The sequence below is a fragment of the Blautia sp. AF32-4BH genome (assembly GCF_003460565.1).
Taxonomy (GTDB): Bacteria; Bacillota; Clostridia; order Lachnospirales; family Lachnospiraceae; genus Fusicatenibacter; species Fusicatenibacter saccharivorans.
Genome location: NZ_QTVL01000008.1, coordinates 1 through 115,343, shown reverse-complemented (window position 1 = coordinate 115,343; position 115,343 = coordinate 1). Strand labels below are relative to the sequence as shown.

Below are 115,343 nucleotides of genomic sequence, written 5' to 3'. Positions count from 1 at the left end.
ATGGGATTCGGCAAAGTGCATCTGCTCGCACATGAACTCGTTTCCCGGCTGGAAAACGGCGAACAGGCTGTGATCATCTGCGGAAATAATAAAAAACGGATGCGTTCGCTCCGGCTGCAGTTCCATAAGAACCCAAATGTACATATCATCGGTTTTACACGCCACGTTGCGGAATATATGGCCGCTGCCGATGTGCTGTTTACAAAGCCCGGGGGCTTAAGCAGTACCGAGGCCGCTGTGCGGCGCGTTCCGCTCGTACACACTGATCCGATTCCGGGTTGCGAAACAAAAAACCGTGCTTTTTTTGTCTCACGCGGAATGTCCGTGACCGGCGCACATCAGAAAGAGCTGGCAGAGGCCGGTATTTCGCTTGCCCACGATGATGCACGTCAGATTGCGATGCGCGATACCCAGCATCAAAACAGCCATCCGCAGGCGGGAACGTCAATTACACACCTTTTGGAAAAATTAGTTTCGGAGTAACTGCTTATGATGCTTACTGCTTATCTGTTTTATAGTTTCTTCGGGTACCTCTCGGGCAGCGTACTGTATTCGTACCTGATTCCAAAATACTTCTGCCACGTGGATGTCCGAACTGTGAATGAAGATCAGAATCCAGGCGCCTTCAACGCCTTTTCAGTGGCTGGACTGCGGATTGGACTGCTCTGCGTCCTGTGCGATATCGGGAAGGGATTTCTGCCGGTGTTTCTGGCGGCGCACAGTTCCGCTGTTTCGATGGGTTCCTGGATTTTCGCCCTGATTCTGCTCGCCCCGGTGGCCGGACACGCATGGCCATTTCTGCAGCCTGCGAAAGGCGGAAAGGCGATCTCTGTCTCGTTTGGCGTGCTGCTCGGCCTCCTGCCGGATCTGCGGCCGGCGCTTCTTCTGGCGGCGTTTTATCTGACGTTTTCGCTGATTCTCATTATCCAGCCACACAGTCTGCGCTCGATCGTTTCGTTCTCCGGGTTTGCCGTTGCCGCACAAATTTCCCGCTTTCTTCCGTCCGTGCGGCTCGGCAGTCTGCTGGTATCACTCGTGGTCTGCTTCCGCCATCTTTTCAGCCTGCGGGAGCATGAGACCGAAAATGCTGCATTTACAATTCAGTCTTTGTCTGCTAAAATAAGGAAAAAGCAGAAAAAAGAATAATATTTACAGTTCATTTAAAACAGCGGCAAATAATTTACTTCAGGAGGATTGACACATGATTTCAGAAAAAATGGTAACTCTCGGCACAAAAAAATCGGTAATCCGCGAGATTTTCGAATACAGTAAAAAACGCGCTGCCGAGATCGGCTCAGAAAACGTCTTTGATTTCAGTATCGGAAACCCAAACGTGCCGGCTCCGGCCTCCGTTCATGAGACCATCAAGGAGCTGCTCGATTCCAAAGACGATTACTATCTCTTCGGCTACACCTCCGCGCAGGGCGATGCCGATACCCGCGCCGCCGTTGCAGCCGACCTGAACAAACGCTTTGGTACCACGTTCCACGCTGACAACTTCTATATGACCTGCGGTGCAGCCGCTTCGCTCCGCATCGTCCTTGGCGCTTTAACCGTTCCGGGCGACGAGTATATCGTATTTACCCCGTACTTTCCGGAATACCGTGTTTTCATCGAATCTGCAGGCGCAGCCATAATCGAAACGCCGGCTGATTCTTCCACGTTCCAGATCGACTTTGACCGCCTCTCGGCCGCTGTCACAGCGCACACCAAAGGTGTTTTCGTCAATTCCCCGAACAATCCGTCCGGCGTTGTCTACACCGAAGAAAACATTCAGAAGCTCGCTGCTTTTCTGGAAACAAAATCTGCCGAATACGGTCATCCGATTTATCTAATCGTTGATGAACCGTACCGCGAACTTGTCTACGGAGACGTGGAAGTTCCGTATCTGACAAAATATTACAAAAACACGCTGGTCTGCTACTCCTACAGCAAATCCCTCTCCCTGCCGGGCGAGCGTATCGGCTACGTTCTCGTTCCGGATGAGGTCGATGATGCAAGAACCATCTACGCAGCCGTCTGCGGCGCCGGACGCGCCCTCGGCTTCGTCTGCGCACCAAGCCTGATCCAACACGTCATCGCCAAATGCGCAGGACAGGTTTCTGATCTTTCGGTCTACAAGAAAAACCGCGATCTGCTGTATGATTCATTAACCGCCTACGGCTTCACCTGCGTTCACCCGGACGGCGCTTTCTATCTCTTCATGAAAACTCCGGAACCGGACGCGTATGCATTCTGTGAGAAAGCGAAAAAACACGAACTTCTTCTTGTACCCGGCGATGACTTCGGTGCACCGGGATTCGTACGGATCGCGTACTGCGTTACTACCGCACAGATCGAGCGGGCACTGCCGGCGTTTAAGGAACTGGCAGGAGAGTATTTTGCATAATTTTTCAACTGTCAACTTTTCTTAAATAGATGTTGGGGGCAAAGGGCTTTTTGACCTTTTGACCCCGGTATCTTACATATAGTAAAAAACGGACACTGCTTCATCTTTGAAACGCAGCGTCCGTTTTTCTTTTATTCTCCTACATCCTGTTTTCCAATCACTACTTTACATCTTTTCTTCCACATCCCCTGTTCTGACACACGCGTACCGCTCGCTTTCGATGATCTGTTCCATCGCTGCCGCTCCTTTCTTTTGAGCTATCTCAATCGCATAAGGCGGGCAGGACTTGAACCTGCATTCTGTGCCTTATCCTCTACGAAAAATTTGCTGTACGTTCCACAAACATGAAACATTTTTCTGCACAGGTTTTGCCCGGTCAAAGCGGATATTCGCAATCCGCTTCGCTACTTGCTCATAACCGAATAGCTGCTTCGCAGCTTATCAGGAGTGGCTTATACCACTCCTGATACAAGCAAGTCCCCACCCACTGCTTATTGCTTTTCGCAATTGAAGCAGGGGACTTACTTGATTCGGTTAAACTACCGCCTTATTTTCAGCCACATTTTTTTGTGGATACTGATGTGTATCAAATATTGTTCCACCCTGACTTGCTTTATATCATCGGTGGAGATGCTATTTTCCTGCCTCTGCCTTCTCTCTAAAGCTCAGGATTTCCTTCAGCGACCTTAGTTCATAATTCATCCATGGCTTCATACATCCCACATTGTATGCCTGCGGTCTGCACTCATAAATGTGTCTGCTGCATTCCTGCTTTCTGCACGTCTCTGTTCTTTTTGTGAATGTCTGTGCTTTGTTCTGTATATACTATATTACATATTTTCGATTTTTGCATTTAACTTCTGGTTTAATTTTTCATGTGATATGTTTTCTGGTTTTTCCCAGCTCCACACAGTACTGTCCAGACCTGATTTCCCTTTGGACAGTGCCTTTAGCTCTTCCACGCAGAATTCCGTCGCGCGTACGATGTACTCGTCGGCCATTTGTCTGGTAAGGATGGACAATTTCTCTTCTTTTCTCTGGACGAATTCCCCGCGGACTTCTTTTATAAGACCTTTCACATCGAATTCAGCAAGCTGTGCCAATGGCTCTTCTGTAAGATCCAGCTCCTGGATCATTTCCTGGGAAAGGCCATATTTTTTCGAAACGTATTCATTTAATATCTCGTAGTCCCGATGCAGTTTTTCTACATTTCCAGGAACGCTCGAATTCCAGCCATGTTCCCCATACATAAATCTCCGATATAGCATATCCTGGATCAGATGAAGATAATAGCCGAGATATAAATCATCCTTCTTCATGTATTTCCCGTATCTGTCGCGGAAACATTCGAGATCGTATGTGTATCTGGTATTTTCGCAGATTTTCTTCTTTAAATGGCTATTTCCCGCCACCGCCCCATCCGGCAGAATCACCCCAAGAAACAGGCGGTTGATATCTCGAAACGAGACTTCCTTTCTCATCTCCTGTACAATTGCCAAGTGAATCATGCTTGATGCCATAGTGTCCTCTTTTCCTTTATTCTTCTACATTCTATTTTCCAATATCAGCTTTACATCTTTTGAAAGCTTTCTATCCATACTGCTAACTTTAACATTTTTATGCCGCATTTCCAGTTCTGACGCATGCGTACCGCTCGCTCTCAATCACTTTTTCCATCGATTTGACCGGTGTGCTGTCAATATTGTTCAGGAGATTCTGGAATGTCGTAACCGACTGGCCGCTGTATAGCTGGACACCTTTTCTCCGACTGTCGGCATGGAAAATATCGTTTCGGCTGTCTACATTCCAGAAAATAATATTCGGCAATTGGTAGCCGCAATACTCGTACTTTTCTTTCATATGATCATAAAACATCCAATTGCGGTCTCCGCATCTGTCGATCTCCATGTCAGATACAACGATCAGCGCTTTCGGCATTTCTTCCGGCGGTACATCGTGATCCATCGCTGTTTCCAGAACCCGCTCAAATGCAGCCTGAAGATTAGTATTCATCCCCCATTCCGTACGCTCGACGTATTTGATTTTCTGCAACAGGGTTTCCCCTCTCAGAGAAACAAATTCCGGCTTCTGGCTGAACGTCATGAAAAGATTGTGGTAAGCGCCCCGGTTCCGCTCTGCAAAGTAAATAGCAAGACCAATGGATGTCGCCAAGGGTCTTCCACTCATGGAACCGGAAACATCTGCAATGACAATTGCATTCGTTTCCTGCGCCACATAATCCGGCAGCTGCCTCCACTGCGCCTCCAATACCTGATTCCATTGACGTCCATACAGAACTTTTTCCACGAGATCGTACGGGTACAGCGTCTCCGCATGAATCTTTTCTTTTCCATCCAGTGCCTTCGCCAGATACTGGTTAAAACGCTTTTCATCATGTTTTCGAAATGCGTTCCTGTAAATCATCATGGCTCTTCCGGAGACCTCCGGGTAAACGATCTCCTCCCACTTTCCTTCTGACATTTTCACTTCCAGCACACCGATATATTTCCGCAGGGAACGGACGATTCTTTTGAAGTTGTAAACCGGATAGCCGAGTTTCTGCGCCGTCAGAATGCCGAGTTTTCTCGTCTCCGTATTTTTAGAGTCTGCCGTTTTGATCCATTTAGCAAGCAGGGAAACGCTTTTTCCCTCCTGGAAGTTTTTCAGATCTGCTTCCAGCTGCTGCTTCATGGCACTCCACATCTCGTCCTCAACGCCAGTTCCGATCAGGCAGTACCAGTCGTCAAAACGGCCGAAAACACCAATCAGGTCAAGGTTGGCAATGACTGCCTGCGGATGGTACTCGGCAAGATACTGTAGTAGAATCCGAAAGACACGTCTCTCGCCGAGACCTTCCCGGATATCACGCGCATAAAACAGGATTTTCAACGCGAACAGCGGGTCTGCCTGATATGCTTCCGCAAACAGAAGCTCAATTCTTTCCGGATCCGCTCTGCGCAGGGATCCAATTGTCGCAAACAGATCCAGCCGCGCATCGCCGGTTGTGTTCCGTGCTGCTGCTCCATTTTCTGTATAAGTTTTTGTCGCCTGCTCCCGTATCCATTCTGCAAAATCCATCGCTGCCGCTCCTTTCCTTCCACTGTTTTCTCCATACATCCTTTTCTGGATCTGTGGACTCCATTCTTTCTCGTTTGCTCTTCTGTTTTTTTCTGAGTGAGGGCCGGATTTGAACCGGCATCTTCGCCATTACCACTGGAAAAAAGTTTGCCGTTACGGTCACGCACATGACCGTTTTTTCGCGCTCTTTCTTTTAAGCTACCTCACTCGCGTAAGGCGGGCAGGACTTGAACCTGCATTCTGTGCCTCCCTATTCTCCTCAAAAAGTTGCTGTGTGTTCCACAAACATGAAACCTTTTTTTCTGCACAGGTTTTGCCCGTTAAACTACCGCCTTATTCTGTTATTTTAGTGTTTCTGTCTTCTGTCCCCAGCTCAGGATTTCCTTTCGGGATCTTGATTCATAATTCATCCATGGTTTCATGCATCTTTTCCAGATCATTTTCTGTAATAGCATTTTTCCCAGTGATTTTTTTCTTCCCGATTCGGATTTCAGGGTCTCTCACCGTAAAATTTCCAGTCGCAGATATCCCATGTCTCAGAAATTTTTCGAAATGCTTTTGATTTTCCCCACAGTGTTTTCGCCCGTCGAACCCTCTTATTTGCCGCGCGCTTTGCCCAACGGGAATTTTTGCATCGGCCTTTGCTGACGGGCGTTTTTTTACAGCTTCGGCTCATCAGCCTACTCCCCATCCAGAATTTTCTGATAGAGAAGTCTGCCTTCCTCACCGGCAAGCCGTCCGCAGATTTCTGCCCGCTCGGCGATAACAGGGATCTGGATATGTGCTTTGGCATCTGCCGTCTGTAGCAGCATCAGGTTTTGAAACATCGCAAAGCTGGCCATTTTTGTGTGGCGTCTGACGTGCTTTAATTTCACACTGACATGATCATCGTGGTATTTCACGTAATAAAGAAGTTCCTGTACATCGAAACACGGAATCACATACCCCTGCCGGTCCAGCTCCGGGATCACGATATCGCGCACGATTTCCATGCTTTTTTCGGGATGACCGTAGTAATGCATGTCCGGATCACCCTCGCGTTTTCCCCTGCACTGCGCTTCTGGCTTTCCGATATCGTGCAGCAGCGCCGCCAGATAGACCATGTCATTTTCCATCCTCCGCGGAAGATTGCAGACCACATGGAGGGAATGCATCCATAAGTCATACTGATGTGCACTGTTCTTCTGATCATAGCCGAACATGGTTCGTACGGCCGGAATCAGCGCTGCGATTTCTTCTCGTCTCACATCCATCTCTTCCGCAGTTTCTGCTGTTTTCAACACATTCAACAGCTCGCTTAACTTCATGTGTTCACTCCCCCTTTCTGGTCTTTTTGCGAATATCTGTGTTTTGTTATGTATAGATGTTGGGGTCAAAAGGTTTTTTGACCCCTTTGATACCAGATTGCTACGTGCTTTGCACTCCCGCAATCTTCATGTATATACTGTATCACATGCTTTCGTTTTCTGCACTTAACCGCTGGTTTAATTTTTATGCTGTTCGCCCGGCGCAGAACCCGATCTGCCGGCTCTGTGGTTTCTTTTTCAGTCCGATCATCTCGAAATCGTCCGCCGTCAGAAAACATGCCTCCTCTTTTCCCAGCGTACCATTCTGATGTTCCCGAATCAGGCGTTCTGCCTGGCGCATAATAGCGTGATCCAGCAGGTTTCTGACAAACCGTCCATTACCGTAATTTTCTTCCCGGCATGCATCGGCGCAGATGGAAAAGCATTTTTCCCTTGTTCTTTCGTCCATCCGGTATTCCGATTTTTCCAGCATCAGATCCAGAATCTGCGTCAGTTCTACCGGTGAGTAATCCGGGAAATTCAGGTGAAAGGCAATGCGGCTTGCAAGACCTTCATTCTGCTCCAGAAATTCCTTCATCTTCTCCGGATATCCTGCAAAAATGACAATGACCTCATCCCGGTAATTCTCCATCTCCTGCACAATGGTATTGATTGCCTCGGCGCCATACGTGCGGTTGTCTTCTACAAGAGAATACGCCTCATCGATAAACAGAATGCCGCCACGCGCCGCTTGAAATTTACTCTCAACAATCTGTGCTGTCCAGCCGACGTACTTTCCGACCAGATCCTGCCTGCCGCACTCGACAATGTGGCCATATTTCAGCACTTCCTCTTCCTTCAAGACCTGGGATAGCAGACGCGCCACGGTTGTCTTTGCTGTCCCTGGATTTCCGGAAAACAGCATATGCATGGATGACTGAACCCACGGAAGACCCATCTGTTTCCGCATCTTCTGCATCTTGGCCGCCGCCAGGATCTCATCTGTCACTTTCTTTACCTCCGACAGGCCTACCATTTTCTGCAGCTCCAAGTAAGGCTTATCTGTCTTCTTTTTCAGCTCAATTTTGACCAGGTCTTTTTCCTTATAGGCCTTGTAGATATGGGTTTTCAATCCGCGGCCATACCAGCGGTTGTAAGCGTTATAAATATCCGAAACCGAATACAGCTTCTTTTCTTTCGGGAGATACTGCGTCAGCTCGTCTATCGTGTAATCGTGATACTCCGTTTTCTCCGCCAGACGTTTCAGATAAGCAGACGCCCGCTTCAGATCTCCCTGGCCTTCCTGAATCTGAATCAGATCCGCATTGGAAAGGATTTCCGCTATCGTATCACCCGATACACTGCGGTTTCCGGAAATATCTACAAAGATAAATAAGGTAGAATTTCCATACTCATTCAGCTTATTCCCAAGTGCTTTCGCCAGATCATAGTTGCCGGTGGCATACATTCCGGTACTCTTTTCGCCTTCCAGACTTAAGATCACCGTACCACCTTGGGCACCGGAGAAAATATTGTCAAAATTTCCTTCCCGTTCTGCTTTATGTGTCATCTTCTGTACATCATAAGCCCTGCCGCTCAGCAGTCTCTGATTCTCCAGAAGGGCTGGAATCAGAATATCAATCATATCATCCGCAGCCGCTTTGTCACCGGCTGTGATCAGATAATGCACGGGATGCCCAACAAAACGTTTTTCATTTTCCGGAGCATAAATCCGCTCCATCTCTTCATAGAAGCTCTCCGATGCCATAATTTCCTGCATCTGTTCTGACTGCTTTTGTCTGGTCATATTTTGGGACGTGTAAATCCGTTCACTTACCTGATACGCAACAGGTTCATAATAGCTGTGCTCCGGTTCCGTATCAAGCTTTAAGTCCTCTTTCATTGACCGGAGGTAGCACTCCGTCCAGTTATTCCGTTCTGTCCGGACCATTTCTTTGTAAAACTCATCACTTGTGATTTCCTCACATGCAAGCAGCTCCATTTCCGGCAGTATCTTCCGAATATAATCCACACATTCCCGAGGATCCACTTCCATTTCAAGTTCAGCTACAATCGTCATCTTATCCTTCCGAATATCACTGATCATAATGAAAAACTTCTTTTCTGTACGGTAGGCTGTGTAAAATTTACTGTTCCATTCCGCAATGTCACTTCGCCGGGGATAGAGGCCCTCATATCCTTTCTTCGTTGTACCTTCCTGTTCCAGATTCAGTTTTGAACAGTCTGCCGTGTATTTGTAAAGAATCATTCGATGATACCTCCCTTGTGAGCTCTACCGGTAATCCTGCTGTTGTCTCTTTCTATCTGCTATCTTACCACCTGCCGTATCCCGTATGTGGACAGGTTCTTGTCTTAAAAAACTCCTTCTGTCTCTTTCCTTTGCTCCCGGATATACTTCTCGCTGAACTGCCTTTCCCGTTCAATCCAGTCCTGTGTTCTCTTCTCGAGTACAAATGGAAGTTCTCTCCAGATCATTCTGAGCTGTTCTTCTGTGATTTCCGGTACTTTCTTTAAAATAGCCTCTCGGAGATACACACCGCCTCCGCTGCAGGAATCCGGGAAACAGTTTTCTTCGCTGATGGCATCCAGAATTTTTTTATAATATTTTCGATACATCTGATATGCTTCGTAATGTGCAATGCGGTTCACATGATCTTCGATTCTGGATTCCTCCTCCTGTTTCAGAATTGTTTTCTTGTTGATTCCGCCGCTGTTCACATTCGCATAATACATCGCATATGCTTTAGCTTCTTCCAGACTTTGGAATGTGCGGAGAAATCTGCCGAAGTTATGAATATCACCATCTGAAAACGTAATCCAGTCATAATATGCCAATTCCGGCGGAAAATGATTTTCTTTTCCGTAAAGCTCTGCACATTCCTGTCTGCTGACAGAATGATAATCCCACGGACCGATGATATCATCGTAATCCGCGTAGAAAAGAATATAGGCTTCCACCTTTGCATCACTGTATATCAGCATCGGGCTGTGCTCCTCGTACTGATACAGAATCGAGTATTTTACACCCTTGATTTTTCCGTCATTCCTTCTCATCAACAGTGCGTAAACGCCCATCTCAGAATTATCCGGAATATTGTTCACATGCATCGGCTTCCAGTTAAATTCGTTCTCCGTCAGTTTCTCCTTCTCGCGTTTTTTCCGGCGTTCCGCCATTTCCCGATCCATTCTTTCCCTGTACAGAACGCTTCCGATGTAATCATATCGTTCCAGATGCTCCACGCCAATTGCCCGGCCGGCCAGATCGATGGCATAAAAATGCCAGAAATTTTCCTTTTCCCGTTTCGCCTCCGCAGCCGCTTTGCTGTACTCATCCAGAATGTCTTCCCGGATCAGTGCATTTTCTTTCTCCAGATATTTCCAGCCGTGATCTTCTGCTTTATATTTATGACGATAACCAATTCTTTCATCGGTCGTCTCAAAGATCGGGAAAAGCTCGGTACTTTTGTAAAATGGTGTCTCTTCAAATCCGAAAATATACTCTTTTCCCTCTTTGCTGAGCAGACATACACATCCCGGGCCGCCCATTCCAGAAGGGGGATCCTCCTGTGCAAACACAACGGTTTTCCAGAAGTCTTCTGTTAAATCTGGTAAATCAAACGTGTGATCTCTATCCATATCTCTGGCTCTCTTCCTTTCCTTTTTCCGTTGCATAAAAAGTTCTCTTTTATTCTGTTCTCAGATCTTCTCTCGGCTGATTGGAAAGCACAATCACCATCTGCTTTCTGTGAACCGTTTCATACTGAACATCCATCCACATTTTCTCAACATGTGGACACTCTTCCATTCCGATGCCGTACACATACATATCATCGTATTTCTCCGGTATCTCACTCCGATATTCATAGTATTCAGATGACCAGTCATTTCGATTTACGATAGAAAAATGTCTGCCGATCTGCAGATACGGTTTTAGATCCCGGAACAAAAGCTTCTGTTCCACACTCCGTTTGATATCCCGCGGTTCTTCCGAAATCATAAGTTCCATCGCAGGTTTCATTGTATCATCTTTCCTGCACCAGCATTCTCCTTCCGGTTCCGGCAGGGCCGCATAAACATCTCTGGAAAATTCCACATCCACCATTCCGACTCCATAGATGTAAAAGCCGGCATATTTCTGTTCCGGAATGTCTGACATCATCAGATAATCGTGGTAATAACCATCCTCAAAACAGATGGATAAGCGGACATTGCGTGCAACATATTTTCTCAGTTCTTCAAATTTAATTGCCATCAGAAAACTCCTCCTTTGTCAGTACCAGTTTTACTACTTCGTGTGCGAAAAAATTATCTTCTTTTTCGAAAATGTTACCCAGCACAACCATGACCGGGCCGTCCTCTACTTCTCTGAACCCCAGCTTCCGCAGCAGGCTGATCGTTGGTTCATTTTCTGTCTGGGTTGTCACATACAGCTTATCGATGAAAAGATTCTTTCCGTTTGCAGAAACCCCATCACCAAAGAGCTGATTAATCAGCTCTCGGCTGGCTTCTTCACAGTAGCCGTTTCTTCGGTATTCTCTGGCGATATAAAATTCAATTTCGTATTCGTCTTCCATTTCTCTATGTACGCCTACGTAACCAATAAACTTGTCTTTCTGCTGTTTGGGAAAAATGGAATAGGTGCAAAGCTCATGATCGGTTCTCTCAAAGTAGTTGGCAAACCCCATCACATGTTTTTCGGATGGGCTGACTCCGCAGAATATGTAGAAGTCGCCATCATCCCGCAGCATTTGTAAAAATGCCTCGGAGTCTCTGTCCGTCCGGCTTGGGAGAAGGAATAATCTTTCAGTTTCGATTGCAGATCCTGTGTTCATTTGTGATCTCGTCTCCATTCTTTTGTACGTTGACTGTGAGTTTTCATGTTTCAGGAGTGAGGGCTGGAATCGAACCAGCGACAATAGATCTTTTGCTGTACCGACCACACCCATGATCGGCTTGGTTTCTCTGCTCTACCATGGCTGAGCTACCTCACTCATATTTCTCTTTTAACTTTTGTATTCCTTATGTGATTCCACTCTGTCAGGAACCAGCCTGCTCCGCCGGAATATCTCCGCCGGTTCTTCTGCGATCTCACTCCAGCCGGCTTTCAACAGGAATTCTTTTGTTACGTCTGCTTCCTGAATTGCGAAAAGTTCGTTCAACGTCATATCGAGTTGTTCCTCCTGATCTGTTCGGTATTCTGATGCATCCGCCGGTGTTCTGATGTACTCCTATTATTCCACTTCTCTCCGGCATTTGCATTGAACTTGTGGTTTACTTTCCGGGTATGCCTTATCTTATCATGGAACCGTTCCTGCATGTGGACACTCTTTTGGCCACTTTTCTGTTTCACAGGATTTTACTTTCACTGTTCCCGAATCTTCAGATACTGCTCTGCCATGCAGCTAAGACTCTCTTCATCGATATTTTCAAGGAACGCATTTTGATTCCCGTACAGCGCTTTTCCAATCCGTTTAATCGCCTGAATTCCGACCACAAGCTTCTCATCTGGATATTCACAATAATTGAGTAATCTGCGAAGCGTCTTAAGACTTGGAATCTCTTCTTCCTCCACATACTCTGATAATTCGATGTCTCTCATCATGCTTGAAACTGTAAAGTTGTATTCTTCCGCTGTCCGCAGAAATCTCTCCGCATTGAACCAGTAATTTTTCCCATCCTCGCGGAGAATATTGGTGAATTTCTGAAGCAGATGCTTTTCCTGCAGGGTCACAGCACTTTCTCTCTTCACATCAGCTGGGATACGATAGACGGTTTCTTTTGTAATTTGATTTTTCATTTTGCTCCTCCTTCAGTATCTGGCGCAGAAAAACTTTTTTGTCACTTTACAATATATTTCCTATCATTCTGCTGATTCTCTTTCTCATTTGAGTACTCCTGTTTCAAAACAGCTTCAGATAATCCCTAAACACGATTGCCTCCACCGCCGGGGTTTCCGATGCAAATTGTGCGTTTTCGATTCCATTGGTGAGCAGCAGATGTTCCCAGAGTTTTCGGTCCTTTTGAAAGTCAAATCTGCAGTCATCCAGAACTACATACTCTTCAATCTCCGGATGTGCTTTCAGGTATTTCAAAATCCCTTCTCCCCTTTTGTACATCTGATCCTGTGTCTGCCCATCGATCGACAGCCCGCACAAAGCAAGTTTAGAAATGAGATACACATAATCATCATCTGTCGGTTTCATTTCTTTCCAGTCGGAAGACAAAACAAGATCTGCTCCACCAATTTTTTCAATTGTCTTTGCCAGGACTTCCACTCGTGCATCATCAATCCCCGTATATCCATCCTGGGTTTTCTGGACTGTGGTTGTGGTATTCAGCACTCCGTCAACATCCAGAAATATCACAAAACGTTTATGTCTTTTACACATGTATCTTTCCTCCCTGACCTTGGATCTGAAACAGCTTTTTGTTATGTGCCTATTCTATCCGCAATAGGCGTTGTTTGTGTAACGCTTCTTGCGGAACAAAAAAATAATTCATACTACAATTCCATTTTTCATTTCTGCAGATTTTCTTTTGACTGGAGATGGTATCGCCATCTTCCCGTCGTTTCCTCAAAGCTGTGAATCTGGATTTCTTCACGCATGGCAAGCTGCATAGCCCGTTCGCCAAAGGTTTCCAGATCTCTCGCCTTTTCTCTTTCCAGCGCAGCATGTTCTCTCTCATATGCAGCAATTGCATTTTCCCAAGTGGAATAAATTCCAAGCCACTCATCCTCATCATGAAATTCCTCATAGCCACGCACCAGTAGATAATGAACCTTACCTTGTTCTGTCATCGTAACAAACGCCTCCTTACGCACCCTGCAAAAATTTTTATATTTCCCTATTTTTACACACTTTCCAGAATTTTTCATTGAACTTCTGGTTTATTCATTGGTCTGATAAAGCCCTTCCAGTTCTTTCATTTTATTTCGGATCAGTTCCTGTACAGACGGCGTCTCCACGATGACATCCCTTGAATTCATCATCGCCCAGTTTGCCATAAAATACGCGGTTCGATATACCAGCACCCGATCATATTCCTCTGTTCCACCCTTTAGGAAATAAAACTCATCATCAAACGTATGATACATGATCGTATAAGCATTTGGCGTTTTCCGCACCCGTAAAATGATGGGTTCCACACTGCCATAGCTGCCACCCTGGTGTTCTGCTACATAACGATACTTATCCAGCTTCTTGTTCTCGTCTTCCAATTCAGACATCGGACGGTATCTTCCCTCTCCCGGCTCAAGCACCTGAATTTCGTCCATGCGTTCAATCGGATAATTGGACAAACCCTGATACGGCTCATGGTTTCCAACCAGCCACAGTTTCCCATTTGAACTGCTGATGAAATAAGGTGAAATGACATAGACCTTTCCACCATCGACATAAGCACGCTCCCCTGATTTCGTATACTGTATGAGTTTAAATGAGATTTTCCGAAAAAACTGTCCTGTCTGATTGCTCAGTGCTTCAAAGATTCTGCTCATATTCTCATGCAGATTTGTATAGTGGCACGGTTCTGCCCGGCGGACGACCTCTTCGCCTTCCATCTGCGGTATTTTCGGATATTTCCGTTCTTTTGAAACCTTCGCTTTTCCCACATCATCTAATAAATATTCCGGGGAAAACCTTTCCAGATAGCAATGATATTTCTTAATATTTCCTACTCCGGCACAGGTGATCAGATCTCGAATAATTTCCTGTTTTTCCTCCATCGTTGCTGTCATGGTAAAAATATGTTCAATCAGAAATGGCAGTTTTTTCTGACTCAATGGATGATTGTAATAGATAATATTCTTTTTATTATCTATCTTTCCATCCTCATCCATCTCGGTGATCGTAACAATGCCTTCCGCTTCCAGTTCAAAGACATCCTTTTTTACAGTTCTGATCTGGTTATCGCGTTTGTTCTTTTTCTTCTCTTTGTCTCCCTCTACGGAAATTTCCCCATAAACAGCATCGCGCAGTTTCCAAATGGATATTGGTCTTTCTATATTTGTCTCTTGCATTAGCTCCTGTAAAATTTTAAATTTTATATCGTTCTTTAAGCCCATTGTTTGTATTCCTCCACTTAATCTGAGTATCCAGTTGCTGGATTTTTCCTTGATCCTATTTCATTTTCGGTCTTTTTTTCTTTGTTGAGGCCATTCTAGCATTCGCAAGCGTTGTTTGTGTAACGCCTTATGAATTTTAAAAAATCATGCTGCCCATTCTCCGGGCAGCATGCATAACATCATCAAATTGCTTTTCTTTTTTCTATTGTCCTTCTTTCGGGAGTTTCTGTCCATTACCAGATTCTTGTTTTTTCAATCGCAGCAAGAAATGCGAGCATAGAAATTCTGCTATTGGTCAGCGTGCCTGATTCCGACAGAAAATCGTAAATCACGGTGCATTCCTTTCTTTTCATGACAGCTTCTGCCAAAGTATACAAAGATTTCACAAATTCCTGTTCGGCGCGGTCATATTCTCCTAATGCTTCTTTATCCTCACGTCCGTTAACCGGATCAAAACATGCCCTCACATACGCTGCCCTGGCTGCTTTTCGCTGCATCTCAAGATATTCTGCCTGTACCTGATCCGCAATTCCATCCAGTTCCTTTTGCAACGTGTTATAAATTTCATTCAGCTCTGTGCGTTCGTACTTCTCTTTCGTGTCGTAAGACGGTACCTTGGATTTCCATTGGGATGCCAGTTTGAAACTTTTGTTTTTCAAATCGACAACATACGCATAGCGCAGACGCATGGTTCCGCTCCATAAACCTGTCCGCAAAAACGGATGATTGGAATAGAAAAACTCGTAGGAGCAGGATGAAAAATCAACTCCGGGTTGATCATATTTTTCCTGGTTGTATTTATGCTTGAACATGATAAGGACTTTATCTTCTACCGTGGTCTCATACAGAAATCCGCCATATGGATCATCTAATCTTTCCTCACGCAGCCACCGAACGTCAAACGGGGCGCGTGTCAGAAAATTCATTCCTACATCGCCCCACCACATTATGTCATTTGTGTTGTGGAAGAAATGACCGTAGGTATGAATGTCACGGTAGAAATTGTCGGTTTGTGGGGTGAGGATGGAAGAGACTTGCTTTGCTAAATCGTTTACATTCACTATAGCACGCTTTCTTTTCTGTGCATTACATAATGGATTAGTCTCAATATATTGATAGTTTCATTGCATTTCGAATCGTTTTTCACAAAATGCTTATTGAATTTAAATATTTAATCTCTGTACAATACACTTTACCCCACACATTTTAAGTCTATAAATTATTTTTGGGGTTAAAATATTGAATTTTCAAAGTGTAGTTTCTACTTTTTTAATCACATTATTTAAGATTTCTTCCCACAATTGATTACTTTTAATGATGTTTTTTGCTTCTTGCAAATCACCAGCGCTTATTTCTTGTGCGATTTTTTCTACACTTTTTGCCCCAGCTGTTTCTGCCATCCATAATTTTAACGGATAATAACGTATAGCTGATTTATTAAAAGTTTTTCTTAAAAACTCTCCGGGCTTTTTATTGTTTGTGATATACTCTGCAATACATTGGCCAAAATAAGACGTAATTAAATGCCATTTCTGTGATGGCACATTATAATTCTTAATTTTTTCACAAGGAATACTCTTATCTATATTTATATATTTTTTTAGCTCGTCCACGCTTGATTTAAATTCAGATTTTTCTCCTATCCATTCTTTTAATTTTTCATAATTTAGTATATGTTTCTCTCCATATTTAGGGCATATAATCTTTTTTTGTGTACAATAGAAGTAAAATGCCTCATACGCTTGAAAGTTCTCTTTTTTATAATATTCTTGCAAAAATTTTTCTGTCACTATCGGAAACTCTTCTTTTTCTTTATAATACTCAAAAATTTTTTCATTAGTCACCATTTTCATTTTCACCTTTCGTCAGAATCATTTACTTTTTTGCTCTCAGCATTATTCCAAAAGATATCCCCAAAATTCCCATCACCATGCCAACAAATCCCCCAATCATCACCCCTCTCCCTGAACTCAAGTAATCTAATATCTGCAACGCCGCCGCGATAATGGAAAAGAATCCAAATACCGTGATAATCATACTCACTCGTGATTCCCGCTTGCTGTCGATGTGATCCTGTTCTTCGTTTAACAGTTCGATTTTTTCTTTGATCTCATCCAGTGCTTCATTCACGCCATTTTCTTTCTGCAGCACTCGATATGTCTCACAGACATTATTCCATTTTGACACCTGGGATGGTGTCAGTGTTCCGTATGCGATGAATTCCAATGCTTCTTTTTTCAGTCCTCGAATACTCTGAGCTGAAATCCCCTGAAATCTCTCATGGATTTTTTCATTCAACAGCATACAAGTATATTTTTGATACATTACAATCATCGTTAGTGCCAGATCGTCTTCTGCTCGTTCTGGCAATGCTTCTGCTGTAATTGGAACTGTTTTCCCAGGTTTTGGACCATACGCATAGGCAATCTCCTGTGATGTAATTGCACATGCCCATCCATAATGGCTGTCATTTACATCCCTTGCCCCAGATGCATACTCAACGTCTTTCTCCGATAAATCGGAAAACTCCTTCGCTACATCAATCAGCCGATGTTCATTATAGGCAATTTTCTCCGCAATCTTCCGTTCTTCAAAACGTTTCGGAAGTGCCGCCACATTCAGTCGGTAAGCTTCTTTCATCATGTAGATTTTTGTTTTTTCGCTTTGGCCGAATCATTTTAACTGAACGTCATATTCCTTATGCCATGATTCAAATACTTCCTGTTCTAAAATTGCTAACAGACTGTCCTGAATTTCCTGTTTTTTATCATCTATGTATTCCGGATTGATTAACTGATAAATTTCCTGGACGTCTTTATTTTTATATGCCAGATACACAGTTAAAAAGGCAATTCCATTGTTGAAAGAAAATACTTGCAATTGCGTCAGATCATAAGGAAAGGGGATCTTTACTGCTTCTTTCCATTTTCTCTTTACCGTTGCAACCGTCTCCTCCAGCATACACCTTTTGACAAATTCACCAGAACGGCATTTTATAGATAGAATTTCCAGAAAATCATCGGAATCAAATCCGGAGCGATCCTTTTCTTCATCTGATTTATTATTCTGGTCTGTATTTGTTTTTTTCGCACTAAACGGTATTTTCTGAAAATCTCCCTGGTAGCGCAGAGGAAGTATAATATAGAGCCCTCTGTCTATTTCTTCTGTATTTTTAACACCTTTCCAATATTTTTCCATTTCTCACCTATCCACTCAAAGAAATTCTCCTAATTTTTCGCACATTTTAATAATTATGTCGTTCTCTATATTCATCAGGGTCTATTCCATCTGACCTCAATTTTTCATCTTCTGCCATAGAATTTCGCCTTGTTCCCTTGTATCCTTTCCAATCATCTTTATGATTTTCTTCATATATTCTGATTTTCTCATAATCTTCATCATCTAAGCCATTATTATCTTTAAACAACGTCCCAATTCCCCATAGTACAACCACAATGCCGATAATGATGAAAAAAGCTTTTAAGGAATCCTCCTCACCTTTTACAATTCCATAATACCCAAGGAGTAAAACAAATAATATAATCGCAAATACCATCTTTTTTTCCATCCCCTCAAAGGATTACCGTAGTTCCTACTTCTATATTTTCCAGCAGCCACTCTACATTTTTCTGGCTGATCCGAATGCAGCCTGCCGTGCCAGTATCTCCGTTGCTGATTGGCTCTGCCTGCTCAAATGTTTCGGGTGTCACACTGTCCATGTAAAGATCACTGTGAATAAAGTAGTCTTCGAAAATCACCAGATAGCCAAAAAATTTTATCTGCTCATACTTTTTATGATAACCGCTGATATATTCTTCTTTTACCTTCGATTTTTTTACAATATCAAACACACCATAAGGAGTTGGTGAATCTTCGTGGCCTAACAGACATGGCATTTCCTTGATTTTTTCATAAATCGTATATTCACACGGGACAAAATCCTTTCGGATGCTGTAATTCTTCCGCAGAGCCTGCTCATCTGCTTTTTTATAAACTTCAAGCTGATGTGCCTGTTGATTCAATTTCAACAAAAAATTTTCTGTACTGATTTTCTTTTTGACGATATAAATGTCATTTTCCATTACTTTTCTGTTTTCTCCCAGACTCATTTCATTAATTTTTCATTACACACTTTAATTATTTTTTATTATAACGCAGCCTGCTTTCTTTTGCCATTCTTTTTTTCATTATTTTAATATAAATTTGTTTTTTTCTCGTTTATTCATCTTTTATCTGATAATTCACTCTATCCGCGACCATGCACTTGAAAAGTATGATTTATATTCTTGCTTTCCATCTTCTACCCCAAGAATTTTTCCCGTCACATCATAACAAAAAACATCATGGATCAGCTGTTCCAGTTCGCATTCTTTTGCTCTTTGCAGCATTTACCTCGCATAATATTCTTCCCCGGTATCCAGGCAGATTGCCGCCAGTCTTCCATTGCTTTTCCCTGCTCCACAGTCGATCGCAATGTGATGGTTTGCTTTAAAAATATACCCTAGGCGGTTGTTCCCAAGGATATTCTGTGTCGGTGTATGCCGCTGACTACAATGATATCATTGAAATATGGAATTTCGTAATCAATCCGCGTCCATACCAGATCCTCTACCGAATATTCTTCCAGACGTTTTGTTTCCGAAAAATGATCCAGTCCGGCATGCACCAGCCAATATTCCTGCCCATTAACAATTTCTTTTCCGTATGGGCGGAACGATTTCATATATTGTACTACCTGGTGCCGTTCTTCCGGCGGCAGTTTACAAAAATCCTGGATTGTACTGGTACTGCCGTTCTGCGTCCAGTCGGCAAAATCCTGATACACCTTCGACGGCAGTTTATCCAGAAAATCCCCCGAAATTTCCGGCACCAGAAGTTTCAAATTCGGCAGCGCCATGACTTCATGATTTCCTATGATCGGAATGATATTGGAATGTGCCATCATGTATTTCAGGATTTTCATTGGCTCTGGTCCACGATCGACTACATCGCCTAAGATATAAAGAGTATCTTCTTTCCGAATACCAATCTGCTCCAACAGCGTCAGAAACTGCTCATACTGTCCATGAATATCGCTCATCGCGTAAATCATCGATTCTTCTCCATTTCTCTTACCAGATCGCACAGCTCTTCTTCCCAGTCACTGATTTCCGAATACCAGATACAACCATACATTCCGGGAAGCTTCATATTTCTGGATGAGCATACGATAACCTTTGTCTGTTTGCCCTGCTCCTGCAGGAGCTAAACCAGCTTTTCTCCCGCCTCCGTATCACTGACAGCTCCCTGCTTCATGGGATAATGCATATCTGTGATAATCAAATCGAACGGATCCCCAGTGTCTTCCGCATTCTTCAGCATCTGCAGACCATCCTCGACATTTAACACCAGTTCAATTTTAACCACGCCGCATTGGTTCAATACCTTGCGGATTGCATTTGCTTTGTAAACGCTGTCTTCAAAGTTCAGAACCTTCATTTATCCTTTTCCCCTCTCCTGTTTGTCATAGCCTATTCTACTTATTACAGACGACATTTGTATAACGCTTTTTATTCTTAAAAAATTAATCTTGTCTGCCTTTCATGAAGTCATATTTTTTTTTCGCTTTTACGTTCTTTCAGAGCCCAGTTTATAGGAAAGCCCGAAAATAATGCAAAAAAGACAATGCTGCAAAATGCGAATCGCAAGGAACAAATTTTAAAGTGTACCCGGGTACGACGAAAATCTGTGACACAATAATTCACACTCTGTGGTACTGAATTTTTTGCATTCTTTTCGGGGTTGCTATAAATTCTATTTTCTACCTCCAAGCACCTGATTGAATGTATCATAATTCAACGTATCATTTCTGCCACAGAACACCGCATACTCTATTGTTTCGAAATAAGATGCATATTTTTCCTGTACGCTCCGAAATGCCCGTGCTACGATTCTCGGCGGGTTGCAGAAAGCGCCACAGCCAAACGCGCCTAAAATCAGAACTTCCGCTCCGTTCGATGCTGCCGCCTGAAAAACACGTTCCAGTCTTTGCATCTGAAGTTCGTACAGTGCTTTCTCATTAATCTTAACCGGCGCATTTCCTGCGGACGGGTTCATGGCATTGCTTGGTTTCTTTCGGAGGTTCGGGGCCGCACAGGTAATGATGTCTACCTGATACCAGTCTTTTTCTTCCATTCGTTCCGGTGCAGAGGTGTCGGTCTTAAATACGACGACTTCTGGTGTATACAGCAGATCATCATTGTAGCGTGGATCGCCTGCTTTCCGATGCGGTTGATAGAACTGATGCCACATCGTTTTTGTATCTAGGCATGGATAAAGTGTGCTGCATCGGCAAAGGCATTCTTCCTGTGCCGTACTTCCCCGTGTTACACCGCCGCCGGGATTAGTTGCAGATGCAAAATTCAGGACGCAGACTCGCTTTCCGGCTTTTGCGTATGCAGAGGCGGCTTCGAAGCTTCTTTTAGATGAAACAATCGTTTTGCAAGATGATTTTCCAGGTTCTGGAAGCGCAATTGCCTGCGATGGAACATACAGCTTTTGGTTCTGAATCGAAAACTGAACTGCCTGCTGGAGCTTCTGGTTTGCTTTTATCAAATCCATGGAGTCCTGAAAGATCGCGATATTATTACTTCTTCTATCCATTGCAATTCTCCTCTCGTATCCCAGTCACACAATGCTGTTCTGCTGAAAATTATACACCTTATCCTCCAGCTTCGTCCAGGCTTTTACATAGTCCGCATCGATAAAGCAGCCCCTTGCCTGTCGAAATGCACCTGGCTGCTTGCCGCCTTCCGTGGCATATAATCCTGTATCCCAGCAGCCTGCTGATAAGCTGTTGTCTTTCAGGATCAGTAAGCATACCTCGAAGTCATTTGGATAATCGCCATCCTTTATGTAGTGGAACCCGGTGAATGTAACGCGAATATTCTCTGCCATGTTTGCTGTCTTTTCTTCCATCTTTTTTCTCCTCATGGTAGGCTTTTTCTTTTGAATATTACCATTTTATCTCATATCGAACGGAAAATGTTGACAGAAACTTGTCCGTATATAAAATTCAGGGCAATATCTCTGCCCTGAATTTTATAACAAATTGTAACGATTCAGAGCCCCATCCCGATTCCGCTTACGCTGCATCTCTTCTTCCATCACACAACACTGTTTTAAATGAAATGCAATCCCATACTGCACCATTTTTTTATAGCCCTCCTGCCACAGTGTCTGCGTATAATCTTTATCCCGAATCTGCTCCAATGCCTTCCGGCAATCTCTTTCCAGATCTTTTTTCTCATCTGTATACTTCACTTCTATCACAATTCCTGTTTCTGCATTTCCCATTTCAATCACAATATCGCTGAATCCTTCTCCCGATTCTCGATTGGAAGATACACGCCAGTCATTTTTATAGCTTAAGATTCCAAGCAGAATTCCATGATAGAAATTTTCTTTCAGTGATTTCCGCACAAAGGTATCGCGTACGCTAACTGTCTTCTGCAAATACAAATTCAAAAGGCTTTCCACCTCTGCTGATTTTCCCCCAAGCAGTGCCTGGCAGAACTGTTCTGCCATTTTCCCGTCTTTTTTCACTTCCTGCTGAAACAGTGTAAGAATCCGTTCTGTTATGATATTTCGAATTTCCCGGTTTGGAATTGCAAGGCAATAGCGGCCATCGCTTTCTCTTCCGCGCTGCGTCAGGTATCCTGTCATGAAAAGTGTACTCCACAGGTGATCCATGGTCGAATACAGGTCATTGTAGGTAACCATTTCGTCGATTTGTTTGATCACTGTTTTTCCATTTACCAGCCATTCCAGTTCTGTTTTTGTGAGCATATCCGGTTCATTGATGCTGTCGATAAAATGATGAATCACACTGTTCCCGCTTGTATTCATCCAGTAATTTTCCGGCTCGGCCTCTGGATTATGGATATGATCATTGCAGTAGTTCACAACATCCCATGGACAGTACACATCTGCTTTTCCGAATCGGTATCCGTCATACCATTCTTTTACCTCGTCATATCGGTCATCCATTTCATAGTCATGCAGCATGGTCTTTACTTCTTCATCTGTAAAACCGAAGGTTTCATCAAATTCTGTATTTGTAATCGAATATACTTTGAAATTGTTCAGTCCGGTAAAGATGCTTTCTTTTGCAATTCGCAGGCAGCCCGTCAAAACAGCAAAGGCAAGACTGCTGTTTGTCTTTAAAACATTTCCGAACATATTTCGAAGCAGCAATACCATTTCATCATAATATCCATTTTCATGGGCTTTTGCCATCGGAACATCGTATTCGTCAATCAGGACAACCACTTGCTGTTCATAGTGAACTTCCAACAGTTCTGTCAGTTCCTGAAGACTGCTGGTAATGGTGTCTTCTTCCATATTTCTTGTCAGAAGTTCTGAAAAAAGTGCTTTATCAACCCGGCTCAATTTGTCACTTTCCAGAAGAAATTGAAATCTTCTTGCCTCACGATTGATTGTTTTTATGAGCTGCGCACGGGCTTTTTCATAGGAATCGGCATCAATTCCTTTTAAGCTGATGGAAATAACGGGATATTTTCCCATATATTGTTCACAAATCTCTGTATTCTTAGAAATCTTCAAGCCGTCAAAAAGTGCTGGATCCGTTCCAATTTCAAAGAAATGCTGAATCATACTCATATTCAGGGATTTTCCAAAACGGCGTGGGCGCGTAAAAAGAGTGACCTCACTTCCGTTATTTAAAATCTGTTCTATGAGGGAAGTTTTATCTACATAATAGTAATTTCCATTGCGAATCTTTTTAAAGTTGTCAATCCCGGTCGGGAGTTTTGGTTTTCTCATCCTGAAACCTTCCTTTCCAACTTTTGCGGCTTTTGACACCTGCGGCTGTGCTTATGTTCTGATTTCTATTTTAGCTGGTTTTATTTGCTTTGGCAATGTCTCTGACGTTGTAAGTAAAAGAAAATAGCTATTAATCCCAAAGCCAATCGTTCATGTTTCCTTGAAAATTTCCATTAGAATCATATGAATTTCCTGTATTAGGATCATAATAATCGTTATACTCGTTACCTTTCTCATCGGTCCATCCTCCATACCATTCATCATGGATTTCACCACTTGAGCTTCCACCAGAAGAACTTGCCCCACCACTGTAATCACTGCCAGAACCAGAATCGCTATAGCCAGAATTGGAGCTTCCACCACTGTAGCTATAATCATTGCTCTCATCATAGCTATAGTCACTTCCACCACCGTAAGACGATCCAGCACTCTGCTCTGCCGCTTCCTCCGCCGCCTTTCGTTCTGCTTCTTCCTGCGCGGCTTTCGCAGCCGCCTCTTCCTCAGCTTTTTTCTTTGCTTCCTCTTCCGCTTTCTTTTTCGCTTCTTCCTCAGCCTTTTTCTTTGCTTCTTCCTCAGCTTTCTTCCAAGCCTCTTCTTCTGCTTTTTCGATCACAGTTATTCTGTCATTGTATTTCTTCACGTATTCATCAATCGTACTGTTATATTCGTCAAAGCTGTCCTGCTCGATGGTATTATAATTTTCGAAATCACCTTTCAACGTATCTTTGAATACCGTAAATTCACTGGCGGCGTTTTTGAGTGCTTCCTTATCGTCCTCTTTTTCAACCTCATCGCCGATTTTATCCGCAATAGTTTTGATGGTATCGTCATATTCAGAAACAAAGGAATTCTTCATCTGCGCAATGATTTTTTCATAATGTGCGGAGCATTCCTCATAAGCGTCTTCTGTCTTTTTGTACTGTTCTGCACTCTCCATTTCTTGTTTCAGTGCTTCCAGCTTTTTATCCCGGTCTTCTTCTTTTTCAAACTTCTGATACGCCTCATCAATCTCACTGTCTTTCGTCTCAACCGCCTGTAAGCGAAGCTCTTCCTGATGGCGATCATACGCTTTTTTCGCAAAAGCTCCGATGATACAGATGCAGACAATGGCAATGCCAAACACTGCAAGCATAATGGCTGTCTTTCTTTTTTTGTTCTTTGTTTCCATTTCGAAACACTCCTCCCTTTAAATCTTTCTTTCAGTGTAATATATTTCGTTTTGTTTTTCAATGCATTCTGCATTGTATACTATCTTGCAGAATGCATTCATTTTTTTCTCAGCTAAACTCTCTCCGGAACATTTCGCGGAATGCCGCTGCAACTTCTCTCTGATACAATCTTGTCTTGGAAAATTTCATATGATTTCTTCTTGCTTTTTCTTTCTGTTCCGCAAAATACTGCTTCTGCCGTTCGATCTCTGCCTCATCCGGATCAAAGCGGAAGCCAATCTGGAAGCCTTCCTCGTCGTTAAATTTTCCCTGTTTAATCTGCTGATACAGATCCTGGTTTTCTTCGACAAACTGGAATACGCAGTCGAAATACCGCAGTTTGGGATTTACCTTATACCAGCGCTCCGCCACGCCAGGAATCTCACACACGCAGACAAGATGTTCCACATCGTCAGCCAGTCGATGCAGCTTTTCGCAGTACTCTCTGTTGTTCCAGAAACGGTTATCAATTTCTTTTCGGATTGCCCAGATTTTTTTCTCGAAAAACGCTTCTCCGTTTTCTTCCGTTCCCGGTTTATAGTTATAATACTGTGATTCGGCAATCCAGTAGATCAGCTCGTTCATCATCGCATACACATGGTTTAAATTTCCCTCGCCGTAAATCTCCTGCACCTCCATGCCTACTTTCAGGATATTTTCTCTTTCTATTTTGATCAGAAAGGCATAGGCATCTCCACATAACGCTTCTCCGAGAAGTTTGATGGTCGAGATGGTAATGGATGGATCTTTGTAATTATTCCGTACAAGACCTCTGCAGTAATCCATCACACGTCCGATCGTCTTTTTGCTTGGAATTTTTTCGTTTACACCGAGATCCAGCATTTCCATTTTGATCTGCATTCTTCTTGGATCGAAGTTATATTTTGCGGCCACTTCAATATATCTCTGCGTGTTCAGCCAATAGGAATCTGTGTCTTCTTTAAATGTTTTGCAAAGCTGTTTGATCATTTTGTCTTCTCTTGAAAGTTCCATGCTCCGTTTCCTCCCGGTTTTCATCTGTGTTTTTTACAGGCATAATTTGCTCTTTGATGAATCCCAGTATAGGCGCTCGGCAACCCCTTTTTGTGCAAAAAACGTTGCGACCTCAATGGCCGCAACGTTTCTGCATCTCTAATCTGTTTTTTATCTGTTCCACAAAGGCTTCCGGACCAGCAACCTTCAGGCTTGTTCCAAACGACAAAATCTGAATCATAAGATCGATTTCATCTTCTGCTTCATAGGTCAGTGTAATTCTGTAGCTATTTTCTTCTATCCTTTCCGTAGCTTTCTGATAAATCGAAAACTGCATCATAACTCTTTCCAGTGCCTGTCTTTCATCCTTTACCAAAAGTTCCACAGTTCTTTTGTCATGCACTTCTTCTTTTATCTTCGCTTCTCTGAAAGATCCGATGGTTTCGCATTGGAGGATTTTGGAAACACTGATTGTATTAATTCTTCCTTTGTATACCGAAATCAATCGGAATTTGTCGTCTCTTAAGGAGTATTCCAACCGAACCGGATTACATTTAATCCATTTCTCTGTTCCATTTTTTAATGGATATAAAACCCGGATGGAATTTTTCTTTTTTACCGCTGACAGGATCTGACGAAAAATCTTAATATAGGTTTCATCTCCATACGGATCCCCATCTGCAAATTGATCAAAAAGCACAATATCTTCTGGTCGAAATAACGGTTCCACATCCTCAAGCCCCGTCTGATTCGGCTGGAATAAGGCTATCCTTGGATCCATCAGCAAAGCTTTTAACCACCGTTTTTCCACTATCGTGAGCGGCATGCTGGTTTTTCTGTGGACAACTGCTCTTCTCTCTTCATTCAGAAGCGGCCATTTTCCTTTTTCCGATAATTCTTTTGGAATCGTCAGGCTGCTTTCTGCAAAAGCCTTTTCTTTCACAATTTTCCAGATCGTCTTGTCAGAAATCTCTTCTTTCAAAGCAGCATCCAGAATTTCTGCAACCGTGCGGTAATAGTTTCCATATATCTCATGAAATATCATTCTGCGCCTCCCCAAAATACATGGAATACAGCTGCTCCATATCCTGATCAAATTTCTTTTTCAGCTGCGGATTACTGCTTTCCAGTTTTTCAATTCTGCCCATAAACGTTCTGATCCACGGCATTAGTTCCATCGCATCGTATGTATCAACAACATACTTATATTGCTGGTCTGTGATCTTATAGACATGACCATTTCTTTTTTCACGTTCCAGACGTCTCACGATAAACTCCTCGCCCTCCGCTGCCCTTACTGTCATTTCAATGTGCGTAATGTCCTTCGCATTTCCAGAGCTAACTCCCCACAAATAAGATTTGCTCGCTTGATATTCATTTTCAAACTTCTGATATTCGCCACATCTTATTCCTGTTTTAACCTTTTTTATCCTGTCCACTCGAATGAAATCGAGCCCTGATGCTCCTGACACATGACCCAGGACATATTCTCTTCCATTCTGCGTGCTGACATATAACTTAATCGGATACAATTTAATTTTTTCCTCGGAATGTTTTTTACCGCTTGTAACAAGCTCCAGATATTTCTTTTCCGCGATTCCTTCCAATATTGTTTCAACAATTTCACTGTCAATGGCATGCAGCATATAGTGATGCTTATACCAAAAATTGGACTGGCATCCCGCCAGCTCCTTTCGATCGAGCAAGAAGGAACCAACTACGCCCATCGGCTCTGTTTCAGAGAAAAATTCAATTGCATCCTGCCAGGAAACCAGATCAACCGCATCTGCCGACAGAGAATAATACTGCTTTTTCTTTCCTTCTGTTCTGACTTTTAGAATTCCAAGTTTCTCATACTCCTGCAATTTTAATCGAATCGTTCTTTCATTAATCACATTCTCCTCTCCGGAGAATCCATATTCCTGCAGTTCACCGGCAATGTTTCGGAACGCCAGTTCTTTTCCTCCTGCCAGCATATCAAGAATGCAAAAATGCAGCAGGATATCATAATCGGAAAAGTTCTTTGTTTTAAATGCCTTATAAAGCGGGTTGTGAACCACCTCTCTGCTGTCGACAGAAATGATCTGTGCTTTTCCGGAGGCAGACTGCTGAAATGACATATAACCATCCAGCCAGCTTTCGATCTGTCTGCGCCGATTGTCGTATGTTCTTCCGCTCTTGTCCGAAAAATCACTGCGCTTCTTAATACCATAAATAAAAAATTCTCTGATATAATTCCGCACTTCATCAAAGCTTCCAATTAATTCTTTATATGCCAAAATGATCCCTTCTCTCTTCTGTTTTTTGCTACTGCCTCCAACTCCACTCCATTTCCTCTGTCATTTTTTTGATTGTGCCTGGTTCCTCTGCCTTTTCAGCCAGCTCTTCTAATTCTGCCAACAGCGCTCTCCTCGTCCCTTCGGCTGTCGCGATCTCATCCGGGATCATTTCTGCCAGATGGAGCAATTCTCTGGAATTTTTTTTTATTCCAATAATAACTTCACTTTTATGAATCAAATCTGTCTCGCTTTTCAGCATCCCTGTTACTTTTTCCAGAAGGCATGCATACTCACACTCCAGCCATTGAAACAGTTCTTCGGATGTCCGTCCATCTTTCTTTTCCAGACTTCTGTTATACCGAACCCAGATCCAGTTATAATAATCAGGAATGAGCATGAAATGGCAGCCCTGATCCCCCAAAATATAATTTTCTCGAAAATGGATCGACGCATAGCTTTCTTCGATTTTTCTGTTTAACTCCTCGTACGCTTCCAGATCCTCTTCGTACAGCTCCTGCAGATATTTTTCCGTAAAACGATTGACGACGATCGGAATTCCATCGCCTGCATCTTTCTTTGCAATAAATGTACCGGAGCTGCAATACAGCGCATACGTTTTTTCCCAGGATGTCATCTTCTGTTGACGATCCACCTTTTCTTTCTCGATATAACTCGAATACAGGCCGATACTTTTTTCTCTTACCTTTTGATCATAATATCGAAGAAAAAAGAGAAACGTATCCTCAAGTCTTCCAATCCGCTCCACCTTATTTTCTTTTCCGTAGATTTTGATTACTTGCTCAAAAAGCTCCAGATATTCCACGATCAGACCTTCCAATTTCTGTGGGAAGAAGTCAAAATTTCTTCGAAAATACGATTCCCTCAGCCAGTGATAGACTGCATCCACATTCTGCCCCTTGAAAATTTTCTTAAGGTATTCCAGCAGATTTGCAGCATTTCGGACGACCGCCATTTGATATCGTTTCAACTGTTCTTTTGTTAATGTTTCCTCTCTTAACTGCAAAAAAAACATTTTATCGCTGTATTCTCTTGGCCGGAAAAAAGTTATGTTTTCTGCCAGTTCTTCCAGTTGAACGATTGTGCGATTCACAATATCTTCCCAGAAAACAGCTTTTTTAATTCGCGAAATGCGTTCATCGTTTTCCAGTTCTTTCTGCTGCTCTGCCATTTCTAAAATACGAAGCATCGTTTCTTTTCTGTTCTGATCTATTTTCCCAAGCTCCGGCTGCTGTGAAACAGCATCCGCCAGCATATCATAGGTATCCAGCAGTCCATCATAAATTTTATTTCTAAGCGCGCCGTCTCGAACAACTGGAAGAAGCTGCTCCAGATAAACTCCGTAGGAATTCCCGTAAAAAAATCCTCTCTGGTCCTTTCTATCCTGTTTTACCAGATTTACCAAAAATGTCACAGCGCTTTCCTGCTCTTTCCAGGCTTCTATAATTTCCCGGAATGCGGCCAGTCTTGGTTCATCAGAATATGCGTTAAGATCATATCTCAGATTCATCCGATCCGCTGTGAATACCTGAAACCACTCGTCCACACTTCCATGTTCAATACAATGTGAAATTAATCCCTGTGTATATTCATATGCCAGACGACTGGATTTACGATACCAGTATTCACGTTTTTGAAACTGAATAGGAACTTTTCTAAAATCTTCCACGGACAAAATCTGCAGGTTTTCGTAATTCATAAGTCTGATCTGCTGCAAAACATCACACCGCAGGTTTTCAGTGATCTGGCTGGCATAATACGTTTGCGGTTCTCTGTCATAATTCATACGAATCAGACTTTTTATGTATTCCTCCGTTGTCTCACCAAAGCCCATCCATCTGGCGGCGCCATCAACGCTTAATGCTCTCCTTACGTACTCTCCCCACTGTTTTCCATAATCATCTTTTCTCCAGTCTGCCGTCTGAAACCAGCTGACCAGACTGATCCGGTATCTGCATACTGCTTCTTCAGCAGCTTCCGAAAGACTTTCGAATATATACTGCCCATACGCTTCATTCGCAAATTCATACCGGTTCTCTCCGGCGGCTCTTTTTACGGTCAAAAGTGGAAGAATATCATTCAGTACACCAACGACATCATAGGATATTCCGGTAAACAGCACAAGTTCACAGATTTCCCTCAGTGTCGCAGATCCCAGAACTGCGATTGCTGCGCTGATCAGCTGCAGGGTATGAAGGCTGGTTCCGCAATACCGCTTCTGCAGTTTTTCCATATAATTTGCCGCAACATCATACGCAGTAATTTTCGTATCTGCCTTCATCACACTGTCTCCCCTTGCCAGATACGGCCGGATATACAAAAATTTCCGTTGCGCCTTCTCTATGATATCCTTCGCCTGCTCATCCGACAGTTTTTTGTAATTCTTCTGCAGATATTTTTTGAGCAGCGCAAGATAGCATTCATTTCCGCCGTCAAACCGTACAATCCTGCCAGCTTTTTTCTCCGCTTCTCTGATCCACTCTCTTGCCGTTCCCTGCAGATCTTCCTCATCCTGGATCCGTGAAAGAAGAATCAAATAAATATGATTTTCTTCCGGAAGAGCATTCAAAAAGACAGGATCTGGGATCGCATCCAGAACAGAGCCTGCATTACTGCCTAATTCGTCGATTCCGTCAAGGATGTAAACCAGTTTCAGTTTTTCCTCTGTTCCCTCGTGATCGGTCAGCTCCTCTTCGTAACGCTCTCGGAACAGTTCCAGATACTGGCAGAATGCTGCTGGCGCATCATCCCCTCCGTGTTCCATCTGCTGGCGGATATCTTTTCCGTCTATGTAATAGTCTTCATTATCCATTTCCAGCTGCCCCCCGGCAAAGGAACTCAAGTTACTACTTAATGCGGTAAAAAAGTCTCTTGCCGGATCTTCCTCGCGAAACTGCATATCACGAATATGGTATACACGCACCACCGCTTTTAAATCTTCCTGCAGAATTCCTCTCTGATATCTTCCATCCAGTTCGTGCGCCAGGGTGGATTTTCCCATTCCTCGCTCCATCTGAATGTGAAGAACACCTCTGTCATGTTCTTCCATAAAAGTTCTGATTTCATCCAGTACAAACTCCGGTTTCTCATAGCCAGGCGCACAATTCAGACATGCATATGCTTCACGGTCACTGCTCTTGGTAATCTGCCGTTCTTTTTTTCTTCGCTGGGATTTTTTTCTTCCATCCAGCATGGAATATATATTCGCATAATAAGGATTATTTTTTAACCGCCGCGGTGCATCCAGATAATTTGTGATCTCGGCATATTTTTGTCTACTGTAGTAGGAATCAAAAAAATAGTCTTTCTCTTCAAAAGTATAAATATATTCCGAAATCGGGTACGTCTGTTCTCCTACTTTCAGCACACTGGAAACATCGCTCTCTTTTTCAATGGAAATCTGGCCATAAAACTCCTTCAGAGGAGTATTCCCATTCCCTCCAAAATACAAGAACAGTCCCTGTACCAAGTCGTAGACCTGTTCCCAATACGCTTCTGTATTGATAAAAAGCGTACCGTGACCGATCGTCTTATTTCGCCAGTTCCCCACATCTTCATACCGCCCCTGTTCCCTTATCTTTTTAGGTTTGACTTGAAACAGCAGCAGAGTTCTTTCCAGAATTTCTTTCAGATTCTCATCAAGCGCAAATACACCAGCATTCTCGACGATACTTGAAGCAATCTCTCTCCAGCTCCCGATCGACAGCGGTTCTTTTACCATACGCGACAAGATGCAGCTAAATTTCTCCTGCAGTTCGAAATCGCTCTCTGGCATTTCCCTGCCTGTGAGAAAATCTTCTTGTTCTTTCTTTAATTGCGTCTCTGACATTCGGACAAAAGCACGGTCACTTTCCATTCGGGCACTGATTGTGATGATCGACAGGATAGACGGCAGTTTGATGCTGATTTCATAGATGTCTTTCAGGCGGAATAAGGCTCCGCAGATATCATCGTTTTGAACGCTTTGCTGTAAAAGCTGGTATTCTTTTTTCAGAATGGGCAGGATGTTCTGAAGATTTTCTTCACTGACCCAGATTGTTTTATCTTTTACTTTTTTTTTGAAATCCAAAAAATTCCTCCAAAGTTTTTGTGGACACTTAAACTATTTTTATACACAACAGGGGAGGTCTCCCTCCCCCATCTTCAAAATTCAAATCTTATTTCTGATCCCATAAATCAAATTGGAACACAAAAGGTTCATACTCTGGAAATCCAATAATAGCCTGTCCAACCTTTAGGTTTGTTATATCCCAATCTTCAACGACATAGCCATCACGCCGTTCTTCTACCATTCCTTTACTTTGAACATTGGTAGAATACACTTCGATTTTTCTATTCTTTCCAAATTGTTCTTTAATAAAATCTCTTGATTTAGGATCATTTACTCTGAAATTCAAAGAAGTTAAAAATCCAGACATAATGCTATGTGCCCGTTCAGCTCCATAGTTATCATATATCTGCTCAACATTCTGAATTCCAATCATAAATTTTATACCAAGACTGCGTCCAAAATTTACGGCATCATCCACATGCTCCAAATTGGGCAAAAGTCGAAACTCATCTGTAATAAAATATACATTTCCATCACTTCTGCTTCTTCCCAGTGCTTCTTTGATCGCCATATCAAACATCAGACTATATATTGGTGTAAGCATTTCACCGTAGCTGAGATCATATTCTATAAAAATTTTTCTTCCACCCTTTTTCCTTACCAGATCCCTTAATCCAAGTGTTCCTTTTTTACAGAAATTACCCACAAAAATATTTCTGACTATTTGTTGCAGTTCTGATAGAACACCTTGTGTCTGTGGTGATTCATCGGAAGAAATATAGCTGGTCATAGCTCTCATGTCAGAATAGGACTGCAGCATTCCTCTCAATTCAGTGGAAGTTCTGGATTTAATAAAATCAATTAATGCAGCATTGTTCAAATAGTTTTTATTTCCAGATTTTTCACTGTATCGTAAAAAATGAAGCATAACAGACATAAAAATATCTCTGGCCGCATTTGGGAAAAATACCTGATTGGTTTTCTCACAGGCTTCCTTGAATAAACTTTTTGCAATTTCAAGCACGCTTGCATATTGTTGTTCTCCATCGGCTATTTCATTAAAGATATTCCAATAATCAGGCCTTCCATCTGGACCAACAGCAGTTTCATCATTGCTGATTACAACATCTCCCGGTCTATAAAATTCCTTGTAAAAATCGCCTTTGGTATCAAAAATTATCATCACATCATCTTGTGTTAATGATTCATTAAGCTGATCCAACATTTGAAAGAATGCATTTGTCTTTCCAGTTCCTATTCCCCCAATCAGCATTAAGTGTCTGCTCAGTACACTTTTTGAAATAGGTATGTTTCTATGAATTCCCTGATTATCCTTTCCCTTAAAATACATAACTGGTGATGAGTCACTAATCTCCGGCGCACTTTGCTTTAATTCATTTCCGAACAGAACTGAATCTCTCTGATTTCTTTCTACCTTTGAAGTAACATTTTTCTCAGAGGGTTCATTTTCTCTATTCGCAGATGGTTGTTGTTGAACATTCTGATGCGGCTGACTCATATTTGTATTCGGCCGTCCTAATCGACTTCCTCCTAATATTGCCATACACTTTTCTCCTTATGTATTACTCGTTCTACATTCCCATTCCATCAGACTGCGATGGTGTAGAAGGCGCTTGTGCCTCACTTGATCCAGAAGTTCCGGAATCACTTGGCATTCCTTCAGATGCACCAGCTGCCATTTGTCCGCTGCCTTGATCTTCGCCAGAATTAGTTGGCATTCCTTCAGATGTATTTCCATCCTCTCCTCCGTTTTCTCGATCTCCTCCTGATTCATTCGGCATTTCTTCAGATGTATCTGCTTTCTGCCCGCCTGCCTCTGGGGATTCTTCTGATTCCGTTGGCATTTTTTCTGAAGCGTTTCCTTCCCATTCTCCATTACTTTGGTCTTCGCCTGACTTAGTGGGCATTCCTTCAGACATATTTTCTCCTTGTCCAGCGGTTTCTTGAGCGTTTTCTGAGTCATTTGGCATTCCCTGAGCGGCATTTTCTCCGTATTCTCCGTTTTTCACATTGTTATCAGAATTTTCTTGATCGTTATCTTCTGTTCCTTTTGCAGCGCTATTCTGATTATTTTCTGTTTCATTTTCTTCTGTTGGACTTTGGCTTTCTCCTGTTGTGTTTTGATTCTCCTCTTCTTTATCTCCTTTCGCAGTGTTGAGTGCATTGCTTGCATCGTCCTCTCCACTTTCTTCTGAAGCATTCTGGCCTTCTTCCATCTCGTTTTGATTTTCTTCTTTTTCGCCTTCTTGGTCAACGGTTGAATCGGCGGACTCCCCATTCTCCTCGGTTGAATTCTGGTTTTCTACTTCTCCACTTTTCTCTGTATTGTTTTGCTCCTCAGATTGCTCAGTTACTTCACTGTTGTTCTGACTTTCTACGTTTTCATTACCCGTAGAATCTGGCTTTTCTCCTTCATCTCCTACAGTCTGATTCGGGGCATCTCCCTCTTCTTCCGGATCTGTACCCTTCTGTGAATCGGCTTCTTCACCATCTTCTCTTTCGTTCAGAGCAGCGTTCTCTCCGTTTTCTTCTGGAACATTCTGCCCTTCTTCCATCTCGTTTTGGCTTTCTCCTGTTTCACCTTCTTGGCCAACAGCTGAATCGGCAGACTCTCCATTTTCCTCGGTTAGATTCTGGTTTTCTACTTCTCCACTTTCCTCTGCATCGTTTTGATCCCCAGGTTGCTCAGTTGCTTCTCCGCTGTTCTGACTTTCTGCTTCTTCATTACCAGCAGAATCTGGATTTTCTCCTTCATCTCCTACAGCCTGATTCAGGGCATCTCCCTCTTCTTCAGGATCTGTACCCTTCTGTGAATCAGTTTCTTCGCCATCTTCTCTTTCGTTCGGAGCAACGTTCTCTCCATTTTCTTCTGGAGCATTCTGCCCTTCTTCCATCGCGTTTTGGCTTTCTCCTGTTTCACCTTCTTGGCCAACAGCTGAATCGGCAGACTCTCCATTTTCCTCGGTTAGATTCTGGTTTTCTACTTCTCCACTTTTCTCTACATCGTTTTGATCCCCAGGTTGCTCAGTTGCTTCTCCGCTGTTCTGACTTTCTGCTTCTTCATTACCAGCAGAATCTGAATTTTCTCCTTCATCTCCTACAGCCTGATTCGGAGCATCTCCCTCTTCTTCCGGATCTGTACCCTTCTGTGAATCAGCTTCTTCGCCATCTTCTCTTTCATCCGGAGCAACGTTCTCTCCATTTTCTTCTGGAGCATTCTGCCCTTCTTCCATCTCGTTTTGGCTTTCTCCTGTTTCACCTTCTTGCCCAACGTTTGAATCGGCGGATTCTCCACTTTCCTGGGTTGGATTCTGACTTTCTACTCCTTCGCTTTCCTCGGCATCGTTTTGATTCCCAGGTTGCTCAGTTGCTTCTCCGCTGTTCTGACTTTCTGCTTCTTCATTGCCAGTAGAATCTGGATTTTCCCTTTCAACTCCTACAGTCTGATTCGGGGCATCTCCCTCTTCTTTCAAATCTGTACCCTTCTGTGAATCAGCTTCTTCGCCATCTTCTCTTTCGTTCGCGTTTTCTTCTGGAACATTCTGCCCTTCTTCCATCGCGTTTTGGCTGTCTCCTGTTTCACCTTCTTGGTCAACAGTTGAATCTGCGGATTCTCCACTTTCCTCAGTATTGTTTTGCTCCTCAGATTGCTCGGTTGCTTCACTGTTGTTCTGACTTTCTACGTCTTCATTGCCAGTAGAATCTGGATTTTCTCCTTCGCTTCCTACAGCCTGATTCAGATCATCCCTCACTTCTTCCGAATCTGTACCGTTCTGTGAATTAGCTTCTTCGCTCTCTTCTCTTACGTTCGGATCAATGTCCTCTCCGTTCTCTTCTGAATCATTCTGGCCTTCTTCCATCTCGTTTTGATTTTCTTCTTTTTCGCCTTCTTGGCCAATGGTTGAATCTGCAGACTCTCCTACTTCTTCCGTTCCTGTGCCATTCTGTGAATCAGCTTCTTCGCCATCTTCTCTTACACTCGAATCGATATCCTCTCCGTTTTCTTCTGAATCATTCTGGCCTTCTTCCATCGTATTTTGACTTTCTTCTGTTTTTTCTTCTTGGTCAACGGTTGAATCTGCAGATAGATTCTGGCTTTCTACTGCTTCATTTTTCTCTGTATTATTTTGGTCTCCAGACTTCTCGGTTGCTTCTCTGTTGTCCTGCCCTTCTGCTTCTTCATCATTCCTACCATAATTTATTCTATACGCTGGATCTGAATATGTAACATATGGTTTGCTTGGATTTTCAAGCGCACATTGAGAATTTATCCGATCTTCTTCACTCTGACCAGAACGTTCCCTTTCATCAGCAATAGATGTCATCCTTTTTTTATCAGCCTGTATCGCTTCTACTAAATCATTATTATATTTTCCATCATCAAAAGCTCCATATTCTTTTGCTGAAATATCATTTCGTTCTATTTCCCGTCCAGTAGATCTATCTGTGCTAAATGATGCACCTTGATTATAATTAAATACTCCTGCATTCTCAGCATCCTTGAATGTTTGAGGATCAATGTAATACTGATTTCCACCCCCTGAACCATGCTGCGGATTCGCTTCTGCTTGTCCATATGCCACCTTTATTCCTTCACCATTAGGGCTTAGGCCGTCTGGATTGGTCAAGCGGTTATACAAATTCGAATCTTCTGTTTTTAATTCTGCCAATCTTTTATGATCAATATCATATGCTGAAACATTTGAATGTGCTTGAAAATTGCCCTGAATCTTATTTCCATTTTCATATGTCGATGTTGAAAAATCAGATAATTTTGTTTGAAGGGCGGAATCTAATTCATTAGTATTGAGTTTTTCACCATTCATGCAACTATCAATTGTTGCTTGATCAGTAAAATAACCTGAAGCTGCTAAATGTTCTATTCCTTTATCATCGATATATGTAGCCCTCGCCCAATCATTTTGCCAGCCAGCCATATATATTCTAGTACAATCATCACGAATAATGCCATTTTGATAAATATCATGTCCGGGAAAATTTTCTGTTCCTTGCCATCCAGTCGCTATTTCAGCGCATGATTTACTCATTTATAGCCTCCTGCACAACGCAAACAGATTCATTTGTATTATCAATAGCAACTATCATCCTTAGTTGGCCTTTTTCATAAATTGATCTTCTTTCTCCATCCTCTACACACACAAGATTTAATGAACTAATATACTCATTCATTTCTCTATAAGCCTTATATACGCAAGAATATAATCCCTGTCTTGTAACTTGCTTTAGTTCTCGTATATACTCACTCATATTTGGTACAAAGCTTATCTGTCTTAACAAATTTTCTCTAAAAAGCAATCTACACTGTCCTTCATTTTTTCCAAATTCAACCTCTTTAATAGTAAAATATGCTAACTCTTCTTTTAAATGTATTATTTTTTCATCATCAATCCCAACATTTTTCTTAATTTCATCTAACTCTCCATTAATATATGCTATCAATCTATTATCGTTATCTTTTATACCTAATTCCGTTAATCTACACATAAAATTCCTCCATCTAAAACGATTGCCAGCATATCCTCTATGCCAGCAATCATTCATTAATTATAATTTATTTCGACCACTTATCAATCGCATAATCACCCTGTTTTTTAAGGTCATCAATTAACGCGCCCAGCTCATTCATAGCCATAACTGTATCTTCCCATGGAAGTACTTCAACGAATCCTGAATATTCTTCATTCTCACCACGGCGCTGTAATAAAGATCTCTGACTTCCAATGTGAATAGCCGCATGAGCTCCTTTTACCTTAATTTTAATTACAAGGTTCGGCACAAAGCAGACGATAAGCAGGTCAAGTAAATAAACGATTGATGCAACAATCAATAAGAGACTCAAGAAGCTGCTTCTGCTCATAGATGCTCTGATTGCCATTTGGAAGCAGGCAACGCTGATGCCCGCGCACAGCAGTTTAAGCCATGGATGTTTATATACAATAACCGTCGGAACGATACCAAGAAGACCAAGGATTACTCCTACCGCTATTGTTCCACCATTTCCAGCATTCGAAAACAGTGCTATTGTTAAGTAAAGCGCCAGTACCTCAATTGCAATACTACCAAACAGATTCAATAAGCTGAATTTGTAATCTTTATGCATTTCAATGCCAGCCAGCTCATCCAAATCAAATTCATGTTCCTGCAGCAGATTTCCTGTAAGCGAGGTTCCAGCTGCTCGGAAAAGAATTCTTCTGTTAGTAACCATCAAACGACCTTCTGCCTTCATAAATTTGAGTCTTGTCCGCAGTCTGGCAATATTATACTGTTTTACAACAACCTCATTTTCCTCTGGTTTTACACAGTCCGGAACAATTGGCACATTATATTCAAACGGATCGCCCGCATTGCTGGAAGGTTCGCTCACACCAGATTGGTCCCTAACCGATGAAACAAAACTGCTGAACGAAGAAAAATCCGGCTGAAATGACTGTACCAAGAAAGGTTCATGTCTTTTCTCATAGGGCTGCTGATACTGCTGCTCTGCTTCTTGCTGATATTCCTGATAGGAGTCTTCCTCCTGCTGATATTCCTGCTGGTATTGTTGTTCCTGCTCTGTCTTTTGATAGAAATCACTTTCATCCTTCCTATTTTCTTCCATAAACTCCTGAAACTTCTGGCAGTCGCATTTTCCATCTACCAGTTCTTTTCCGCAAAATCTACAAAATGCCATTTTCTCCACCTCCGTTAATTACTTCTTGCATCACGCTCTTTTTGAAGCGCTTGAACATTTCTTTTTTCTACATCGCTAAAAACACTGTCAGAAAAATCTTCTGGTTTTATAGTTTCTTTATACCAGTCATACTGCTCATAATAAGTCCGAAGCTGATCATCCTTAAATATGTATCCATGTCTCGCATAGATCTCATTAACCGCATATCTCAGATCTTCATCTGACAGTTTTTTAATATCTTCAGAAGCTATTTCAACTTCCGAACTGTTAGGAAATATCATACCATTTTCTGACTCAGACTCATTTTCTTTCGTATTTTCCTGTTTATTTTCCGTTTCTGTCGTTTTTGATTCTGTCACAGCAGCAAGTTTTTCATCTACGTTATCTTCATGTTTATAGGATTCCAAATTGGATGTTACGGCTGCTTTGTATAATTCATCCAGCGTTTTATATCCATCGTAATACCACGTTTTTCCTCCCCAGCTATCATCTGTTTCATCCACTCTAATTTCAACACTGCTACTCGGTGTTCCATGACTTGTTACATCAACAGTTGTAATACCATCAGAATCCACTAATAAATCATAGTAACAAATATACCAATAGATATCGTTTGTTTCCGTGTAGGTCTTGCTTTCCTTCGAATATGTATCTTCCACCTGTGCTTTATAAACAAGATAGAGAATATTGTTGCTTCCCCAATAATCCTCGTCATCCTTGTTAATAAGCAGATAATCTCCAATATAAGTAAGGCTTTTTAATTTTTCGCTTTCACTCCAGTTTTGAGCTATATCTGCATTATAAACATCTTCCGCCTGTGACTGCATCTCTTTTAAACTTTCATCCGATATTTCTGAAATTTTGCTTACATAGCTGTCCAATCCACTAACTGTATATGTTTTTGTTAGGGATTCCGGCACCATTCCATAATTCTGGAGACAATAGTCTGTCGCATCTTCATCATACATATATGCAGTTGCTGTTACTGTATCTCCATTGGAAAGGCCTTCGCTTTTGTCAAGTTCATAATTGAAGTCCTGTGCTGCAGCTTCTGATGGATTTCCTTCCATACTTGCAGAACCATTAGGAGCGATTCCTTCAAATGTCACCTGCATTCCTTCAAATGGATCAAATTTTTTCGCTTCTTCCAGTTTTTTGACTTTAACCTCTATATTTTCATATTTTAGTTTATATCCATAATTAGAACGGGCTATCTCATCATTACAGTGCCATGTATATGTAACAACATCTCCATTACTAAGCCCTGTCTCTTTGTCTAACGCTCCGCTGACACAATCTGATAAAAACTGTCTTGCTGCTGAACCCTGATAACTATTAATACGCTTTTTTCGAATGATATTTGTTAGCTTTTTCCCATAATCATCTTCGAATTTTTCATAATCAAAGGTCATCGTTGCCTGCCCTACTGTATTATAGCCATCGATGGAGACTGTTGTATATTTGTTCAAATTAATAGATGGTTTAATCACCGCGGATAAAACAAGAATGATAACACAAAGTCCCAGTGCTATTCCTGCACACAAAGCAATCATTTTATTTCTTTTTTTCAGTCTTGCATCATCCCTAGGTGCTCTTTGAATCTTCTTTGGTTCTTGTCGTACTTTTGGCTCCTTGGGTTTTATTTGCACATGAACTACTTCTTTTTCCACGCGCTTACCGCACTCTGGGCAGAAAGCACTGTCTTCCGGTATCTTGCATCCACAATTCGTACAACGTTTCATTTTTTCTTTTTGAGGTTTCTGCCCGATTGTTTGCTGTTTTCCACATTCAGGACAAAATACACTATCATCGGGTATTTCTCTTCCGCATTCTGAACAACGCATCTTCTCTCCTCCTCATTTTTTATTTCTGGAAAAACTGATCTAATCCATTTGCGATACCCTGTACAATTTTCATCTGGTATTCTTCCGTTTCCATTGCCAAATCCTCAGTCGGGTTTGTCATATATCCCATTTCCACAATAGTAACCGGAACTGTACACCAATTGATTCCACTCATTGTATCAGTTTCCCATACGTATTGCTTTTCACATCCCGTAGCATCACATAATGAATCCAAAATTGTTTCCGATAACCTTTTACTCTCATCCGCCAGTTCTCCATTATATGGATTAGCTCTCGTCTGGCACATTGTCATTGCTCCACTAACCGAAGCATCCGTAGATCCATTCGCATGTATTCTTACGAAAGCATCTGCGTTTGCTTCATTGGCGATCTGAGCTCTTTCACTATTGCTGATATCAACATCGTTCGTAGTACGTGTCATAATTACCTGATATCCACGCGCTGTTAACTCTTCTTCCAATTTCAATGATACACTAAGCGTTAATTCATACTCCGGAACTCCACTGGCCGTTCCCATCGTCCCTGACGCAACCTTTGCCTTTGTCTCCGATGCGCCCGGCCCAATCGGTTCCTGCTCGCTGTTTCCCTGTGCCTGATGCCCTGCATCAATTACAATCAAGCGGCTGTCGACAATCTTATTTTCTTCCGTAAGAAATTCACTTAAGATATAACCAATTTGTCCTTGATATGAAATTTTAGACCATTCACCTCTGCTTTCAATTACCTCAACCTCCTCATAAGCCTCTAAATTCGCTATAATCTCTGCTTCTGTATTTGGCTCGTTTCTAAGATCTGCTGGTTTTTTGATATACATGGTCACTGGTTCAGGAATTGTTGCCGGTTCTTGCTCATCAGATTCACTTTCTACTGCAGTTTCGTTTTGTTCTTCCATTGTCGTTGGCGAAATATCTGGTGTTTCTTCCAGTTTCACTTCAGACTCTGTTCCTGTATCTTGCGATACCGCTTCCGATTCTGCCTTCGAAATATTTTCTGCTTGTATTTTTGAATCAACATTTTTCCCACAGGCAAGCAGTAGGAACATAATGCCCAGCATCATTGTCGGAATTCTTATTTTCTTCACTTTTTTCCCTCCTCATTCCTATATTTCTTGTGAATTTCGACAATTTTATTATAACGCAACATTTTACTTTTGGCTACTATAAACAACAATTCTTAACCTATTATCTGATGATGGATTGCAATTACATCCAGATCCTCTTTTAAAATCGTATTGATATCAGCATCTTCAGATTTAGCCACCCGATCAGACATGACCATAATCAACTGTTCGTTCAAATTTCTTACCCAGCGCCCATTACTATGTTCTTTTGACTGCGTATAATTATTTTTTACAACTTCACTGTAATACGATTCATCTACCACATAACCAGCGTTATGTATCCCCATCAAGCCGATCTGGACAATCTCCTCCGGTGTATAATCTTCAAAATCAAAGGTATGTGGAATACGGCTGGCCAGACCTGAATTTTGTTTCAAGAACTCATTCATTTCCTTCGTATATCCGGCAAAGATAATAACCATATCTTTGCGGTGATCTTCCATAAATTTTAAAATTTCATTTATCGCTTCCAGACCAAAATCATTCTGACTGTCTGAATTCAGAGAATAAGCTTCGTCAATAAATAATACACCTCCAAGTGCTGATTCCAGCACTTCTCTTGTCTTAAGCGCTGTCTGACCAACGTAACCAGCTACTAAATCGCTGCGTGATGCCTCGATAAATTTCTTTTCTGCAATAATCCCTTTTTGGTACAACACTTCACCAATAATCCGGGCAACTGTTGTTTTTCCGGTTCCCGGATTTCCAAGAAACAGAGAATGTAATGTAAAATCCTGATTCATCTGTCCCTGTTCCTCACGCCGCTGGTTAAGTTCTGCCAATGAAATAAAGCGGTTGACCTGTTCTTTGACCTTTTCAATACCAACCATCTTCTGCAGTCGATCAAATGCCTGCTCTCTATCGTCTTCATTTTCAGCTTTCTGATATTTTCCCTGTGCCAGTGCTGCATCCAGATCAACTTTTTTGATCGTCTCTAAATCCTCTTCTCCGTTATTCATAACGCGTTCTGCAAATACTTTCAGTAGTTTCTCATTAAAATTGCGAATCCATCTGGCATTGCTGTGGTCCAGCGATGCATGATAAGCGCGTTTTACCTGCTGTGCATAATATTCTCTATCTTCAAACGTGTACATCTTTTTCTCCAGATCCCGTTCTCCAATTTCCACGATTTCATCTGGTGTGTAATCCTCAAATACAAATTTATTCGGAACACGCGAAGCCAATCCCGGATTCGTTTTCAAAAACTGTTCCATCTCTTTCGTATAACCGGCAAAGATAATCATGATCTCTCCACGGTGGTCTTCCATATATTTTATTATCGTGTTGATTGCCTCAATACCAAAGTCGACACTGCTCCCTTTTTTATTCAATGCATACGCCTCATCAATGAACAGAACGCCTCCCTTTGCCTGCTCAAGCAGCGCCAGTGTCTGTTGCGCCGTTCCACCGACATTTTCTGAAATAAAGTCCGGTTCCGATGCTTCTATCAACTTGAATTCATCACTTTTAAAGGCCCCGGATTCGTAAAGCACTTCCCCGATCAGCCGCGCAACCGTCGTCTTTCCGGTTCCTGGATTTCCGAGGAATACGGAATGAAAGGACTGTTCCTGTGGCTGCAGACCCTTTGCAATTCTCTGACGGTTAAATTCAGCCAAATGAAGCATCTTGTCGATTTCTTTCTTGACACTTTTAAGACCAATCATCTGATTTAACTGTTCGCGTGCACTGCTTTTCGGTTCCTTGCTCTGTTCTGCATCTTTCTCTGTTATTTCATTGCTCTGTTCTTCTTTCCGCCAAACCCATTTACTGCTCTCGTCTATGTCTATACCAATATTCGATACATCCCCTTCACTGCACAGCACCTCATCAAGTTCTATCAGAGATGAGCCTTTGATCCGCAGATTTGGATTAACAATACGATTTAAGCGCAGAACATCTCCTCTGAATACAGAGTTTTCATCAAGCAAAAGGTCAATCTTCCTACTCATGTTGCCCAAAATTTCCATTCCTTCTTTCATACATACATAAGATTGACTTTCCGCACTAAAGATATTTCTGATTTTGGACGCAGTGCAAATTCCCCTGGAATCATCCATACACACAGATTCAAAATCATCATCATCTGATTGCAGATATGAATTTTTAATCAAATACACCGCAGATTCATATTCCGGCTGTGTAACGGTACAATTGCTGGTTATGATTCGACTGTTTTCACTCCAAATCGCTGGTCTGCGTTTTTCTTTATCGCACCCCTCAACACTCACATTATTCAGTGTAACGTTTGAATTGTAGGCGTTAACTACGCAGAACCCAACCGATCTTACTGCAGAATTTTTTATCTTAATTTCTGTATTTTTCGCCACGATGTTGCAATCACAAAATACACTGTCGTCGATTTCTACATTGCAATTCTCAAAATAACTTTTCAATGACCACTTCTCATTTTTCCAGACTGTTACATCTTTAAATTTTATTTGACACTCCTCTTCTGCATAGATGACTGGATAAACCTTCTCCTCTGTCTGCGTACTTTCAATCACAACATTCGTCATTTCCAGCTTCGACTTTCTGTTACAGTTGATGATATTACACTTTGGTTCTCCACAACAAATCCACAAACCCTTAAAAGAAACAGACGCTCCTTTCTCTATAAAAAAGCGGCTGGTTATCGTGTTTCGAAAATCCTCTCTTCCTTCTTCCGTTTTTACTACATGTCCAATAAAACTCAGGCTTTTACTCAGAGTGATATAATTGACGTTTGGACAATACCCTTCTTCGAGTTCAATGATATCTCCATCACTCGCATTCCTGACTGCATCTATCAGACTTGGTTTGTCATCATCTGCTCCTACTAAATATCTCGCCATCTCTGGTTCCTCCTTAAAAACTTCTGTTCTTTCTCTTTTCCGTTTTCTACTGTATACTTTCCAGCTGTTTTTTCATCCGATCCCATATTCCAGATAAAGCCCTGTACAATAAAAGGATTTCTCCCATATCAGCAAGGGTTCATCTGTTTTTATGTCACTACCGGATTCTGTCGTTTTCAATTACTTTTTCCCAATTACCCAACCTCAAATGGAAGGCGGGAACTGCTTCTTTCCTACTTTCTGTTACTCTTTTACTTGAAACGAAGACAGAATCTGGATTACTTCGTCTTCTTCTTTCTCTTCAAAAACACCATCCGGAGCAGCTGCCAGCATGACGATCGATCTTCCACAGTCAAATGCACAGACCCCCATGTAGCCGGTTCCGCAGAAATCCTGATCGCCCAGATAACGTTCCGGTACAACTGCATAATAGGTTGCCCCATCATATATTACAGTTCCGTCTTCTGTCATTCCGTCATCATATGCATATACCTTTATCTTTGCTACCACATACGGTTCTTTTTGATCGGGATTCTCAAAAGATGCATCAGCTACTTTTGTCATGTGTGCATATTGAACCTCATGATATCCCCCATAATATCTGCTGAATTCCATTTCTGAAGAATAGTAATTAATTTCTGCACCACGCTCGTTTTTTAGTATAACTGATTCATAGTCGCTCTCACACTCTTCTGCGTCAATATCAATATACCAGGAGTCTGGATATTCAAACATCATAGTTGGAATGGACGGCTCATTGGTCATATAGATATTCCCTTCGTTGCTCTTTTCACTGTCCGTTTGCTGTTCTTCTGGATTCTGATAGTAAATGATATCAAAAGCCTCTTCATCGTCAGATTGAAAAACATGAATATAGACTGTATTCACCAGATAGGAATCGTCCGCAAATTTTTCTTCTACAACGCCTTGTGGATAAATATAATATTTACATTGAACATAGTCGGTCGAATCTGTAATGATACATAAATAAGAACCATCGTCCCTTTTCTCAACGAACATCGGTTGTTGATTTGGGTACAAAATTGGCTGCCTACTTGCAATACCTCCATCTCTAAGTCTTCCGTCGTCCAGCACTATAAGATCCAATAATGCTTCTCCTTCTCCATATGCAGCATTTGCCGCATCTGTTGCTTTATATGTTCCAGCAAATTTTGCTATTTCACTCATGAGTTCTTCATCTAACTCTTTTTTTTGATAGGTACATCCGTTCACAAATTTTTCTGTACCGTCCGGATAAGTTTCATAATGCAAATGTATACTTTTCCATGCATTTTCTTCATTTATCAGTTCCCATTCTTTCGATATTCCCAATTGTGCAATTAACGATTTATATTTCTCTTGCTTTTGATCGGATGAATCTGTTTTTTCATTTGTTTCCTTAAACGTCGGATATTCTATCCCGGTTTCTCCCACTGAAAAAGTGATGAGCGGATACGCTGCAACAACATCTACACAGCATTGACCATTTTCATGGCTCGCTACATCCATCGTGCCTTTTATGCCCACGCTGATTTCAGCATCAATAATCGGCATAAATTGTCCCACTACAAGAATAGGTGCCGCTGCTCCCTTGGCCTCTAATTCTGTATTTGATCTAAAAGTCCACTCCTTCTGTGTGTACTCCAATATCGGTTTTCGATAGCCTTTCCCTTTCTCATAATATTGACTAACTCCAATGGGAATTTCTGCTTCTAAATATATCTCTCCTTTAGCTGTTATTACAAGATATACCTGAACATCCACTCCGATAATTCCGTTTCCAATCGGTTTCTTCGTTTTAAATAATACAATTTTCTCTTTACTATCAGCTTCCTCATCCTCTACTGTCTCGTTCTGTTTTTTCTCCGGGCTGCTGTTTTGATCATTCTCCGTACTTTCATCTTCCTTTACTGTCCCACTCTGTTTTTTCTCCGGGGTACTGTTTTGATCATTCTCCGCACCGTCACCTTTCTTTACTGTCCCACTCTGTTTTTTCTCCAGGGTACTGTTTTGATTATTCTCCGCACCGTCACCTTTCTTTACTGTCCCATTCTGTTTATTCTCCGGAGTACTGTTTTGATCATCCTTCTCATATGTTTTCCCAAATGTCGCCCCTCCCTTAAAATCTGCTTTTGTATTTAGCACCACATTTGCATATTTCAACCCATCCTTCCAGGAATATTCCATTTGTGATGCTATAATCATTTTCTGAATCTCTATGGATGCTGAAAAGTTCTTTAACTTTTGTGGCAGTTCGGGTGCAATAGGCATTTCAAGCCGCATACCCGTCTTATTGTCTGTATAATATATTTTTAATTTCCCGTCTTCTTCCTCCACTTCAATTTTAAATCCTTCCCATTCCGAAGTATTCCACGTCCCAGCCGACATCATAGCCGCATTAGTTTCGGAAGTCTCTGCCTGCGCAGTCACAAGATTTTCTTCTCCATAATAGTTGACAATATCCTGAAAAGTCAGCTCACTTACTCCCGATTGCTTCAGAATTTTAAAAACCTCCTCCATCTCAGGGACTCCAAGCTCGTAACTTCCATCTTCTAAAATGCTGATAACTTTTCGGATTACAACAAAACCATCTTTCCGGAAGGTAATCACCTCTCCTTCCTTCAGCTTTTCTGTTGTCTGTAAGATACCCCTCTCCTCATTGAATGCTGTGACGGTTCCTTCTTCCAGTTGTCTCACATTGTCCTGATATTCCACCTCATCGAGATCTTTCGGCCAGAATGTATCGTAGTAATGCTCATCCAGTTTTTTTATCACATCCCGCACTTCGTCTTCCGATAATCCACGTTTTAACTGTTTCTTATCCACCAGTTTCAAATCCAGTGCCAGCTTCACATAGTCCTTTTTCTTTAGCGCTTTCTCTGTTCCAAGGTATCTCTGAATTTTAGGTTCCCCAATGGATTTCAACGCCGTAACTGCTATAAATTCACCGGTAGCGTTCTCTTCTCCCTTAAATTCTTCCTCACCTTTATCTATAAAATCCCAGTCAGCTGCCGCCTGAACATAGGGATAATATTCGCTTTCTGTATCAACATCGCTGAAATAGTCTTCCTCATCCAACCCTTCCGTTGCACCAGAATGCTCTCCCAGGGTTTTAATCCATTCCTGTCTTGAGACTTTCTCACCATCCTCCTCTGGCTGCGCATCTCCTTTTTTTCCATACCACAGAAAAAAAGCTCCACAGATTATCAGTATCACTGCAATGCCTAAAATTCCATATAATATTCTCTTCTTTTTCATAGCTTCCCTCTAAAATTGTATATCTACAGCAACATCTGCCAAAATCCCTGAAAACTGGCAGCTCTTGTTACATTTGTAATAAGAGCTGCCAGTTTAATCAGAACATTTTCTTTATCTTTTATTCTACTTTCACCACTTTTAATCTATTCTAACATACCTATTTCTGCTCCATCAGTATTGTATAATTCAAATTTTACATTTCCATTATTATCCACTCTTTTGATATAGGTATCATTAAGAAAATAATCATAGATTTGATCTGAATTAAGCTTTGTTTTGGTTTCATCCGTCAGATTTATTTTATATTTTTCATTACGTGATCCATTATCGGAATCAAAAAATATGTCATTACCCAGCAAGGAAAATTTTTCTTCATCCAGATATTCATATATTTCCTCATTAACTGCATAAATATAATCTACTTGTGCATTGTCACAGTTGAGCCGTAATATTCCCTTATATGGTTTGACAAAATATAACTTTCCTTCTTTTAATGCCATTTTTTTAAGTTCAAATTGTTCAAGTTTATATAACAGTGTGTTTTGAGTTCCATCTTTTTTTACTTTGTAAATACCATTAGGATTTCCATTCATATAAAAATAATAGATCCATTCGCCGTCATCAACATTTATGTTAGGCATTGCCCATCCGCTTACCAACAATTCTTTTTCTGTTTCGTCTGTTTTCATCTTATATAATCCAGAATCAACCACATAAAAATAAATCCATCCATCTACAACATTTAATTCATACCCCTCTGAGTTAATAGACCATACAACTGAACCATCTATCTTTGCTTTTCTGATACCGTCATTATTTCTATAATACATCCAGTCCCCAACAACATTTAGAGAATCTCCTGTCTCTCCAATGACCTGTTCCCGTTCAGAACCATCTTCTCTGGCTTTATAAATTCCCTTTCCATTATTATAATAGTACCATCCATCCTGATAGGCAATTTCTCCTCCATTTATAATATTCATACTCGAATTTCCAACTGTATTGCTGTTTTTTTCGTTAACTAACGTATAGTCATCTCCCAAGCGATCCTCTTCCAAACCATAACTTGTTTCTTGCTGTTGATCAGAATTTTCTTCTGAAAATTCGATTTCATTTTCTGAGTTCGAATTTTTTTCGAAAGAATTATTATCATCCAAAGAACCTCTTTTCTCTAATGCTACACCGTTTGATCCACATGCCGTTAATACAACAGTTATTCCGAAACACATTAAGATTTTCGCTATTCTTTTTTTCATCATGGCACTCTCCTTATTTTAAGTTCTTAAACTTTCATCTCAATTTTTCCACGGGATATCATTAACACGGATTTCTTTTCCCGAATCTTCTCTGTAAAATCTGCATTTTCCCTTTTCCGCCTCTTCCAGTCTGCACACTTTTCTTGACCCAATGCCATTCGTAAGTTCTATATAGTCACCCATGGAACCATGAACCTTATGCAATTTTGTTCCGCCTAGCTCCTGATAATTCGCAATATAATGGTGATTCGGATTTTTATCCTTCTCCCGCGGCGTTCTGTTATCCCGCTTTGGCTCGGATCTTTTTTCTGATCTGCTTTCGGAATATCCCGAAGACCCTCCTACCTCGTAAGATGATGCGGCATTTTCACTGCCGCTTCCTGCGCTTGCCATCCCTTCTAATAATATCCTTCCAATCATAAAGATAACTCCAAGCAGTAAAGCACCTCCAAGAACAGCAGCACCCAATGCAAGGATATTTTCCAAAAACCATACAATAAGCGGAACTACAATTTTTGCAAATACCATTGCTTCTATCGTAAAAATAACCATTTCCCTGCTTTCCTTTTCGATCAAAAGCAATCCCCAAAAAACAAGCAGCGCTCCCACTGTGAGAATGGTATAAATAATTCCGACAGGTTTTACATACATAATGACTTCTGGAAAATTGAAAATCAAATCCTGAACTGCCCTCGGCTCCACCGTTACTCTTCCAATACGAATCCAGAAAATAACAAACGCTGCCACAATCTGCACCAGAATCAATACTCCTGATGCTATGAGTGCTGTTTTTTTTCCTTCTTCACAAATCCTGCAATAAGCAAGTGATAAAACCACAAGTTCCGCAAGCAGCAGTAATAAAATGATATTTCCTGCAATACCGCCCAAAACCAGACCTGTTGTTCCTGTCGTAAACATCCTGTCGCTCAAAAAACCATATTCCTTAATATCAGCAATCTGCGCTGAATAGCCGCCATTTACGATATACAAAATATAAGCGATAATGCCCGCAAGCACTGCAGCTGCCATAATTACAACTGGAATATGATTCGCCAGATCTTCCATTGACATTTGTTTCCATTTCTGAATATCCAACATGAATTTTATTCTGTCTTTTTTCATTTTCTTAACCTCCCTCATTTTGTACTCTTTCAGAAGCTTGTCCCTCCCATTTCATTTGCTTTATATTTTACAGTTTTTTCTTCTAGTATAATACATTCTCTTGTTGTTTGCAATATATTTTGTCATGCATTTTGCAATGCTTATTTCAATCAATTTATGCAATACAATGAAACAGGCTGGAATTTCCAGTTATCTTGAATATCAGAAAACAGCCAGAAAAAGGTACACCAAAATAAGCTGTCTCCCAAACAGCTTTTTCCAGATTTCTCCGATTTCCCAGATCCGAAAAATCTTATTTTTATTGTCGAACCCTTTTGAAACACACCTTTGTTATGTTTTATGCTGCCTGTAGTTCACATCTCATAACCGGAAATGGTGTTCCGGCCTGTATTTTCAGGCAGCGGAATGGAGTTTGATATGGCATTTCAATTAAAAGGCAATCGCAAGGAAACGGAAAATAAGACCATCCGTTTTCCCCTTCACCTGATCGATCAGATCGAGCAGGCAATTTCCAATTCTGACCAGGACATTACGTTTTCCAGTTTTGTGATTCAGGCGTGTGAGTATGCATTGGATCATATGGATGTCCCATCAGAAGAAAACAACTGACTTTTCTCTTTTTAAAGCAGATTTTTTATGGTTCGACGTGCGTTTTCTGGCTGCTCTCTGCTTCTATTCTATCTTATCACGCTTCTTATTTTTTTCTGGCCAAGATTTTGTCCAATTTTTTACATCAAAAAGAGCACCAGATTTTCCGATGCTCTTTTGTTCAAATTCTATGATTGTATTTATTCTTTGCGCCATCTCATTCCCATCCTGACTACTTTGACATCCTGTCTTATTACACCTCCACAACCTCATCATACAGACACACAAACACCTCTTCCACTTCCGCATCTTCATGAAAGTGTCCGAAATACCATTTCTGAAATTCTGTCTCATCCGCCACGCGCTGCAGGTACTGGCGAAGTTCCACCTCATCGTCAGACAGCTCTCCATACCCCATCGCCGCAGCCACATCTCTTGGGGCGGTGTGGGTCAGTATGTAGTCCACCTGGAAATCTTCTTTTTCCAGATTTTCCCATCCTTCTTCGTACTCTTCCCGTGACGGAATTTCTTCCGGGAACCACGAAATTCCCTCCGCGCGGGACATTTTGTCGATGCTGTAAGCACCTCCGAAGGTAAAGAATTTCAGCCCGTCAATCGTAAAGATCTGGCCGCGCATCAGATGGATCATGTTGTCCTCAATGATATGCACCTTTCCGCCGTTCCACTGCTCCACGGCGTAGGAATTCAGTTGTTCGAAGTTCTCATGATTTCCGTCGATAAACAGTGTCGTCACCGGCAGACTTCGGAAAACGGCTCTCGTATTCGCTTCGTATGCTGCAGAAAAGCCGCAGATGCCGACATCTCCGCAGATGATCAGATAGTCATCCTGGGTGTACTCGTCTTCGTGCTCGTTAAAATAGCGTACAACTTTTCCAATATCAAAGGTGCCATGGGTATCGCCTGTAATGACAATGCTCATTCTCAGCGTCTCCTCTCGTGTTCTCTGTTTCTGTTCCCTAAAGTATCGCAAAACATCATCCGCAAATTCTGTCCGCTTTCTCTGCCGCTGCTATCGTTTCTTGCAGAGGCACAGACTACGCCGCACTATTCCCGAAAATAAAACACTTCTCCCCGTGCCCGGAACGGCAGCCGGTTTCCTCTCGGAAGCAGAAATGCATGCTCTCGTCTTATCTTCAGGTCATTCTCAATCTCCCCGTCCGTAATAATCAGAATCGGCCCGTCCTTGGGAAAATCGTTCGCCTGTTCCAGACAGTCCACCCCCGGTTGCAGTATGGTTCCGCCTCGGCCAGTAACTTTTACCCGGCCGGCAATATCTTCCGGTGCCAGATATCCCGCATCCGTCGCTTTAGCATCACAGAAAATGATTCTCACGAACGGAACATCTTTCGCCGCGGCATAGCTGGCGATGGAGCCGAGTGCCATACCGATCTGTTTTGCACTCATGGAACCGGACGTGTCCACGACCACACCGAAGGTCCGGCTCTCCAGATCCTGCTCGTAATACGCATATCCTGGCCTTGGAATATCCGGCGTGGCACCCTGCCGTCTGCTCGGCCGCGCATAGGTGCGGTGTTTTTCCAGCGGTGGAAACTGTACGTCAAACCACTTCGCCAGCGCGGCATCCCAGGGAATGACCGGCATCGCAAGCGCCCTGATTTCCTGCACCAGCCCGGCCGGCAGGAAACCACGATTGTGCTCCTGATGGTAATCCAATCCCTCCCACAGTGCATTTTTCAGCAGTTCATCCAGGCTGACCCCGTTTTCTCTTTCAGTAAAATGCGGTCTGTTTCCGTTAAACATATCACCTCTGCCAAAGCCCCGGAAGGTGTTTAGTTTTTTGTACTTTCGGATCTCTTTCACGATCAGATCATAGATACTTTCTGCCGATTTGTTGTGAAGTGTTTCATCATACAACAGCCCATCCGGCGGCATTCTGCCGATCTCCATTTCGTGCAGCCAGTCGTTGATGACGTAATCGCAGGCGATGTTCCACAGAAAGAAGTCACGCCCATTGCACCGTTTCTGGTGCTGCAGTCCGGCATGGAGATATTCATGCGCGAGAACAAAAATCCACTCTTCCTCCGAAAATCCGCACGACGGATTGGCATAAATGATTCCCTGCTCTGCGTCAACCGCTGCAATATGGATTTCATACCGATGGCACATTTCAATGTCCTCCACAATTTTAAATGCAGCCGCAAGACCTCCGAGCAGCGGATAATGGGACAGGAACCATTCTGCTGCTCTGGAAATGACGGTATTCTTTTTCGTTTTAAGATCGTATCCTCCCGCATCGCAGAGTGCAGATTTGATGGAATGAGTGACTGCATAGGAAAATTTTTCAGCATATGCATTTCTTTCTCCCTTTTTATAAACGATCGGCCGTTCTACCCCGATCATATCCTTTAATTTTTCAGAGTTTGTCCCGCAGATCTGCGCACCATTATCCTGGTGCTTCAACAGATATTCATAAATTTTCTGCTCGCTGTTCAGTTTGATCGGATATGCTTCCGCCGGATCTGCGCAGATCGGCTCGCCGAGGCGGATGTCATAAAGGAATCTGGTAATGTAGATATCACAGGCTTTGTTCCAGAGTGCCGGGACAAATTCGCAGTCGGAAGGGATGCTCGCTTTGTCAAAGTGGCCGAACGCCAGGTGCAGAAGGTTGTGTGCCATCACATAGCACCATTGTTCCGGCGACAGGTTTGCCCGCATGTTGACGTAGATATTTCCATCTTTCGTAACACAGGCCAGACTTCCTTTTGCATTCAGATGGGAGGGCTTTGCAGTGATGTACCCATCCAGTTGATGGAACAGTGTATTTTTTTCCAGCAAACCAAAGCCGGCCTCCACTCTGCGGTACCCGGCCGGCTTTTCTTCTTCGCGGTAATACCTGCTTCGAACGTATGGCATCCTTTTCTCCTTCCTTTTTTCATCCGACGAGCCGCGGCAGATCACGGATGATTTCCATCATAAACCAGTCCGGCAGTGCCTCCGCTCCATCAGCTGCGACGGTCATCTGGGCGATTTCGAAATTGATGACTGCGAGTTCTTTGATCATGCCCTTGGCGCGGTACGCAAAGGAAAGCATGCCGCCGGAAATTCCCTGTTTGCTTTTCGGCAGTTCTGCAAGCAGTCTGGCGCGGAAGGACTGTGCGAGAAAATACAGCACATCCCGGTTTTCCGGCTTGTCCGGCCATTTTGCTTTCTGCGCGATAATGTCATCCAGGAGATGTGTGTTGCGCAGTGTTTTTGTGTAAGCAAGAAACATCCCCGCATGCTGTTCCAAGAGGCAGGCGTACGCCATCATTTTTAATGTTTCCTGCGAAATATCCTGCTCCCCGGCCCGGTATTCCTTCAACGCATCGCTCAGCATGTGCCAGGAACGCGGGGTGGAAAACGGTTCTTCGGTTTTCGGCGGTTCGGAAAAGAGGTGATCCGGCCGCTGGATGATATAGTCAATGACCCACGGATGGAGTCTTTCTGCCTGCGCCCACTTGATCCACTGTCCTACATCCGCTTTCAGCTGCACATGGAACATACGGTTTAAAAGGGCGGACGACATCGTTTTTACGATCGCGCTGTCCTCGGCACGGTTTCCTGCTCCGATCACAATGCTTCCCTCCGGAAGATGGTATTCTCCGATCCGCCGCTCATGGATCAGGGAATAGAAGGCTTTCTGCACTTCCTGCGTACAGGCGTTGAGTTCGTCCAGGAACAGGACATATGGCTCTTTTCTGGCGATCATTTTCGGCGGAAGGAATTCCGATGTCTCGCCCCGGATCTGCGGAATGCCAATGATATCCTCTGGCGCGAGCTGGCTTCCGAGGAGCGACACGCACGGCAGGCCGACTTCGTCTGCGAATTTTTCCACTAACGCGGATTTTCCGATGCCGGGCGCACCCCAGATAAAGACCGGCCGTACCGGCGCAACCTGAAGCAAAACTTCTAATAATTCATCCTGTGTTACACTAACTGGTAAATGCATCTGATGTACTCCCTTCTGTTTCGATCCTGTATCTTTTCAAAGCGGATATTCGCAATCCACTTTACCACTTGCTTGATTTGACTAAATCATTTTTCTGCCCTGCCGTGATCTTACTGTGCTGCATTACAACGTGTCTCACCATATTTCTCTGTATTTTCCAGTTTCACTGTCATATTCCAGCACCGGAATTTTTCCGCTCCGCCAGGTGGTTCCATCGAGATAATAGTGGCTCTGACCGTCGTGCCAGATACCGTCATATGTCCTGTTTCCGCTGATTTTTGCCGTGGAAATGTGGCCTGCAATCACATCCTTATGGAATGCTCCGCGGCTTACCGTTCTTTTCCCCACCATCAGCTCCTCGCTGGTCACGCACAGCCAGTCTTTACCGCCCCATTCGGCAATTCCGACGTGCACCAGAATCTGGCGTTCTGTTTCATAAAAGTAAGGAAAATGGCGCATCCAGGTGATCAGATCCCCCGCATCTTCGAACATCAGCCGTACTGCTTCTGCATTTCTGGAATCCTCTAAAAGGTGTGCTTCTTTTTCCAGAAACTCTTGAAAATGTTCTTCTTTCAGAAAGCTGTGCAGCGTTTCATAGTCTCCATCTGCATCCGATGCCAGCCATTCCCAGCTGCGATATTGCTCCACACTGCCGATATGCCGGTTGACATCCGCATATTCTTCCAGCCAGTCCAGCAGTGCTTTTTCATGATTTCCCATCAGGGCAATGACTTTTTCCGAACCATATTTTTCCTGCAATGCCCTGACTTTTTCCAGCACCGCCCGGCCATCTGGCCCATAATCTATGTAATCGCCCAACAGAATCAGCTGGTTTTTCCCCAAAAGGTCTATTTTTTTCAGAGCTGCCTCGAATGCCTCCAGAAATCCGTGAATATCCGACATCATATATCGCTTCATTGCTTTTCCTCTGTTTGTTTATACATAGAAAGTTTCCTTCGTTTCCAGGCAAAGGCATCCCAGTCTTCCATTCTCAAAGCCGCAGCCGCAGTCACACAGATAGACGTTTCCTTTTTTATTTTTCCAGATGGATCCATTTCCCATGTTCTGATGGCCGCAGACGGAAATATATCCATGCACTCCCTCATGAAGAAAAACCTTGTACCACAAATCCCCCATCAGATAATAGTTGTCCAGTTTCCATTTTCCCGGTTCTGCCGTACAGGCATGGGCAAGCAGATACGGCTGACCGTCCACCTCGATTTCCACCTGTACCGGCCAAGAGAGGATATACTCCGCAAGCTCTTTCAGATCTACTTCTGTCAGGCGCTCCTGCAGAAGATGGAACGAATTGTACGGATATGGCTGCAGGAGGGCGCGGTCTCTCTCGTTGCTTCCGTAATAGTGGAAAATATAGTTAGCAAGCCAGTGGTCGTGGTTGCCGCGGAGCACGGTACATTTTTTTCCCAGCTTCAGTGTCTGAAAATACACGCCCGCCGGGTCTGGATGATCCATGCAGCGGTCAAACAAATCACCAAGCAGATACAGGTGATCGTCCTCTTTGAGATCAATTTTTTCCAGCAATTTCATGAACCGCCAGCTGTCGTTATGTATATCGGTAATAATATAGTGCATCCAAAATCTCCTTTTCTTTTGCAGCTTTCGTGTCTGTTCCTGCAATCATCAAAGCTTCCGTAATCCGCTCATTTTTTCCAAAACGGCTTTCCTGCTTGTGTTTTGGCATGTCCTGTTTCAAAAATCTTCCCGCTTGTTCTGCTGGTTCCGAATCCCGGTCTTCTGATTCTGGCATCATGGAACGTCTAAAATCGTTCACCTGTTGTTGTCCGAACTGTAAAACTCTTCCCCCGTTTCCAGACAGATTGCCGCCAGCCTCCCTCCCGGGAAGCATGCGCCGCAGTCGATCGCAATGTGGTGATATTTTTTATAAATATACCCAGGATTATCATTTTCCGGAATCGTCTGCGTCGGTGTATGTCCTGTTACCAGATTTGTATCCGCAAAGTATTCCTTCTGATAATCTGGTCTAGCCCATACAAGATCGTGCAGGGAATATTCCTCGATCCTCTTTTCCGGTGTGAATCCACCCAGCCCTCCATGCACCAGCAGATACTGTTTTTCTCCCACTGTAAGCTCCTCATACAGACTGAAATCCTCCAGAAAATTCAGTACTTCCTCCCGCATCTCGGGATCCAGCGCCCGAAATTCCCGGATCGTAGCATCACCGCCGTTATACTTCCAGAGAACAAGATTGTCCAGCAGTTCAGCATCCACTTCCTCGATGGCAAGATCTGTGATTTCCTGACAGAGAAACCGCAGACATTCCAGCGCCATCACCTCATGGTTCCCCACGATACAGAACGCATTCGGCATTTCCATCAGTTTCAATATCACCTTAATCGGATGCTCACCCCGGTCTAAAACATCACCCAGAACATAAAGCGTATCTGTATCTTTCAACTCAATTTCTTCCAGCAGCTCCATAAATCTCTCATACTCACCGTGAATATCAGAAATAACGTAAGTAGCCATAAACAGAACCCTCCCTTTTTCATCCATACGAATCTGCATACGTTCTCCATTACCAGCTTATCTTACCATACTTCCTGTTTTTTACCGGACAAACTCTTGTCCCTCCTTTTTTTACATAATGTACTCTCTAGAGCGTGTCTGAAAAAGGCTTTTCGCAAGCTGCAAGTCCCAGTTTGCGGAAATGATTTTTCAGACACGCTCTATACATCTTCTATTGAACTTTCATTCATGCGAAATCCCCTTTTCTTGATACTATACCACATCTATTCTTTTCTTCATTGAACTACAGGTTTAATCCTCTTTTTTTTGCTGTTTTCTCGCATTCTATCAGCATTACGCGCTGTTTATACAGCGCCTTTTATTTCTGTACAATTTATTCTCTATATGCAAAAAAGGAACGTTCTATCCAAATCGTTCCTTTTTGTTTGTAGATTATTTTATTTTTCAAATTTCTCAATCACGCACGTATGCGTCTTCGTTTTCTTATCATAAACGCGTATTTGCCGAGTGTACAGTAATGCCCGCGTCCCCCCTTCGTCATCCCACCGTCAGGCGCAAAAACCTCCCGCCGCACAGAGTACAAGTCCCCTATTTACTTAACACCCCGTCGACAGCCTTTTTCCATCCGGCATACTTCTTCTCCCGGATTTCGTCGTCCATCTTCGGTTCATACACACTTCGTTTCATATTTCCTGCGAGTTTTTCCAGATCGTAGACCCCGGCTGAAATACCGGCCATATAAGCCGCTCCGATGCCGGAAAGCTCCTCCGCGTCCGGAATATTTACGCGTTTATTCGTAATATCACTCTGAAACTGCATCAGATATCTGTTTCGTGTCGGACCGCCGTCCACGCGGAGTTCCTCGATCCGCATGCCGGTATCCTGCTCCATCGCACGGACAAGGTCGGTGATCTGGTAGGCGATACAGTCGAGAGCCGCTTTTACCACCTCAGCTTTTCCTGTGGTGCGGGTAATTCCGCTGATCGATGCCGTTGCTTTCTCATCCCAGTACGGCGCACCAAGCCCGGTAAATGCCGGAACCAGATACGCGCGGTCTGCCGGATTTGCCTCCCTTGCCAGTCCTTCCGTCTCTTTTGCCGAAGAAATCAGCTTCAGGTCATCCTTCAGCCAGGTAATCACCGCTCCGGTGTAGTTCAGATTTCCTTCCAGCACATAGTCCACCTTGCCGCCTCTTCCCCACGCAAGCGAAGTCACAACGCCGTGGCTGCTCTGAATCGGCTTGTCTCCAATGTTCATCATCAGCGAAGAACCCGTTCCGTACGTTGCCTTGATCATACCCGGTTTTAAGCAGCCCTGTCCGAACAGAGCCGCATGAGAGTCGCCTAATACACCGCAGATCGGAACCGGCTCGGAAAACAATCCTTCCATCGTCGTGGTTCCATACACCGCATCGGAATCGCACACCCTGGCCAGCGCACAGACCGGAATCCCGAACATCTCACAGATCTTCTCATCCCACGCCAGCGTTTTCAAATTAAACAACTGCGTTCTCGACGCATTTGAAAAATCCGTCTTAAATGCATGATCCCCCGTCAGCTTGTAAACCAGCCAGCTGTCAATCGTACCCAGGCAGAGTTTCCCGTCTGCAGCACGTTTCTGTCTTTCTTCTCCGCCGTTTCGAAGCAGCCACGCCATCTTTGCAGCAGGAAAATAAGCCGAAAGCTGCAGACCCGTCGCCTCGCGGATCTCCTCTGCGTGACCCTGCTCCGCAATCTCCTGTGCAATGCCGCTTGCGCGGCCGCACTGCCATACAATTGCCTCTTCCAGCGGTTCCCCGGTCGCCTTGTCCCAGATCGCCGTCGTCTCACGCTGATTGCTGATGCCGATTCCGGCGATTGTTTCCGGTGCAACACCGGACTCTGCCACCAGCGTTTTTACCGTCTGTACTGTATTCCGGTAAATCTCATTCAGATCATGGGACACCCATCCCTTTTCATTGACAATCTGCCGGTGCGGCAAGTCGGTACGGCGGAGTAAATGTCCCTCCCCGTCAAAGAGCAGCGCTTTCGTTCCCTGCGTGCTCTGGTCAATTCCGATGATATACCTTTTCTCCATTTTTCCAGCTCCATTCCTAAAATTTTATAAATATCCAGATCCCCATCTCGAATAACGCTGAATACACCCTGTTTTTCAACACACCATGCGTCATTTTCTATTGTCGCGGCATTCACCCTGCCCCTATAGGCAAGATCTTTGGCGATTACCACACATTCCAAAATCTTCCGCAGAACGATTTATTCCTGATTATTTCCGCAGAACGATTTATTCCTAATTATATAGAAAAAGTTCCTGCGTTCCCGGATTTTCTTCCGCCCGGGCACGCAGGAACATGGCATACGCAGACCTGCGGCAGTTTACAGTTCCCTGCGGGCTATCACATTCACCGCTGATTCCATTTCTGGTTAAGCCAGTAATTCTTTCGCTTTTTTTGCAATGCCCTCGGCATTCAATCCATAATAGTCAAAGACTTCTTGGGAAGTTCCCGTGATCACCGGCGCATCCGGCAGAGACATAGGAACGACTTTGCGCGGGCATTCCGCACCGACCACCTGGCTCACCATCGATCCAAGACCGCCGAATGGAGCGTGCTCTTCGATCGAAATGACAACTTTTGCCTTCTTTGCAGCCTCTACCAGGCCCTCTTTGTCCAGCGGTTTCACACAGTACATATCGAGCAGTCCTGCGCTGATTCCCTCTTCTTTCAGCATAGCAGCTGCATCGAACGCCGGGCGGACCATCTCACCGCAGGCTACCAGTAAAACATCGGTGCCTTCCGAGAGAACCGTTGCCTTATCCATCTCAAACGGAGTATTTTCTTCGCTGTAAATATCCGCAACGGCATTTCTTCCCACCCGGATATAAGCCGGTTTTTCATCGGTAAGAAGCGCCTCAACCAGTTTTGCTGTCTGGAAGCGGTCGCTTGGCAGATAAACGCGCATGTTCGGAATAGCTGCCATTGCTGCGATGTCCTGTGCAGAATGATGGCTCATGCCGAGTGCGCCGTAGCTCACACCGCCGCTGATGCCGATCAGCTTTACATTGGTGTTGGAGTATGCACAGTCAATTTTCGCCTGCTCATAGCTTCTTGTAGAAAGGAAGCACGCCGGAGATGCCGCAAATGCTTTCTTGCCGCATTTTGCAAGACCGGCAGAAACGCTGACCAGATCCTGCTCCGCAATACCCATCTCCACAAACTGCTCCGGATATGCATTTGCAAACGGTGTCAGGGAAGCACTTCCCCTGGAATCGCTGCAGAGCACTACGATATCTTTATCCGTCTCGGCATGTTTCATTAAAACCTCGCAAATGGCCTGTCTGTTTGGAATCTTATTCATGACAGTGCCTCCTTTCTCTCATCCAGATCCTTCATGATCTGTTCTACTTCCTCCGGTGTCGGCACTTTATGATGCCACTCCGCCTTATTTTCCATCACGGAAGAACCACAGCCCTTCGTTGTGTTTGCAATAATAACCGTCGGTTTTCCCTTGCAGTGTTTCGCCAGCTCAAACGCATGAACGAGCGCGTCCATATCGTTGCCCGGTACGGAAAGAACATTCCATCCGAACGCTGCCCATCTCTCCTCCTGGCTGTCCTGTTTCATGACATCCTCGGTATTTCCGGAGATCTGCAGACGGTTGCGGTCTACGATCGCACAGAGGTTGTCCAGCTTGTAGTTTCCTGCGGACATTGCGCCCTCCCAGACAGAGCCTTCTGCCAGTTCGCCGTCACCCATAACGGTGTAAACACGATAATCTTTTTTATCCATTTTTCCTGCAAGCGCCATTCCCACGCAGACCGGAAGTCCGTGGCCGAGAGAACCGGAATTCATCTCGATGCCCGGCAGTTTATTGTTCGGATGGCCGATGTACGGGCTGCCGAATTTGGAGAATTTTTCGATGACCTCTTCCATCGGGAAGAATCCCTTTGCTGCAAGTACTGCATAATATGCCTCAACGGAATGACCTTTACTCATCACAAAACGGTCGCGGTCCGGGTCGTCCATGTTCTTAGGGCTGATGTTCATCTCTTTAAAATACAGCGCTACAAGCACATCAATGACACTCATGTCGCCGCCGATGTGGCCGCCCTTGCCGGAAACTACCATTTCCACTACTTTCTTCCGCAGATCATACGCCAGACAACTCAATTCCTTGTATTCACTCATGATTTTCATTCTCCTCTTAAATATGCTTTGACATCTTCCTCGATCGGATCATATAAATCCGGGGCAATGCCGATGTATTTGCATGCTTCATACAGAACCGGCACAACGTTCTCGTGGATACCGACGCAGTGGTGGATGTACGGTCCTTCCACGATTTTTGTCTCCAGGCGTTTCAGGTTCTGTACCTCAACCCATACGTAGGTTCCCTTCGTATAAGGTCCCTCAACACCTTTTGCATTTCCAAGCAGCAGGGAGTACTCTCCGTTGTCTCCGTCGAAACGTGCCAGTGTCATTTCGCCTAATTTTGCCTGTGCCTCTACAGCCCCCGGATGGCTGAATGCCAGAGGATAACCGATCGTCGGTTTTTCCTGTGCAACAGAAATCGGCCACGGTCCGCAGTGCTGCAGCAGCTCGCCGTTCTCGTTGTCCGGGTGGCGTACGGTCCAGTCAGCAAAGAAGCTTCTCTTATCGTTTCTGTCGGCAGCCTCTACCAACAGAGCGGTGATGGCGCCGTGGATATCGGTCTCACAGACGACCGGAATTCCCTCTTCGTTCAGCAGAGAGTTTGCCGCACACGGCATGATGCCAATCTCACCCTGCAGTGCGTTCCAGCACTGGATCGCGATGGCATTGCAGGAATATTTTGCAGCCAGGTTCTTCATTGCAACCTTCAGAGCTGCTACATTTTCCAGCTCTTCCAGTTTGATCTTTACACACATATTGGTATTGCAGTATGCAACAACTTTTTCTACCTCGCTGCCCTCTGCTTTTACTTTTTTCATCTCCGCAGTCAGTTCCGGGAGCGGAATCGGGGAAAGCTGAATGTTGAATTTTTCCAGCAGCTCGCCCTCATTGCACATGGTGGACCAGAAATCGAACGGACGCGGTCCGATCTGAAGGATTCTGGTGTGGCGGAAGGTATCTACCACATTACATACAGCAAGGAAATCCTTGATGCCGCGCTCAAATTCCGGATCGGTCAGACGGCAGTTCGTCATATAGGTGAACGGAACACCAAAACGGCGCAGCACTTTTCCGGTTGCGAACAGGCCGCACTGGCTGTCGCGGAGACGCACACCGTTCTCATCCGGTCTCTCATCGCGCGGTCCCCAGAGGAGTACCGGAAGCTCCATTTCCTTTGCCAGTCTTGCACAGACATATTCCGTTCCGAAGTTTCCGTGCGGGAAGAAAATTCCCTTTACGTTTTCACGGCGGAATTTCTCCTGGATTTTCTCACGGTCCGCCTCATCGTAAAACAGACCCTCCTCGTTGATATCTATGATGTCGACAAATTCAACACCGAGCTCTTTTAAATGCTCTCTCGTCAGGTTGGCGTATTTTACGGCATCCGGGGCACTGAAAATGCTTCTTCTCGTAGGTGCAAATCCGATCTTAATTGATTTCATATTCATTTCCTCCACTTAATTTTCTTTAAATTCCGCTAAATTATGTCTTGAATTCCCCTGCTCTTTATGGCTCTTATATTACTAAATTCTTTTGAACTTGTCAACATCTATTCAGCTTTATTAAATCTTTTTTAGTAATTTATACAAAAAAGAATGGATGTTTTTATGCATTTCTTCATATTTCATTTTTTTACAGTTCAGAAGTTGACTTCTTTTTTAATTCATATTAAAATCAATGCATAAGTTTAATATTTTTCAAATAAATACTGAAATAAATTTCAACACCCCGCATGCGCAAAACGCCTGAAAGCACCGTGCGGGCTGATTTTATCGAACAGGAGCTGAACTCTTATGAATATTTCTGCGAAAGAACTGGCAAAGCTGATCAACGTATCGCCTGCCACGGTTTCTATGGTTTTCAATAACAAACCCGGCATCAGTGATGCCACAAGAGAGCTGGTTTTAAAAACTGCAGCCGAGTATGGCTATGCGCCGAAAAAAAATGAAGCCTCCGGCGCTTCCTCCCGCATTATTCAGCTGGTCAATTATAAGAAGCACGGAAAGGTTGCTGCCGACACGCCGTTTTTCTCCCAGCTGACCGAAGGAATCTCCACCGAATGCACCCGCCAGGGCTGTGCGCTTCATATCTCCTATTTTTATGAGACCATGGATATTGACAGCCAGCTCGATGCACTCCGCGCTGTGGACTGTGAGGGCATTCTTCTTCTTGCAACCGAAATGGCTCCGTCCGATTTCCGCAAGTTCCGCGATTTTTCTGTTCCGATCGTTGTCGTGGACTGCTATTACGATGAGCTCGATTACGACTGCGTTCTGATCAACAACATCCAGGGGGCGTTCAACGCCACGAATTATCTGATTCAGTGCGGACACAAAAACGTGGGCTACTTTCACTCGAGCCTCGACATCAGCAACTTCTCCGAACGCGCCGACGGCTACTACAAAGCGCTCCGTGCAAACGGTATCAGCACCTCACATCCATATGTCCACCCGGTTTCCCCGACCTCGGACGAAGGCTACCGCGACATGCTGCGCCTTCTCGAGTCGAAAGCGCCGATCGCGGATGCTTACTTTGCCGATAATGACATCATCGCGGCGGCCGCCATGCGTGCACTGCGTGAAAACGGCTACCGCATCCCGGAGGATGTCTCCATCATCGGCTTTGATGACGTTCCGATGTGCGATATGATGGTTCCGCCGCTTTCCACCATGAAGGTCAGAAAACGCGAGCTTGGCGCCACTGCCGTCCAGCGCCTGCTTGACCGCGTGGCCGATCCGAAACGCGAATGTCTGAAAATGTGCATGGCAACCAAACTGGTGAAGCGCCAGAGTGTTTCCAGACGTTAAAGCTTTTTGGATGAGGCTGTCGTCCAGCGCGTGTCTGAAAAATCATTTCCGCAAGCTGCAAGCCCCACTTTGTGGGAGATTTTGCCCTCATTCGGTTGCCGTAGCGGGTTTAATCCGCCCTCATTCGGACAAAATCTCCCACCACCTGGAACTCGCAGCTTGCGAAAAGCCATTTTCAGACATGCTCTGTACGGCAGCCTCACCTTTTTTATTTTGAAAGGAGTTTTTTTCATGCAATCTGCAAATGACCTGAAACAGCTTTTATTCAGTATCAATCACAAAAGCTATCCCGCCTATAAATCTACCCGCGGTGCCTATCAGTTTCCGCGCTACACACTCTCCATCGACCACGTGCAGGGCGATCCGTTCGCCGCTCCATCGCGCGTCAGCGTTCATATCAGCGGCAAAACCGCTGCGTTTCCGGCTTTTCTCTACGACACATATGAAAAGCGCGTCGCCCTCCAGGATTACCTGCTGCGCCAGTTTGCGCGCGCCATCGCACCGTATTCGTTCCGCGCAAAGGGTTCCGGCAAAAGTGGTCTGCTGGGGATAAGCCGCTGCGGACAGGAAATTCTTGAGCGTACTGCCTATGTTCTGAATCCTTCCGACGGCAGTCTTATCGTCAACATGGAAATCGGCTTTCCGGCTAACGGCCGCACCATCGCCTCGCAGGAGCTGATCCGCATTCTTTTCGACTTTCTTCCCGGCTGCGTAGAAAAATCACTGTTCTACCGTGCTCTGGATCCAAAAGCATGTGCCAATGTCGCCTATCTCTGTGAGGATCAGCAGGCGATCCGTTCCGCATTAAAAGAAAAAGGGCTTACTGCCTTCATCGCCGACGGCTCCATTCTCCCGCGCGAGACCGGTGTTTCCGATCTGCCGATGAAGCACGCCGTTCCGTTTACCTCACCGGAATCCCTGCGCGTTACCCTCGATCTTCCAAACCGCGGACCTGTTTCCGGCATGGGAATTCCACTCGGTGTCACACTGATCGTAGGCGGAGGCTTCCACGGAAAATCTACCCTTCTGCAGGCTCTTGAGCGCGGCGTATACAACCACATCGCCGGGGACGGCCGTGAATATGTCATCACCGATGCAAGCGCCGGAAAGCTCCGCTCCGAGGACTCCAGAAGCATCAGCAACGTCGATATCTCCCTCTTCATCCACAATCTTCCCGGAAAGAGTGATACGACTTCATTCTCGACCGCCGATGCCAGCGGAAGCACCTCGCAGGCTGCCAACGTGATCGAGGGCATCGAATCCGGCACGAGCCTCTTTCTGATCGACGAGGACACGTCCGCCACCAACTTTATGGTGCGCGATGAGCTGATGCAGCGCGTCGTTGCCGACAGCGAGGAACCGATCACACCGTTTATCAGCCGCGTGCGGGATCTGTATGAGAAGCTCGGCATCTCGTCGATTCTCGTTGCCGGAAGCTCCGGTTCTTACTTCCACGTGGCAGACACTGTCATTCAGATGAAAGAATACGTTCCTTATGACATTACGGATCGCGCAAAAACCACAGCCGCGGAATTTCCGCCGTTTACTGCCTCCGTACGCCCTTTTTCCGTTCCAGCCTTCCATCGCTGCCCGCAGCCGGGCAAAGGCCTGACGGGAAGTGACCGCACGAAAGTCAAAGTGATGGGACGGGAATCCATCCTCATCAACAAATCTCTGACGGATCTGCGCGCCGTGGAACAGCTCACGGACAGTGAACAGCTGAACGGGCTGGCTGCGCTTCTTTTAGAAGCAGCGGAGCACAAGATGGACGGTAAGAAAACACTGGTGCAGGTAGTGGATCTGCTGGAAAAACAGATGGATGAAAAAGGCCTCTCTTCGCTTCTCGCCCCGGGAAGGCCAGGCGACCTGGCACGGCCAAGACGGCAGGAAATCTTTGCATTCCTGAACCGGTGCAGGGAACTGCGGTTCTGAGAAAATTTGTAACAATTCAGAGCCATAAAAAATCTTCAGGCAAACCTTGTTCTTTTCAGAATCTATCGGTTTGGCTGAAGATCTTTTTTATCTTTTATTTTTCAATTATTTATTCCCCGCAGATCCGCAGAATCGCCTCCGCGAAGATCACAACGCATTCTTTCAGGCATTCGATTTCCACGAACTCGTCTGCTCCGTGCATACGGTTGTCGACTTCAAGGTCTGCGCATCCAAATGCAACACCGTTTTTCAGATGATGCACATACGTTCCGCCGCCGATCGCAAATGGTTTGCCTGGTTTTCCAGTGACATCCGTGTAGCACTGCAGCAGGGTCTGGACAAACGGGCTGTCGGCCGGGACGTGGTGTGGTGGGAACATTCCGCTGCCTTCCATGGAGAAGCCGCCTTTTTTCATGTTCTGCCCGGCGGTATCGTACAGGTTTTCTTTTGTCGCGCAGATCGGGGCGCGGCAGTCGTAGGAACCGGTCAAGGTTTTACCGTCGTAGTTCATAAGGTCGAGGCTTAAGGTGAGCTCGCCGGACTCTTCATCTGACATGGCGACACCGAGGCCTGCGCCTTTGCCGTCGCCGTGCGGGTAAACTTTTGCAAGGAAACTGATGTCGTTTTTCAGTTCACTCTCTTCCATTCCAACGGATGCGAGAAGCTGCAGCAGTGCGGTCAGTGCGTTGTTACCCATTTCCGGGGTGGATGCGTGGGCGAAGGCACCGCAGGCGGTGATTTTTATATTGCCGTTTTCGGTGTCTTCCAGAACGAAGGAAACGCCGGTCTTCTGCTCAGTCTCGTCAGCGCAGGTTTTCAGGTCTTCTTTTGCCATGCCGGCAAGCTCTGCATATGCTTTGCCTGGTACAACGTTCAGTTTGGTGCCGGCCTGTAAGGATACGAGGCGCACGCCTGTCGTTCCGGCATCGGATGTTTTTTCGAAGTGGCCGCGCATGCCGCCTTTTTCAATGTTGATGACCGGGAATTCGGCATCCGGTGAGAAGGTGCATGGTGCTTCCACTTCTTTCTTATAATAATATTCGAGGTCAGAGCTTCCACACTCCTCGTCGGAACCGAGGACAAGACGGACATTTTTCTTTAATGGGTAACCGAGTTCTTTGACAGCGCGCATTGCGTAGATAGCTGCGATCGCCGGTCCTTTGTCGTCTGCGGTTCCGCGGCCGAACATTTTTCCTTCTTTGATGAGCGGGGTGAATGGATCGGTCTCCTGCCAGCCTTCGCCTGCCGGTACGACATCGAGATGGGCGAGAATATCAAGGCCCTTTTCTTCCTGATTAAAGTCAGCTGCAATCGCGTAGTTGTCGTAGTTGGTTACGGCAAAGCCGTATTTTTCCAGAATTTCGATTCCCTGCGCCAGTGCTTCTGCCGCCGGTGCGCCGAATGGTTTGCCTGGCTCTACCGCCTGTTTTTCGCTTGGAATCCGGATCAGGCTTTTCAGGTCTTCGATCATTTCGGATTCGTGGTTTTCAATATATGTTCTTAATTCTTCTTTCCGCATCGTAACTTCTCCTTTTCTCTTCTCTGGCACCGTCGCAGTGCCGTTCTTTTCCTATCATAGCGCAAAAAGAGCAGAAAATCCACATTTTCTGCTCTTTTTCCAAATAATCATTTGTTTTTGTCCAAATTGACTGTAATTTCATAATAATCACACGGATGCGCCGTAAGCCCCGTCACGCCCTCGCCGGATACCATCGACATTTTGAGGTGTGATGCGAAGAAAAACATGTGGTCATCCAGCAGCGTCTGCGTCATCTCGATGGCCAGTTCGGTTCGTTTTTCGGTATCAAACTCGCCGCTTAACTGCTGCTCCAGCATCTCGAGTGTCTCACTGTAATAACCGCCGCGGTTCTTGGAGGAATCCTGCAGGCAGTGCGTTGTAAAGAAATACTCGGGATCGCCCGTCGGTGCGCTGACAAATGCGCTGACATAAACATCCCAGTTTCCTTTTTTCAGCAGTTCCAGATGATTTGCCGTGCACTGGATCTGTACTTCGATTCCGATTTTCTTCAGCGATGCCTGTGCACTCTCCGCGAGAAGCGGCAGTTCCTGGCGGCTCGGATACGTGAGCCAGCAGATGGTCAGGTGTTTTCCGTCTTTTTCCACGTAGCCGTCGCCGTCCTCATCGGTCCAGCCTGCTTCAGCCAGCAGTTCTCTGGAATACTCAAGATCATAGGACTCCTCCTGCACTTTGCTGTCGCCGAATGCAAAGTAAGAGGGGAACGGGCCTTCCGCCACGCTTCCGTTTCCTTCCATCAGCGTATTCACAAAGCCCTCCCGGTCGATCGCTCCGATGACTGCCTCGCGCACGCGGTCGTCCTGCAGCACCTCGGATGATCCGTTGAACTGTCCGAAGAAGGTACGCGACGTATCCGCCGAAGAAATCGTGTATGGTTCATCGCGGAACAGGATCAGATTGGAATACGGCAGGCCGTACGCCGCGTCGAGCTCGCCTGACTGTAACGCCATCGTCATCGTATCGCCGTCGCGGATCGTTTTTACTTCGATCCGGTCGAGCTTTGGCGTTCCGTTCCAGTAATTGTCATTTTTCATGAGTGTCAGTCCCTGATCCGTCTCCACCTGTACTGCGCGGTACGGGCCGGTTCCGGCGACATTGCCGTCATCCGTCACACCTGCCTGCATATCAATGATGCATCCATATGGGTCGGACAGATAATTCAGAAGCGCCGGGACAGGCTGTTCGGTGTGAATCGTTACGATCAGGCCGTCTGCCTCGATGCTCTCAATTTTCAGATCCCCGCGTGCACGGTCATGTACTGCGATCAGATCCTCGAGACATTCTTTGACCGCCTCCGCGTCGAGAGTGCGCCCACTTGTAAAGGAGATGCCTTCATGCAGTGTAATCCGCCATGTTGTATCGTCCACAATCTCATAGCTTTCTGCCAGCCATGGCTCGATCTCCATAGAATCGGAATAATGAAACAGCGTCTCACCGATCCCATAGCGGATACACGCCCAGCCGGAATAGCCGTTGTGCGGGTTGACATCGGACTCGTCGTTTTCGGCGTTGAATGTCGTGTCGCCGTATACGAAAACTTTTTCATCTGTACCATCTGCCGCTGTGCTCTGACAACCGGAAAACAGTACCACCGCCAGAATGCCGCACAAAACATATGCAATTTTTTTCCTTCTGCCGTTCTTTCTCTGCATTCTGTACTTCTCCTGTTTTCGCAAATGGCACCACCATTTCCGCTGTCTGATTTTCTGTTTCAACAGTTTTCTCACAGACTATACTCCATCAACAGTTTCGTATATTCCTCTTTCGGGTACTCCAATACCTCCCGCGTCTCCCCCTGCTCCACGATTTTTCCCTGCCGCATGACAATCACACGGCTGCAGAGTTCCCGCACCAGCGCAAGGTCGTGGCCGATCCACAGCATCGCAAGTTCTTCTTCCCGCTGCAGTTTTTTCAGCAGTTGAACGATCTGCGCCTGTACCGCCGCATCGAGCGCACTCGTTGCCTCGTCGCAGATCAGAAGAGACGGCTGCACAGCAAGAGCCCGCGCAATTGCGGCTCTCTGGCACTCTCCGCCGCTCGTCTCGCGGGGATAGCGTTTCGCCGTTTCCGGGGCAAGCTCCACTTTTTCCAGCAGTTCCGGCAGACGAAGACAGGCTTCTTTCCGGCTCATTCCCTGATTCCGAAAAGCTTCCAGAATCCCGGTTTCGAGCGTCTGCATTGGATCGAAGGAATCCTGCGGGGTCTGGAAGACCATCTGTATTTTCCGGTAAACTTCGCGCTGCCGCCTGCCTTTTCTTCCGAGGATTTCCTCGCCTTCCAACAGAACGCTGCCTGCATCCGCCTGGACCAATCCGGTGATCAGACGGGCCGTCGTGCTTTTTCCGCATCCGCTCTCCCCGATCAGGCCAAGACATTCACCCGCATCCAGTGTGAAGCTGATGCCGTCCACGGCGGCAAATTCCGTTTCCCGGCCGGTTCCAGCAAAGTTTTTGCTTAAGTTGTTTACTTCCAGCATGTTATGATTATGCATCGTTCTTCCCTCTTCCCGGCACAGCCGCAAGGAGATTTTTTGTATATTCGTCCTTTGGGTGATCGAAAACCGTCCTTGTCTCCCCCTGCTCCACGATGTTTCCATCCTTCAAAACAGCAACCCTGTCTGCCATCTGCTCGAGAACCGCAAGATTGTGCGTCACCAGCACCATCCCCGTCTGCTCTTTCTGCTGCAACGCCTGAAGCTCCCGCAGCACCTGCGCCTGCGAAACCACATCGAGTGCACTCGTCGGCTCGTCCGCCAGAAGAAGCGACGGATGCAGCAGCATTGCGAGCGCAATCCCGACGCGCTGGTTCATGCCGCCGGAGAGCGACGATGGATAGCTGTTCCAGATCGTCTCGCCATCCGAAAGCCCCATATCCGCAAATCGCTGGAGCGTCATATCTTTGATTTCTCTGCGGCTTTTTCTGCCAGACATTCCCCCAGAAATCGGGGTGATGAATCCGCAGCGTTTCTCATGGGCGCGCACGCTTTCACAGATCTGTGTTCCGATTTTCCGGGTCGGACAGAATGATGCCCCTGTATTCTGGAAAATCATACCAATTTCTGAACCGCACAGACTCCGCAGCTTCTTTTCGGACATGCCCGTCAGCTCCTCTCCGCGAAATGTGATCTGCCCGCCGGTGATGGAACCATTCTTTCCCATCAGCCGCAGGATCGCTCGCAGCAAGGTACTTTTTCCACTGCCCGACTCCCCGGCGATGCCGACGGTTTCTCCTTTTTCGACGGAAAAACAGATGTTATTTAAAATTTGCTCCCCCTCATAACAGACAGAAAGGCCGCTGATTTCCAGCAGTTTTTCGCTCATGTTTTTGCTCCCTTTGTTTCCATTTTCGTTTGCCCCTTATCCCTGATCCACCGTTTTCCGTACCGCCTCACCAAGCAGATTGCAGACAAGAACGGTCAGAAAAATCGCCAGTCCCGGCGCCAGAATGACCCAGGGCGCGGTCTGCAGCATACTTCTTCCGTTGCTCATCATCGCTCCCCACTCCGCCGACGGCGCTTCCGCACCAAGGCCGAGGAAGGACAGACCCGCGATTTCCAGCATCATCGTTCCGATATCAAGCACCGCTGTGACAATCGTCTGCCCCGCAAGATTCGGCAGAATATGGCGTCTGATCATCTTCCATGTTCCGTTTCCTGTAAGGCGCGCCGCCGCGATGAACGGCATGTGTTTCAATGCCAGCACACGGTTCCGTGCAAGCCGTGCATATTTCGGCCAGGAAACAAGGATCAGCGACACAACGGCTCCCGTCATGCCGCTCTGCAGAACGCCGGAAAATGCGATTGCAAATACCATACCCGGAAAGGCCAGAAAAATATCGGAGATCTGCATCAGAACCGTATCCGTTTTACCTTCCAGCCAGCCGCTGAAAATTCCGGCGAGTGTTCCGATCAGAGCGCTTGCCGCAACGACAAGAAGTGCTGAAAAAATGCTGACCCGCGCGCCGGAGAGAATCCTTGAAAACAGATCTCTTCCATAGCGGTCCGTCCCCATCCAGTGCGCCGCGGACGGCGGAAGAAGGGACAGTTCCAGATTCTGCTCATACGGATCGTACGGTGCCAGATGGGCCGCACATGCGGCAAACAACAGCAGCGCACCGGCGAGGATGCCATAAAAAAGGATCTTTCTTTTCTGTTCTTTTTTCATCGCATTCCCTCCAGCTTCGCCCGCGGGTCCAGTGCACCCATCAGCAGATCAGCAATGAGATGCAGCAGCAGATAGATCGCCGCCATCCACACCAGATATGCCTGAATCACGGGAATATCGTGCATGGAAACGGCATCCACGGCCATTTTTCCGACACCATTCCACATGAAAATCGTCTCAACGATGGCGGTTCCTCCAAGCAGCGAACCGGCGGATAAGAATAGCAGCGTGACCATCCGAAGCAGCACGGATTTTAATACATTTCCAAACAGAATCCGGTTTTCACTTAACCCACGTGCCCGTGCACCCGCCACGTACTCCTGCTCCAGCTCTGCAAGCACGGCAGAACGCACCTGACGGGTGTATTTTGCCGTCATCGAAACCGCAAGCGTCGCCGCCGGAAGCACACAGCTTTTCCATCCCTTTCCCATACTGAGAACCGGAAAAAGATTCCATTTCAGCGAAAAGAAATACAAGAGAAGAAGTGCAGTGAAAAACCCCGGAAACGAATTACCTGCAAAGCAGAACAGGCTGATACTGCGGTCCGCCCATGTATTCTGATATTTTGCACTTAAGATACCGAGCGGAAACGAAAGACAGACCGTCATGGCAAGCGCCAGCGCCGCAAGTGCAATCGTTGCGGGCAGTTTTTCACAGAAGCTTACAAGCACCGGTTTGCCGGAAACGTACGACTCCCCGAAGTCACCGCGCAGGGCGTTTTTCAGCCATTGCAGGTACTGGACAGCTTTCGGCTCATTCAGTCCCAGCTCCTCCCGCATCGCTTCTTTTTCCGCCTCCGACATCACGCCGCCGCTGCTGCTCTCTTTTAAATCCACCGCATCGACCGAGGAAAGTCCCGTCAGCAGAAAAGCGAGAATCGTCACGCCGAGGAATACCGGAATCAGGCGAAGCAGTCGTTTTAACAGATATTTTTTCACAAATACTCCTTTACTGCTTCACGGCACAAATCGAAAACATCGGTGCCGGGTTATAGAACTCGTCTTTTTCCAGATAAATGCGTTTTCCAAGGCTCGTATCAATGCGGATTTCTCCCGCTGTGTTTTCGCACAGCACCGCCACATCGTACGCCGGCCGGTTTTTGCGGCTGATCGGGAGCTGTGATTTGATCCGTTCGCACTCTTCGAGCATCTCGTTTCCAACCTTGAAATGGGCATGCGCCTCCGGAAGTCCCTTCGTATCGGCAACATCTTCTTTTCCGTAATTGGCATCGAAGTTCAGCAGCACACCGCCCGTTTTCAGCACACGCATCCACTCGCCGTAAGCATGCTCCGCATTCGGCAGCGTCCACGTCAGGTTTCGGGAAATGACAACATCGAACGTTTCATCCGCAAACATCGGATTTTCCGCGTCCATGACCTGGAAGCAGCAGTCGGCATTCTCTTCTTCGGCAAGCTGGATTGCATTCTCAATCATCTCCGGTGTCAGGTCGATGCCGAAGACCTCGTGGCCCTCTTTTGCCAGCAGGATCGAGAAAAATCCGGCTCCGCAGCCCACATCAAGGATCTTTAACCGTCTTCCCGCCGGGATCTGTTTTTCAATCTCTTTCATCCAGCGCTTCGCAATCGGGTTCGCAAGTTCGGAGCGTCTCTGCTCTAAAAAGCTCTCGCTCCGCTTCTCCCAGTAATGGACAATCTGCTCTTTGCGGTCGTCGTACTCCGGCTCGCGCACAATTCTTCCGTAAGCAACGACAGGGCCACCTTCTGTTACCATATCGCCCGGTTTTGCCGCCGGATACCAGAGACCGTCTTCGGAAGCCGCCTGATATTTTTCGCCGCGGCGGACGGTCACATCACCAAGCTGGAAGGGCTGCTCTGCGCTTTTTTCCGCGCGCACCAGAAACATCGGTGTCGATGCATAGTTCAGTCTCTCTTCCTCGCTCCAGACGCGCTTCCAGATTTCGGAATCGGTCTGGATGGAACAGACGCCGAGGGATTCGAGCACCTTCGTATCCCACGCCGGCCGTTCCATCGCAGAGAGCGGCACCTGGCGCGCAATATTTTCCATGCGGTCAATGTCCGTGCACAGATAATGGTCGTCGAGCTGCTGCTCTTCCACTTTCTTCCGGTCTGCCTCGTACGCTTCTTTTTTCTCCTCGTCATAGAGATAACCGTACCAGTTCGCATCAAAATTGAGCAACACGCCGCCCGGTTTCAGGACACGCATCCACTCTTGGTATGCCTGCTCCGGCTTTTCCAGATTCCAGGTCAGATTTCTGGAAATGACAACATCAAAGGTCTCATCCGCAAACTCCAGATTCTGTGCATCCATCCGCTGCAGCGTCACGCGCTCCAGACCGTATTTCGTATATTTTCCCAGATTCTCTTTCGCCTTTTCCAGCATCTCCTCCGTGTAGTCAACAGCCGTCACCGTATAACCTGCCTCCGACAAAATCATCGGGAAGAATCCCGGGCCGGTTCCGATATCGAGAATCTTCATCTCTTCTTTCTTTTTCTCTGGAAACTGCTCCTCTAATACATGCAGCCACGCTTCTCTCTGGCTTCCCGCCAGTTCTTTTTCATTGACCTCAGAATACCCCTCCGCACGGGTTCCCCAGTAGGAGGCAATTTCCTGTAATAATTCCTGTTCCATATCTTCCGCTTCTTTCTTCTTTTTCTTAACTTTCCCGGCGCGGTCGTTCTCCAACCGCTCAAATATCCCTTTACTCTACCAAAAATCGGCCTTTTTCACAAGCCCCCACGGGGGATATTCTTAACGCCGGCGCAGGGTATTCAGGTGATCGGCGGCGCGGATCTGATTATCTGCGGACGTCAGACAACCGACGGCGATACCGCGCAGGTCGGCCCTTTGATTGCGAAACATCTGACGATCCCGCATGCCGCCTGGGTCGCAGAGGTTACCGATGTCACGGATCATTCCATCACCGTCCGTCAGGATCTTGTGAGTGTTTCCCAGGTTTCCGAACTCCCTTATTCGTGCCTGATTACCATCGAGTTTCTCGAGCGCGAGCTGATCGACATTTTGTTTCCGGATATTTTTAAAGGAGAACCGTCATTCACTCGGTTCTCCTTTATATTGCCAGAATACCATCAGCTTTCTTGTCGCCGTATCCTCGCTGTATGTATATTTTACGGACCCGAGTCCGTAATAGCTGCAAAGATAGCCGGAAGCCTTATCGAGAAGCTCCGGTCGGGCTTCCATGACCTGTGCCATCAGATCATCGGTGGCAAATTTAAATTCGGAATACTCTTTTGTCTCTTCAATATCCGTCTCCATTTCCCACAGAATCTGCGTCGCATCAAATGTATCCATGTACCGGCCGATCTGGCGGTAATACTCGAGGTCATCTGCATTGCACGCCGGGAGCGGCAGATTCGCATCCGCCTGATGCGTGTCCGAAAATTCCGCATCGGAAACGCAGAGAAAATCGTAGTAGATCAGGTCGTCCGGCAGATTGTACTCGCCGCTCTCGCCCTCTGCGAATACCGGATCGCCCCAGGTTACATCGACGTTGTAATAATTGTCTCCGCACTTTACGATATTCCAGCCGTGCGCCTCGCCGGTGTCTGTCGTTCCCGTCACATAAATGACCGGGATGTCCAGGCGGTTCATCAGATACTGGAACGTTCTGACATAGCCTGCGCAGACCGTCTGTCCGTTCACAAGTCCGCTGTAGAGTGTCTGATTCTCCGGCGCATCTTTCACATAATCAATCTGCCGGATACATTTTTCGAAGACAGCCTTGATCTTCCCATAGTCATCCATCGAATGGTCGATATCACTTAAGAAATCGTTTCCCGCCCCTTTGATCTGGGACTGGCGGCCTGTGATCTCCTCCGCAGAAATCGTGTATTCTGGAACTACCTCACAGTAGTTTTTCGGCTCGCCGTATCCCGTGACATGTGATGCTCCGTTGATCCAGCAGTACTCCGGGTAATCCATATAGACCCATCCGTAAACCTCCGCCGTCACATCGGGATCGCCGCCTTTTGTGATGATGGTTTCCTGGTGTTCCGCGATTCCCTGCACCAGTTCGCGGTAAATCATCTGTCTGTTTTCATCGAGCTGGCTGTAATAATACCGCTTCGCCAGCTCCTCCTCATCTGTATTTTCCGCCTGAAACTGTGTTGCGCCATTCTCTGACAGACCATTGTTTTCGTCTGCCGTCTGTGAAGCAGTGCTGCTGTCCGCTCCGCTTCCGTTCTGCGCGGGATCGCTCTCATCAAATTCTCCGAATACCAGATAAGCCGCCAGCAGGACAAGCATAAGCGGAAGCAGCGCCCGCAGCGGTCTCTTCCGTCTTCGTCTGTGTCTTCTCTTTGCCATTCTTCTTTTCTCCCAGATACGTTAAAACGCCGTCACACAGTGCATCCGCCACCTTTTTCTGGTACTCCTTTGTGTTCAGGAGCGCTTCCTCCTCCGGATTTGAGAGGAATCCGCACTCGCAGATCACCAGCACTGCGTCTGTCTTCTTCAGCATGTAATACGTTTTGTTTCCCTTGGCTTTCCTGTGATTCGCCGGATCGAGCCCCGCGACCAGTGCAGCCTGCATGCAGAGCGCCAGTTTTTCGCCTTCTTTTGAATCCGTATAATAAAACACCTGCGCCCCTTTGACCGCCGCATCCGGGTAGCTGTTCTGGTGAATGCTGATCACACAGTCCGGCTTTTTTTTATGAATCAGCTGCACGCGCCGCTGCAGATCCTGCACTTTCGCATTCACGGCTCCCGGATCGGAGAGATCATCCTCCCCTTCCCGCGTCATCACCACAAGGATTCCCTGCTTTTCCAGCTTCTTTTTCAGCAGACGGGCAATCGCAAGGTTGATGTCCTTTTCTTTGACACCGTTTGCCCCGATTTTGCCGGGATCGTCGCCGCCGTGGCCGCTGTCCAGCACCACTACTTTTGTGGCTGCCTTCTGTGCTGCCACCAGCCGTGCGCCCTCGCGGGACAGAACATACGCCGCCGAAAGCAGAATCACCGCCATCAGCCATTCCAGTTTTTTCCCTTTTTCCAAATGAAAAGCCCCCTGCTGCAAATTTCCTTTCTTGGTCATTTTATGCAGCAGCGGGGCAGGTTACAACTCTTATTGCTTCCGGTTACTCTTCCTCATCTTCTTCATCATGCGCGCGATTCGGGATTTCATCCTCTTCTTCGTCGTTGTCATCATCGAGATAATCCGGCTCATTTTCGAAATCGATGACTGCGGAATTTTCGACGATTTCGTCTTCTTCCTCTGCTTCTTCTGCGGTATCTTCACTGCCTGGCTCTGCGGCTGTTTCTTTTGCCTCTCCGGGAAAGATACTTTTTACCGGATCTTTCATGAAGGTTTCCACTTCCGACGCAGAACGTTTCATCTCCTCACGCATTTTTTCGATGCCGGCAAAGGTCTCCTCAAAAATTCTGCGGTTCTTCTCGAGTACACTTGTCATGGTTTCCATCTCGGCGTAAATCTTCTGGTATCTGGTGTTGGCTTTCTGCAGTTCCGCGTCCATATGGCTCTGGATTTCTTCTGCTTCGGCCTGCAGTTTTTCTTCATAAACAGCAGCCAGTTCCTCGCCCTTCTGACGTGCGCTCTCTACCATGTATTCGCACTGTTCCTTCGTCTCGCGGCGCTGCTTTGCACAGGATTCCTTTGTCTCCTCCCTCTGTTTCCGGCAGGACTCGTTTGTCTCCTCTTTCTTTTTGCAGCACGCCTCATCCGTTTCCTCCGTTTTCTCGCGGCAGGACTCGTCCGTTTCTTCGTTTTTCCGGCGGCAGGCTTCCTCGGTCTCTTCTTTTAGCTTTCTGCAGCTCTCCTCCGTTTCCTCCGTCAGCTTTCTGCACGCTGCATCGGTCTCTTCCGTTTTCTCGCGGCAGGCATCTTCTGTTTCCTGTGTCAGTTTTTTCGCTTTCACCTGTGCCTCAAACACAAGGCCGCTGATGCTGTCATAATTGTCGATATAGCTCTGGTATTTCTCATGAATGTTTTTTTCGAGCTCCTCGATTTTATCCTCACGCTCGCGGATCTTGCGGTTCAGCTTCTCGATTTCCTGCTCGTTTTCCTCGATCTTCGCTTCCAGTTTCTTCTGAGCGGCATACGCCTGATCTTTCAGGTTCTGCACTTTCGTCATGACATCGTCCTTATCGAAACCGCCCATCAGCGTTGTTTTAAATAATTCTTCGTGATTGTTTTCTGACATGTATACTCCTCCTTCGTGCCCGGGCTTTTATCATTCCCCTTATCCTTCCCGGACTCCTCGTCAACTGTTTGTTTCAATATATTCTGAAATCAGACTCCAGATGTCTGCGCGCTCGAATCCGAGCTTCCACTCTGCCACTCCGGCGAGATCGGCGCTTTGGATCACTTTCAGTTTTTCCTCCATGGACTGCTCATCCTCCATCCAGATCGTGTATCTGGCATCGGAAGTTTCTACCGTTGCCACATTCTGGCCAAGGGATGCATCCCAGGTTTCTGTCATCTGATTCTCTTTTGCATAGTTTTTGGCGCCATCCATGCCCAGCACCTCGCTGGTAATGGCGCTCTGTCCGAACTTTTCCGTCCAGACACGGGTATAAAACGGGATTCCGCAGATCACCTGATCGGCAGGCATCACCCGCGTCATCTCCTCCACGGCCTGCTGTACGAACGGGAGGGATGAAACAGAGCCTGCCTCCTCGCTTCCCGCGAAATGCTCGTCATAGGCCATGACAATCATATAGTCCACAAATCTTGCCTGCTCGCCGCGCTGATAATACATCGTGTAAGCCTGCGGTACCGGCGTATCGACCGACACCACAAGATTCTGTGCATGCGCCGCGCTCGTCAGTTCCCGCAGAAACTGCAGGTAATGCGGGATTCCGGCCTCTTTCAGATTCTCGAAATCCACGTTGATGCCGTCCATGCCGCACGATGCTGCCTCGGCGAGCAGCTGCTCAATGATTCTGCTGCGCACGGATGCGTAGGCAAGATCGGTTGTTTCGTCAAATGCTTCATTAAAGTTATCAATCAATCCCCAGACTTCCCGTCCCGCTTCATGCGCCAGTTTCACGTAATCGGCGCTCGCAAGGCTGGAAATCGTACCGGTTTCGTCTGTCACGGAAAACCAGGTCGGTGAAATCACGTTCACGCCGGTCATTTCTGCTGTCATCTCTGCCATCGCGTCGTTCGACTCGGTCGATGTGCTCTGATGCCAGACCAGATTGATTTTGTGATCCCGTGTAATTCTTTCATAGGAATCTTTCTTTGCCGTCCGCGCTTCGATGGCCTCCGGCTCGGAGATATCCTCTGTCTGGATGTATCCGGTATAGCCGTCCGCCGTCATGACTTTGCACCAGTTGTCCAGATTTTCCAGATACAGCAGGGTGTCACCCTTCTGTACATCCGCAAGAATCAGACTCTTGATGCCGCCTTTCTGGCGCACCTGCGCGGTGTCTGACTGTACCGTCGCCTGCTCCACGCCGTCCCATTCATTCCGGATTACAACACGATTGGGATCGCTGTAATATGCATAGTCGAGATCTGTGTATTCTTTTACGACATCCAGCGAAATGTAAACCGTTCCGTCGCTCTCCTGCTGTACGGCAGGCTGTCCGCCCGGTGTTTTGGCAATGGCCGCATCGCCCGGAAGCAGTGTCTGCACGCCGCCGCTCGTTGTAAGCAGGATTCCTTTTGTTTCTTCATCCCAGTAGAAGCAGCTGTTCAGCTGGGATTCTACATATGTGTACGCCGCATACGGCTCTCCTCCGATAAGGACGGCCTGCTCTTCCAGAAGTTCTCCGTTCTGGATCAGCGCAACGCTGTTTTCGTCTGTCAGGTTAAAATATTCGTTCCCGGCCATGTATTCGGTTCCGGGTTTATATCGGTTTATCAAAAATGAAACAACGCCTGCTGCACCGACTAGCACGATCAAAATCAGTACGACCAGTACCGGCGCTGCTTTTTTCTTCTGTTGCTCCTTCATGTGTTCTTTTCCCCTTTTCTTCTCTCTGAAGATCTCCCCACTTGCGCCCATTATAACAAAAAAAATACCCAATAGCAACCGTTATGCGCAAGGGAACCGCATGCGAGTCAGAAAGTATCGTTACAGTTCACTGGTTCCCAGCGAACTGTAACATTCGCAGCCCTCATTTAAAGTTTTGCTTTGCAAAAGGAGGGCTGCTCACACCTGAATCATGTTCTTACGCAGCGAAACAGCAGGTGTTTCACTGCTGATTGAACAGTAACGAAAGTATCGTTGCTTTTTGCTATTGGGTATTTTTCAGAAAATCTGTTTAAAAAGTTTTGTCGATTGTTTGTTTCATGGCTTATTTGCAGTTGTGACGTACAAAAAAGAAAGCCCCATCGATCCGTATGAAATACTTTTGTTTTTAGTTTCAATGATCATGTTTCACGGGGACGCCTTCTTATCCGATCCGTTTTTTCTGTGCCTGCTTCTGGCCGGAGTATGCACCCTCCGGGCAGAAGCAAAGGTTTCCCCAACTCCTATTATACTTCAAGCCGGGGGAATTACAAATAAAGTTTGTCCCTTCATTTCTGAAAAAATTATGCGAAATGTAAAAAAAATCTTAAGTTCTTTACTTCTTTCCGTGATGTGTTATACTATATTGTAAGCAGCCCTATTTATATAAGTAAAGAGTAATTAAGGACGTGAGAGTTATGAAAATAGAAAAAATCAATGATAACAAGATCCGCTGCACACTGACCAGCGCCGATCTTGCCGAAAGAAATTTAAAGCTCAGCGAACTGGCTTACGGCACGGAAAAGGCCCGCAGCCTGTTTCAGGATATGATGCTTGAAGCCAACCAGCAGTTCGGCTTCAATGTGGATAATGCCCCGCTCATGGTCGAGGCCGTTCCGGTGGCTCCGGACAGCATTGTCCTCATTATCACCAGAGTCGAGGATCCACAGGAGCTCGACACCCGCTTCGCCAAATTTGCTCCATCCGGCGACGATACGGACGGACCGGAACCGGTACAGTATTCCGGCGCGGACGACATCATCGACCTGTTCCACAAGCTCTGCGATGTGAAGAACAAGGCACAGGAAATCGCAAAGAAAGCGGCACAGAAGGAAAACGAAAAAGAGCCTGCAGCATCCGAGGAAAAGAATGTGGATCTGGTACGCACCTTCCACTTCTCAACCCTCGACGATGTCATCAGCTCCGCAAAAGCGCTGAACCAGTATTTTACCGGCAGCAATTCCCTCTATAAGAACAGGGCAGATGCCAACTATCAGCTCGTTCTGCACCAGTCCGGCTGCAAACCGGAGGAATTCAACAAGGTCTGCAACATTCTTTCTGAGTACGGCAGACAGGAATCCTTCTCCCTGGCCGCTGAAGCATTTCTGCTGGAACATGGAAATGCAATGGTAAAAGAGAATGCTCTGCAGGAGCTGGCTTCTCTGTAAGTTTTGAAACGTATGTATAAAAAAAGGAAGTCCGCGAAGGACTTCCTTTTTTGTACGTTCCGTACAAATTACTCTTCTGTGATAGCCTCGGTTGGACATACGCTTGCGCATGTTCCGCACTCAACGCATACATCCGGGTTGATTTCGTAATGGGAATCTCCCTCAGCGATAGCCTCTACTGGACATTCTCCAGCGCAGGTTCCGCAGCTTACACATTCGTCTGTGATTACATATGCCATGATCTTATCCTCCTTATAGATTTTTTGGCCCTTTCGGTACTATCCACATTGTAAACGATTGCCCCCTGAAATACAAGTACAAAATTATAAACATTCTATAATCTTATGAATTTGTTCTTGCATTCCCCCCGGGGGTACGCTATAATCAAAATAGCCGTCAAAATCGGAACGACGGGTATATACACATTTAAAGGAGGAACTTTAAGATGGCAAAGATCTCGAAAGACATGACAATCGGCGAGTTAATCGCAATGGATACAAATATCATCGGAATCCTGATGGGAGCCGGTATGCACTGCATCGGCTGCCCTTCTGCACAGGGTGAGTCCCTGGAAGAAGCAGCTATGGTTCACGGCCTGGACGCTCAGGTTCTGGAAGACCAGATCAACGATTATCTGGCTGCAAAATAAGTCGGATTTCCGCGTGGATCCAAAAAGAACGCCTCTCGCAGGCGTTCTTTTTTTTCTGTCCGATTTACCCATTGTTCCGATGGCCCCGTTTTGCTTTCGTCCGTTTTCCTTTCTGCTCCAGCGTCGCCGCTGCTTCTCTCCGGCTCTGCTGGTGGCGGCGGATCGCCTCATCCACACGGCGGCTCCGCTCTTCCTGGCGCCGCTTCTGTATCATCTGATCGAGCAGACGGCCGAGCACGCGGTAAAACTCCGTCTGACGCTCCTCCTCTTCCTGCCGCATCACAGTGTCCGCCAGCTGTTCTGCTTCCCGCTCGGGCAGAAGATCGACAACCACCTCCGGCACTTCGTCCGCTTTTCCCGGTATTGCCGGATCCGGCTTCTCCTTTGCCGTCTCTGCCGCTTCCGCCGGAAACGCTTTGATCTCCGCCGTTGCCTGCACCAGCTTCGGCATCAGCTCGCGGATCGCTTTCAGGTGAAGCCCCTTTTTCTTCAGTTCCCGGATTCCCAGAAAAATCTGAATGTCCTGCGCAGTATAGCAGCGGTGTCCCAGCGAATTGCGGTGGATTTCCATGCCGAGCTCGTCCTCCCAGTACCGGAGCACATGCGCTTTCTCCCCGGTCAGCTTCTCCGCCTCCGTGACCAGATACGTTCTATTTTCCATACGGCAGCCACTCCCTTCTTCCCTTTATTATAGGATCTGTTATCCCCTGCCGCAAGAAAATCTCATCGTAATATTCCGACAAATTCATACAATTATACACAAAAAACGTGCCGCAGGACTATCCCACGACACGTTCTGACACATAAAATATTTTCTTTTATCTCTCTGCATTCGCAAATTTCGTATAATCCGGCAGCCAGACCAGATTGACGGTTCCGATCGGGCCGTTTCGCTGTTTGGCGATGATGATTTCCGCGATTCCCTTATTCTCGGAATCCTTATTATAGTAATCATCTCGATAGATAAACATAACAACGTCGGCATCCTGCTCGATCGCTCCCGACTCACGCAGGTCGGAAAGCATCGGACGGTGGTCGGTACGCTGCTCAACAGCCCGGGAAAGCTGGGACAGTGCAACAACCGGCACATTCAGCTCTCTCGCGAGTGCTTTTAAGGAACGGCTGATATCCGAAATCTCCTGCTGACGCGATTCCGAGGAGCTCTTTCCGCTTCCCGACATCAGCTGCAGGTAGTCAATGATGATGATATCAAGACCGTGCTCCAGCTTGTATTTGCGGCATTTCGACCGCATCTCTCCGATCGAGATACCAGGTGTATCGTCGATCATCAGTCGGGATTCACCGATCATGCCGGCGCTCTCGATCAGCTTGCTCCATTCGTCGTCTTTCAGGTTTCCGGTTCTCAGATGCTGGGAATCTACTTTCGACTCCATCGAGAGCAGACGGTTCATCAGCTGCTCCCGCGACATCTCGAGACTGAAAATCGCAACGGCTTTGTCTTTCTTAAACGCCATATACTGCGCAATATTGAGGACAAACGCCGTTTTACCCATAGACGGACGTGCCGCAATCAGGATAAAGTCAGAGTTCTGCAGACCCGATGTCTTGTAGTCCAGATCCGTGAATCCGGTCGGAATACCCGTGACATTTCCCTTCGTCTTCGATGCACGCTCGATGTTCTCCAGCGTATTGATGACAACCTGGCGGATCGGCATGAAGTCTCCGGAATTCCGCTGGCCCAATAACTGGAACATCTTCTTTTCCGTCTCCTCCATGATGACTTCCACCGGCTCTTTGTTCAGATAGCAGTCATTCTCAATCTCTTCTGTCAGCTTAATGAGACGGCGCAGCACCGCTTTCTCGCTGACGATGTTCGCATAATGGCGCACATTCGCCGAAGTCGGCACCGCATTTAAAAGATCGCGGACAAACTCCATCGAACTGATCTCCGGCGGAACATCCTTTTCACGCAGGCGGTTCTGCAGGGTGACCAGATCGACCGGTTTTCCCTCATTGAACAGCTCCACCATGGCATCAAAAATGACGCCGTACTGGTGCTGGTAAAAATCGTCGCTCGTCAGGATTTCCGATGCCGCCATGATGGCTTCGCGCCCCATCAGCATGGAACCGATGACCGACTGCTCCGCCTCGATGCTGTGCGGAAGGATTCGTTTAATCAGTGCTTCTTCCATAGAATTATGCTTCTTTTACGATAACTTTCAGCTTTGCAGTTACTTTGGTATGCAGGCGGATCGGCACTTCTGTCGTTCCAAGAACCTTGATCGGGTTCGGAAGCTGCATTTTCTTTTTGTCGATGTCGTATCCGAGCTGCTCTTTTGCTGCCTCAGCGATCTCTTTTGCCGATACGCTTCCGAATACTTTTCCGCCCTCGCCGACTTTGATTGCTACGGTAACCTGTTTGTCCTCAATCTCTTTCGCGAAAGCCTGTGCCTCAGCGAGCTGCTCTGCTGCCACTTTGTCCTCGTGTGCTTTCTGGAGTTTCAGCTCATTCAGGTTTTTTGCGGTTGCCTCGATGCCGAGTTTTTTCGGCAGAAGCATGTTTCTTGCATATCCGTCACTTACGTTTACAGTCTGTCCTTTTTTACCAAGTGCTTTTACGTCTTCCAGTAAGATAACTTTCATATCAGATTTCTCCTCCATCCTGCATTTCTGTTAAGGTTGATTTTAGGAGGCTGCGCGCCCCCTCCAGATCGACGGTCTCAAGCTGGCATCCTGCCATATTCAGATGACCGCCGCCGCCCATCCGCTCCATGATGATCTGTACATTGACCTCATCAATCGCGCGGGCGCTGATATAGATCACGCCTTTATACTCGGTCAGTACAAAGGACGCCTTGACACCGACAATGTTCAGCAGCTCGTTCGCCGCTTGTGCTCCGACCACCGTCGGGCTGTCCACATAGTCGCTCGGGCATTCGGAAATCGCGAACTGGCCGCGGAACAGCTCCGCATTGCGGATCGTCTCTCCTCTTGCCTTGTAATCGTTCATATCCTCACGGAACAGCTTGCGCACACGCGTCACATCCGCACCGCAGCGGCGCAGGAACGCTGCCGCCTCGAACGTGCGGACACCTGTTTTCTGCATAAAGTTGTCGGTATCGATCATGATGCCGGCATAGATGCTGTCCGCCTCCACGTTCCGGATGCGGATTCCCTCGGTAAAATACTGGAGAATCTCGGCAACCATCTCGCTCGCGGATGATGCATACGGCTCAATATAGGAAAGCACCGAGTTGCGGATCGTATCGCTTCCCTGCCGGTGATGATCCAGCACGACGATCATTTTCGCCATGTACAGCAGATCCTCACACTGTGTGATGCTCGGCTTGTTCGTATCGACCACAACGAGCAGCGTGTTGTCGTCCATGATCTCTTTCGCCTCATGGTTGTTGACAAACATGTCCGCCTCATAATCCTGGTTGTCGCTGAACGTATTCATCAGCGGAATGATCGAGCTGGTCGGGTTGTCGATGACGATGTACGCTTTTTTATTCAGCGTTTTCGCCGCACGGTAGATACCGATGGCCGCACCGAACGAATCGGCATCCGGCAGGCGGTGTCCCATGACAACGACCTTCTCTTTCGTGTTCATAAACTCTTTCAGCGCGTGCGCCTTGACGCGGGCTTTGACTCTCGTATTCTTTTCCACAGCCTGCGTTTTTCCGCCGAAATACTGAATCTTCGAACCGTCCTTTAAAACGACCTGATCGCCGCCCCGGCCAAGAGCCAGGTCGATCGCGATTTTCGCATACTCGGAGTTTTTCGCAAACGATCCAGCATCTGCTCCGATACCCATACTGATTGTGACCGCCATCTCGTTTCCGATGTTGATGGTCTTGACGTCCTCGAGGATATCGAACTTTTTCTCTTTCAGTTCATTTAACGAACTCCGGCGCATGACCACGATGTATTTGTCGTTCTCATACCGCTTCACCAGTCCGTCGAGATCGTTGAAATATTTGTTGATCTTTCGCTCGACCAGTGCGGTCAGAAGGGAACGGCGGACCTCCTCGACGCTCTCCAGCGCCTCGTCGTAGTTGTCCAGATACAGAAGACCGGTGACCATCGTTTCGTCCTCGAATTTCCGCATATACTCGCGGAGCTCCGTCTCATCGAACAGATACAGTGCCTGAATAAAATAGCCTTTGATATCTGTGTTGATCATCTCCGAATTCTGGATCAGCTCGTCGATGCAGACGCTTTTTACATGGGCACGGAAATTCTTTTCGCCGTAAGCCACGTTGATGTCGGTCTCCTCCTCATTTTTCGGCAGCCGCTCGACCGTCAGCTCCGGAAAAATGGTGGCGATACATTTATGATACTGTGTATCCTTCCCTGTGATTTTTGTAAACTCTTTGTTGACCCAGAGAAGTTTTCCCTGCGAATCCATAACGGCATAGGGCAGCGCCAGTTCCTGGATCAGATGCTTCTGAACCTGGCCGTATTCGGTCGCAAAGGTAATCAGCTCGTTGATCACCTGCGGACGCTGTCTGTAATAGAGAACTGCGGCTGCGATCACATAGACTGCAAAAAACAGCGTGAACCACATTCCTGCCATCACATCCACAAAATACATGCCGATATTCATCACAAGCATCAGGATGGACAAAATCAGCGGCCATCGAAGATAGCTCCGCAATTGGCCGCTCAACTTCATTTTGCTTTTCATTTCCTAACACCTTTCCAACGTTGCGTGTTGTATTTCACTCCTGTCCTTCCGATTATACCACTTTGACCTGTACTTTGGCAACAAGATACTTCTGGATACAAAAAAGGTACCCGCCCTTTTCGGGCAGATACCTCCATTTATTTACCGATTCAAAATGAACGTTCGGACAGTGCTTAGCGCAAGTCAGAATCAATCATCTACGTACGGCATAATAGCCATATGTCTTGCTCTCTTAACGGCTACTGTTACTGCTCTCTGATGTTTTGCGCAGGTTCCAGTTACACGTCTCGGCAGGATTTTACCACGCTCGGATACATATTTTTTCAGTTTAGCTGCATCCTTGTAGCTGATCTCTTCTCCACCACAGAAAACACAAACTTTTCTTCTTCTGCGGGCCGGTCTTCTGGAAGCTGGTCTTTCACTATTATTATAAGCCATGATCAATCTCTCCTTTTCTATCAATTAAATGGCAATTCTTCGTCAATGCCATCGGGAATATTCATAAAACCATCGGCGCTGCCCAGGTCAGATGTATTCGCGGACGGAGCCGGATTGTTATGCTGCGGTGCGGAGTATCCTCCGTTGTTTCCGCCTGCATTTTTGCTCTCTGCAAACTCCTGCTCTTCTACAACTACGTCTGTCGTGTAGACCTTCTGGCCTTCACGGTTGGTGTAGCTTCCGGTCTGAATGCGGCCGGTGATGGCGATCTTCGTTCCCTGACGCAGGTATTTCTCTGCAAATTCTGCCTGGCGGCCGAAAGCAACGCATCCGATAAAGTCTGCGGTTGCGGAATCGCCGTCTCTGCGGAATCTGCGGTCAACAGCCAGTGTATAACGGGCTACCGCTGTGGAGTTCTCTCCAGCAGAGTATCTGACATCGGGATCTCTGGTCAATCTTCCCATCAATATAACTTTATTCATTCGCTTACCTCTTAAGCTTCCTTTTTAACGACTAAGTATCTCAGTACGTTATCCATAATACGCATATGGCTCTCGATCTCTGCCGGAGCTGTTGCGTCTGCTTCAAACTGAATAAAGTAGTAATATGCTTCACGCATATGCTGAATTTCGTATGCAAGGCGTTTTTTGCCCCACTCTTCTACTTCGCCAACTGTTCCGCCGTAACGGGTTACATAACCTTTGGCTTTCTCAACTACAGCTGCGCGTTCCTCTTCTTCAAGTTTTGCATTCACAACCAGTGCTAATTCGTACTTGTTCATGCTTTACCTCCTTTTGGACTTTTTGGCACCCCATTTTCATTATGGGGAGCAAGGAATTATTTTTATACGTCACAATTTGTTATTTTAACATAAAAAAGGGCTTATAGCAAGCCCTTTTTCGCGTGTTTTCTTGTTTTTTTCACGATATTACGCATCTTTTTTTCGTAATCCGCGGGTGTTTTTCTCGACCAGCTTGCGTGCTACCATGATCTGGTGGCCGCAGCCGGTGCATTTGAGACGGAAATCTGCGCCGACACGCAGGATTTCCCACTCGCTGCTGCCGCACGGATGCGGCTTTTTCAGTTTTACAATATCGCCTACTTCGTAATGTTCTGCCATGTTTCTTCCGCCTTATATTTTCTAATTAAAATCTATCTTACTTTGATGCTGCCGAGCACCTGCCCGATCGGCTGCTGGATCAGAAGATCCGCGTTTTTATCCATCGGCGTTGCGCCCTTGTTGATGAGAACCAGCGCATCGCCCTCAAAATACTGGAGAAGGCCTGCCGCCGGATAAACCGCAAGTGACGTTCCGCCGACAATCAGAAGATCTGCCGCCGCAATCGAGCGGATCGCACCGTCGAGCACTTTCTCATTCAGACTCTCCTCGTAGAGTACGACATCCGGTTTGATCATGCCTCCGCATTTTTCACATCTTGGAACGCCGCTGCTCCTTCTCACCAGCTCTGTATCGCAGAATGCCCCGCATTTCATACAGTAATTGCGGTGTGTGCTTCCATGCAGTTCATACACTACTTTACTTCCCGCCGCCTGATGCAGTCCGTCAATGTTCTGCGTCACAATCGCTTTTAATTTTCCCGCCGCTTCGAGCTCTGCAAGTTTCTTATGCGCCGCGTTCGGTTCTGCGCCGACCGGAAGCATTTTGTCGCGGTAAAAAGCATAAAACTTTTCCGGGTACCGCAGGAAATAGCTGTGGCTTAAAATTGTCTCCGGCGGAACGTCATACTTCTGATGATAAAGGCCATCCACGCTCCGGAAATCCGGAATCCCGCTCTCCGTGGACACGCCCGCGCCGCCGAAGAATACGATATTTTCATGCGTATCAATCAATCTCTGCAGTTCTTCGATTTTTCTTTCCTCTTCCATCTGTCATTCCTCCTCCTGACCAATCATTACCGGTTCCGCCGCACGCCCAGAACGACGAACCGTCCAGTCGTATCGCTCGCCGCACAGGTGGACAGCACAATAATATGGCTGTGTTCATCCATCTCCGGCTGCTCCACCGGAATCTCTGACCGCGCCGCCATGGTATTCAGATACTGTACAAACGCTTCACCCCCGCCGGAATACAGCGTGTAGACATCACTGTCTGCCTCCGTATAAAAGGCAGAAAAAATCTGGTACACATCGTTTGATTCCGACGTCAGCATCCAGAAATAGACGCTGTCCCTATATTTTTCCTGCTCCTTCATCTGTTTCAATTTTCCGAACATGGAGAGATTCTTCATATTATGACCGTAAACGATTGTGTTTCCATCACTGAAATCACCCTGATTCTGGTAATCGAGGAAAATGGAACCCGCAAAGTTGCTCGTTCCCTCATACGTCGTATGAAGATACGCATCGTTGTCCGGCCCCTGTACGACCGGGTAACTGATGTCGAGAGCTTCGATATAAAGCCATCCCTTCACATCCGGGTTAATCGCTTTTAGGGATTCAAAATCGACGGCAAGCGGCGGTTCTGTCGGATACGACAGTGGTTCCGGCTCCGGTTCGGAAGGCTCCGCCGGTTTGGATTCCGCCTGCGGCTCCTCTGTTTTCTTTGGTGCCGGTGTCTCCGGTGTTTTTGTAATTTCCGTCGTATACTGCTGCAGATCCCGGTATTCATCCGTACCGGTCTTGTAATCCAGGTAAATGCCGATCAGCTTATACCCGGAAAAGCAGAAAACAGCAAGTGCCGCTAAAAATACCAGAGTCCAAAGCGGATTGCCGCGTTTTTTCTGTTTCTTTTTCTGTTTTCCCATGCGTCTCCTTTATCACTTTTTTACTGTCTGCGCTGTTTTCTGGAAGCGCTCTGAATTTGTCTCAATTATAAGCGTGCCCCTTTCTTTTGTCAACTTATGCCCCCGGAAAAGGATTGCACCCGCCCCCATCTTATGATAGACTAAAAGTCGACTGACAAGTCACTTGTGAATACAGTAACACACCACATACATGAGGAGGAATTCCATATGCGAACAATCAAAAAAGTCGCCTCGCACATCTTCATTGATGGCTTCGGCGGCATGACGCAGGGTCTTTTTGCAACCCTGATTATCGGTACAATGATTCAGCAGATCGGTCTTCTGATCGGCGGTTCGACTGGAAATGTGATCTATCTGCTTGGAAAAGCTGCCGCAGCCCTGACAAGTGCCGGTATCGGTGTCGGCGTGGCAGTGAAATATGGGGAAAGCCCGCTTGTCACGGTTTCTGCAGCCGTCGCCGCCATGGTCGGCGGTTATGCCGGCAAGATCACCGGCGGCACATTCTTTGTGGACGGAAATGCCGTTCTGGCAGGACCTGGCGAACCGCTCGGCGCTTTCATCGCAGCTTTCGCAGGCATCACCTGCGGCCATCTGGTTTCCGGCAAGACCAAGGTTGATATCATCGTGACACCGGTCATCACCATCGGAGCCGGTTCCGTTGTCGGACTGCTCGTCGGACCGCCGATCTCCCAGATGATGACAGGCCTTGGAAGCATCATCAACTGGGCAACGGAACAGCGGCCGTTCATCATGGGCATCGTTGTTTCGGTCGTCATGGGTATGGTTCTGACACTGCCGATCAGCTCCGCTGCACTCGGCATCATTCTGAATCTTTCCGGTCTTGCCGCCGGTGCCGCAACGATCGGCTGCTGCTGCAACATGGTCGGATTCGCGGTTGCAAGTTATCGGGAAAACAAATTCGGCGGCCTTGTCGCACAGGGTCTTGGAACCTCGATGCTTCAGGTGCCGAACATCATGCGTCATCCACTGATCTGGCTGCCCGTCATCTTCTCGAGTGCGATTTTAGGACCCGTCTCCACAATCCTCGCCAATATGCAGAATAATGCAACGGGAAGCGGCATGGGTTCCGCAGGTCTTGTCGGACAGATCACAACGTATCAGACGATGATCACTTACGATGATCCGAAGCTCGTCATCATCAAAATCATTCTGCTCCACTTCGTGCTTCCGGCTGTGATCACCTTGTTCTTCTCAGAGGTATTCCGCAAGGCAAACCTGATCAAATCCGGCGATATGGCTTTGAATCTGTAATCTGTATTTTTAAAAGGGAATGGAACTGCGCATCCGGCAGCTCCATTCCCTTTTTTATCCACATTTCTCTTCTGATTTTTTCTGTTTTTACACCGTTTCTTCTGCGTTTTCCGCATTTTCCACTGCCGCGGCCGATTCAGCTTCCGCTGCCGCTTCTTCTGTCCCCGTTTCTTCCCCCGACCGCACACGGTGTGCCTCTACCATTGGCTCAATGGTCTGTGCCATCAGCAGATGGATCATGTCAAGGCTCCGCTCGCGGAACCGCGACGGCAGAAGCGGTGCGATCGCCACATCCGTCACGAGGGATTCAAGGCCCTCGATAATCAGATCCTTGCCCGGCGTCTCATTCCACTCCAGTCTGATCCGCTCGAAATCACGCTGGAAAATGATTTTGACCCTCCGTCTTGCGGCCTCTTCCAGAAATGCAAACTCAAGCTTCAGCACCAGTTCGCCGTCTTCATTCTCCGCAAACTGTCCCGTCGTTCCGAGCAGATACGATTCCTCGTTTTCCACCCATTCTACAACTTTGGACCCCGTAAGACCGATCTCAATGCGCTGTGTTTTTTCTCCCTCGGTCAGCTCGACAAAGAAACGGCCTTTTTCATAGAAGAAACCGATGCGGCGGATGCCGTCGGAAAAGTTGTTGTGGAAGACCTGCAGCGTCAGCGGAAACATGCCGACATGCGTGTCCTCCATTTTATATTCTTTTCCGTGCAGAAGCTGCGCCATATCGATCTGACGCGGTGTTCCGCTGTTCCGCGGCCCCGGTGTTCTCCGCTTCCAGCCGCCGCGCAGGATTCTTCCCGGTGTCTCTTTCGCGCCCTCCAGATCACGGCAGGTCTGCACCAGCTTCTGATATGCCATCGGGCTTTCCGCCTCGCCGGATTTCAGCTCTGCACCAAATTCCGCACCGAAATACTTCCGCACAATGTCAAGCATCTCACACGTCTGGAACAGCTCATTGCTGCCAGCATTCGTCACAATCACCACGCCGGTATCCGGATAACCGAGCACGTTCTGCCCCAGCATGCCATTGAACGCAAAGCTGCCCGGCCGCTCCTCCATCCAGACCTGGTAACCATAGCCATATTTTCCCATCTTTTCCGGCGGTGTCGCATGAACGGAGGTGGACGCTGCGACCCATTCCGCCGGGACGATCTGTTTTCCTTCGAATTTTCCGCCGTTCACGTACATCACCCCGAGCTTGGCCGCGTCCTCCGGGCACAGGAAGAGGCCCCAGCCGCCTTTCGTAATCCCTGCCGGGCAGCTCTCCCAGAAGATTTTTTTGATACCGAGCGGCTCGAACAGGCGCGGCCGCAGGTAATCCACCATCTTCATGCCGGTGCGCTCCTGTATGATTGCAGACAGCAGATACGTGTTCATACTGTTGTACTCAAACGCTTCGCCCGGCGTTCCCTTGACCGGCGCATTTAAGAAGCTGTCCACCCAGTCGTTGCCGGAAACAACGCCCATCTCGTTGAACTGTACGCCGCTCTTCATCGTCAGAAGATGCTTCACGGTCAGATTCGGGCGCAGGATCTTCTGCAGCAGACCGTTTCGTTTTTCAAAAATATCATAGACGTTCTCGTCCAGGGAAAGTTTTCCTTCACTGATCAGAAAACCAGCCGCCATGCCAGTGATGCTCTTACACATAGAATACGTCGCATGCCAGATGCCGCTGCGGTATGGGGCGAAATTGCATTCGCAGATGACATGTCCATTCCGCAGGACCAGCAGATGATGCATGTCCGTATGGCGCGCAGCGGCGAGCTCACGAAGCATCTGCGTCAGCTTTTCCGATGAGATGCCTTCGCTCTCCGGCACCACGCGCGGAAAATACGTTTCCGGAGATGCAAAATCCCCGAACGCTTCCTTCTGCGGCGCAAAGTCCGTCTTTCCCATATGTCCTGTCGTCCCACTCATAAATCCCCAGATCATTTCCATTGCGGTTAACTGTTCTTTCGCTGCCATGTACGATGCCTCCTGTCTCATGCGGTTGGATTTCCCTGTTTTTCCAGTTTTCCTCATTATATCCAGATTCCTTGAAAATCGCAATGCTTCTTCTGATAAAAAAGAACCGACATAGAAATCTGTATTTCGATTTCTGCCGGTTCTTTTCCGTGTGTGATTTTTTTATTTTACTTTAGCTTACTCATTCCAGAGTTTCATACGCTCCTGATAATTCTGTGTGATAACTTTTTCTACATCTTCCAGTCCTGCGTCATTCATTTCGGAAATCATCTTGTCGTACTCTTCCATTGCCGCATCGTGGCTGTCTGCATTCACAATCTTCGGATATTCCTGATCGTAGATATCCTGGATTTTCTGCCATTTCAAGCCATCCGGAGTGCTTCCTGCCGGGGCAAGGCCTGTAAACTCTGCGGTATCCCATCTGTCGTTCTCACCAAAGTGATTCATAGCCACCTGCCGGGTCTCTTTTACTTTATACTGTGATACATCGTATGGAGTTCCGTCTGTACCATTTCCGTTCTTTACAAACCAAGTCCATTTGCGGACGCCGGTATCCAGTTTTGTTTTGTCAAAATCCGTCTGGAATCCTTCAATCAGATCATCGTTCGGAACGTGTTTTCCATCTTCCATATTCCAGTTGGTTCCCTCAATACCCCACATCAGAAGATACTGTCCTTCTTCGCTTGCAAGGTAGTTGATCATCTTCATGGCTGCTTCCGGATTTTTACAATTCTTGGTGATCGCGATTGCATCCCAGCCAAGTGTACTTCTTCCGCAGTAAGTAGTTTCATCTGCACTGATTCCGTTTCCAAGGATTTTATAGGAATAGAATTTTGCATCTTCTCCTACAGAAGAAGCAAGTGCTGTATTTGCTGCATCGGTATCCCAGTAGGAAGCAAAGGTACTGAATACGTTACCTGCAGACAGTTTCTGCGTCCACTGATTTTTCTTGTTGACAACCCACTCTTTGTCCAGAAGGCCTTCGGTATACAGTTCATTGGCAAAGGACATCATCTCTTTGAAGTTTGGTGCTTTGGCAACATGTTCCAGATTGTCCCCATCCTGATAATATGTTTTCAGACCATACATTCCTTTTAATGTTCCATCGTAGTTTTTGGATTCTGCATCAAAGGTAATGGCAATACTCTCTTTTCCGTCAATGGTCGGATGAAGTTCTTTGAATTTCTTGCAAATGTCAATATACTCTTCCTGTGTAAATGGCTCATCGCTGTCTGCGCGGTCTTTTCCAACGATTTCGCACAGATAATCATAGCGCATCAGAACACCGGCTACCGGATCCGGATCTTCTCCGTACCAGTTATTCAGATAGTAATTCTTTCCATCGGTATAACGACTCTTGTTTAAGGTTTCCCCGTACATCTCTTTTACATCCGGACCGTACTCATCGATCAGATCATTCAACGGAAGCAGTGCGCCTGCCTCAATGTAACGGTTTACAATATCATTTCCACGATCCATCAGGACGATATCCGGGTAATTCTGACCGGTCAGCATCAGGTTCAATTTTTCCAGCGGATCTCCGGTTGGATTTTCTACCTGAATTTTGACACCTGTTTTTTCCTCAATTGCTTTTGCAACTGGATCATCAAAGGTATTGCTTCCGGAGTTTTTGTCAAAGATAGAAATCGTAACTCCGTCTGTTGATACCTCGCCCGATGCAGATGATGCACTGCCGGATGCAGTACTTGATGATGTACTGCCATTTGATCCGCATCCTGCAAGCATTCCCGCTGCCATCAGGACACTCATCGCCATTGCGATACACAACGCCAAAGTAAGAAACATTTTCATATCCAACCGCCAGACTCACTTCCCGTACTTTATTTTTCTTATTCTTTAACAGTTCCGCCGCCCTCTGCAGACGCATTTCCGTATTGTATTCCAAAATCGTTTTTCCTGTTGCCTCTTTAAACAGGCTCCTCAGATAATTCGGAGACAAACCGACCTCCGCGGCCAGCTTCTCGATATCTGCGCTTTCCGAGCAGTGCTCCTGAAGATATGTTTTTACCTGATAAACGGCATAGTAATTTGGATTTTGATTCTGTTCTTCAAAAAATGCCAACATCCGTTCCAGATACTGCTTCATCTTTTCCCGCATCTGATAACTGTTGTTTGCTTCAAAAATTTCATTTTCTCTCAAAATTTTTTCTGCTTCCATCCAGTTTTCCAGCAGTTCATCGCTCAAAACAAGACGGTTCCATAGATACATATAGAGATTATAAACTTCTCCCGCAAATGTTTTCGGCGCAAGCCCCTTTAGCTGTTGAAAATAATCTTTCATGGTCTGCAGCGTTTCCTGCTTTTTCCCGCTGCTGACCAGACGACAGATTTCTTCTCTCCGCTCCTTCTGTTCCCGGAAATGATATGCTTTTTCCTCTTCCGTTTCTTTTTCATCTGCACAGAAAAGTTCCGGTGGATCCATATGAAATGCCAGAACACAACAGTTCCGAAGTTTTTCCGCCTTTTCGTACAGGCAGTCAGCTGTCCATGCTCCACTGCACCATCCAACGGCTCTCGGTGCGTCTTCTTTCAAATCATTCCAGATCTGAAATGCCGTATCTTTCACCGACAGATACCCCGCCAGCAGCAGAATGCTGATCCGTTCCGTTTTGCTGATGTAACGGATGCCCTTGTATTTTTCCTGAATTTGGCTACAGATGTTTTCTTCCGTTTTTCCATAAACCGCTATGATTCCAAACCTGCACTCTTCCAGTTCTTCTCCAAATACACCACGGAAATTTTTCCGTAAAAGCTCTGTTTCCTGTTTTTCCCGCAAAGCCATTTCCAGCAACTGCTTCGCCGCCGTTTTCCGCGACCAGTCTGCTATCTCACTTTTCTCCAATTCACTTCTCACTTTTTTCAGACATGCTTCTACTTCTTCAATCGTAAATGGCTTTAAAAGGTAATCCACGGCATTCACCTGAAAAGCGGAATGGATATAGGAAAAATCATCATATCCTGTCAGAAAAACAATTTTGCATGGATACCCCCGGCGTACGATCGTCTCTGCCAGTTCAATTCCACTCATTCCTGGCATCTGAATATCCGTAATCACAATATCTGCCATATTTTCTTCCAGGCACTCCAGTGCCCTTCTGCCATTGCGCGCGGTAAATACTCTGGAAATCCCGTTCTTTTTCCAGTCAATATAATCCCGCAATGTCTCCAGTTCAATTTCTTCATCTTCTACAAGAAGAACGCGATACATTTTCTCCCTCCTGTTTCCAGTTGCTCCTGCAGTTTTCTTCTCCTGCTGCTTTTCATTTCTGTCTTTTTACTGCAGAAGTTCAATCATATACGCCTCATACGGCTGTAACTTCCACACTTCTTTTGTGAGACTTTCTGTATCATTATGAATCAGAACCGTTCCTTTTGTCAAATCATATCGGGCTTTCATCTCTGCCGCGGTATCCCGGAAATTGCAGAGCACAATCAGCTTTTTCTCTCCCAGATTTCTCTCATAAGCAAAAATATCCGGATTTTCTTCCTCAATCAGACGGAAATCCCCATAAACAAGAGTGTCATTTTTCCTACGCAGCGCAATTAGTTTTTGATAGAAATAGAAGAGGGAATCCGGATTTTTTCTGCTGTTTTCCACATTGATCTCCTCGTAATTCTGATTTTCCGCCATCCACGGTGTTCCCGCTGTAAATCCGGCGTGTTTTTCCGCATTCCACTGCATTGGCGTCCGCGCATGGTCCCGGCTGTTCCGTGCAAGATAGGTACGAATTTTTTCTTCCTCCCAGCCTTCTTTTTTACGGTCTTCGGCAAAATTTACAGACTCGATATCCTGATAGTCATCGATCCGAAGCCCTGACACATTTGTCATACCGATTTCTTCCCCCTGGTAAATATAAGGAGTTCCTTTCATCCCATGGAGAAGGACAGCCAACATTTTTGCTGATTTTTCCCGATACGGTTCCCTGTCATTTCCAAAGCGCGATATGACACGCGGAAAATCATGGTTTCCCCAGAACAGACTGTTCCATCCTTTTTCTTCCAGTCCCGTCTGCCATTTTTCAAAGAGCTGCTTCAGTTGCGGCAGCGTATACGGTTTCGGATCCCAGTTTCCACTTCGGATGCCGTCGATTCCCATCAGTTCAAACTGAAAAATCATACTGAGCTCCTGGCTTTCCGGATCAGAATACTGCTGTGCCATTTCTACCGTAGCACCTCCGGTTTCCCCCACTGTCAGGATCTGTTCTGATTTTCCATACGTATTCTGATTCATTTCCATTAAGTATGTATGAATCTGCTCTGAATGAGTATCATTTCCTCCATGTCCATCTTTTACAATATTGTCAATTGCATCCAGCCGGAAACCACGGATCCCTTTATCCATCCAGAACTGGATCATCCGGTACAGCTCTTTCCGAAGCGACGGATTTTTCCAGTTCAGATCCGGCTGCATTACACTGAAACTGTGATAATAATATTCCTGAACCTCCGGCACCCATTCCCAGGTGCTTCCTCCAAAGAATGCTCCGCCGCCTTCTGGCGGCTGCTCCTTCGTTCCTTCCTTCCAGATGTAAAAATCATGGTATTTACTGTTTCGATCCTTTCTGGCTTCCAGGAACCATGGGTGCAGATGGGAACTATGATTTAAAACAAGATCCATCATGACCACAATTTCCCGCTTTTCACAGGCTGCGATCAGTTCTTCCAGCTCTTCCATTGTGCCCGCTTCTTCCATTACTTTATAATAGTCACTGACATCATATCCATTGTCGTAATTAGGAGAATCGTTAAAAGGCGAAAGCCAGATGGCTCCAACACCAAGCTCCTGCAGATAGTCCAGCTTCTGCAGAATCCCTCCAAAATCGCCGATGCCGTCTCCGTTGCTGTCACAGAAGCTTCTGGTGTAAATCTGATATACGGTTAAGCTATGCCACCACTCTCTTTTCATTTTCTGTCCTCTCTTTCTTTTTTCCTATAAGAGCAGTATAATGATATTATCTTATATTTTCTAACCTGATTTTCGTATTTAATGAAAGGATTTTGACTTTTATGAAAAAAGAACGTTCAAAAGAGCTCTTTTCTCCTGAATCTTGTTCCCCTGTTCTTTCTGGCGGAATCCGGGATTTTACCGTGCATGGAACCGAACCTGTTCCGCTCCATATCTATCATCAGGATTATGCGCATGGCGGGCTCTCTGTTCCTTTTCACTGGCATAAAGAATTAGAATGGATCTGGGTTGAAAAAGGTACTCTCACTCTGACACTGAAAACTGAAACCCGGACAATTTCCGAAGGTACTTTTCTTTTCATCAACAGTCACGAACTGCATCAGCTCTGCAGCATTGGAACTACCCCTTCGATTCACCATGCCCTTGTATTTCTTCCAGAAATTCTCTCATGTGCCTATCTGGATTCCTGTGAAGCAGACTGGATTCGTCCGCTGCTCTCTCATCTTTGCCACATTGTCAAGTGATGAATTCAAGAAAACGGCAGCCGCAAAGAAAAATCTTTGTGGCTGCCGTTCTAATTGGCGGCTTGAAGCAAAAAAATCCCCGGTTGTACCAGGGAAATAAAAACTTTAGTATAGCCTAAAAGAGAAAGCTAGCGCCTTGAGGCGCGGCCAAGTAGAGTGGGCTTAAAGCCTGCGTCCCGAGCCACCCGTTTTACGGGTGGCAGCGACTCCTTGTCTGTTTATCTTATACTTGTCAATTTATATTATCCAATAATGTGAATTATAATATGACAGTACGGATGCATATTATAGAAACATAACTTTGAAAGAATCAAGCATAACCTGTGGAGTGACTCTTCAACGGATAAACTATTTTCACTTCATACAGTTCCGACATATGGAATAAGGAACACCAATCGCCCTCAATACAACTTTCTTTCTATTAGTTAAAAATGCACATAATCAAAAAAGAAAATCGACTTATTTTAGACAAATTCATTGACAAGTTCTGCTTTAGGTGATAAAATAAAAGTGAAAAGTCGAAATTTATATTGTTGGGAGGTAAGACCGATGATTTGTTTTAAGGTTAAGTTGCCTAACTTAATAATGGAGCATTTTTACCGGCGCTGCCAGCTTTGGAGGCTTAGAATTAAAATTGTTTCTATTTGCGCATAAGTTAGGCATGATTATTTGTCTACTTATGCGCTTTTTTATTTGAATTTTCAGTATTAGCAGAAAGGAAGTGTTATACATAGATAACATATGGCTTATCCTTTTGCTTCTATTAAGTTTTTTTATGATTTTTAAGCCGGAACTTTTATGGAAAATTGAACACTTCTTTTCTGTAAAAGGCGGTGAACCTACAGATTTATATCTTGGTTTGATGCGGGTTGCTGGAGTATTCTTTTTTATTGCATCCATCATTTGCATTATTGTTTTGGTTTTATAAGAGAAGGGGGGCTTTTAATGAAAAAGCTAACACGTAAGATTGTTGCACTTACTCTTTCCTTGGTTATGTGCATAAGTTTTTCTAACACTACTTTTGCTTATGCCGACAACGAGAATATCAGTTCTTCTGCTGAAGCAAGCAAAGTGAATTGGTGGAAGATTGGCTGGATTATCCTTTCAGATTATGTGGAAAAGCTTATCGATCTCGATGGACAGAGTGAAAAGGATAGTAGTTGGGCCTATCTTGTTTCACCTAGCATAGAATATAACACGGGTGATATGGGGCCTGAGGTTTATTTTCGTCCAGAAGTAGATAACAGCGTTGGTTCTATCCGTATGCATGGACATAGGATTATCTTTGTCGATATTTTTACACAGATTGCACTCATCTTGTCAGATGCCTCTGGTGATACGGTAAGTCAAGCAACTACTGGTACAAATCAGTATATGTTTTATACAAAGAAAGCAGGAGACAGTTCTGGTACATGGAAAGCACAGTTTGTTTCAACTGAGACATACAAATGGCAGTTGTATTATGCCCATTATTACAATGCCAATGCTCGTTCAAGTGTTCCTATGACGGAAGATGGATTTTACTTTGGGGATAATAACAGAGTTTATCAATTCTCTGTTGCAGAATCTTACAGACTTAATTCTCTTCCTCCAGAGGTTGTTGATATGACACAACTTAATGCTCAATTTATTAATCCTGCTGATGGAAAAACTGTAGATTATCTCAAAGACTTTAATGCTGGAGATCAAGTTCATTTCTCTGATATAATTATTGACATTAGTTATGATGCGACTGAGGATGCGACTACATTTTATTTTACCGAGGATACTTATGAGGAAAACATAGGATGGAAATTTGCAGGAAATCTTCTTGACCAATATTCCGCTGGTGATGTTCTGAATCTAACTTTTGATGTGTTGAATGTCGGAAACTATCAGGGCATTACTTTTGAAAGCCTCGACTACTTTGAAGCAGCTTACGCGCATAATAACGGTGCCGCTTATCCCAATATTCAAGATTACCAATAATTTGATTTTGACATAAGGACTTATAGAAGAGGGCGTGTTGCGGATAATTTTCTGCAACGCGCCCTTTTTAGTATGCTTTAGCAAAATAAAGTTATCCCTTTTACTCTGGCCAAAGGAATAACTTTATTGCCTGATAGCATTAAAAGAAAATTGTTGTATCACTTTTGATATAAATTAAAAGTATTTAGCGTCTAAATTCTACCTTGACATTTCCCCAACAAAATTGTAAATAATCTTAACCTCCTGTGTCCTCTGACCATCAATCTTCTTGATTTCTCCAATCAGAATCCGGCTAATGAGCCGGTTCAGCACCGCCTCGTCCAGTTCCTCGATGGCGGCATAGCGCCGGATTTCCTTGATAAAAGTGCGGACTTCGCTTTCTTGCGCATCGGCACGACCTTGCATCATTGCCAGGTCATGCAGGCGTTTCTGGTTGGATTCCTGCTCCTGTTCCAGCGCCGCCGTCAGCTTCACAAACCGCTGCTCGGTCAGGATGCCTTTGGCCTTATCGGTGTACAGGCTCAGGAACATCCCGTCAATTTCCTGATTTCGGGCTTCCAGCCGCAGGCGTTCCTTTTCTGTCTGGGAGGCGTCCACCAGATACCGGTGCTCCATCCGGCGGCTGAGCCGCTGGTAGAACGCATCGGCATCCTTCATAGCCTGCGCCGCCAGTTCCTGAATGTCTTTCAGCACCAGATTGTATAAATCCCTGGCCTCGATCTTGTGGCTGGAACAGACCTTGCAGCCCATGCGGTTGTAGGTCTGGCAGATATAGTACGCCTTGTCAATCGGCTCCCGCATTTCGCCGGTGAAGCGGTTCTTCCCGGTTCGGCCCACTTTCTCATACCGCACCTGCATGGACTTCCCGCAGGTGGCGCAGTAGACCAGACCGTGGAACAGATTATAAAAGGGGCAGGAATTCCCCTGAATGGTCGGCCTGCGGTCAATGAGTTCCTGCACCTGTTCCCATTCCTCCGGCGTCACAATGGCCTCATGGCAGCCCTCGATCACTTCCCACTGGTCACGGGGAATAATGTCATAGGTGTTGGAGCGGATGCCTTTCTGATGCGTCCGAAAGACCAAATGTGCGCCCTTATAGAATGGATTTCTCAGGATGTGACTGATTCTGGCTCCGCCCCAGAAATAATAGTTGGCGTCAAACTCCGTGTTGGCTTTGACATGGGTGATTGGGATTTTTTCTTCCATCAGACGTTTGGAAATCCTCATGCAGCCCAGCCCGTCAAGGGCATAGTCATAGATTTTGCGGATGATTGGCGCTGTCTCAGGGTCAATGATGAGATGCCCCTTGTCCTCCGGGTCACGCATCAGGCCGAAGGGCGGCGTCCCTCCGCAGAACTTCCCCTGCCGGGAGCGGGTGGTGATGCCTGCCAGCACCTTTTTAGAAATATCCCGGCTGTACATATCGTTCAGGATATTCTTAAAGGGCGTAATGTCCATCTCCTGACGGGTCAGGCTGTCCACGCCGTCCGTGATGGCGATATAGCGTACATTGTGTTTGGGGAAAAAGATTTCGATATAGCTGCCAGCTTCAATATAGTTCCTACCAAGCCTGGATAGGTCTTTGGTGATGACGCAGCCGATCTTCCCCGCCTCAATGTCAGCGATCATGCGCTGGAAGGCAGGGCGGTTGAAATTGCGGCCCGTATAGCCGTCATCCACATAATATTCATACTGGAACATTCCATGCTTTTCAGCAAAGTCCCGAAGCATGATTTTCTGGTTGCTGATGCTCATACTCTCGTTGTCGCCGCCGTCATCCAGAGAGATGCGGCAGTAGAGAGCGGTGATTTTCTCATAGACTTGTTTTTTCCTGCTCATAGCGTTCTCCTTCTATGAACAGGGACACGATACCATTATAGTACCATGTCCCTGCCCCTGAATCAACCGTTTTTACGCAGCGTTTTCGGCCATTTCCCGCTGTTCCAGCCATTCCTCGAAGTGTTCGCAGGTCTGGCGCTCGATCAGCTGCTCAAAGGCTTCCCGCATGGACTTCTCCCCGGAGAACTCCCGCACCACCACAAAACGGACTTTATTTTTCTGCTGTTTGCTTTTTTCCATAGGCTACCTCCATAGAGTAGCAGGCCAGACGGCAGCACTGGCAACGAAGTCCGGCAACGAACCTCTGAAAACCTGTAAACTACCGTCTGACCTGCAAATCTTACTTTATCAATTTTCTTGAAAAATCTCGTTGTTTTCGTTGCCGGAGATAGAGATAGATATTAGAAAATACCTTATTTACAGGCTTTTTCCGTATCCAGACCGGAGAATCCCCGGCAACAAACCCGGCAACCAAGTGGCAACCATCCCGGCAACAGACCGCTAATTTTATGCGATCCACTCCTTCGGCAGTTCCAGCTGGCAGCATTCTTCCTCGGTCAGCTCCACAAATCCATCTTCGTTGCCGGGCAGTTCGTTGCCGGAAACGTCCCGTTCCCAGCCCCTCTGCCTGCCATATCCGGTGAACATCCGGGGATTGGAGAATGGTTTCCAGCCCGTCACCACCGTGTTCATGATCTCGTTGATATTGTGCAGCTGCCACCGCTTCGGCTCATCGTAGGTGTGGCCCAGCGCCTCCTTGAACAGCTGTTTGGAGCAGACCATGCTGCCGGTGTAGTGTTCCAGAAAGCCCTGTATCTGTCCGGCCTCGGTGTCCTCCGGCATGAAATCCTTCTGCACCTCCACCAGCTGGCGCTGGATGGACTTGCTGAACTTCATAGAGTAGTGGCCGCTGCGGTAAATCGTCATGGCCTCCGCCCAGACCTGTAAAAGATAGGCTCTGGAGGCGTCCTCGTCCTCCAAAATGTGAACCTCTGCATTCTCCGGGTAAATCATGATCGGCAAAAAGCGCCGATTTCCGGCCCGGTCAAGGGGCAGGAAGTCCAGTGTGTTGGACGAACCGCCGAACACACACTGCCGCAGCCGGTCTTTGGGCTGGGCCTCGTAGGGCGTCCGGTAGGTTTCCTTCTGGCGGCTGATAAAGGAGCGGATTTCTTCAATGCTTTTGGCGCTGCTGGTAGCCAGCATCTCCGACATTTCGATAATCCAGTGTCCTTGCAGCTTCAGATACACCCTGTCATCGTCCAGTTTTTTCAGGTCGTCACTGAACCACTCGTCCCGGATCGCCAGCAAGCGGAAGAAGCTGGACTTGCCAGCCCCCTGACCGCCCACCAGACAGAGCATTTCCTCATATTTGGAGCCGGGGCGGAATACCCGCCGGATAGCCCCCAGCAAAAAGTGTTTCAGCATTTCCTCCACATAGTCGCTCTCGTCCGCACCTAAGAAATGATGGAGACAGGAGCGGATGCGGGGCGTCCCGTCCCAGACAAGGCCGTTTAGCACGTCCTGTATGGGATGGTAGCAGTTCTCATTCGCCACGATGGAGAGCGCCGCCGTCATCTTTTTCTCACTGGTCAGGCCATAGGTCTGCTCAAAATAGAGAAGCAGATATTTCACGTCCGTATCCGTCAGGGCACTGGTATTCCTGCGCCAGCCTAAATCCTGTACAATGTCCACCCGGTCAGTCAAAAGGTTCAGGCGGATCGCCCCACGCAGGAGAGGGTCATGGCAGAACACCGTCCGGCAGTTGCCGATGGTGTTGGCGGGCTGGCCCTTCTCGGTGACGGACAGGCTTTCCCGCACCTCATCAACGCTCCGCTCCGGCGCTAAGGCTTCGGCTGCGCTCATGGCGGCCTGCCGGGTGGCTAGCGGTAAACTCTGATATTCGCTGCTCAATCTTCCTCACCTCTTTTCCATACTCAGCGACCACGGAAGCACGTTCCTCCATGCTGCCGGACAAGAGAATATCCAGCAGATATTCCGTGTACGGTTTCTTTTGCAGGGCCTCCACGAACAGCGGATTCCACGCTTCATCCGGCGTCTGCGGGGCGTATTCCTTCTCCCAGCGTTCCAGCAGATGCAGGTAATTGCACAGCACCCGGAAACATTTCTGCTCCGCCTGCCGGTAACGCAGTTCCTCGCTGATTTTTCGCTTGACCGGCCTCCTGCGGGGCGGGTCATGGCCTTTGGCGTCATAGTGGACAGAGAAATCCTCCGCCAGCTTCAGCGCCGCCTCCTTACTGCTCAGACTAAACAGACGGGCGGTAAAATCAATCACATCCCCATCTGCCTGACAGCCAAAGCAGTGGAACCGATGGTCAATCTTCATACTGGGATGTTTGTCATCATGGAAGGGACAGCAGGCCATGCCATTCCTGCCAACCTGCACCCCGTAATATTCCGCAGCCTGCCTTGTGGTGACAGACTCCTTCACCGCTTCAAATATATTCGATTTTCTCACCTCCAGGCAGAGAAAAAAGCACCCGTTTCCGCAGAAAATCAGGTGCCTCATAACTCCATATCGTGTTTCTTTTTCGGAGCAATCCGCCCCTCACGTTCCCAGCGTTCCCGGTTATCTCGGTCAGCGTTCAGCCTGCCTTTCGCCAGCTTCTCCCGGATGGATTCTCTGGCCTTCTCCTTAATCTGCTCCTTACCGGCCTTCTTGACCTCCGGCTGCATGAGAGTTTTCTGGATTTTTGCCAGGGCGTTCTGCATGACCCGTTTGATTTTGGTAATCACTCCATCCAGACGGGCGGCAGCGTAGTCACGCTCCTTCTTCGGGGCCTTCCGCTCCGGCGAAAGCACCCACTTTTTCGTTTCCTCGATCAGACGAATATCTTCTTTGTGTGTCTCCTGCCGGACGGTATCGGTCACCACCTCCACCGCCTTGTCATAGGCCGCATCGGAAACATCATCTAACAGCGTCTCCACGTCCTCGATTTTGAGCGTCAGTTCTTCCAGCTTCTGCTCCTGCGCCGCAAGCTGCTCCTTCTGCTTCATCAGGATATAATCCTGTTTTTCCAGATAGTCCCGCCCGCCGTAGGACGGCTCCTGATCCAGATGCAGCCCATGCCGTCTGGCGATGTCAAACAGGATCGTCCGGCAGACCGCATCAAAGGTCTGCTTGCGGTTGTTGTTCCGGCCTTTGGGCTTCTCCGGGTTGGGGAGAGGGATGCCAAGTTCTTCCAGCGCCTTTTCCTGCTGGGGGCACAGTTCCCCATAGCGGTTCTCACAGTCAAAGACGTGCCGCTCATGGATGTGGGGCGTCCCCTCGTCCAGATGGAGCGCCCAGTCCAGGATGTGGATATGGGAACCGAAGCGGCGCTCAAATTCCTGATAAAACTCATTGACGATGGAAAAGAGCGTATCCGGCGAGACGGATTCTCCCATCGTGCCGATCTGGTAGATACTTTCCTCCGGGCAGGTCTTGTTGTTTTTCAGCAAGTCCTCCACAGTGCGGTTGCGCTCGGTGTGCCGGGTTTTCTCATTCCGGGCGTTCTGAGCTTCCACATAGCCGCCGTAATGCTCGTAGTAATACATCCGCTCGATTTCCTCAAAGCTGAAATCCGGCTGCTCCGGGTTCTCCCGGAACTCATGGGTGGTAAAGCCCCGGTAGCAGTCCCAGTAGACATTTTGCCTTGCCCGTTCTGCGTCAATGTGTTCGCTGTTCTCCACATCGAACCGGCGGTCATTGTGGCGGGGATTATAGGTGCCATGCTTGCCGGAGCGTCCATTGTGTCGTGTCAGTTTCAAACAGATTTCCTCCTTCCTGCGAAGATGTTCTGGGGCCGGGGAAGGGGCGGCGAAGCCGCAAATCCTGCGAATTTTGCGTCAGGTAATACCCAATACAAGTTGACGCAGGCATCAACTTTCCCTGGGCAAGGCGTTTCACCCTTGACCCGATGGGGCGGCTGCCCTCAACCTGCCAAGGCACTTCGTCCTTGACCCGATAATGGCTGCCGCCCTTAACCTGCCAATGGGCGTTGCCCCTTGACCCCAGCAGTGCGCTGCCGCCCCTGCACCCCGCCACAAAGGGCTGGCCGCCCTCTGTACTTCCGCACCGGCGAAGCTGGCTTCCACCGCAGGAACGGTGTTTGCCAGTTTCACCGGCTCCGTATCCACACATTTGCGCCCATAGGCGGGGAGTGGATACGGAATACGCCTGCGGGGATTGCCGGTCAAAACATCGGGTGCAGACCCGTCATTTTTCCCGTAAACACCCCGATTTTAGGCGATTTTTTCTTCCGTTACCACCACCTGAAAGCCATGCTCCTTTGCGTACTCCCTTGCGGCGGCTTTCCGTTCTTCGCTGTACGGAGGCACCAGCCGGATCGACAGCCGGGACTTGTCCAGCACATAGGTCACGCTGCCCTCCGGCGTGCTGCGCTCCAACCGGCACAACAGTGGGTACTTCCGGCTGAAATCAGCCAGCCTGCGCTTCAAGCTGGCGTTGAAGGTGTAGACGCTGGCAAGGTTCTCCGCCTCGTTCCAGTTGATGATGGTTTCTTTCTCATACTTAGACAGCTTCTTCATACAGATCCTCCTCATAATCGGTGTAAGATTTCAGCACACGCAGGTTGCGCTTGAGACGGCGGTACTCGTCCATCTCCATGCGCAGATGGTGATAAAAATCCTCGTACCAGCTTTCGTTCATCTCCGTCTCCACCTTCCGGGCCAGCCCCAGCATCCGGCGTTTGGCCTCCGGGTCAACCGTCAGAGCCGTCAGCCATTTCAGCCGTGTCACCGTATTGTGGTGGCTGAGACAGCCGTAAGCGTAGAGAATCTTCTTTTCTTTCATACTCAGTGTCATAATGATTTCCTCCATTTCTTTGCTGCGGAGCCATGCGCCCCGCATGATAAACTTGTTTCCTGTCCGCCGGTCTGCCTGCAAGCCGCTCCTGCCCGGAATTTCTCCCGGCGTATCGGCCTCTTTGGTGTGCTCGATTTCTGTCCTGGCGTCACTTCCCCGGAGGCCATACCCCTTGCAGCCGGTCATTCGATTTTCAAGGTTCTGTGCCTGTCTGCAAGAACCAGTTTACCGAAAAAAGAGGCCCTTTCCCGTATATCCAAAACGTCGGAAAAACGCTCGAAATCCGCATATTTCCACGCTTATGGAATCGTGCTATAATGGGTGTAATCACTGAAAAAGATAACGAGAGAGGGGGCTTTGGATGTACGCAAAGCTGACAATCCCGGAGCGGCTCAAAGACCTGCGGGTGGTGGACAAGCACCTGACGCTGGAACAACTGGCGGAGCAGACCGGCCTGTCTAAATCCGCGCTGGGAAAATACGAAACCGATGACTACAAGGACATCAGCCCGTTTGCGATTGCAACGCTGGCGGACTTTTACGGCGTGTCCACCGACTATCTGATGGGGCTGACGGAAAATAAAAATCACCCAAACACAGAACTTCAATCTCTGCATCTGAGTGATGATATGGTGGAACTTTTGAGCAGCGGCAAAATCAACAACCGGCTTCTCTGCGAACTGGCTGCCCACCCGAATTTCCGGCGGCTGATGATAGATATGGAAATCTGCATCGACCAGATCGCCAATATGCGGGTGGAGCAGATGAATCTGGTGTTGGAGGCCACCCGGCAGACCGTCATGAGCAAGTATGCGCCCGGAGAAGATGACCTCTATATGCGGACGCTGGAACTGGGGCAGGTGCAGGAAAGCGATTTTTACAGCCATGTCATGCACGATGATCTGGACAGCATCGTCCGGGACATCCGGGAAGCACACCGCAAGGACAAGACCACCGCCGACCCGCAGCCCACGCTGGATGACGTCAAGGAAAAGTTTGAACAGGCGCTCGAACAGGGCAGCCAAGAGGAAGTGGTAATCCACGAATTTTGCGACAGAATGCAGATACCCTTCGAGAAGATTTCCTCAGAGGACTTCTCTGCATTTTTGCGGATACTGAGCCTGTCCAAAATGCTCAAAAATCCCAACAACATGAGAGGAAAGGCCAAGCCGCAGCCGTACTATGCGCCCAAGCGGAAGAAACGCAGATAACAGGAAAGCCGCCCAATCTGTACCGTTGGACGGCTTTCGACCCGTTTGTGGGCGGAATAAAATATGTGGTTATACATCCGTTAGCTGACCGTTTTCATCAGCTTTTTCATAAACTTCCAGAGACGGATGCCATCTTTGAGGCCCAGCCGGTAAAAGAAGCACTCGCTTTCTGCACCAGAATCGAAAATAGAATCACAGTAGTGTCTTACAGCGTCCTTCTGTTCCTCAGACAATGCGCTGATTGCTTTTTCATACTCGTTTTCCAAGCGAAGGCAGTCCTCTTTTTTCTCCGTGCCGGTTTCTGCCTCCCGCCACTTAGCAAACTGGCTCTGCATCCGCTCCTGAATCATCAAATCAACCAATTTTTCTATATCTGTACCCATAAGCGCCCCTCCTTATGCTGGGCGGATATAATTCCGGTATGTTTCCAGGACGGAATCTGACACACCGCTTTTATATACTTTGCGGATGTCGGAGATTTCCTCTTGCTTCAGCAGTTTCAGCCATTTCAGCAGCTCAGCCCTGCCGTTGGCAAAGTTACAATAACGCCCATCGGCGTATTCGATACGGTATCTCATAGACAGGCACCTCCTTAAACAAAAATCATCTCAGAGAGGATGATTTCCTCTGCTCGGCTGCGAATGCTGTTCATGCCCCCGACCCACGCAAGCTGGTCACGGGCTTTCAGTTCCTCGGTGACACCCTCCGCCTCCTGCATCTGCGAGACGATACACGCCAGCCGGTCAGCGGCCTGTTCGTTCAGGTCAGCAAGATATGTCCAGAGTTTTCCCGACAGAAGCAGGGCATTGTACTGGCCGGGCCGGTGTTCTTGCAGAAACGCTTTGTGCATCCGGCCCCACCGCCCAATGGGGCGGCTTTCCTCCGGTAGCTCCAGATCGGGGATGTAGTAGTCTCCCACCAGCGTGTAGCTGATTCCGTTTTGATGGATTTTCTTTGGTAAATGCTCCATGTTCGACCTCCTGTATTCAGTTATTTCAGAATCCAGTTGATCGTGTCCCTGTTCATGATAAATTCAAGGCAACTGAACTCTTCACGAACAAGTATGGCATATCAACTGCTTCTTCCGGCTTTTCCATTGGAAGAGCTTTCTGCTGCTGAAGCCTCCTCTCAGACACAGAAAACATTTGTACTGACATTATCTGAGCTTTTCCAGGAAATCCTGTATGCATACGATACCAAACCCATCGGCTGGTTTCTTCTGATCAAAAGTGACATGTATCGGATTCTTGCACTTCTGGCGCAATACCAGCTTTTTCTTCATCCGGAACCCCTCTGCACTCGTAAAAAAGAAAGATCTGATCAGTGTAAAAAACTCTTACGTTATATTCAGGATAACTATGATTCTAAAATCCGTCTTTCAGATCTTGCTGCTATACTCAATATGAATCCACAATATTTTTGTCGTTTCTTCAAAACGCACTTTCACACAACGCCTATTTCCTATATCAACCAGTACCGCGTAACCCAAGCCGCAGATCTTCTTACCGGCAGCTCGCTTTCTATCTTGGAAATTGCTCTGCATACCGGATTTGAAAGCCCCAGCTATTTTGCCAGCATTTTCCGCCGGACTTTTGGTATGTCACCGGAAGAATATCGAAAGGCCATGCCCTGACCCGGCAAATTTTTCTGTTTCCTTTTTATATCTACGCAAAGATAAATCACTTTCTTACACAGCGAAACTCAAATTTTTTCCTTCTGAATGCACGGCAACACAAATCTCAAAAATTTTTGATTTTTTTTCAAAAAACACTTGCCAAACTCGTTTTCTTATGATAATATACTACTTGTCGCTGAGCAAAAATCACGGCAGACAAAACAAAAACTTCGGCTCCGTGGTCAAGCGGTTAAGACATCGCCCTTTCACGGCGGTAACACGGGTTCGATTCCCGTCGGAGTCATATGGCGTCGTAGCCAAGTGGTAAGGCAATGGTCTGCAACACCAGTATCCACCGGTTCAAATCCGGTCGACGCCTCTTCTTTCCCGGAAACAGATAGTTTCCGGGATTTTTCTTTTTCAAAATTATTTCAAAAAAGCTGCCGGTTCTGTTTGCTTCGGCAGCTTTTTTGAAAATATGATTTTTTTAATTTTCTTTTTCTTTCACATAGTCTTCGTACACATACGCCGTTTTTCCCTCATACGAAATCTTGTACCATCCGTTTTCTTTTCCGAGCATTTCCACTTCTTCCCCTGTCGTCAGAGCTCCGATGACCTGGCTTGTGCTGACGTTGGGTTCTGTACGTACATTGACCGGTGAGATACAGGTGACGGTTTTCTTACCCTTCTGCTTTTTCACGCCATCCGAATTATTTTCTGCTTCCAGAGCTCTTTTCTGCTCCTTGCAGGCCGTCTGAAATGTTTCTGTCAGCAGCTCATTGTCCGGGAACTGCAGAGACTCCAGTATTTCCGGCACGATTTGCTGTGTATCGTTGCTGCCGCTTCCTTTTTTCCATATGATCTGATACCCTTCATTCTCCGTTTTCACCCCGCAGAAAAATGCAATCGGAATCTGCTGGGAATTTTTTACCTGGAAACGATAAAAGGAACTCTCGTTATCTTTTCCTTCGTTAGCTGTTTTCACCATAAAATCACTGATGCTGTTTTCCCCTGTTATTTCATTCGGATAGAGCAAATTTTCAGCGCTCTCTTCGTCCTCCGGAAAATCCATAAGTATCACTTTTGCCATTCCTTCCCGATACGATATCTCAAGACTTTCCCCATCTTCCGATATGAAACTGCATTGGATTTTTTCATCTCTCATTACATTCCAGCCTTCTGGAAGTGTGATTATAATATTCTGGTATGTAGAAAGAAACTCTTTTTCACCATCTTCTGACTCATCCTGGACACTGGATGCTCTTTCGGAGACAGCCGATGGATTCTCCTTTTTCACCTGCTGATTTCCACATCCCATTACCACAATAGTTGTCATCAGAAGAACCGCTAAACAGTTTTTTCTGTTTCTCATGTACAATTTCCTTTCTTGACAGTTCCGTCTTTATTTTCTGTCAGAAAATTTCTTTTGCTTATTGTATCACAACTATTTTTGCACTGTAAAGAGTACGTTCCTTCCCTCCTGCCTTGATTTTCTTTATGCAAAAAAATCTCCAACCAGATTGAGGTTCCCTCCCCCTCAAATCCAGTTGAAGATTTTTCTTATCTTTTTTATTTTACTTCTGTAAATTCGACCCGGATACTCTCATACTCTCCCAGCACCTGATGCAGGGTCAGCCCCGCACGGTTCCAGGTACGGCCAAGGCGGACTTCCTGGTCCAGGCTGCAGCGGTACAGCTTATCCTCTGCAAGACCGCACACTTTCGTGTGAACCGGAAGCATATTTCCTTCTGCGTCAGTCTTTACGATCGTAAGCAGTGCGCGGCTCTGATCCTCTGCCACGAACTCCCATGCCATGAAATCCTGTTTTTTCAGTCCGGTCAGACGGTAATACAGGCCTTCGTGTGTGAGCTCGTAATATTCATGCATCGCAGCAACCTGCTCTTTTACCATCTCTTTTTCTTCCTCTGAAATCTTATTCAGATCCATCTCATATCCAAAGCTTCCTGCCAGCGCCACATCGCCTCTTGTCCGGAACGGTGTCACACGGCCGGTCTGATGGTTCGGGCATACAGAAACGTGGGAACCAACGGTACTGATCGGATAGAAGAACGAGCTTCCGTACTGGATAGACAGGCGGTTGATCGCATCGGTATTATCGCTGCACCAGATCTGCGGAGAGTAATACATCATACCGGCATCATATCTTCCGCCTCCTCCGCTGCAGCCCTCGAGCAGCAGATTCGGGCATGCGGCAAGGAATTTTTCCATCAAATCGTAAACACCGAGCACATAGCGGTGATACAGCTCTCCGTTTCGGCTCTGTGCTGCCACATGGCTGTAAACATCGCAGACACTGCGGTTCATATCCCATTTGACATAATCAATCTTTGCATCATGAACGATGGTTGTCAGACGCTCCAGCAGATACTCACGCACATCCTCACGCGTCATATCAAGTACAAGCTGATTTCTGCTGTGGTTCGGCACACGGCCAGGAATTGCAAATGCCCAGTCCGGATGTGCACGGTAAAGATCACTGTCCTCGGAAATCATCTCCGGCTCAAACCAGAGACCGAATTTCATGCCCATCTTGTGAATTTTTTCTGCAAGCTGCGCCATGGAGCCGTTCATCTTTTTCTCGTTGACGAACCAGTCACCGAGACCACTGTTATCATCCTCTCGTTTTCCAAACCAGCCATCGTCAAGCACCAGCATCTCAATGCCAAGCTTTTGCGCCTGTTCTGCAATTTTCAGGATTTTTTCTTCGTTGAAATTAAAATAGGTTGCTTCCCAGTTGTTGATCAGAATCGGTCGTTTGGCATGCTTGTATGCGCCACGGCAGATATGCTCGCGGATGATCTCATGATACTGCTGTGACAGTTTGGTAAGGCCGGTTCCGGAATAGCTTAAGATTGCCTGCGGGGTATCGAACGCCTCTCCTTTTTCCAGATGGAAGCAGAAATTGGTCGGATGAATACCCATCTGAAAACGGGTCTGATTTTTCTGATCCTTCTGTGCTGCCGCAACAAAGTTTCCGCTGTAAACGAGGCATGCGCCGATGCAGGAACCGTGTGTCTCACCCGCACCCTCCTCGCAGAGGATCACAGCCGGATTGTAATGATGGCTCGATGTACCGCGGGTGCTTCCGATCTCGACTTTTGCATGCTGCACCGGAATCCGCTCCGCCGTACGCTCCATCGCATGACGACCCGAGAAATAGATCATCTCATAATTTTCATACATCAGATCCATGCTGAATGACAGCATTTTTTCCAGCTCAATTGCCGTTTCTCCGTGATTTTCGAGTCTTGCCGCTCTCGTAATCACATTTTCCTTTTCAAATACACCGTAAAACAGCTTCAGCACAATGTCGGAAGCCTTCTCCGTCATTGTAATAACAAGAGTCTCACCTTTTTCTTCCTCTGTATCGTACAGCGCCGGCATTCCGGGAATAGCATAGGAATGATCCAGAATTTCGAACGAATCGAAACGAAAATCTGCTGCAAAGCTGCCGTCCGCGTGGCGGATCTCAATCATATCATCACGGAAATCACCGACACCACTTCCCGGAATTTCCTGCGGAAGTGCATCAAGAGAATATTTCCGGTTAGGGCCTGCCTCCTCCGGATTTCCTGCAAATCCCATATCTGTACAGAAAATCAGACCGGAAAGATTTTCCTCACCGATTTTTTCTCCATAGTAGAGATGCAGAAGCACATTTTTGTCATCTGCGAACATCTGGTAACTGCTGTCTTTTGTCTGGAGGGTAAATAACCGTCCATTTTCACTTACTTTGATTGCCATAGTTTTTTCTCCTTTATCTTATCGCATTTTTTCGGGCTGCTCACACCAAAATCACTTTCTTACATACCCGAACAGCAAGTGTTCCGGTGCTGCGTGAACCGCAACGGCTGCTACTCCGGGCCTTTGATCTTCTACAGCGGCTTGCAGTATCCTGCAAAACACGATATAATTTTACTGACATTTCGGAATCTCATCCTTTTGTGACATTCCGGCTTTTCTGATGATTCATTTTGTGAGGTATACTTATGGAAACTTCCTGGACACTTCCCGTCCCAAAGCATAAATTTTCGGATCTTTATCTCTGCTTCTGCGGCTACGAAGCCTGCCAGCCGTTCCACAGCTACGGCCCGGCTGTCCGCCCCAATTACGTGATCCACTATATTATTTCCGGGAAAGGCATTTTTACCATCGGAAACCGCACTTACCGCTTAACCGCCGGACAGGGCTTTTTCCTGATGCCAAATGTCCGCACCTACTATGAAGCCGATGCGGATGATCCCTGGACCTATCTCTGGATCGGTTTTGACGGCGAAAAAGCTGCCTCTTATGTACAGGAACTCGGTCTTTCCGAGGAGCACCCTGTCTACCAGTGCAACTTTTCCGGTGAACTGCAGTCCCTCCTGTTTCAGATGCAGAAGCACAATACCTATGACACCTCTGACCAGTATCTTCTGGAAGGCTGTCTATACCAGTTTTTCTCAATTCTTTCCCGCGAAATCACGCTTGCCGACCCTTTTGCACGGGAGAGTGGCAATCTTTACGTGGAAAAAGCCGTTGAGTTTATCCGAAATAATTATTCCAATGAAATCCTTGTCTCGGATATTGCCAGATATGTCTGCATCAACCGAAGTTACCTTTATACCCTGTTTCAAAAATATCTCCATACCTCACCGCAGGACTATCTTTCTTCCTGCCGGATCACGCGTGCGCTCGAGCTTTTATCGTATACGGATCTCTCCATCGAAACGGTCGCTTTTTCCTGTGGTTACCGGAATGCCGAAGTTTTTACCAAAGCCTTCCGCCAGAAGCAGGGCATGACGCCAAGCGCCTATCGGAAAAAGTTCCGCCTGGACACGACTCCGGACTCTGCACATGTTCCGTGATCTGTCTGATTTTATTATAACGAAATCTTTTTTCCATGAACAGGAAGAAATGTTATGGAAAACCGTCAAAATGTTAGATGGCATTTCTTAATGGCTACAGACAGCAAAAAAGCGATACAGCTATGATTTCTCATTTCTGTATCGCTTCTTCATCTTAGCTCCCCGAGTTGGGCTCGAACCAACAACCCTTCGGTTAACAGCCGAATGCTCTACCATTGAGCTATCGAGGAATACCTCAGGAATCTTTTCCTGACAATCGTTACTATAACACAATCTTTTTCGAAAAACAAGTATTTTGCGGAAAATAATTACAAAAAGCCACCGGATCTCTCCGATGGCCTTTCTGATATACCTTCAAAACCGCACATACTTTACATCTATCATTCCATTTCTGTGAACACAACCAATTAGGTCAAGCCCTCGACCGATTAGTAACAGTCAGCTC

At 46.3% G+C, this 115,343-nt stretch carries 105 protein-coding genes, 5 tRNA genes and 2 pseudogenes (1 of these 112 running past the window's edge); 20 read left to right on the top strand and 92 right to left on the bottom strand.

What is annotated here, in order from left to right:
* The 3 genes in view from DWZ44_RS11520 to DWZ44_RS11510 are tightly spaced (at most 55 nt apart) and all read left to right on the top strand, a layout consistent with a single transcriptional unit that may run on beyond the window.
* Positions 1-483, top strand: partial view of an MGDG synthase family glycosyltransferase gene (locus tag DWZ44_RS11520; RefSeq protein WP_117804918.1) — the end only. Its footprint begins 633 nt before the window's first position; 483 of the gene's 1,116 nt are visible here — the last part of the coding sequence; its start codon lies beyond the left edge, outside the window; it ends in the stop codon at positions 481-483.
* 6 nt (positions 484-489) lie between these two features.
* Positions 490-1,146 (top strand): glycerol-3-phosphate acyltransferase, encoded by a 657-nt coding sequence (locus tag DWZ44_RS11515; RefSeq protein ID WP_243002071.1) that lies wholly within the window; start codon positions 490-492, stop codon positions 1,144-1,146.
* 55 nt (positions 1,147-1,201) lie between these two features.
* On the top strand, positions 1,202-2,389 hold the full coding sequence (locus tag DWZ44_RS11510; RefSeq protein WP_117804917.1) for a pyridoxal phosphate-dependent aminotransferase: 1,188 nt from the start codon (positions 1,202-1,204) through the stop codon (positions 2,387-2,389).
* Between the two features lie 830 nt (positions 2,390-3,219).
* Here the strand turns inward: DWZ44_RS11510 and DWZ44_RS11505 are convergent.
* The 40 genes from DWZ44_RS11505 to DWZ44_RS11325 form a co-directional block, all read right to left on the bottom strand.
* Positions 3,220-3,909, bottom strand: coding sequence for a hypothetical protein (locus DWZ44_RS11505; RefSeq protein WP_117804916.1), 690 nt, complete (start codon positions 3,907-3,909; stop codon positions 3,220-3,222).
* A gap of 97 nt (positions 3,910-4,006) precedes the next feature.
* On the bottom strand, positions 4,007-5,467 hold the full coding sequence (locus DWZ44_RS11500) for a DUF2828 family protein (protein WP_117804947.1): 1,461 nt from the start codon (positions 5,465-5,467) through the stop codon (positions 4,007-4,009).
* A 212-nt stretch (positions 5,468-5,679) separates the two neighbouring features.
* A tRNA-Phe gene (locus DWZ44_RS18225) sits at positions 5,680-5,802 on the bottom strand.
* 345 nt (positions 5,803-6,147) lie between these two features.
* Positions 6,148-6,774: an HD domain-containing protein gene (locus tag DWZ44_RS11495; protein ID WP_117804915.1), complete on the bottom strand. Its 627-nt coding sequence runs from the start codon at positions 6,772-6,774 to the stop codon at positions 6,148-6,150.
* Between the two features lie 184 nt (positions 6,775-6,958).
* Entirely contained in the window at positions 6,959-9,022 is a 2,064-nt protein-coding gene (locus tag DWZ44_RS11490) for an AAA family ATPase (RefSeq protein ID WP_117804914.1), read from the bottom strand.
* A gap of 104 nt (positions 9,023-9,126) precedes the next feature.
* Complete coding sequence (locus tag DWZ44_RS11485) at positions 9,127-10,410, bottom strand: hypothetical protein (RefSeq protein WP_117804913.1); 1,284 nt, start codon at positions 10,408-10,410, stop codon at positions 9,127-9,129.
* Between the two features lie 49 nt (positions 10,411-10,459).
* A complete protein-coding gene (locus DWZ44_RS11480) occupies positions 10,460-11,026 on the bottom strand; it encodes a hypothetical protein (protein ID WP_117804912.1) in 567 nt (188 codons plus the stop codon).
* A complete protein-coding gene (locus DWZ44_RS11475; protein WP_055228064.1) occupies positions 11,016-11,606 on the bottom strand; it encodes a GNAT family N-acetyltransferase in 591 nt (196 codons plus the stop codon). Before DWZ44_RS11475 ends, DWZ44_RS11480 begins: the two co-directional genes overlap by 11 nt.
* 54 nt (positions 11,607-11,660) lie before the next feature.
* Positions 11,661-11,765, bottom strand: a tRNA-OTHER gene (locus DWZ44_RS18220).
* Positions 11,766-11,777: 12 nt separating this feature from the next.
* Complete coding sequence (locus DWZ44_RS18215; RefSeq protein WP_156327583.1) at positions 11,778-11,939, bottom strand: hypothetical protein; 162 nt, start codon at positions 11,937-11,939, stop codon at positions 11,778-11,780.
* 197 nt (positions 11,940-12,136) lie between these two features.
* Positions 12,137-12,571 carry a hypothetical protein gene (locus DWZ44_RS11470; protein WP_117509816.1) on the bottom strand — a complete coding sequence of 145 codons (435 nt, stop codon included), beginning with the start codon at positions 12,569-12,571 and terminating at the stop codon, positions 12,137-12,139.
* A 103-nt stretch (positions 12,572-12,674) separates the two neighbouring features.
* On the bottom strand, positions 12,675-13,163 hold the full coding sequence (locus DWZ44_RS11465) for an HAD domain-containing protein (protein WP_117804911.1): 489 nt from the start codon (positions 13,161-13,163) through the stop codon (positions 12,675-12,677).
* A 128-nt stretch (positions 13,164-13,291) separates the two neighbouring features.
* Positions 13,292-13,573 carry a hypothetical protein gene (locus DWZ44_RS11460; RefSeq protein ID WP_117509814.1) on the bottom strand — a complete coding sequence of 94 codons (282 nt, stop codon included), beginning with the start codon at positions 13,571-13,573 and terminating at the stop codon, positions 13,292-13,294.
* A gap of 90 nt (positions 13,574-13,663) precedes the next feature.
* Positions 13,664-14,794, bottom strand: coding sequence for a WYL domain-containing protein (locus DWZ44_RS11455; protein ID WP_158565894.1), 1,131 nt, complete (start codon positions 14,792-14,794; stop codon positions 13,664-13,666).
* Positions 14,795-15,072: 278 nt separating this feature from the next.
* Entirely contained in the window at positions 15,073-15,765 is a 693-nt protein-coding gene (locus DWZ44_RS11450; RefSeq protein WP_117804909.1) for a hypothetical protein, read from the bottom strand.
* A 321-nt stretch (positions 15,766-16,086) separates the two neighbouring features.
* The gene (locus tag DWZ44_RS11445; protein ID WP_147342478.1) at positions 16,087-16,686 is read right to left on the bottom strand and encodes a hypothetical protein; all 600 of its coding nucleotides are present in this window, start codon (positions 16,684-16,686) and stop codon (positions 16,087-16,089) included.
* A 28-nt stretch (positions 16,687-16,714) separates the two neighbouring features.
* Positions 16,715-17,482, bottom strand: a complete 768-nt coding sequence (locus DWZ44_RS11440) for a DUF308 domain-containing protein (protein WP_117804907.1) — start codon at positions 17,480-17,482, stop codon at positions 16,715-16,717.
* A 30-nt stretch (positions 17,483-17,512) separates the two neighbouring features.
* Positions 17,513-18,037: a hypothetical protein gene (locus DWZ44_RS11435; protein WP_117804906.1), complete on the bottom strand. Its 525-nt coding sequence runs from the start codon at positions 18,035-18,037 to the stop codon at positions 17,513-17,515.
* 46 nt (positions 18,038-18,083) lie between these two features.
* Positions 18,084-18,395 (bottom strand): hypothetical protein, encoded by a 312-nt coding sequence (locus DWZ44_RS11430; RefSeq protein ID WP_117804905.1) that lies wholly within the window; start codon positions 18,393-18,395, stop codon positions 18,084-18,086.
* 16 nt (positions 18,396-18,411) lie between these two features.
* Complete coding sequence (locus tag DWZ44_RS11425; RefSeq protein ID WP_158565892.1) at positions 18,412-18,921, bottom strand: L,D-transpeptidase; 510 nt, start codon at positions 18,919-18,921, stop codon at positions 18,412-18,414.
* A 419-nt stretch (positions 18,922-19,340) separates the two neighbouring features.
* Positions 19,341-19,931 (bottom strand): metallophosphoesterase, encoded by a 591-nt coding sequence (locus DWZ44_RS11420; protein ID WP_243002069.1) that lies wholly within the window; start codon positions 19,929-19,931, stop codon positions 19,341-19,343.
* A gap of 152 nt (positions 19,932-20,083) precedes the next feature.
* Entirely contained in the window at positions 20,084-20,317 is a 234-nt protein-coding gene (locus DWZ44_RS11415) for a hypothetical protein (protein ID WP_117804903.1), read from the bottom strand.
* 315 nt (positions 20,318-20,632) lie between these two features.
* On the bottom strand, positions 20,633-21,481 hold the full coding sequence (locus DWZ44_RS11410) for a TIGR02452 family protein (protein ID WP_117804902.1): 849 nt from the start codon (positions 21,479-21,481) through the stop codon (positions 20,633-20,635).
* A gap of 24 nt (positions 21,482-21,505) precedes the next feature.
* Positions 21,506-21,796, bottom strand: coding sequence for a hypothetical protein (locus DWZ44_RS11405; protein ID WP_117804901.1), 291 nt, complete (start codon positions 21,794-21,796; stop codon positions 21,506-21,508).
* Positions 21,797-21,919: 123 nt separating this feature from the next.
* Positions 21,920-23,662 carry an AAA family ATPase gene (locus tag DWZ44_RS11400; RefSeq protein ID WP_117804900.1) on the bottom strand — a complete coding sequence of 581 codons (1,743 nt, stop codon included), beginning with the start codon at positions 23,660-23,662 and terminating at the stop codon, positions 21,920-21,922.
* Positions 23,663-23,792: 130 nt separating this feature from the next.
* Positions 23,793-24,830 (bottom strand): hypothetical protein, encoded by a 1,038-nt coding sequence (locus DWZ44_RS11395; RefSeq protein WP_117804899.1) that lies wholly within the window; start codon positions 24,828-24,830, stop codon positions 23,793-23,795.
* A 109-nt stretch (positions 24,831-24,939) separates the two neighbouring features.
* Positions 24,940-25,863 (bottom strand): hypothetical protein, encoded by a 924-nt coding sequence (locus tag DWZ44_RS11390; RefSeq protein ID WP_117804898.1) that lies wholly within the window; start codon positions 25,861-25,863, stop codon positions 24,940-24,942.
* A gap of 112 nt (positions 25,864-25,975) precedes the next feature.
* Positions 25,976-26,887: a WYL domain-containing protein gene (locus tag DWZ44_RS11385; RefSeq protein ID WP_117804897.1), complete on the bottom strand. Its 912-nt coding sequence runs from the start codon at positions 26,885-26,887 to the stop codon at positions 25,976-25,978.
* A complete protein-coding gene (locus DWZ44_RS11380) occupies positions 26,874-28,121 on the bottom strand; it encodes a WYL domain-containing protein (protein ID WP_117804896.1) in 1,248 nt (415 codons plus the stop codon). The genes DWZ44_RS11385 and DWZ44_RS11380 overlap by 14 nt, the downstream gene beginning before the upstream one ends.
* A 28-nt stretch (positions 28,122-28,149) precedes the next feature.
* Positions 28,150-32,208 carry a hypothetical protein gene (locus DWZ44_RS11375; protein ID WP_117804895.1) on the bottom strand — a complete coding sequence of 1,353 codons (4,059 nt, stop codon included), beginning with the start codon at positions 32,206-32,208 and terminating at the stop codon, positions 28,150-28,152.
* Positions 32,209-32,296: 88 nt separating this feature from the next.
* On the bottom strand, positions 32,297-33,754 hold the full coding sequence (locus DWZ44_RS11370; RefSeq protein WP_117804894.1) for a type IV secretory system conjugative DNA transfer family protein: 1,458 nt from the start codon (positions 33,752-33,754) through the stop codon (positions 32,297-32,299).
* Positions 33,755-33,782: 28 nt separating this feature from the next.
* A complete protein-coding gene (locus tag DWZ44_RS11365; RefSeq protein WP_147342477.1) occupies positions 33,783-37,259 on the bottom strand; it encodes a hypothetical protein in 3,477 nt (1,158 codons plus the stop codon).
* Positions 37,252-37,716 carry a hypothetical protein gene (locus tag DWZ44_RS11360; protein WP_117804892.1) on the bottom strand — a complete coding sequence of 155 codons (465 nt, stop codon included), beginning with the start codon at positions 37,714-37,716 and terminating at the stop codon, positions 37,252-37,254. The genes DWZ44_RS11365 and DWZ44_RS11360 overlap by 8 nt, the downstream gene beginning before the upstream one ends.
* 67 nt (positions 37,717-37,783) lie before the next feature.
* A complete protein-coding gene (locus tag DWZ44_RS11355; protein ID WP_117804891.1) occupies positions 37,784-38,902 on the bottom strand; it encodes a hypothetical protein in 1,119 nt (372 codons plus the stop codon).
* 14 nt (positions 38,903-38,916) lie between these two features.
* Positions 38,917-40,746, bottom strand: coding sequence for a YARHG domain-containing protein (locus tag DWZ44_RS11350; protein ID WP_117804890.1), 1,830 nt, complete (start codon positions 40,744-40,746; stop codon positions 38,917-38,919).
* A 19-nt stretch (positions 40,747-40,765) separates the two neighbouring features.
* Positions 40,766-41,848 carry an N-acetylmuramoyl-L-alanine amidase gene (locus DWZ44_RS11345; protein WP_243002067.1) on the bottom strand — a complete coding sequence of 361 codons (1,083 nt, stop codon included), beginning with the start codon at positions 41,846-41,848 and terminating at the stop codon, positions 40,766-40,768.
* Between the two features lie 92 nt (positions 41,849-41,940).
* Positions 41,941-44,718: an AAA family ATPase gene (locus DWZ44_RS11340; RefSeq protein ID WP_117804889.1), complete on the bottom strand. Its 2,778-nt coding sequence runs from the start codon at positions 44,716-44,718 to the stop codon at positions 41,941-41,943.
* 243 nt (positions 44,719-44,961) lie between these two features.
* On the bottom strand, positions 44,962-47,976 hold the full coding sequence (locus DWZ44_RS11335; protein ID WP_117804888.1) for a hypothetical protein: 3,015 nt from the start codon (positions 47,974-47,976) through the stop codon (positions 44,962-44,964).
* 143 nt (positions 47,977-48,119) lie between these two features.
* Positions 48,120-49,235, bottom strand: a complete 1,116-nt coding sequence (locus tag DWZ44_RS11330) for a DUF5050 domain-containing protein (RefSeq protein ID WP_117804887.1) — start codon at positions 49,233-49,235, stop codon at positions 48,120-48,122.
* A gap of 36 nt (positions 49,236-49,271) precedes the next feature.
* Positions 49,272-50,354, bottom strand: coding sequence for a hypothetical protein (locus DWZ44_RS11325; protein ID WP_117804886.1), 1,083 nt, complete (start codon positions 50,352-50,354; stop codon positions 49,272-49,274).
* Between the two features lie 417 nt (positions 50,355-50,771).
* On the opposite strand from DWZ44_RS11325, the gene DWZ44_RS11320 reads away from it, so the two are divergent.
* The gene (locus DWZ44_RS11320) at positions 50,772-50,963 is read left to right on the top strand and encodes a YlcI/YnfO family protein (RefSeq protein ID WP_117804885.1); all 192 of its coding nucleotides are present in this window, start codon (positions 50,772-50,774) and stop codon (positions 50,961-50,963) included.
* 63 nt (positions 50,964-51,026) lie between these two features.
* Here the strand turns inward: DWZ44_RS11320 and DWZ44_RS19005 are convergent, their stop codons facing one another.
* From DWZ44_RS19005 to DWZ44_RS11265, 13 genes are all read right to left on the bottom strand, one after another.
* Positions 51,027-51,158 carry a hypothetical protein gene (locus DWZ44_RS19005; RefSeq protein WP_256372549.1) on the bottom strand — a complete coding sequence of 44 codons (132 nt, stop codon included), beginning with the start codon at positions 51,156-51,158 and terminating at the stop codon, positions 51,027-51,029.
* 37 nt (positions 51,159-51,195) lie between these two features.
* The gene (locus tag DWZ44_RS11315; RefSeq protein WP_117804884.1) at positions 51,196-51,882 is read right to left on the bottom strand and encodes a metallophosphoesterase family protein; all 687 of its coding nucleotides are present in this window, start codon (positions 51,880-51,882) and stop codon (positions 51,196-51,198) included.
* 125 nt (positions 51,883-52,007) lie between these two features.
* Positions 52,008-53,837: a vWA domain-containing protein gene (locus DWZ44_RS11310; RefSeq protein ID WP_117804883.1), complete on the bottom strand. Its 1,830-nt coding sequence runs from the start codon at positions 53,835-53,837 to the stop codon at positions 52,008-52,010.
* Positions 53,838-53,856: 19 nt separating this feature from the next.
* Positions 53,857-54,912: an AAA family ATPase gene (locus DWZ44_RS11305; protein ID WP_117804882.1), complete on the bottom strand. Its 1,056-nt coding sequence runs from the start codon at positions 54,910-54,912 to the stop codon at positions 53,857-53,859.
* A gap of 135 nt (positions 54,913-55,047) precedes the next feature.
* A complete protein-coding gene (locus DWZ44_RS11300) occupies positions 55,048-55,830 on the bottom strand; it encodes a metallophosphoesterase (protein ID WP_117804881.1) in 783 nt (260 codons plus the stop codon).
* A gap of 18 nt (positions 55,831-55,848) precedes the next feature.
* Positions 55,849-56,505 carry a metallophosphoesterase gene (locus tag DWZ44_RS11295; protein WP_117804880.1) on the bottom strand — a complete coding sequence of 219 codons (657 nt, stop codon included), beginning with the start codon at positions 56,503-56,505 and terminating at the stop codon, positions 55,849-55,851.
* Positions 56,477-56,626 carry a hypothetical protein gene (locus tag DWZ44_RS18210; RefSeq protein ID WP_158565890.1) on the bottom strand — a complete coding sequence of 50 codons (150 nt, stop codon included), beginning with the start codon at positions 56,624-56,626 and terminating at the stop codon, positions 56,477-56,479. Before DWZ44_RS18210 ends, DWZ44_RS11295 begins: the two co-directional genes overlap by 29 nt.
* Before the next feature lie 74 nt (positions 56,627-56,700).
* Positions 56,701-57,420, bottom strand: a complete 720-nt coding sequence (locus DWZ44_RS11285; RefSeq protein WP_117804945.1) for a metallophosphoesterase — start codon at positions 57,418-57,420, stop codon at positions 56,701-56,703.
* Positions 57,421-57,531: 111 nt separating this feature from the next.
* Positions 57,532-57,603, bottom strand: coding sequence for a DUF6783 domain-containing protein (locus tag DWZ44_RS19560; RefSeq protein ID WP_442857711.1), 72 nt, complete (start codon positions 57,601-57,603; stop codon positions 57,532-57,534).
* 405 nt (positions 57,604-58,008) lie between these two features.
* Positions 58,009-59,496, bottom strand: coding sequence for an FGGY family carbohydrate kinase (locus DWZ44_RS11280; RefSeq protein ID WP_117804878.1), 1,488 nt, complete (start codon positions 59,494-59,496; stop codon positions 58,009-58,011).
* A gap of 347 nt (positions 59,497-59,843) precedes the next feature.
* Positions 59,844-60,776 (bottom strand): transketolase family protein, encoded by a 933-nt coding sequence (locus DWZ44_RS11275; RefSeq protein WP_117761604.1) that lies wholly within the window; start codon positions 60,774-60,776, stop codon positions 59,844-59,846.
* Positions 60,773-61,606 (bottom strand): transketolase, encoded by an 834-nt coding sequence (locus DWZ44_RS11270; protein ID WP_117509781.1) that lies wholly within the window; start codon positions 61,604-61,606, stop codon positions 60,773-60,775. Before DWZ44_RS11270 ends, DWZ44_RS11275 begins: the two co-directional genes overlap by 4 nt.
* 5 nt (positions 61,607-61,611) lie before the next feature.
* Positions 61,612-63,012, bottom strand: a complete 1,401-nt coding sequence (locus DWZ44_RS11265) for an L-fucose/L-arabinose isomerase family protein (protein WP_117804877.1) — start codon at positions 63,010-63,012, stop codon at positions 61,612-61,614.
* Between the two features lie 351 nt (positions 63,013-63,363).
* Here DWZ44_RS11265 and DWZ44_RS11260 point away from each other — a divergent pair, with 351 nt between their 5' ends.
* The 4 genes and pseudogenes from DWZ44_RS11260 (at position 63,364) to DWZ44_RS11255 (ending at position 66,309) form a co-directional block, all read left to right on the top strand.
* Positions 63,364-64,377: a LacI family DNA-binding transcriptional regulator gene (locus tag DWZ44_RS11260; protein ID WP_022462682.1), complete on the top strand. Its 1,014-nt coding sequence runs from the start codon at positions 63,364-63,366 to the stop codon at positions 64,375-64,377.
* A gap of 10 nt (positions 64,378-64,387) precedes the next feature.
* Positions 64,388-64,477 (top strand): annotated as a pseudogene (locus DWZ44_RS19555) (DUF6783 domain-containing protein); the annotation flags it as partial.
* A 22-nt stretch (positions 64,478-64,499) separates the two neighbouring features.
* The gene (locus DWZ44_RS19550) at positions 64,500-64,625 is read left to right on the top strand and encodes a DUF6783 domain-containing protein (RefSeq protein ID WP_416822207.1); all 126 of its coding nucleotides are present in this window, start codon (positions 64,500-64,502) and stop codon (positions 64,623-64,625) included.
* Positions 64,609-66,309: an ABC-ATPase domain-containing protein gene (locus DWZ44_RS11255; protein WP_117804876.1), complete on the top strand. Its 1,701-nt coding sequence runs from the start codon at positions 64,609-64,611 to the stop codon at positions 66,307-66,309. Before DWZ44_RS19550 ends, DWZ44_RS11255 begins: the two co-directional genes overlap by 17 nt.
* A 109-nt stretch (positions 66,310-66,418) precedes the next feature.
* On the opposite strand, the gene DWZ44_RS11250 is transcribed toward DWZ44_RS11255, so the two are convergent.
* From DWZ44_RS11250 to DWZ44_RS11220, 7 genes are all read right to left on the bottom strand, one after another.
* Positions 66,419-67,828, bottom strand: coding sequence for a Sapep family Mn(2+)-dependent dipeptidase (locus DWZ44_RS11250; RefSeq protein WP_022461629.1), 1,410 nt, complete (start codon positions 67,826-67,828; stop codon positions 66,419-66,421).
* A 107-nt stretch (positions 67,829-67,935) separates the two neighbouring features.
* The gene (locus tag DWZ44_RS11245; RefSeq protein WP_117804875.1) at positions 67,936-69,498 is read right to left on the bottom strand and encodes an ABC transporter substrate-binding protein; all 1,563 of its coding nucleotides are present in this window, start codon (positions 69,496-69,498) and stop codon (positions 67,936-67,938) included.
* 71 nt (positions 69,499-69,569) lie between these two features.
* Complete coding sequence (locus DWZ44_RS11240) at positions 69,570-70,337, bottom strand: ABC transporter ATP-binding protein (protein ID WP_243002065.1); 768 nt, start codon at positions 70,335-70,337, stop codon at positions 69,570-69,572.
* Positions 70,330-71,166 carry an ABC transporter ATP-binding protein gene (locus DWZ44_RS11235; RefSeq protein ID WP_117804874.1) on the bottom strand — a complete coding sequence of 279 codons (837 nt, stop codon included), beginning with the start codon at positions 71,164-71,166 and terminating at the stop codon, positions 70,330-70,332. Before DWZ44_RS11235 ends, DWZ44_RS11240 begins: the two co-directional genes overlap by 8 nt.
* 36 nt (positions 71,167-71,202) lie before the next feature.
* Entirely contained in the window at positions 71,203-72,009 is an 807-nt protein-coding gene (gene nikC / locus DWZ44_RS11230; RefSeq protein ID WP_117761943.1) for a nickel transporter permease, read from the bottom strand.
* A complete protein-coding gene (locus tag DWZ44_RS11225) occupies positions 72,006-72,947 on the bottom strand; it encodes an ABC transporter permease (RefSeq protein ID WP_117761942.1) in 942 nt (313 codons plus the stop codon). The genes nikC and DWZ44_RS11225 overlap by 4 nt, the downstream gene beginning before the upstream one ends.
* A gap of 10 nt (positions 72,948-72,957) precedes the next feature.
* The gene (locus tag DWZ44_RS11220; RefSeq protein WP_117804943.1) at positions 72,958-74,619 is read right to left on the bottom strand and encodes a class I SAM-dependent methyltransferase; all 1,662 of its coding nucleotides are present in this window, start codon (positions 74,617-74,619) and stop codon (positions 72,958-72,960) included.
* Positions 74,620-74,763: 144 nt separating this feature from the next.
* Between DWZ44_RS11220 and DWZ44_RS19545 the strand changes: the two are divergent.
* Positions 74,764-74,919, top strand: a pseudogene (locus tag DWZ44_RS19545) (electron transfer flavoprotein subunit beta); the annotation flags it as partial.
* A gap of 120 nt (positions 74,920-75,039) precedes the next feature.
* Here the strand turns inward: DWZ44_RS19545 and DWZ44_RS11210 are convergent.
* From DWZ44_RS11210 to DWZ44_RS11195, 4 genes are all read right to left on the bottom strand, one after another.
* On the bottom strand, positions 75,040-76,314 hold the full coding sequence (locus DWZ44_RS11210) for a transglutaminase domain-containing protein (RefSeq protein ID WP_117804873.1): 1,275 nt from the start codon (positions 76,312-76,314) through the stop codon (positions 75,040-75,042).
* Positions 76,211-77,002, bottom strand: a complete 792-nt coding sequence (locus DWZ44_RS11205; RefSeq protein WP_330410121.1) for an N-acetylmuramoyl-L-alanine amidase — start codon at positions 77,000-77,002, stop codon at positions 76,211-76,213. The genes DWZ44_RS11210 and DWZ44_RS11205 overlap by 104 nt, the downstream gene beginning before the upstream one ends.
* 82 nt (positions 77,003-77,084) lie before the next feature.
* Positions 77,085-78,167, bottom strand: a complete 1,083-nt coding sequence (locus tag DWZ44_RS11200) for a hypothetical protein (protein ID WP_117804872.1) — start codon at positions 78,165-78,167, stop codon at positions 77,085-77,087.
* Between the two features lie 60 nt (positions 78,168-78,227).
* A complete protein-coding gene (locus tag DWZ44_RS11195) occupies positions 78,228-79,928 on the bottom strand; it encodes a glycosyl hydrolase family 18 protein (protein ID WP_158565888.1) in 1,701 nt (566 codons plus the stop codon).
* 695 nt (positions 79,929-80,623) lie between these two features.
* On the opposite strand from DWZ44_RS11195, the gene DWZ44_RS11190 reads away from it, so the two are divergent.
* The gene (locus DWZ44_RS11190) at positions 80,624-81,373 is read left to right on the top strand and encodes an adaptor protein MecA (RefSeq protein WP_055220132.1); all 750 of its coding nucleotides are present in this window, start codon (positions 80,624-80,626) and stop codon (positions 81,371-81,373) included.
* 68 nt (positions 81,374-81,441) lie between these two features.
* On the opposite strand, the gene DWZ44_RS11185 is transcribed toward DWZ44_RS11190, so the two are convergent.
* Entirely contained in the window at positions 81,442-81,612 is a 171-nt protein-coding gene (locus DWZ44_RS11185; RefSeq protein WP_022461616.1) for a DUF362 domain-containing protein, read from the bottom strand.
* Between the two features lie 206 nt (positions 81,613-81,818).
* Here DWZ44_RS11185 and DWZ44_RS11180 point away from each other — a divergent pair, with 206 nt between their 5' ends.
* Positions 81,819-82,022 carry a DUF1858 domain-containing protein gene (locus tag DWZ44_RS11180; protein ID WP_022461615.1) on the top strand — a complete coding sequence of 68 codons (204 nt, stop codon included), beginning with the start codon at positions 81,819-81,821 and terminating at the stop codon, positions 82,020-82,022.
* Between the two features lie 64 nt (positions 82,023-82,086).
* Here the strand turns inward: DWZ44_RS11180 and DWZ44_RS11175 are convergent, their stop codons facing one another.
* The 10 genes from DWZ44_RS11175 to srtB form a co-directional block, all read right to left on the bottom strand.
* Positions 82,087-82,683 carry a MerR family transcriptional regulator gene (locus DWZ44_RS11175; RefSeq protein ID WP_055220134.1) on the bottom strand — a complete coding sequence of 199 codons (597 nt, stop codon included), beginning with the start codon at positions 82,681-82,683 and terminating at the stop codon, positions 82,087-82,089.
* Between the two features lie 157 nt (positions 82,684-82,840).
* A complete protein-coding gene (dnaB, locus tag DWZ44_RS11170) occupies positions 82,841-84,175 on the bottom strand; it encodes a replicative DNA helicase (RefSeq protein ID WP_022461614.1) in 1,335 nt (444 codons plus the stop codon).
* Between the two features lie 4 nt (positions 84,176-84,179).
* Positions 84,180-84,626, bottom strand: a complete 447-nt coding sequence (rplI, locus tag DWZ44_RS11165; protein WP_022461613.1) for a 50S ribosomal protein L9 — start codon at positions 84,624-84,626, stop codon at positions 84,180-84,182.
* Position 84,627: 1 nt separating this feature from the next.
* Complete coding sequence (locus tag DWZ44_RS11160) at positions 84,628-86,673, bottom strand: DHH family phosphoesterase (protein ID WP_055228105.1); 2,046 nt, start codon at positions 86,671-86,673, stop codon at positions 84,628-84,630.
* A gap of 189 nt (positions 86,674-86,862) precedes the next feature.
* Complete coding sequence (gene rpsR, locus DWZ44_RS11155; RefSeq protein ID WP_022461611.1) at positions 86,863-87,111, bottom strand: 30S ribosomal protein S18; 249 nt, start codon at positions 87,109-87,111, stop codon at positions 86,863-86,865.
* A gap of 20 nt (positions 87,112-87,131) precedes the next feature.
* Positions 87,132-87,593: a single-stranded DNA-binding protein gene (locus DWZ44_RS11150; protein WP_055220137.1), complete on the bottom strand. Its 462-nt coding sequence runs from the start codon at positions 87,591-87,593 to the stop codon at positions 87,132-87,134.
* An 11-nt stretch (positions 87,594-87,604) separates the two neighbouring features.
* Positions 87,605-87,892 carry a 30S ribosomal protein S6 gene (gene rpsF, locus DWZ44_RS11145; protein ID WP_022461610.1) on the bottom strand — a complete coding sequence of 96 codons (288 nt, stop codon included), beginning with the start codon at positions 87,890-87,892 and terminating at the stop codon, positions 87,605-87,607.
* Positions 87,893-88,039: 147 nt separating this feature from the next.
* The gene (locus DWZ44_RS11140) at positions 88,040-88,231 is read right to left on the bottom strand and encodes a DUF951 domain-containing protein (protein WP_022461609.1); all 192 of its coding nucleotides are present in this window, start codon (positions 88,229-88,231) and stop codon (positions 88,040-88,042) included.
* Between the two features lie 32 nt (positions 88,232-88,263).
* On the bottom strand, positions 88,264-88,998 hold the full coding sequence (locus DWZ44_RS11135) for an NAD-dependent protein deacylase (RefSeq protein WP_117761939.1): 735 nt from the start codon (positions 88,996-88,998) through the stop codon (positions 88,264-88,266).
* A gap of 26 nt (positions 88,999-89,024) precedes the next feature.
* Positions 89,025-89,876, bottom strand: coding sequence for a class B sortase (gene srtB / locus DWZ44_RS11130; RefSeq protein ID WP_117761938.1), 852 nt, complete (start codon positions 89,874-89,876; stop codon positions 89,025-89,027).
* Positions 89,877-90,083: 207 nt separating this feature from the next.
* Between srtB and DWZ44_RS11125 the strand changes: the two genes are divergently transcribed.
* Positions 90,084-91,148 carry a PTS transporter subunit IIC gene (locus DWZ44_RS11125; RefSeq protein WP_117804871.1) on the top strand — a complete coding sequence of 355 codons (1,065 nt, stop codon included), beginning with the start codon at positions 90,084-90,086 and terminating at the stop codon, positions 91,146-91,148.
* A gap of 87 nt (positions 91,149-91,235) precedes the next feature.
* Here DWZ44_RS11125 and DWZ44_RS11120 read toward each other — a convergent pair whose 3' ends face one another.
* From DWZ44_RS11120 to DWZ44_RS11105, 4 genes are all read right to left on the bottom strand, one after another.
* Complete coding sequence (locus tag DWZ44_RS11120) at positions 91,236-93,119, bottom strand: serine hydrolase domain-containing protein (RefSeq protein ID WP_158565886.1); 1,884 nt, start codon at positions 93,117-93,119, stop codon at positions 91,236-91,238.
* A gap of 177 nt (positions 93,120-93,296) precedes the next feature.
* Entirely contained in the window at positions 93,297-94,865 is a 1,569-nt protein-coding gene (locus tag DWZ44_RS18710) for an extracellular solute-binding protein (RefSeq protein ID WP_226906330.1), read from the bottom strand.
* Entirely contained in the window at positions 94,753-96,348 is a 1,596-nt protein-coding gene (locus tag DWZ44_RS11110; RefSeq protein ID WP_117804869.1) for a response regulator transcription factor, read from the bottom strand. Before DWZ44_RS11110 ends, DWZ44_RS18710 begins: the two co-directional genes overlap by 113 nt.
* A 66-nt stretch (positions 96,349-96,414) precedes the next feature.
* The gene (locus DWZ44_RS11105) at positions 96,415-98,046 is read right to left on the bottom strand and encodes a glycoside hydrolase family 13 protein (protein ID WP_117802320.1); all 1,632 of its coding nucleotides are present in this window, start codon (positions 98,044-98,046) and stop codon (positions 96,415-96,417) included.
* 101 nt (positions 98,047-98,147) lie between these two features.
* Here DWZ44_RS11105 and DWZ44_RS11100 point away from each other — a divergent pair, with 101 nt between their 5' ends.
* From DWZ44_RS11100 to DWZ44_RS11090, 3 genes are all read left to right on the top strand, one after another.
* The gene (locus DWZ44_RS11100) at positions 98,148-98,570 is read left to right on the top strand and encodes a cupin domain-containing protein (RefSeq protein WP_117802319.1); all 423 of its coding nucleotides are present in this window, start codon (positions 98,148-98,150) and stop codon (positions 98,568-98,570) included.
* Between the two features lie 721 nt (positions 98,571-99,291).
* Positions 99,292-99,498 carry a DUF6199 family natural product biosynthesis protein gene (locus DWZ44_RS19330; RefSeq protein ID WP_334291862.1) on the top strand — a complete coding sequence of 69 codons (207 nt, stop codon included), beginning with the start codon at positions 99,292-99,294 and terminating at the stop codon, positions 99,496-99,498.
* Positions 99,499-99,515: 17 nt separating this feature from the next.
* Positions 99,516-100,538 (top strand): hypothetical protein, encoded by a 1,023-nt coding sequence (locus tag DWZ44_RS11090; protein ID WP_055221986.1) that lies wholly within the window; start codon positions 99,516-99,518, stop codon positions 100,536-100,538.
* 198 nt (positions 100,539-100,736) lie between these two features.
* On the opposite strand, the gene DWZ44_RS11085 is transcribed toward DWZ44_RS11090, so the two are convergent.
* The 7 genes from DWZ44_RS11085 to DWZ44_RS18705 form a co-directional block, all read right to left on the bottom strand.
* On the bottom strand, positions 100,737-102,377 hold the full coding sequence (locus DWZ44_RS11085) for a recombinase family protein (RefSeq protein ID WP_055221983.1): 1,641 nt from the start codon (positions 102,375-102,377) through the stop codon (positions 100,737-100,739).
* Between the two features lie 72 nt (positions 102,378-102,449).
* Positions 102,450-102,617 carry a hypothetical protein gene (locus DWZ44_RS18440; RefSeq protein ID WP_164468434.1) on the bottom strand — a complete coding sequence of 56 codons (168 nt, stop codon included), beginning with the start codon at positions 102,615-102,617 and terminating at the stop codon, positions 102,450-102,452.
* Between the two features lie 267 nt (positions 102,618-102,884).
* A complete protein-coding gene (locus tag DWZ44_RS11075) occupies positions 102,885-104,243 on the bottom strand; it encodes a virulence-associated E family protein (RefSeq protein ID WP_055221981.1) in 1,359 nt (452 codons plus the stop codon).
* A complete protein-coding gene (locus DWZ44_RS11070) occupies positions 104,203-104,907 on the bottom strand; it encodes a CHC2 zinc finger domain-containing protein (protein ID WP_055266766.1) in 705 nt (234 codons plus the stop codon). Before DWZ44_RS11070 ends, DWZ44_RS11075 begins: the two co-directional genes overlap by 41 nt.
* Entirely contained in the window at positions 104,904-106,148 is a 1,245-nt protein-coding gene (locus DWZ44_RS11065; RefSeq protein ID WP_055266764.1) for a hypothetical protein, read from the bottom strand. The genes DWZ44_RS11070 and DWZ44_RS11065 overlap by 4 nt, the downstream gene beginning before the upstream one ends.
* A 474-nt stretch (positions 106,149-106,622) precedes the next feature.
* Entirely contained in the window at positions 106,623-106,928 is a 306-nt protein-coding gene (locus DWZ44_RS11060; protein ID WP_055222220.1) for a hypothetical protein, read from the bottom strand.
* The gene (locus tag DWZ44_RS18705; RefSeq protein WP_226906287.1) at positions 106,912-107,391 is read right to left on the bottom strand and encodes a hypothetical protein; all 480 of its coding nucleotides are present in this window, start codon (positions 107,389-107,391) and stop codon (positions 106,912-106,914) included. The genes DWZ44_RS11060 and DWZ44_RS18705 overlap by 17 nt, the downstream gene beginning before the upstream one ends.
* Before the next feature lie 175 nt (positions 107,392-107,566).
* Between DWZ44_RS18705 and DWZ44_RS11050 the strand changes: the two genes are divergently transcribed.
* On the top strand, positions 107,567-108,415 hold the full coding sequence (locus DWZ44_RS11050; RefSeq protein WP_055266762.1) for a helix-turn-helix domain-containing protein: 849 nt from the start codon (positions 107,567-107,569) through the stop codon (positions 108,413-108,415).
* 80 nt (positions 108,416-108,495) lie between these two features.
* Here the strand turns inward: DWZ44_RS11050 and DWZ44_RS18700 are convergent, their stop codons facing one another.
* From DWZ44_RS18700 to DWZ44_RS11035, 3 genes are read right to left on the bottom strand one after another with little or no spacing between them, the layout of a single operon-like run.
* Positions 108,496-108,798, bottom strand: coding sequence for a hypothetical protein (locus tag DWZ44_RS18700; RefSeq protein ID WP_055219875.1), 303 nt, complete (start codon positions 108,796-108,798; stop codon positions 108,496-108,498).
* A gap of 12 nt (positions 108,799-108,810) precedes the next feature.
* The gene (locus DWZ44_RS11040; RefSeq protein WP_055219873.1) at positions 108,811-108,993 is read right to left on the bottom strand and encodes a hypothetical protein; all 183 of its coding nucleotides are present in this window, start codon (positions 108,991-108,993) and stop codon (positions 108,811-108,813) included.
* A gap of 14 nt (positions 108,994-109,007) precedes the next feature.
* A complete protein-coding gene (locus tag DWZ44_RS11035; RefSeq protein ID WP_055219871.1) occupies positions 109,008-109,385 on the bottom strand; it encodes a TnpV protein in 378 nt (125 codons plus the stop codon).
* Between the two features lie 93 nt (positions 109,386-109,478).
* On the opposite strand from DWZ44_RS11035, the gene DWZ44_RS11030 reads away from it, so the two are divergent.
* The 3 genes from DWZ44_RS11030 to DWZ44_RS11020 all read left to right on the top strand — a co-directional run bounded on the left by DWZ44_RS11030 (position 109,479) and on the right by DWZ44_RS11020 (position 110,409).
* Positions 109,479-110,048 carry a helix-turn-helix transcriptional regulator gene (locus tag DWZ44_RS11030; protein WP_158565884.1) on the top strand — a complete coding sequence of 190 codons (570 nt, stop codon included), beginning with the start codon at positions 109,479-109,481 and terminating at the stop codon, positions 110,046-110,048.
* Positions 110,049-110,262: 214 nt separating this feature from the next.
* Positions 110,263-110,334: transfer RNA gene (locus DWZ44_RS11025), tRNA-Glu, on the top strand.
* A 3-nt stretch (positions 110,335-110,337) separates the two neighbouring features.
* Positions 110,338-110,409 (top strand) — tRNA-Cys (locus DWZ44_RS11020).
* A 108-nt stretch (positions 110,410-110,517) separates the two neighbouring features.
* Here DWZ44_RS11020 and DWZ44_RS11015 read toward each other — a convergent pair.
* Together DWZ44_RS11015 and DWZ44_RS11010 are read right to left on the bottom strand one after the other, a co-directional pair.
* Positions 110,518-111,402 carry an SH3 domain-containing protein gene (locus tag DWZ44_RS11015; protein ID WP_117802317.1) on the bottom strand — a complete coding sequence of 295 codons (885 nt, stop codon included), beginning with the start codon at positions 111,400-111,402 and terminating at the stop codon, positions 110,518-110,520.
* 197 nt (positions 111,403-111,599) lie between these two features.
* Positions 111,600-113,795: an alpha-galactosidase gene (locus DWZ44_RS11010; RefSeq protein ID WP_117804868.1), complete on the bottom strand. Its 2,196-nt coding sequence runs from the start codon at positions 113,793-113,795 to the stop codon at positions 111,600-111,602.
* Between the two features lie 245 nt (positions 113,796-114,040).
* On the opposite strand from DWZ44_RS11010, the gene DWZ44_RS11005 reads away from it, so the two are divergent.
* Positions 114,041-114,898, top strand: a complete 858-nt coding sequence (locus tag DWZ44_RS11005; RefSeq protein ID WP_117802316.1) for an AraC family transcriptional regulator — start codon at positions 114,041-114,043, stop codon at positions 114,896-114,898.
* Between the two features lie 158 nt (positions 114,899-115,056).
* Here the strand turns inward: DWZ44_RS11005 and DWZ44_RS11000 are convergent.
* Positions 115,057-115,128 (bottom strand) — tRNA-Asn (locus tag DWZ44_RS11000).
* Positions 115,129-115,343 lie beyond the last annotated feature (215 nt).

Coding starts and splice junctions, on each gene's coding strand:
- DWZ44_RS11515 (WP_243002071.1), top strand. CDS start 490: ATGATGCTTACTGCTTATCTGTTTTATAGTTTCTTCGGGTACCTCTCG.
- DWZ44_RS11510 (WP_117804917.1), top strand. CDS start 1,202: ATGATTTCAGAAAAAATGGTAACTCTCGGCACAAAAAAATCGGTAATC.
- DWZ44_RS11505 (WP_117804916.1), bottom strand. CDS start 3,909: ATGGCATCAAGCATGATTCACTTGGCAATTGTACAGGAGATGAGAAAG.
- DWZ44_RS11500 (WP_117804947.1), bottom strand. CDS start 5,467: ATGGATTTTGCAGAATGGATACGGGAGCAGGCGACAAAAACTTATACA.
- DWZ44_RS11495 (WP_117804915.1), bottom strand. CDS start 6,774: ATGAAGTTAAGCGAGCTGTTGAATGTGTTGAAAACAGCAGAAACTGCG.
- DWZ44_RS11490 (WP_117804914.1), bottom strand. CDS start 9,022: ATGATTCTTTACAAATACACGGCAGACTGTTCAAAACTGAATCTGGAA.
- DWZ44_RS11485 (WP_117804913.1), bottom strand. CDS start 10,410: ATGGATAGAGATCACACGTTTGATTTACCAGATTTAACAGAAGACTTC.
- DWZ44_RS11480 (WP_117804912.1), bottom strand. CDS start 11,026: ATGGCAATTAAATTTGAAGAACTGAGAAAATATGTTGCACGCAATGTC.
- DWZ44_RS11475 (WP_055228064.1), bottom strand. CDS start 11,606: ATGAACACAGGATCTGCAATCGAAACTGAAAGATTATTCCTTCTCCCA.
- DWZ44_RS18215 (WP_156327583.1), bottom strand. CDS start 11,939: ATGACGTTGAACGAACTTTTCGCAATTCAGGAAGCAGACGTAACAAAA.
- DWZ44_RS11470 (WP_117509816.1), bottom strand. CDS start 12,571: ATGAAAAATCAAATTACAAAAGAAACCGTCTATCGTATCCCAGCTGAT.
- DWZ44_RS11465 (WP_117804911.1), bottom strand. CDS start 13,163: ATGTGTAAAAGACATAAACGTTTTGTGATATTTCTGGATGTTGACGGA.
- DWZ44_RS11460 (WP_117509814.1), bottom strand. CDS start 13,573: ATGACAGAACAAGGTAAGGTTCATTATCTACTGGTGCGTGGCTATGAG.
- DWZ44_RS11455 (WP_158565894.1), bottom strand. CDS start 14,794: ATGCAAGAGACAAATATAGAAAGACCAATATCCATTTGGAAACTGCGC.
- DWZ44_RS11450 (WP_117804909.1), bottom strand. CDS start 15,765: ATGAATTTTCTGACACGCGCCCCGTTTGACGTTCGGTGGCTGCGTGAG.
- DWZ44_RS11445 (WP_147342478.1), bottom strand. CDS start 16,686: ATGGTGACTAATGAAAAAATTTTTGAGTATTATAAAGAAAAAGAAGAG.
- DWZ44_RS11440 (WP_117804907.1), bottom strand. CDS start 17,482: ATGATGAAAGAAGCTTACCGACTGAATGTGGCGGCACTTCCGAAACGT.
- DWZ44_RS11435 (WP_117804906.1), bottom strand. CDS start 18,037: ATGGAAAAATATTGGAAAGGTGTTAAAAATACAGAAGAAATAGACAGA.
- DWZ44_RS11430 (WP_117804905.1), bottom strand. CDS start 18,395: ATGGTATTTGCGATTATATTATTTGTTTTACTCCTTGGGTATTATGGA.
- DWZ44_RS11425 (WP_158565892.1), bottom strand. CDS start 18,921: ATGGAAAATGACATTTATATCGTCAAAAAGAAAATCAGTACAGAAAAT.
- DWZ44_RS11420 (WP_243002069.1), bottom strand. CDS start 19,931: ATGATTTACGCGATGAGCGATATTCATGGACAGTATGAGCAGTTTCTG.
- DWZ44_RS11415 (WP_117804903.1), bottom strand. CDS start 20,317: ATGAAGGTTCTGAACTTTGAAGACAGCGTTTACAAAGCAAATGCAATC.
- DWZ44_RS11410 (WP_117804902.1), bottom strand. CDS start 21,481: ATGGATAGAAGAAGTAATAATATCGCGATCTTTCAGGACTCCATGGAT.
- DWZ44_RS11405 (WP_117804901.1), bottom strand. CDS start 21,796: ATGGAAGAAAAGACAGCAAACATGGCAGAGAATATTCGCGTTACATTC.
- DWZ44_RS11400 (WP_117804900.1), bottom strand. CDS start 23,662: ATGAGAAAACCAAAACTCCCGACCGGGATTGACAACTTTAAAAAGATT.
- DWZ44_RS11395 (WP_117804899.1), bottom strand. CDS start 24,830: ATGGAAACAAAGAACAAAAAAAGAAAGACAGCCATTATGCTTGCAGTG.
- DWZ44_RS11390 (WP_117804898.1), bottom strand. CDS start 25,863: ATGGAACTTTCAAGAGAAGACAAAATGATCAAACAGCTTTGCAAAACA.
- DWZ44_RS11385 (WP_117804897.1), bottom strand. CDS start 26,887: ATGATATTTCATGAGATATATGGAAACTATTACCGCACGGTTGCAGAA.
- DWZ44_RS11370 (WP_117804894.1), bottom strand. CDS start 33,754: ATGGCAATATTAGGAGGAAGTCGATTAGGACGGCCGAATACAAATATG.
- DWZ44_RS11365 (WP_147342477.1), bottom strand. CDS start 37,259: ATGAGTAAATCATGCGCTGAAATAGCGACTGGATGGCAAGGAACAGAA.
- DWZ44_RS11360 (WP_117804892.1), bottom strand. CDS start 37,716: ATGTGTAGATTAACGGAATTAGGTATAAAAGATAACGATAATAGATTG.
- DWZ44_RS11355 (WP_117804891.1), bottom strand. CDS start 38,902: ATGGCATTTTGTAGATTTTGCGGAAAAGAACTGGTAGATGGAAAATGC.
- DWZ44_RS11350 (WP_117804890.1), bottom strand. CDS start 40,746: ATGCGTTGTTCAGAATGCGGAAGAGAAATACCCGATGATAGTGTATTT.
- DWZ44_RS11340 (WP_117804889.1), bottom strand. CDS start 44,718: ATGGCGAGATATTTAGTAGGAGCAGATGATGACAAACCAAGTCTGATA.
- DWZ44_RS11335 (WP_117804888.1), bottom strand. CDS start 47,976: ATGAAAAAGAAGAGAATATTATATGGAATTTTAGGCATTGCAGTGATA.
- DWZ44_RS11330 (WP_117804887.1), bottom strand. CDS start 49,235: ATGATGAAAAAAAGAATAGCGAAAATCTTAATGTGTTTCGGAATAACT.
- DWZ44_RS11325 (WP_117804886.1), bottom strand. CDS start 50,354: ATGAAAAAAGACAGAATAAAATTCATGTTGGATATTCAGAAATGGAAA.
- DWZ44_RS11320 (WP_117804885.1), top strand. CDS start 50,772: ATGGCATTTCAATTAAAAGGCAATCGCAAGGAAACGGAAAATAAGACC.
- DWZ44_RS19005 (WP_256372549.1), bottom strand. CDS start 51,158: ATGGCGCAAAGAATAAATACAATCATAGAATTTGAACAAAAGAGCATC.
- DWZ44_RS11315 (WP_117804884.1), bottom strand. CDS start 51,882: ATGAGCATTGTCATTACAGGCGATACCCATGGCACCTTTGATATTGGA.
- DWZ44_RS11310 (WP_117804883.1), bottom strand. CDS start 53,837: ATGCCATACGTTCGAAGCAGGTATTACCGCGAAGAAGAAAAGCCGGCC.
- DWZ44_RS11305 (WP_117804882.1), bottom strand. CDS start 54,912: ATGCATTTACCAGTTAGTGTAACACAGGATGAATTATTAGAAGTTTTG.
- DWZ44_RS11300 (WP_117804881.1), bottom strand. CDS start 55,830: ATGAAGCGATATATGATGTCGGATATTCACGGATTTCTGGAGGCATTC.
- DWZ44_RS11295 (WP_117804880.1), bottom strand. CDS start 56,505: ATGCACTATATTATTACCGATATACATAACGACAGCTGGCGGTTCATG.
- DWZ44_RS11285 (WP_117804945.1), bottom strand. CDS start 57,420: ATGGCTACTTACGTTATTTCTGATATTCACGGTGAGTATGAGAGATTT.
- DWZ44_RS11280 (WP_117804878.1), bottom strand. CDS start 59,496: ATGGAGAAAAGGTATATCATCGGAATTGACCAGAGCACGCAGGGAACG.
- DWZ44_RS11275 (WP_117761604.1), bottom strand. CDS start 60,776: ATGAATAAGATTCCAAACAGACAGGCCATTTGCGAGGTTTTAATGAAA.
- DWZ44_RS11270 (WP_117509781.1), bottom strand. CDS start 61,606: ATGAGTGAATACAAGGAATTGAGTTGTCTGGCGTATGATCTGCGGAAG.
- DWZ44_RS11265 (WP_117804877.1), bottom strand. CDS start 63,012: ATGAAATCAATTAAGATCGGATTTGCACCTACGAGAAGAAGCATTTTC.
- DWZ44_RS11260 (WP_022462682.1), top strand. CDS start 63,364: ATGAATATTTCTGCGAAAGAACTGGCAAAGCTGATCAACGTATCGCCT.
- DWZ44_RS11255 (WP_117804876.1), top strand. CDS start 64,609: ATGCAATCTGCAAATGACCTGAAACAGCTTTTATTCAGTATCAATCAC.
- DWZ44_RS11250 (WP_022461629.1), bottom strand. CDS start 67,828: ATGCGGAAAGAAGAATTAAGAACATATATTGAAAACCACGAATCCGAA.
- DWZ44_RS11245 (WP_117804875.1), bottom strand. CDS start 69,498: ATGCAGAGAAAGAACGGCAGAAGGAAAAAAATTGCATATGTTTTGTGC.
- DWZ44_RS11240 (WP_243002065.1), bottom strand. CDS start 70,337: ATGCATAATCATAACATGCTGGAAGTAAACAACTTAAGCAAAAACTTT.
- DWZ44_RS11235 (WP_117804874.1), bottom strand. CDS start 71,166: ATGAGCGAAAAACTGCTGGAAATCAGCGGCCTTTCTGTCTGTTATGAG.
- nikC (WP_117761943.1), bottom strand. CDS start 72,009: ATGAAAAAAGAACAGAAAAGAAAGATCCTTTTTTATGGCATCCTCGCC.
- DWZ44_RS11220 (WP_117804943.1), bottom strand. CDS start 74,619: ATGGAACAGGAATTATTACAGGAAATTGCCTCCTACTGGGGAACCCGT.
- DWZ44_RS11210 (WP_117804873.1), bottom strand. CDS start 76,314: ATGGCAAAGAGAAGACACAGACGAAGACGGAAGAGACCGCTGCGGGCG.
- DWZ44_RS11200 (WP_117804872.1), bottom strand. CDS start 78,167: ATGTCAGAAAACAATCACGAAGAATTATTTAAAACAACGCTGATGGGC.
- DWZ44_RS11195 (WP_158565888.1), bottom strand. CDS start 79,928: ATGAAGGAGCAACAGAAGAAAAAAGCAGCGCCGGTACTGGTCGTACTG.
- DWZ44_RS11190 (WP_055220132.1), top strand. CDS start 80,624: ATGAAAATAGAAAAAATCAATGATAACAAGATCCGCTGCACACTGACC.
- DWZ44_RS11185 (WP_022461616.1), bottom strand. CDS start 81,612: ATGGCATATGTAATCACAGACGAATGTGTAAGCTGCGGAACCTGCGCT.
- DWZ44_RS11180 (WP_022461615.1), top strand. CDS start 81,819: ATGGCAAAGATCTCGAAAGACATGACAATCGGCGAGTTAATCGCAATG.
- DWZ44_RS11175 (WP_055220134.1), bottom strand. CDS start 82,683: ATGGAAAATAGAACGTATCTGGTCACGGAGGCGGAGAAGCTGACCGGG.
- dnaB (WP_022461614.1), bottom strand. CDS start 84,175: ATGGAAGAAGCACTGATTAAACGAATCCTTCCGCACAGCATCGAGGCG.
- rplI (WP_022461613.1), bottom strand. CDS start 84,626: ATGAAAGTTATCTTACTGGAAGACGTAAAAGCACTTGGTAAAAAAGGA.
- DWZ44_RS11160 (WP_055228105.1), bottom strand. CDS start 86,673: ATGAAAAGCAAAATGAAGTTGAGCGGCCAATTGCGGAGCTATCTTCGA.
- rpsR (WP_022461611.1), bottom strand. CDS start 87,111: ATGGCTTATAATAATAGTGAAAGACCAGCTTCCAGAAGACCGGCCCGC.
- DWZ44_RS11150 (WP_055220137.1), bottom strand. CDS start 87,593: ATGAATAAAGTTATATTGATGGGAAGATTGACCAGAGATCCCGATGTC.
- rpsF (WP_022461610.1), bottom strand. CDS start 87,892: ATGAACAAGTACGAATTAGCACTGGTTGTGAATGCAAAACTTGAAGAA.
- DWZ44_RS11140 (WP_022461609.1), bottom strand. CDS start 88,231: ATGGCAGAACATTACGAAGTAGGCGATATTGTAAAACTGAAAAAGCCG.
- DWZ44_RS11135 (WP_117761939.1), bottom strand. CDS start 88,998: ATGGAAGAGGAAAGAAAAATCGAAGAACTGCAGAGATTGATTGATACG.
- srtB (WP_117761938.1), bottom strand. CDS start 89,876: ATGGGAAAACAGAAAAAGAAACAGAAAAAACGCGGCAATCCGCTTTGG.
- DWZ44_RS11125 (WP_117804871.1), top strand. CDS start 90,084: ATGCGAACAATCAAAAAAGTCGCCTCGCACATCTTCATTGATGGCTTC.
- DWZ44_RS11120 (WP_158565886.1), bottom strand. CDS start 93,119: ATGGCAGCGAAAGAACAGTTAACCGCAATGGAAATGATCTGGGGATTT.
- DWZ44_RS18710 (WP_226906330.1), bottom strand. CDS start 94,865: ATGCTTGCAGGATGCGGATCAAATGGCAGTACATCATCAAGTACTGCA.
- DWZ44_RS11110 (WP_117804869.1), bottom strand. CDS start 96,348: ATGTATCGCGTTCTTCTTGTAGAAGATGAAGAAATTGAACTGGAGACA.
- DWZ44_RS11105 (WP_117802320.1), bottom strand. CDS start 98,046: ATGAAAAGAGAGTGGTGGCATAGCTTAACCGTATATCAGATTTACACC.
- DWZ44_RS11100 (WP_117802319.1), top strand. CDS start 98,148: ATGAAAAAAGAACGTTCAAAAGAGCTCTTTTCTCCTGAATCTTGTTCC.
- DWZ44_RS11090 (WP_055221986.1), top strand. CDS start 99,516: ATGAAAAAGCTAACACGTAAGATTGTTGCACTTACTCTTTCCTTGGTT.
- DWZ44_RS11085 (WP_055221983.1), bottom strand. CDS start 102,377: ATGAGCAGGAAAAAACAAGTCTATGAGAAAATCACCGCTCTCTACTGC.
- DWZ44_RS18440 (WP_164468434.1), bottom strand. CDS start 102,617: ATGGAAAAAAGCAAACAGCAGAAAAATAAAGTCCGTTTTGTGGTGGTG.
- DWZ44_RS11075 (WP_055221981.1), bottom strand. CDS start 104,243: ATGAGCGCAGCCGAAGCCTTAGCGCCGGAGCGGAGCGTTGATGAGGTG.
- DWZ44_RS11070 (WP_055266766.1), bottom strand. CDS start 104,907: ATGAGGCACCTGATTTTCTGCGGAAACGGGTGCTTTTTTCTCTGCCTG.
- DWZ44_RS11060 (WP_055222220.1), bottom strand. CDS start 106,928: ATGAAGAAGCTGTCTAAGTATGAGAAAGAAACCATCATCAACTGGAAC.
- DWZ44_RS18705 (WP_226906287.1), bottom strand. CDS start 107,391: ATGACCGGCTGCAAGGGGTATGGCCTCCGGGGAAGTGACGCCAGGACA.
- DWZ44_RS11050 (WP_055266762.1), top strand. CDS start 107,567: ATGTACGCAAAGCTGACAATCCCGGAGCGGCTCAAAGACCTGCGGGTG.
- DWZ44_RS18700 (WP_055219875.1), bottom strand. CDS start 108,798: ATGGGTACAGATATAGAAAAATTGGTTGATTTGATGATTCAGGAGCGG.
- DWZ44_RS11040 (WP_055219873.1), bottom strand. CDS start 108,993: ATGAGATACCGTATCGAATACGCCGATGGGCGTTATTGTAACTTTGCC.
- DWZ44_RS11035 (WP_055219871.1), bottom strand. CDS start 109,385: ATGGAGCATTTACCAAAGAAAATCCATCAAAACGGAATCAGCTACACG.
- DWZ44_RS11030 (WP_158565884.1), top strand. CDS start 109,479: ATGGCATATCAACTGCTTCTTCCGGCTTTTCCATTGGAAGAGCTTTCT.
- DWZ44_RS11015 (WP_117802317.1), bottom strand. CDS start 111,402: ATGAGAAACAGAAAAAACTGTTTAGCGGTTCTTCTGATGACAACTATT.
- DWZ44_RS11010 (WP_117804868.1), bottom strand. CDS start 113,795: ATGGCAATCAAAGTAAGTGAAAATGGACGGTTATTTACCCTCCAGACA.
- DWZ44_RS11005 (WP_117802316.1), top strand. CDS start 114,041: ATGGAAACTTCCTGGACACTTCCCGTCCCAAAGCATAAATTTTCGGAT.